This window comes from Pedobacter planticolens (assembly GCF_014172375.1).
GTDB classification, from domain to species: Bacteria; Bacteroidota; Bacteroidia; order Sphingobacteriales; family Sphingobacteriaceae; genus Pedobacter; species Pedobacter planticolens.
Genome location: NZ_WNXD01000001.1, coordinates 1441786 through 1557128 on the forward strand (window position 1 = coordinate 1441786; position 115343 = coordinate 1557128).

The 115343-nt window shown below is 33.8% G+C and carries 103 protein-coding genes, 1 tRNA gene and 1 other RNA gene (2 of these 105 only partly in view); 54 read left to right on the forward strand and 51 right to left on the reverse strand.

Annotated features, from left to right (window positions below):
- On the reverse strand, positions 1-93 hold the beginning of the coding sequence (locus GM921_RS05930; RefSeq protein WP_182921674.1) for a lysophospholipid acyltransferase family protein. The gene continues 630 nt to the left of window position 1, outside the view; the window shows 93 of its 723 coding nt (coding positions 1-93); the start codon lies at positions 91-93; its stop codon lies off the left edge, out of view.
- 62 nt (positions 94-155) lie between these two features.
- On the opposite strand from GM921_RS05930, the gene trpS reads away from it, so the two are divergent.
- The 4 genes from trpS to GM921_RS05950 all read left to right on the forward strand — a co-directional run bounded on the left by trpS (position 156) and on the right by GM921_RS05950 (position 3366).
- On the forward strand, positions 156-1154 hold the full coding sequence (trpS, locus tag GM921_RS05935) for a tryptophan--tRNA ligase (RefSeq protein ID WP_182921675.1): 999 nt from the start codon (positions 156-158) through the stop codon (positions 1152-1154).
- Between the two features lie 93 nt (positions 1155-1247).
- The gene (locus GM921_RS05940; protein ID WP_182921676.1) at positions 1248-1862 is read left to right on the forward strand and encodes a deoxynucleoside kinase; all 615 of its coding nucleotides are present in this window, start codon (positions 1248-1250) and stop codon (positions 1860-1862) included.
- Positions 1863-2069: 207 nt separating this feature from the next.
- Positions 2070-2798, forward strand: a complete 729-nt coding sequence (gene kdsB / locus GM921_RS05945) for a 3-deoxy-manno-octulosonate cytidylyltransferase (protein ID WP_182921677.1) — start codon at positions 2070-2072, stop codon at positions 2796-2798.
- A gap of 94 nt (positions 2799-2892) precedes the next feature.
- Complete coding sequence (locus GM921_RS05950) at positions 2893-3366, forward strand: hypothetical protein (protein ID WP_182921678.1); 474 nt, start codon at positions 2893-2895, stop codon at positions 3364-3366.
- On the opposite strand, the gene GM921_RS05955 is transcribed toward GM921_RS05950, so the two are convergent.
- The gene (locus GM921_RS05955) at positions 3363-6245 is read right to left on the reverse strand and encodes a triple tyrosine motif-containing protein (RefSeq protein ID WP_182921679.1); all 2883 of its coding nucleotides are present in this window, start codon (positions 6243-6245) and stop codon (positions 3363-3365) included. The genes GM921_RS05950 and GM921_RS05955 overlap by 4 nt on opposite strands.
- Before the next feature lie 276 nt (positions 6246-6521).
- On the opposite strand from GM921_RS05955, the gene GM921_RS05960 reads away from it, so the two are divergent.
- The 9 genes from GM921_RS05960 to GM921_RS06000 all read left to right on the forward strand — a co-directional run bounded on the left by GM921_RS05960 (position 6522) and on the right by GM921_RS06000 (position 22956).
- Positions 6522-9626 (forward strand): SusC/RagA family TonB-linked outer membrane protein, encoded by a 3105-nt coding sequence (locus GM921_RS05960; protein ID WP_182921680.1) that lies wholly within the window; start codon positions 6522-6524, stop codon positions 9624-9626.
- A gap of 35 nt (positions 9627-9661) precedes the next feature.
- The gene (locus GM921_RS05965) at positions 9662-11149 is read left to right on the forward strand and encodes a RagB/SusD family nutrient uptake outer membrane protein (RefSeq protein ID WP_182921681.1); all 1488 of its coding nucleotides are present in this window, start codon (positions 9662-9664) and stop codon (positions 11147-11149) included.
- Between the two features lie 11 nt (positions 11150-11160).
- On the forward strand, positions 11161-12576 hold the full coding sequence (locus GM921_RS05970; protein ID WP_182921682.1) for a PKD domain-containing protein: 1416 nt from the start codon (positions 11161-11163) through the stop codon (positions 12574-12576).
- Positions 12577-12624: 48 nt separating this feature from the next.
- Complete coding sequence (locus GM921_RS05975) at positions 12625-13506, forward strand: glycoside hydrolase family 16 protein (protein WP_182921683.1); 882 nt, start codon at positions 12625-12627, stop codon at positions 13504-13506.
- Positions 13507-13707: 201 nt separating this feature from the next.
- Entirely contained in the window at positions 13708-15324 is a 1617-nt protein-coding gene (locus GM921_RS05980) for a CTP synthase (protein ID WP_182921684.1), read from the forward strand.
- Between the two features lie 20 nt (positions 15325-15344).
- The gene (gene yidC / locus GM921_RS05985) at positions 15345-17144 is read left to right on the forward strand and encodes a membrane protein insertase YidC (protein WP_182921685.1); all 1800 of its coding nucleotides are present in this window, start codon (positions 15345-15347) and stop codon (positions 17142-17144) included.
- 320 nt (positions 17145-17464) lie between these two features.
- Positions 17465-20347 carry a S9 family peptidase gene (locus tag GM921_RS05990; RefSeq protein WP_182921686.1) on the forward strand — a complete coding sequence of 961 codons (2883 nt, stop codon included), beginning with the start codon at positions 17465-17467 and terminating at the stop codon, positions 20345-20347.
- A 114-nt stretch (positions 20348-20461) separates the two neighbouring features.
- Complete coding sequence (locus GM921_RS05995) at positions 20462-21643, forward strand: M14 family zinc carboxypeptidase (RefSeq protein WP_235969786.1); 1182 nt, start codon at positions 20462-20464, stop codon at positions 21641-21643.
- Positions 21644-21678: 35 nt separating this feature from the next.
- The gene (locus GM921_RS06000) at positions 21679-22956 is read left to right on the forward strand and encodes a nucleoside recognition domain-containing protein (RefSeq protein ID WP_182921687.1); all 1278 of its coding nucleotides are present in this window, start codon (positions 21679-21681) and stop codon (positions 22954-22956) included.
- Between the two features lie 437 nt (positions 22957-23393).
- Here the strand turns inward: GM921_RS06000 and GM921_RS06005 are convergent, their stop codons facing one another.
- From GM921_RS06005 to GM921_RS06025, 5 genes are all read right to left on the reverse strand, one after another.
- Positions 23394-24818, reverse strand: a complete 1425-nt coding sequence (locus tag GM921_RS06005) for a SusD/RagB family nutrient-binding outer membrane lipoprotein (RefSeq protein WP_182921688.1) — start codon at positions 24816-24818, stop codon at positions 23394-23396.
- A gap of 10 nt (positions 24819-24828) precedes the next feature.
- Positions 24829-28026 (reverse strand): SusC/RagA family TonB-linked outer membrane protein, encoded by a 3198-nt coding sequence (locus GM921_RS06010; RefSeq protein ID WP_182921689.1) that lies wholly within the window; start codon positions 28024-28026, stop codon positions 24829-24831.
- A gap of 302 nt (positions 28027-28328) precedes the next feature.
- Positions 28329-29678, reverse strand: coding sequence for a dihydrolipoamide acetyltransferase family protein (locus GM921_RS06015; protein WP_182921690.1), 1350 nt, complete (start codon positions 29676-29678; stop codon positions 28329-28331).
- Between the two features lie 164 nt (positions 29679-29842).
- On the reverse strand, positions 29843-31087 hold the full coding sequence (locus GM921_RS06020; protein ID WP_182921691.1) for a competence/damage-inducible protein A: 1245 nt from the start codon (positions 31085-31087) through the stop codon (positions 29843-29845).
- An 80-nt stretch (positions 31088-31167) separates the two neighbouring features.
- A complete protein-coding gene (locus tag GM921_RS06025; RefSeq protein ID WP_235969787.1) occupies positions 31168-33738 on the reverse strand; it encodes a putative LPS assembly protein LptD in 2571 nt (856 codons plus the stop codon).
- A 203-nt stretch (positions 33739-33941) separates the two neighbouring features.
- Between GM921_RS06025 and GM921_RS06030 the strand changes: the two genes are divergently transcribed.
- The 3 genes from GM921_RS06030 to GM921_RS06040 are packed head-to-tail and all read left to right on the forward strand — an operon-like array spanning position 33942 to position 36607.
- The gene (locus GM921_RS06030) at positions 33942-34820 is read left to right on the forward strand and encodes an N-acetylmuramoyl-L-alanine amidase family protein (RefSeq protein WP_235969788.1); all 879 of its coding nucleotides are present in this window, start codon (positions 33942-33944) and stop codon (positions 34818-34820) included.
- Between the two features lie 41 nt (positions 34821-34861).
- On the forward strand, positions 34862-35638 hold the full coding sequence (locus GM921_RS06035; protein WP_182921694.1) for an N-acetylmuramoyl-L-alanine amidase family protein: 777 nt from the start codon (positions 34862-34864) through the stop codon (positions 35636-35638).
- Positions 35639-35653: 15 nt separating this feature from the next.
- Complete coding sequence (locus tag GM921_RS06040) at positions 35654-36607, forward strand: MlaD family protein (RefSeq protein WP_182921695.1); 954 nt, start codon at positions 35654-35656, stop codon at positions 36605-36607.
- Between the two features lie 151 nt (positions 36608-36758).
- On the opposite strand, the gene GM921_RS06045 is transcribed toward GM921_RS06040, so the two are convergent.
- The 5 genes from GM921_RS06045 to GM921_RS06065 all read right to left on the reverse strand — a co-directional run bounded on the left by GM921_RS06045 (position 36759) and on the right by GM921_RS06065 (position 40719).
- Entirely contained in the window at positions 36759-37670 is a 912-nt protein-coding gene (locus GM921_RS06045) for a ribonuclease Z (protein WP_182921696.1), read from the reverse strand.
- 7 nt (positions 37671-37677) lie between these two features.
- Positions 37678-38109 (reverse strand): STAS domain-containing protein, encoded by a 432-nt coding sequence (locus tag GM921_RS06050; RefSeq protein WP_317170967.1) that lies wholly within the window; start codon positions 38107-38109, stop codon positions 37678-37680.
- Between the two features lie 60 nt (positions 38110-38169).
- Positions 38170-39123 carry a phosphoribosylaminoimidazolesuccinocarboxamide synthase gene (locus GM921_RS06055; RefSeq protein ID WP_182921697.1) on the reverse strand — a complete coding sequence of 318 codons (954 nt, stop codon included), beginning with the start codon at positions 39121-39123 and terminating at the stop codon, positions 38170-38172.
- A gap of 66 nt (positions 39124-39189) precedes the next feature.
- On the reverse strand, positions 39190-39465 hold the full coding sequence (locus GM921_RS06060) for a hypothetical protein (RefSeq protein WP_182921698.1): 276 nt from the start codon (positions 39463-39465) through the stop codon (positions 39190-39192).
- A 294-nt stretch (positions 39466-39759) separates the two neighbouring features.
- The gene (locus GM921_RS06065; RefSeq protein WP_182921699.1) at positions 39760-40719 is read right to left on the reverse strand and encodes a PhoH family protein; all 960 of its coding nucleotides are present in this window, start codon (positions 40717-40719) and stop codon (positions 39760-39762) included.
- A gap of 102 nt (positions 40720-40821) precedes the next feature.
- On the opposite strand from GM921_RS06065, the gene GM921_RS06070 reads away from it, so the two are divergent.
- The 3 genes from GM921_RS06070 to GM921_RS06080 all read left to right on the forward strand — a co-directional run bounded on the left by GM921_RS06070 (position 40822) and on the right by GM921_RS06080 (position 42539).
- Positions 40822-41601, forward strand: coding sequence for an SAM hydrolase/SAM-dependent halogenase family protein (locus GM921_RS06070; protein ID WP_182921700.1), 780 nt, complete (start codon positions 40822-40824; stop codon positions 41599-41601).
- A gap of 108 nt (positions 41602-41709) precedes the next feature.
- Positions 41710-41994, forward strand: a complete 285-nt coding sequence (locus tag GM921_RS06075; RefSeq protein WP_182921701.1) for a putative quinol monooxygenase — start codon at positions 41710-41712, stop codon at positions 41992-41994.
- A gap of 11 nt (positions 41995-42005) precedes the next feature.
- Positions 42006-42539: a hypothetical protein gene (locus GM921_RS06080; RefSeq protein ID WP_182921702.1), complete on the forward strand. Its 534-nt coding sequence runs from the start codon at positions 42006-42008 to the stop codon at positions 42537-42539.
- A gap of 134 nt (positions 42540-42673) precedes the next feature.
- On the opposite strand, the gene GM921_RS06085 is transcribed toward GM921_RS06080, so the two are convergent.
- The 10 genes from GM921_RS06085 to GM921_RS06130 all read right to left on the reverse strand — a co-directional run bounded on the left by GM921_RS06085 (position 42674) and on the right by GM921_RS06130 (position 53634).
- The gene (locus GM921_RS06085; RefSeq protein WP_182921703.1) at positions 42674-43912 is read right to left on the reverse strand and encodes a DUF1015 domain-containing protein; all 1239 of its coding nucleotides are present in this window, start codon (positions 43910-43912) and stop codon (positions 42674-42676) included.
- A 433-nt stretch (positions 43913-44345) separates the two neighbouring features.
- Positions 44346-45296 (reverse strand): D-2-hydroxyacid dehydrogenase, encoded by a 951-nt coding sequence (locus GM921_RS06090; RefSeq protein ID WP_182921704.1) that lies wholly within the window; start codon positions 45294-45296, stop codon positions 44346-44348.
- 64 nt (positions 45297-45360) lie between these two features.
- Positions 45361-46437 carry a 3-phosphoserine/phosphohydroxythreonine transaminase gene (serC, locus tag GM921_RS06095; protein ID WP_182921705.1) on the reverse strand — a complete coding sequence of 359 codons (1077 nt, stop codon included), beginning with the start codon at positions 46435-46437 and terminating at the stop codon, positions 45361-45363.
- A gap of 125 nt (positions 46438-46562) precedes the next feature.
- On the reverse strand, positions 46563-49004 hold the full coding sequence (locus tag GM921_RS06100; protein WP_182921706.1) for a TonB-dependent receptor: 2442 nt from the start codon (positions 49002-49004) through the stop codon (positions 46563-46565).
- 8 nt (positions 49005-49012) lie between these two features.
- Entirely contained in the window at positions 49013-49684 is a 672-nt protein-coding gene (rpe, locus tag GM921_RS06105; protein ID WP_182921707.1) for a ribulose-phosphate 3-epimerase, read from the reverse strand.
- A 105-nt stretch (positions 49685-49789) separates the two neighbouring features.
- A complete protein-coding gene (locus tag GM921_RS06110) occupies positions 49790-49969 on the reverse strand; it encodes a hypothetical protein (RefSeq protein ID WP_182921708.1) in 180 nt (59 codons plus the stop codon).
- A gap of 198 nt (positions 49970-50167) precedes the next feature.
- On the reverse strand, positions 50168-52303 hold the full coding sequence (gene pnp / locus GM921_RS06115) for a polyribonucleotide nucleotidyltransferase (protein WP_182921709.1): 2136 nt from the start codon (positions 52301-52303) through the stop codon (positions 50168-50170).
- A 115-nt stretch (positions 52304-52418) separates the two neighbouring features.
- Positions 52419-52703, reverse strand: a complete 285-nt coding sequence (rpsO, locus tag GM921_RS06120; RefSeq protein ID WP_182921710.1) for a 30S ribosomal protein S15 — start codon at positions 52701-52703, stop codon at positions 52419-52421.
- 244 nt (positions 52704-52947) lie between these two features.
- Positions 52948-53424, reverse strand: a complete 477-nt coding sequence (locus GM921_RS06125; RefSeq protein ID WP_182921711.1) for a hypothetical protein — start codon at positions 53422-53424, stop codon at positions 52948-52950.
- Positions 53425-53430: 6 nt separating this feature from the next.
- Positions 53431-53634 carry a hypothetical protein gene (locus GM921_RS06130; RefSeq protein WP_182921712.1) on the reverse strand — a complete coding sequence of 68 codons (204 nt, stop codon included), beginning with the start codon at positions 53632-53634 and terminating at the stop codon, positions 53431-53433.
- A 221-nt stretch (positions 53635-53855) separates the two neighbouring features.
- Between GM921_RS06130 and GM921_RS06135 the strand changes: the two genes are divergently transcribed.
- Both GM921_RS06135 and GM921_RS06140 read left to right on the forward strand, forming a co-directional pair.
- Entirely contained in the window at positions 53856-54275 is a 420-nt protein-coding gene (locus GM921_RS06135; RefSeq protein WP_182921713.1) for an acyl-CoA thioesterase, read from the forward strand.
- 203 nt (positions 54276-54478) lie between these two features.
- Positions 54479-55903, forward strand: coding sequence for an MATE family efflux transporter (locus GM921_RS06140; protein WP_182921714.1), 1425 nt, complete (start codon positions 54479-54481; stop codon positions 55901-55903).
- Positions 55904-55983: 80 nt separating this feature from the next.
- Here GM921_RS06140 and GM921_RS06145 read toward each other — a convergent pair whose 3' ends face one another.
- Entirely contained in the window at positions 55984-56967 is a 984-nt protein-coding gene (locus tag GM921_RS06145; protein ID WP_182921715.1) for a D-alanine--D-alanine ligase, read from the reverse strand.
- A 122-nt stretch (positions 56968-57089) separates the two neighbouring features.
- Here GM921_RS06145 and GM921_RS06150 point away from each other — a divergent pair, with 122 nt between their 5' ends.
- From GM921_RS06150 to GM921_RS06210, 13 genes are all read left to right on the forward strand, one after another.
- Positions 57090-57863: a PASTA domain-containing protein gene (locus tag GM921_RS06150; protein WP_182921716.1), complete on the forward strand. Its 774-nt coding sequence runs from the start codon at positions 57090-57092 to the stop codon at positions 57861-57863.
- A 14-nt stretch (positions 57864-57877) separates the two neighbouring features.
- Positions 57878-58930: an endolytic transglycosylase MltG gene (gene mltG / locus GM921_RS06155; RefSeq protein ID WP_182921717.1), complete on the forward strand. Its 1053-nt coding sequence runs from the start codon at positions 57878-57880 to the stop codon at positions 58928-58930.
- Positions 58930-59340, forward strand: a complete 411-nt coding sequence (locus GM921_RS06160) for an acyl-CoA thioesterase (protein ID WP_182921718.1) — start codon at positions 58930-58932, stop codon at positions 59338-59340. Before mltG ends, GM921_RS06160 begins: the two co-directional genes overlap by 1 nt.
- Positions 59341-59343: 3 nt before the next feature.
- On the forward strand, positions 59344-60336 hold the full coding sequence (locus tag GM921_RS06165) for a YihY/virulence factor BrkB family protein (RefSeq protein ID WP_182921719.1): 993 nt from the start codon (positions 59344-59346) through the stop codon (positions 60334-60336).
- 94 nt (positions 60337-60430) lie between these two features.
- A tRNA-Ser gene (locus tag GM921_RS06170) sits at positions 60431-60517 on the forward strand.
- An 86-nt stretch (positions 60518-60603) separates the two neighbouring features.
- The gene (locus GM921_RS06175) at positions 60604-60909 is read left to right on the forward strand and encodes a hypothetical protein (RefSeq protein ID WP_182921720.1); all 306 of its coding nucleotides are present in this window, start codon (positions 60604-60606) and stop codon (positions 60907-60909) included.
- A 131-nt stretch (positions 60910-61040) separates the two neighbouring features.
- The gene (locus GM921_RS06180; protein WP_182921721.1) at positions 61041-61799 is read left to right on the forward strand and encodes an ROK family protein; all 759 of its coding nucleotides are present in this window, start codon (positions 61041-61043) and stop codon (positions 61797-61799) included.
- A complete protein-coding gene (locus tag GM921_RS06185; protein ID WP_182921722.1) occupies positions 61799-62407 on the forward strand; it encodes an HAD family hydrolase in 609 nt (202 codons plus the stop codon). The genes GM921_RS06180 and GM921_RS06185 overlap by 1 nt, the downstream gene beginning before the upstream one ends.
- Position 62408: 1 nt before the next feature.
- Complete coding sequence (gene gndA / locus GM921_RS06190) at positions 62409-63833, forward strand: NADP-dependent phosphogluconate dehydrogenase (RefSeq protein WP_182921723.1); 1425 nt, start codon at positions 62409-62411, stop codon at positions 63831-63833.
- An 11-nt stretch (positions 63834-63844) separates the two neighbouring features.
- On the forward strand, positions 63845-65359 hold the full coding sequence (zwf, locus tag GM921_RS06195) for a glucose-6-phosphate dehydrogenase (protein ID WP_182921724.1): 1515 nt from the start codon (positions 63845-63847) through the stop codon (positions 65357-65359).
- Between the two features lie 87 nt (positions 65360-65446).
- A complete protein-coding gene (gene pgl, locus GM921_RS06200; RefSeq protein ID WP_182921725.1) occupies positions 65447-66172 on the forward strand; it encodes a 6-phosphogluconolactonase in 726 nt (241 codons plus the stop codon).
- A 66-nt stretch (positions 66173-66238) separates the two neighbouring features.
- Positions 66239-67087 carry a bifunctional helix-turn-helix domain-containing protein/methylated-DNA--[protein]-cysteine S-methyltransferase gene (locus GM921_RS06205; RefSeq protein ID WP_182921726.1) on the forward strand — a complete coding sequence of 283 codons (849 nt, stop codon included), beginning with the start codon at positions 66239-66241 and terminating at the stop codon, positions 67085-67087.
- Positions 67088-67098: 11 nt separating this feature from the next.
- Complete coding sequence (locus tag GM921_RS06210; protein ID WP_182921727.1) at positions 67099-67713, forward strand: alpha-ketoglutarate-dependent dioxygenase AlkB family protein; 615 nt, start codon at positions 67099-67101, stop codon at positions 67711-67713.
- Here GM921_RS06210 and GM921_RS06215 read toward each other — a convergent pair.
- The 3 genes from GM921_RS06215 to GM921_RS06225 form a co-directional block, all read right to left on the reverse strand.
- Positions 67710-68594: a Ppx/GppA phosphatase family protein gene (locus tag GM921_RS06215; RefSeq protein ID WP_182921728.1), complete on the reverse strand. Its 885-nt coding sequence runs from the start codon at positions 68592-68594 to the stop codon at positions 67710-67712. The two genes, GM921_RS06210 and GM921_RS06215, sit on opposite strands and share 4 nt — an antisense overlap.
- A 5-nt stretch (positions 68595-68599) precedes the next feature.
- Positions 68600-70657 carry a polyphosphate kinase 1 gene (gene ppk1 / locus GM921_RS06220; RefSeq protein WP_182921729.1) on the reverse strand — a complete coding sequence of 686 codons (2058 nt, stop codon included), beginning with the start codon at positions 70655-70657 and terminating at the stop codon, positions 68600-68602.
- A 102-nt stretch (positions 70658-70759) separates the two neighbouring features.
- On the reverse strand, positions 70760-71311 hold the full coding sequence (locus GM921_RS06225) for a hypothetical protein (protein WP_182921730.1): 552 nt from the start codon (positions 71309-71311) through the stop codon (positions 70760-70762).
- Positions 71312-71386: 75 nt separating this feature from the next.
- On the opposite strand from GM921_RS06225, the gene GM921_RS06230 reads away from it, so the two are divergent.
- Both GM921_RS06230 and GM921_RS06235 read left to right on the forward strand, forming a co-directional pair.
- Positions 71387-71878, forward strand: a complete 492-nt coding sequence (locus GM921_RS06230; RefSeq protein ID WP_182921731.1) for a YajQ family cyclic di-GMP-binding protein — start codon at positions 71387-71389, stop codon at positions 71876-71878.
- A gap of 89 nt (positions 71879-71967) precedes the next feature.
- Positions 71968-72420 (forward strand): GNAT family N-acetyltransferase, encoded by a 453-nt coding sequence (locus GM921_RS06235; protein ID WP_182921732.1) that lies wholly within the window; start codon positions 71968-71970, stop codon positions 72418-72420.
- A 2-nt stretch (positions 72421-72422) separates the two neighbouring features.
- Here GM921_RS06235 and GM921_RS06240 read toward each other — a convergent pair whose 3' ends face one another.
- The 4 genes from GM921_RS06240 to GM921_RS06255 form a co-directional block, all read right to left on the reverse strand.
- Positions 72423-73382: a glycoside hydrolase family 43 protein gene (locus tag GM921_RS06240; RefSeq protein ID WP_182921733.1), complete on the reverse strand. Its 960-nt coding sequence runs from the start codon at positions 73380-73382 to the stop codon at positions 72423-72425.
- 102 nt (positions 73383-73484) lie between these two features.
- Entirely contained in the window at positions 73485-74426 is a 942-nt protein-coding gene (gene rlmF / locus GM921_RS06245; protein WP_182921734.1) for a 23S rRNA (adenine(1618)-N(6))-methyltransferase RlmF, read from the reverse strand.
- Positions 74426-75739 (reverse strand): nicotinamide mononucleotide adenylyltransferase, encoded by a 1314-nt coding sequence (locus GM921_RS06250; RefSeq protein ID WP_182921735.1) that lies wholly within the window; start codon positions 75737-75739, stop codon positions 74426-74428. The genes rlmF and GM921_RS06250 overlap by 1 nt, the downstream gene beginning before the upstream one ends.
- A 196-nt stretch (positions 75740-75935) precedes the next feature.
- Positions 75936-76370, reverse strand: a complete 435-nt coding sequence (locus tag GM921_RS06255) for an Hsp20/alpha crystallin family protein (protein WP_182921736.1) — start codon at positions 76368-76370, stop codon at positions 75936-75938.
- A 73-nt stretch (positions 76371-76443) separates the two neighbouring features.
- Between GM921_RS06255 and GM921_RS06260 the strand changes: the two genes are divergently transcribed.
- Positions 76444-76929, forward strand: a complete 486-nt coding sequence (locus tag GM921_RS06260) for an acyl-CoA thioesterase (protein ID WP_182921737.1) — start codon at positions 76444-76446, stop codon at positions 76927-76929.
- Positions 76930-77003: 74 nt separating this feature from the next.
- Here the strand turns inward: GM921_RS06260 and GM921_RS06265 are convergent, their stop codons facing one another.
- Positions 77004-78410, reverse strand: coding sequence for an FAD-binding oxidoreductase (locus tag GM921_RS06265; protein ID WP_182921738.1), 1407 nt, complete (start codon positions 78408-78410; stop codon positions 77004-77006).
- A gap of 1 nt (position 78411) precedes the next feature.
- Positions 78412-78774: a dihydroneopterin aldolase gene (locus GM921_RS06270; RefSeq protein ID WP_182921739.1), complete on the reverse strand. Its 363-nt coding sequence runs from the start codon at positions 78772-78774 to the stop codon at positions 78412-78414.
- 126 nt (positions 78775-78900) lie between these two features.
- Between GM921_RS06270 and GM921_RS06275 the strand changes: the two genes are divergently transcribed.
- The 4 genes from GM921_RS06275 (at position 78901) to GM921_RS06290 (ending at position 81287) form a co-directional block, all read left to right on the forward strand.
- Entirely contained in the window at positions 78901-80091 is a 1191-nt protein-coding gene (locus tag GM921_RS06275; RefSeq protein WP_182921740.1) for an acyl-CoA dehydrogenase family protein, read from the forward strand.
- A gap of 89 nt (positions 80092-80180) precedes the next feature.
- Positions 80181-80603: a GxxExxY protein gene (locus tag GM921_RS06280; protein ID WP_182921741.1), complete on the forward strand. Its 423-nt coding sequence runs from the start codon at positions 80181-80183 to the stop codon at positions 80601-80603.
- Between the two features lie 15 nt (positions 80604-80618).
- A complete protein-coding gene (locus GM921_RS06285; RefSeq protein WP_182921742.1) occupies positions 80619-81005 on the forward strand; it encodes an SRPBCC domain-containing protein in 387 nt (128 codons plus the stop codon).
- Between the two features lie 69 nt (positions 81006-81074).
- A complete protein-coding gene (locus tag GM921_RS06290; protein ID WP_182921743.1) occupies positions 81075-81287 on the forward strand; it encodes a hypothetical protein in 213 nt (70 codons plus the stop codon).
- 90 nt (positions 81288-81377) lie between these two features.
- Here the strand turns inward: GM921_RS06290 and lysA are convergent, their stop codons facing one another.
- On the reverse strand, positions 81378-82550 hold the full coding sequence (gene lysA, locus GM921_RS06295; RefSeq protein ID WP_182921744.1) for a diaminopimelate decarboxylase: 1173 nt from the start codon (positions 82548-82550) through the stop codon (positions 81378-81380).
- 192 nt (positions 82551-82742) lie between these two features.
- Entirely contained in the window at positions 82743-84056 is a 1314-nt protein-coding gene (locus tag GM921_RS06300) for an aspartate kinase (protein ID WP_182921745.1), read from the reverse strand.
- Between the two features lie 175 nt (positions 84057-84231).
- Between GM921_RS06300 and GM921_RS06305 the strand changes: the two genes are divergently transcribed.
- A complete protein-coding gene (locus tag GM921_RS06305) occupies positions 84232-85965 on the forward strand; it encodes a phospho-sugar mutase (protein WP_182921746.1) in 1734 nt (577 codons plus the stop codon).
- Positions 85966-86901: 936 nt separating this feature from the next.
- Here the strand turns inward: GM921_RS06305 and GM921_RS06310 are convergent.
- Entirely contained in the window at positions 86902-88899 is a 1998-nt protein-coding gene (locus GM921_RS06310) for a glycoside hydrolase family 2 protein (protein ID WP_182921747.1), read from the reverse strand.
- Between the two features lie 98 nt (positions 88900-88997).
- Here GM921_RS06310 and GM921_RS06315 point away from each other — a divergent pair, with 98 nt between their 5' ends.
- The 8 genes from GM921_RS06315 (at position 88998) to GM921_RS06350 (ending at position 95605) form a co-directional block, all read left to right on the forward strand.
- Positions 88998-89393 carry a hypothetical protein gene (locus GM921_RS06315; protein WP_182921748.1) on the forward strand — a complete coding sequence of 132 codons (396 nt, stop codon included), beginning with the start codon at positions 88998-89000 and terminating at the stop codon, positions 89391-89393.
- A 132-nt stretch (positions 89394-89525) separates the two neighbouring features.
- Complete coding sequence (locus GM921_RS06320; RefSeq protein WP_182921749.1) at positions 89526-90296, forward strand: MbnP family protein; 771 nt, start codon at positions 89526-89528, stop codon at positions 90294-90296.
- 2 nt (positions 90297-90298) lie between these two features.
- Positions 90299-91342 (forward strand): cytochrome-c peroxidase, encoded by a 1044-nt coding sequence (locus tag GM921_RS06325; RefSeq protein WP_182921750.1) that lies wholly within the window; start codon positions 90299-90301, stop codon positions 91340-91342.
- Entirely contained in the window at positions 91332-92312 is a 981-nt protein-coding gene (locus GM921_RS06330) for a hypothetical protein (RefSeq protein ID WP_182921751.1), read from the forward strand. Before GM921_RS06325 ends, GM921_RS06330 begins: the two co-directional genes overlap by 11 nt.
- Before the next feature lie 68 nt (positions 92313-92380).
- Positions 92381-93037, forward strand: a complete 657-nt coding sequence (locus tag GM921_RS06335; protein WP_182921752.1) for an SCO family protein — start codon at positions 92381-92383, stop codon at positions 93035-93037.
- On the forward strand, positions 93037-93459 hold the full coding sequence (locus tag GM921_RS06340; protein ID WP_182921753.1) for a c-type cytochrome: 423 nt from the start codon (positions 93037-93039) through the stop codon (positions 93457-93459). The genes GM921_RS06335 and GM921_RS06340 overlap by 1 nt, the downstream gene beginning before the upstream one ends.
- A gap of 103 nt (positions 93460-93562) precedes the next feature.
- An RNA gene (rnpB, locus tag GM921_RS06345) (RNase P RNA component class A) lies at positions 93563-93936 on the forward strand.
- Between the two features lie 268 nt (positions 93937-94204).
- A complete protein-coding gene (locus GM921_RS06350; protein ID WP_182921754.1) occupies positions 94205-95605 on the forward strand; it encodes a sigma-54-dependent transcriptional regulator in 1401 nt (466 codons plus the stop codon).
- A 79-nt stretch (positions 95606-95684) separates the two neighbouring features.
- Here GM921_RS06350 and GM921_RS06355 read toward each other — a convergent pair whose 3' ends face one another.
- Positions 95685-97553: a chloride channel protein gene (locus tag GM921_RS06355; protein ID WP_182921755.1), complete on the reverse strand. Its 1869-nt coding sequence runs from the start codon at positions 97551-97553 to the stop codon at positions 95685-95687.
- Positions 97554-97770: 217 nt separating this feature from the next.
- Between GM921_RS06355 and GM921_RS06360 the strand changes: the two genes are divergently transcribed.
- The gene (locus GM921_RS06360) at positions 97771-98493 is read left to right on the forward strand and encodes a Crp/Fnr family transcriptional regulator (RefSeq protein WP_182921756.1); all 723 of its coding nucleotides are present in this window, start codon (positions 97771-97773) and stop codon (positions 98491-98493) included.
- A 17-nt stretch (positions 98494-98510) separates the two neighbouring features.
- Here GM921_RS06360 and GM921_RS06365 read toward each other — a convergent pair whose 3' ends face one another.
- The 4 genes from GM921_RS06365 to gatB all read right to left on the reverse strand — a co-directional run bounded on the left by GM921_RS06365 (position 98511) and on the right by gatB (position 102706).
- Positions 98511-99233 carry an RluA family pseudouridine synthase gene (locus GM921_RS06365; protein ID WP_182921757.1) on the reverse strand — a complete coding sequence of 241 codons (723 nt, stop codon included), beginning with the start codon at positions 99231-99233 and terminating at the stop codon, positions 98511-98513.
- Between the two features lie 102 nt (positions 99234-99335).
- A complete protein-coding gene (locus GM921_RS06370) occupies positions 99336-100025 on the reverse strand; it encodes a response regulator transcription factor (protein ID WP_182921758.1) in 690 nt (229 codons plus the stop codon).
- A gap of 105 nt (positions 100026-100130) precedes the next feature.
- Positions 100131-101240 (reverse strand): redoxin domain-containing protein, encoded by a 1110-nt coding sequence (locus tag GM921_RS06375; RefSeq protein ID WP_182921759.1) that lies wholly within the window; start codon positions 101238-101240, stop codon positions 100131-100133.
- 2 nt (positions 101241-101242) lie between these two features.
- Positions 101243-102706, reverse strand: coding sequence for an Asp-tRNA(Asn)/Glu-tRNA(Gln) amidotransferase subunit GatB (gene gatB, locus GM921_RS06380; RefSeq protein ID WP_182921760.1), 1464 nt, complete (start codon positions 102704-102706; stop codon positions 101243-101245).
- Positions 102707-102850: 144 nt separating this feature from the next.
- Between gatB and GM921_RS06385 the strand changes: the two genes are divergently transcribed.
- The gene (locus GM921_RS06385; protein ID WP_182921761.1) at positions 102851-103189 is read left to right on the forward strand and encodes a hypothetical protein; all 339 of its coding nucleotides are present in this window, start codon (positions 102851-102853) and stop codon (positions 103187-103189) included.
- Between the two features lie 27 nt (positions 103190-103216).
- The gene (locus GM921_RS06390; protein WP_182921762.1) at positions 103217-103723 is read left to right on the forward strand and encodes a hypothetical protein; all 507 of its coding nucleotides are present in this window, start codon (positions 103217-103219) and stop codon (positions 103721-103723) included.
- Between the two features lie 51 nt (positions 103724-103774).
- On the opposite strand, the gene GM921_RS06395 is transcribed toward GM921_RS06390, so the two are convergent.
- Positions 103775-104341: a DUF3575 domain-containing protein gene (locus GM921_RS06395; RefSeq protein ID WP_182921763.1), complete on the reverse strand. Its 567-nt coding sequence runs from the start codon at positions 104339-104341 to the stop codon at positions 103775-103777.
- Positions 104342-104451: 110 nt separating this feature from the next.
- The gene (gene alaS, locus GM921_RS06400; protein ID WP_182921764.1) at positions 104452-107145 is read right to left on the reverse strand and encodes an alanine--tRNA ligase; all 2694 of its coding nucleotides are present in this window, start codon (positions 107143-107145) and stop codon (positions 104452-104454) included.
- 118 nt (positions 107146-107263) lie between these two features.
- On the opposite strand from alaS, the gene GM921_RS06405 reads away from it, so the two are divergent.
- Positions 107264-107599, forward strand: coding sequence for a MerR family transcriptional regulator (locus GM921_RS06405; RefSeq protein WP_182921765.1), 336 nt, complete (start codon positions 107264-107266; stop codon positions 107597-107599).
- A gap of 7 nt (positions 107600-107606) precedes the next feature.
- Here GM921_RS06405 and GM921_RS06410 read toward each other — a convergent pair whose 3' ends face one another.
- From GM921_RS06410 to GM921_RS06450, 9 genes are all read right to left on the reverse strand, one after another.
- On the reverse strand, positions 107607-108221 hold the full coding sequence (locus GM921_RS06410; protein WP_182921766.1) for a hypothetical protein: 615 nt from the start codon (positions 108219-108221) through the stop codon (positions 107607-107609).
- 375 nt (positions 108222-108596) lie between these two features.
- Positions 108597-108866 (reverse strand): hypothetical protein, encoded by a 270-nt coding sequence (locus GM921_RS06415; RefSeq protein WP_182921767.1) that lies wholly within the window; start codon positions 108864-108866, stop codon positions 108597-108599.
- 160 nt (positions 108867-109026) lie between these two features.
- Complete coding sequence (locus GM921_RS06420) at positions 109027-109935, reverse strand: SMP-30/gluconolactonase/LRE family protein (protein WP_182921768.1); 909 nt, start codon at positions 109933-109935, stop codon at positions 109027-109029.
- The gene (locus GM921_RS06425) at positions 109923-110645 is read right to left on the reverse strand and encodes a methyltransferase family protein (protein WP_182921769.1); all 723 of its coding nucleotides are present in this window, start codon (positions 110643-110645) and stop codon (positions 109923-109925) included. Before GM921_RS06425 ends, GM921_RS06420 begins: the two co-directional genes overlap by 13 nt.
- A 1-nt stretch (position 110646) precedes the next feature.
- Positions 110647-111387, reverse strand: coding sequence for a carboxy-S-adenosyl-L-methionine synthase CmoA (gene cmoA / locus GM921_RS06430; RefSeq protein WP_182921770.1), 741 nt, complete (start codon positions 111385-111387; stop codon positions 110647-110649).
- 379 nt (positions 111388-111766) lie between these two features.
- The gene (locus GM921_RS06435; protein ID WP_182921771.1) at positions 111767-111937 is read right to left on the reverse strand and encodes a hypothetical protein; all 171 of its coding nucleotides are present in this window, start codon (positions 111935-111937) and stop codon (positions 111767-111769) included.
- A gap of 458 nt (positions 111938-112395) precedes the next feature.
- Positions 112396-112704: a hypothetical protein gene (locus GM921_RS06440; protein ID WP_182921772.1), complete on the reverse strand. Its 309-nt coding sequence runs from the start codon at positions 112702-112704 to the stop codon at positions 112396-112398.
- 266 nt (positions 112705-112970) lie between these two features.
- Positions 112971-114881, reverse strand: coding sequence for a SusD/RagB family nutrient-binding outer membrane lipoprotein (locus GM921_RS06445; RefSeq protein WP_182921773.1), 1911 nt, complete (start codon positions 114879-114881; stop codon positions 112971-112973).
- Positions 114882-114899: 18 nt separating this feature from the next.
- Positions 114900-115343, reverse strand: the 3' portion of a protein-coding gene (locus GM921_RS06450; RefSeq protein ID WP_182921774.1) for a SusC/RagA family TonB-linked outer membrane protein. 2670 nt of this gene lie beyond the right edge of the window; the window shows 444 of its 3114 coding nt (coding positions 2671-3114); its start codon lies off the right edge, out of view; its stop codon occupies positions 114900-114902.

The window sequence follows — 115343 nt, forward strand, 5'->3', positions numbered from 1 at the left end:
TCCAAAATAAAAAAACGGCCAAAAAAGGAGAACAAAAAATAAGAAAATTAGTGCAGAATAAAAGAGGTGTATCTTTCTAAGTAGTTTAATCATCGAAATCAAAAATACAAATTATGGCAATCTATTTATAGGTTTTTTCTTAATTTCGGGGCATTATGAAAGAAACGGTTGTAAGCGGAATACGTTCTACAGGAAAATTACACATAGGAAATTATTACGGTGCAGTAAAAAACTTTGTACAAATGCAACATGAGTACAATTGTTACTTTTTTATTGCCGATTTACATTCATTAACTACACACCCTACTCCTGCAGATTTACATGGAAATGTGAAACATGTTTTGGTAGAATATTTGGCTTGTGGTATAGATCCAGAAGAAACAACGATTTATATCCAGTCTGATGTACCAGAAATTGCAGAATTATATTTGTATTTGAATATGAATGCATATATGGGCGAGTTAGAAAGAAGTACTTCTTTTAAAGATAAAGTTCGCGGCAACCCAGATAATGTAAACGCAGGTTTATTGACGTATCCAGTTTTAATGGCTGCAGATATTCTAATACATAAGGCTACAAAAGTTCCGGTAGGTAAAGATCAGGAGCAGCATTTAGAAATGGCTCGTACGTTTGGTAATCGATTTAATAGATTGTATAACCAAGATTATTTCCCTGAACCTTATGCATTTAGCTATTCTAAAAACTTGGTAAAAGTACCTGGTTTAGATGGAAAAGGTAAAATGGGGAAGTCAGAGGGCGAAGGAAATGCAGTTTATTTATCAGATAGTCCTGAAATTATCCGTAAAAAAGTTTCGAGAGCGGTTACAGATAGTGGTCCGACTGCAGAAAATCAAGAAAAACCAGAAGCTATTCAGAATTTATTCGATTTAATGAAAATTGTTTCTTCCGAAGATACTTTAACTCATTTTGAAGATCAATATAATAAAATGGCTATTCGCTACGGCGATTTTAAAAAACAACTAGCTGAAGACATGATTATTACGACTACACCGATGCGTGAGCGTATTAATGAAATTGCTGCGGACACATCTTACCTTCGTCAAGTGGCAAAACATGGTGCTTTAAAAGCAAGAGAAAGCGCACAAAAAACCATCAGAGAAGTTAGAGAATTAATTGGGTTTAAAAGTTTTTAATTGATAGATTTGAGATGTGAGATTTAGATTTGAGAATTATAAAAATCTGAAAACTCAAATCTCATAGCTAAAAATCTCATATCTAAATAAAATATGCACATAGCAATAGTTGGAAATATTGGCGCAGGAAAAACTACTTTAACTAGTTTACTTGCCAAAAGTTACGGATGGGAAGCCTTATACGAAGCGGTAGATAATAACCCTTATTTGGAAGATTTTTACAGCGACATGAAACGTTGGAGTTTTAATTTGCAAATCTATTTTTTAAATAGCCGTTTTCAACAAATTGTAGAGATAGATAGCCATAAACGTAATGTAATTCAAGATCGTACGATATATGAAGATGCTCACATTTTTGCAGAAAATTTGCATGAAATGGGGTTAATGACTTCTCGTGACCACGATAATTATAAAGCTATTTTTGGCAATGTTACTTCGTTTATTAAACCACCAGATTTGTTGGTGTATTTAAAAGCTTCAGTGCCAACTTTGGTAAATAATATTCAACGTCGTGGTAGAGAATATGAAGCTAGTATTCGTATTGATTATTTATCGAAATTAAACGAAAAATACGAAGCGTGGATTAAAGGGTATGATTTAGGTAAATTGTTGATTTTAGACAAGGATAAACTTGATTTCACTAATAACCCAGAAGACTTAGGAACTGTTATTCAATCTATTGAAGCAGAAATAAACGGCTTGTTTTAATTATTAATATGGGAGAAGATTTTCAACATGACAATCCTGAGAATTGGAAATGGGGAATGTTTTATTTTAATAAAAATGACTCCAGACTAGTTGTCAGAAAACTTCATCAAACACTTGGTTGGACATTCAATTTTGCTCATCCAATATCGTATGTAGTTTTAATTTTAATAATTTTAATTCCAGTGCTTTATACAATTTTCATTAAATATGTTTAAAACTCTCGGCATTATTCCTGCTCGTTTTGCCTCTACCCGATTTCCGGGAAAACCATTAGTTGATATTGGTGGCAAAACCATGATACAGCGAGTGTATGAGCAGGCTTTAAAAGCTGACTTAGATAAAGTAGTTGTTGCTACTGATGATGAACGCATTGCAGCAGAAGTAAAAAGATTTGGTGGCGATTTTGTGATGACCAATGCTAACCATCAAAGTGGAACAGACCGTTGTGCAGAAGTTGTGCAACAGCTTCCAGAATTTGATGTAGTTATTAATATTCAAGGTGATGAACCTTTTATAGACCCAACGCAAATTTATTTGGTAAGCTCTTGTTTTAATGATAAAACTGTTGAGCTAGCAACATTGATTAAAGAAATTCACGATGATAATGAGCTTTTCAATCCAAATATTCCAAAAGTTGTAGTTAACGCAAATCAACAAGCTATTTATTTTAGTCGCCACCCTATTCCTTTTATTCGCAGTGCGGAAAAAGAAAATTGGGCAACAACACATCAATTTTATAAACACATTGGTATTTACGGCTACAAAACTTCTACTCTTTTACAGATTACCAAATTAGCTCCATCCTCTTTAGAATTGGCTGAAAGTTTAGAGCAATTGCGTTGGTTAGAAAACGGTTATCAGATTAAAACTAAAATAACCAACATCGAAACTATTGCGATTGATACGCCTGAGGATTTACAAAAAATAAATTTTTAAGATATTTTTCTATCTTCGATAGTAAATCTACCTAACTATGAAAGGCTCTCATTTCTCTCTCTTGTTTCTTGTACTTGTATTTGCAGCATGTCAATTGAAAGACGAAAAAAAAGTAGCTGTTAATATAGAAAAAATAGCATTACAAGCATTTACAGATACTGTTCAACTAGACACTTTTAAAATCGTTTTAAAAGGAACTGAATCTAAAAATATGAGTTTGTTGTTTATAATTACAAGCCATAAAGGTGTACAGATTTATAAAAAAGAAATTAAGGCCGAAGAATTACTTAAAAGTTATTTAGCTAGCGCTGATTTAAAAAAAGAAGACGAAAAAATCAAATTTTTAAATGATGAAGTTAACTTCTTTTTTGAGCAGGAACATTTCTTAATTCCTGCTATAACCGAGCAAGAAAAACCTGATAACAATACACCCGATAAAGCTTTTTACGAAGAATTAAAAGCAAGTAAATTAAATGGATTTGATTATCGTTTAGGGAAAGACACCAAAGTTTACATTGCTTGGTCTGCAAAAGAGCAAAAAGTAAAAATTTATTATAAATGTTGTTAAGTATTTTTAGGCGAAGTATTTAAAAGAAAATCAAAGAGGTTTACTTCTGGTTTCAAATTCAATTTTTTCCTTAATCTATATCTACTTACCTCCACAGCTCTAGGAGTTATATTTAATAATTGAGCAATTTCTTTTGACGATAAATTAAGTTTTAAATAAGCACAAAGTTTTAAATCACTCGGACTAAGATTTGGATATTTTTCCTTTAAATTACTTAAGAAATTAGCGTGGACATGATCAAAATGTATAGAGAATTGCTCCCAATCGTTATCTAATTTTTTAGCCTCGTTTAATAACCTAATTACTTTTTTCAAATCATTAGCTGTGTCTTTACTTGTGGTTTGTTGCACCAATGGCAAAAGCTCGTCTCCTATTTTAGATAGTAATTTACCACGTTGAACTAAGTGCATTGTAGTGGTTGCTAATTCTTTATTCTTAAATTCTACATCTGCTTCTAGCTGTTTCTTTTGCAATTTAGTAATCTGCTGTTCATTTCTTTCTATCTCTAATTGATGTTTTTGCCTTAAATTATCTTGCTGTTTTTTGTGGTCTTTTTCTTGAACTTTAATCAATAAATACAACGTATAAACAAATAATAGAAAGTAAATGACATAGGCAACATTACTCCTATACCAAGCTGGAGCAATAGCAAATTCATAACTTATTGATTTAGATTCATTACCTAAATTATTCCTAGCTTTTACTAAAAAAACATATTTTCCATGAGCTAAATTAGTGTAGTCTTTTTCGCTTTTACTGCTCCAAGCGGACCAATCGTCATCGTATCCTTCTAGTTTATAACTAAATTCTATGTTTTCTTTTTGTTCAAACAAAGTTGATGCATATTCAAAATGAAGGGAATTGTACTCAAATGACAATTTGTGCTTGGCTTTTCTATCTCCTGTAAAATATCCCCCAAAAAATACGCTATCAGTTTTACCTACAATACGAATTTGTCCCAATAACACATTCGGTTTAAAGATATTGGCAGCATATTTTCTATAATCTATATGAATTAATCCTTTGTTTGCGCCTATGAATATGTTTCTATCATTATATGGGTAAATATTCTCAAAGCCTGCAACAATTTTAGACGTAAGCTCCGGAAATTCAACAATAGTAAAGTTGCTATTTCGATTTTTTTTAAAGTCAACTACGCCTACTTTTTTTGTGGTTACAAACCAGATATTTCCATCTGGGTCTTCAGTTAAATATTGAATAGATAGCTTTTTAAAAATTGGTCTGAAAAACTGACTTGGCTTAAATTTTTTATTGACCGAATCATATTCATAAATCCCATCAGCCGTTGCTGCAACTATTCGATTTTTTACCTTAAAAATGTAATTGTACAAGGTTAATGGCAAACCATCTTTTTTTGTAAGCAAAGTTGCTTTAATCATCTTTTGCTTATCAGGTGATAAATCTATCTTAAATATGCCTCGATAAGGATGTGAAGCCCAAATACAATTTAATTTTTCATCTATAGCCATAAACCTTAGTGGTTCATTTAATGCTGCTATTGTACCACTATTACTAAATTCATTATCCTTAAAACTGATGTATTGTAATCCTGTATAAGTTCCTGCGATAACATTATTATTTCCTTTTGCTATTGGCGAAAACAACCAGGTTCCCAATCCCTTATATAATTGTTTAACATTATTACCATCAATTACAGAAGTTCCATCTTCATTTGCCAATAAAAGCTGTTTATTTATTTCCGCCAATCCCCACGTTTGTCCTTTAGTGTTAACCACTTCAGAGAATTGAGATTGAGAATTGCTTAAATCTTCTTGTTTGGTATTTAAAGGCGCAGAAAAAACACCATTTGAAGTTCCTACATAAAGTTTATTATCAAAAATTCTACTTGCATAACTAGAAACTTGCCTTTTCCTATCGGGATAAATGTGTTTTATTGCGCTATTAAAGGCAATAAACGAAATTCCATCATCTAAACCCAGCCATAAATTTTGATGTTGATCTAATAATATATTTCTGATATTACTATTATATAATCCCTCGGTGTAAGAAAATTGCCTCACCAATGTTCCTTTGTGATTAATAATCAGTAATCCTGATGAGGTAGTTCCTAACGCATATAAATCTTTATTAATTTGGATTGCACCATTAATCCTATCATTATAGAAAATCTTGTCCTCAGCTGTTTTCTTATTAATTAACTCTTTACCTTTCAATAAAAAAAGACCATCATTTAATGTGGTAATTAATAACGTATCTCCGTTGTATGGTAAAACGGCGGTAACATTTCCACTTTTGATCCTTTTATCATCACATATAACATCCCATTTATTTTCTTTAAATACTTTTAGTCCAATATTTATTTCTTGAGCAAAAACTTCATTTCCTATTCTTCCCATATAAACCCAAGCAATTGGTGTTGGATAAACATCAACTTTATTACCATTAAAGCGAATTATTTTATTAACTGTCCTGAAATAAATTTCTTTACCATTAAACACAATGTCCCATACATCTGCAAACTGTCTTTCTTTAGTCGGAATAAGGTGCTTTAAAGAATGATAAGTTAAGATGCCGTATTCATTTGGTAAGAAATATCCAATCTCATCCTGGCCACCAATATAAATCTTACCGCTTGTATCTATTTTAACAGATCTAATAATTGTTTTATTGGGTGTGGGATAGATTTTCCAATACGCACCATTGTAGGTCAATAGACCTTCGTTATTTGCGAAATACAAAATTCCATTTCGATCTTGAGCAATTCCCCAGTTTTGAGTTCCGCCTTTATAGTCTAAACTAGTATAACTACTAACCTGAGGCAAGCCAATTGGATCTTGTGCTTTTAAATAAAATTGAGGCAAGATTGCCATCAAAAAGAGCAGAAAAAAATATCTCATCTCAGCAAGGCGTAACAGTAAATATTTGGTTATAATCAATTGCAGGTAATTATTATTCAAGATAGTAAATTTATCAATGTTGTAGTGCAATAATGCGTTTTTCGAATAATTTAGAAGAAAAAAGTTGTGCTTGTATGGGTATTGTAGTGGGTCAATTTTTCATTAATAGGTAACACTCGATATATATTTGTTACACGACATTTGCTAGAACTGGCGGGATTATTCCCAAAGACTGGCTAATAGAACTAACCAAAATATAAACTTAAATTATTTGTTATGAAAGGAAAATCTACGTTCATTCTTTTGATCTTTTCCCTATTTTTTTCGCTGAGCCTCCGAGCACAGGAAATTGATGTATCAGGAAAAGTAACTTCCAAAAGTGATGGATTACCTTTACCCGGGGTATCCGTAAAAATTCAGGGCACAAACACTGGTGTAGCAACAGATCAAAATGGTGTATTTAGAATCAAAGTTCCTAAATCAGGTTCGGTTCTTGAATTTTCTCAAATTGGTATGGCTACGCAAACGTTTGTAGTAAATAACACGCAACCAATTAATATTGTAATGACTGCTTCACAAAGTGAATTAGAAGAAGTTGTTGTTGTAGGTTATGGTACACAAAAGAAAAGTGTAGTAACAGGAGCAATTTCACAAGTAAAAGCTTCTGATTTAGAGAACATGCCCGTAACACGTATTGAACAATCTTTACAAGGTAGAACTGCTGGTTTAACTATTACTACAAGTTCTGGTCAACCAGGCGATGGAGCTACACTACGTATTAGAGGAACTACTTCAATTAACAATAGTGAAGCCTTATATATTGTAGATGGAGTGCAAGTTGGTGGTGGTATTGATTACCTTAATCAAGCCGACATCGAATCTATCGAAGTTTTAAAAGATGCGGCTTCAGCAGCTATTTACGGAGCTAGAGCAGCAAATGGTGTAATCATTGTTACCACAAAAAGAGGTAATAAAAATGGAAAAATGAGTGTTAATTACAATACTTATTTAGGTACACAAGCACCATCAAGAAAATTGGATTTATTAAACGCAACTCAATATGCCACTTTATATAATGAAGCTGAGTTTGCTGCAAATCCATCAGTTGGTACACCTCGTTTCCCTAACCCATCTCAATATGGCGTAGGAACTGATTGGCAATCTGCAGTATTTAATAACAGTGCTAAAATTCAAAATCACGAACTAAGCTTAAGTGGTGGAAATGAAAAATCTACTTATTATAGTTCTTTTGGTTATTTTGATCAAGATGGTATAGTTGCATCTGATAACTCTAAATACAAAAGATTTACTGCTCGTTTTAATTCAGAACATCAATTAGCTAAACACATTAAATTTGGACAAACCATTGGTTATACTCGTACAAACTCAGTTGGAGTTGCGACTAATACAGAATATGGTTCTCCATTAAATAGAGCAATTAATATAGATCCAATTACTCCAATTGTAGAAACAGACCCAGCAAAATACAATTTACCATTATACACTGGTAATCCTGTTGTTAGAAATGCTCAAGGTTTTCCTTATGGAATTTCTAGTTATGCACAATCAGAAATATTAAACCCATTAGCGGCTTTAGCAGTTGCTCAAGGCAGAGGTTGGTCTGATAAGATTGTAGGTAATGCGTTTGTTGAAGTAGAAGTTATTAAGGGTTTAAAATTAAGATCACAAGGTGGTGTTGATTTAGCTTTTTGGGGTAGCGATAGCTTCACTCCTATTTATTACTTAAATTCTATAAATCAAACTACAATTACTTCTTATAATAGAAACACTAATAGAGGTTTATTCTGGTCATTAGAAAATACGATTAGCTATAACAAAGCGATTGAGAGACATAATTTCACTGTTTTATTGGGTTATTCAGCACAAAAAAACAAAGGCGAAACTAATGGAGGTTCTAAAGATGGTATTCCTGTTAATAACATTAAGGATGCTTCCTTACAATTCCCTGTTTCTAGAGCTAATGATGTGTTTTATGGTGGCGAATACTTAAATACTTTGAACTCAATGTTTGCTCGTCTAACTTATAATTATGATGAGAAATATCTATTTACTGGTATTGTTCGTAGAGATGGTTCATCACGTTTTGGCCCAAATAACAAATACGGCTATTTCCCATCAGGTTCTGTGGGATGGATTGCAAGTAATGAAAATTTCTTCCCTAAAAACAAAGTTGTTACTTTCTTGAAATTTAGAGGATCTTATGGTATTACTGGTAATGATAACATTGGAGATTTTAGATATCTATCAACTGTTAGTGGTGGAAGAAACTATACTTTAGGGACTTCAGCTGGTTTAAATAATGGCGTAAGTCCTGATGCTTTGTCTAATCCAGATTTAAGATGGGAAGAAACTTCATCAACAGATATTGGTATGGATGCAACATTATTTGGCAACTTTACGATTACTGCAGATTGGTATCATAAAAAAACATCAGGTATGTTATTGCAAATTGCAGTTCCTGGTTATGTAGGTAACTCAGGTCCTATCGGGAATATTGCAGATTTGTCTAACAAAGGTTTCGAACTAGAATTAGGTTACAACAAAAAACTAGGCGATGTTTCTTTCAGAGTTGCAGCAAATGCTTCATTCTTAACTAATAATATTGATTTCTTAGGTGATGACAAAGATTTTTTAGGTGGACAAACAGTTACACCTCAAGGTTTAGAAGTTACTCGTACCAAAGTTGGTTATGCCATTGGTTCATTTTATGGTTATAGAAGCGATGGATTGTTCCAAACTCAAGCTGATATCACTAATTACAAAAATAGTGCAGGTGGATTAATTCAGCCTAATGCTAGGCCTGGTGATATCAAATTCCGTGATTTAAATGGCGATGGTTTAATTAGCGATAACGACAGAGAAATTATTGGTGATCCAACTCCAGATTTCACCTATGGTTTAACTTTTAACGTTGCTTACAAAGGTTTTGACATGGTTGTTTTAGGACAAGGCGTTGCGGGCAATCAAATTTTCAATGCGTTAAGAAGATTTGATTTACCAACTGCGAATTACACAACCGCTATTTTAAACAGATGGACTGGACCAGGTACGAGCAATACAACACCTAGACTTACATTAGCAGATGATAACAAAAACTACAGTCGTGTTTCTAGTTTATTTATTGAAGATGGTTCATATTTCAGAATTAAAACTTTGCAATTAGGTTACTCATTACCAACTAATTTGATTCGTAAAGCTGGATTAAACAAACTTAGATTTTATGTAATGGCTAATAACTTATTAACCTTAACCAAATACACAGGTTATGACCCAGAAATTGGTGGTGGCAGTTACGGTGTAGATCGTGGATTTTACCCACAAGCTAGAACGTTCTTCGCTGGTTTAAATGTTGGATTTTAATTATATAAAAGATGAACAAAAAATATATAAAATGTATGATCGCAATAGTTGCGGTAATGCAGATTTTCGTATCATGTAAAAAAGATTTTCTGGAGCTAACACCAAAGGGAACTGCTTTAGAAGACAATTTTTATAAAAATGAGACTGAAGTAATGCAGGGAATTATCTCTGTTTACGATGTAACTCAATGGGGAACAACTGGTGGTTATACCATGAAGATGCCATTATTAAGTGCAGCATCAGATGATTGTTGGGCTGGTGGAAGTAACGCTTCAGATCAACCAAATTGGGTAGCTTATGATAATTTCAAAATGGATCCAAGAATTGGCCCACAAAGTGGATTATGGAGTAAAAACTATACTGGGATTAATCGTGCAAACTTAATATTGAGTAAAATTGAAAAAGCAACTACATTAAGTGCTGCTTTTAAAACAAGAGTAACTGCTGAAGCTAAATTCTTAAGGGCATATTTCTATTTCGATTTAGTTCGATTTTTTGGAAGAGTTCCTTTAATCACTTCAGTTTTAGCAACTGACGAGTTGTACAAACAAGTTCAGTCAACTCCTGCTCAAGTTTATGCTCAAATAGAGAAAGATTTAAGGGAAGCTTATCCAGGTTTACCTCCAACAATTTCTGCTACAGAAAAAGGTAGGATTTCAATGGGTGCAGCAAAAGCGCAATTGGCTAAAGTATTATTGTATGAAAATGATAATGCAAAATTAGCTGAAACCATTACTTTATTTGAAGATGTTAACAAAGTCGGAAATGCATATGGTTATGCTTTATTGCCAAATTATGCAGACATTTTTAATCCTGCTAATAAATTCAATTCGGAATCAATTCTAGAAATCCCTCACTCAAATAATGCTGCTTGGTCAGATTGGGGTTGGATTAATGGTGGCGAAGGTAATGTTGGCACTCAGTTTATTGGTATGGATAGTTATAACGGCGATACCTATTCAAGCGGTTGGGGCTTCTGTCCAGTAACCTTAGATTTAGTTAATGCGTTAAAAACTGATCCACGTTTTTCTGCTACAATTATTGATGGTGCTGCACTAAAAGCTGCAGGTGCAACTTACAATGCTCGTTACCAAAACACAGATTATTTCATTAAAAAATATGCTCCATTAAAAGCTTTCCGCTCTGCGAGTGGTGTAGCCGAACAAAATTGGCCTATTGATGAAATTGAAATCAGATTAGCCGATACTTATTTAATGCAAGCTGAGGCCTTGGTTAAAGCAGGTTCAAACCCAGCAAGAGCTAAAGAATTATTAGATGCAGTTAGAGCTAGAGTTGGTCTAGCATCTGTTCCAGCTACGCTAGATAATATCTATAACGAACGTAGATTAGAATTAGCTACTGAAGGACATCGTTTCTTTGATTTAGTGCGTACGGGTAAGGCGGTTACTGTTTTAGGCCCAGTAGGTTTTAAAGCTAATCAAAGCGAATATTTACCAATTCCTCAAACAGAAATTGATGTTACTAAAGGTGGTATTAAACAAAATCCAGGTTATATTAATTAATCATTAGAAAAATGAAATCATTAAAAAACACGATAAAAACATCAATCTGGCTTAGTTTAGGTCTGATGTTAACCATATTGGGTTCTTGTAAGAAAGAAGATTCTATGAAAGAATTGGGTGCTGCTCCTACGGCAGCGCAAGTTCAATTCACTGCAACCCCAACCACTACAAATGCCAATATCATTAATTTTAAAAGCACTAGTCCAGGCTTTAAAGCCATTTGGGATTTTGGAAATGGAGCAACTGCCGAAGGTACAGATGCACAGGCTTCTTATCCTTTAGCTGGAACTTATACGGTTAAATTAACTATTGTAACTGATGGCGGGTATGCATCAAGTACTAAAACAGTTGTAGTTGTCAATACAAATCCAGCTATGCTTACAGACCCTGCTTTTACAACTCTTTCTGGAGGTTTATCTAATTTAACAGGTAAAACTTGGGTAATTGATCAAACACAACAAGGTCACTTAGGTGTTGGACCTATTGGTTCTCAATTCCCAGACTGGTATCAAGCTGGTCCAAATGAGAAAGCAACTAACGGGTTTTACGATGATGAGATGACATTTAATATGAATGCATTGAAATACACATATGTTAACAATGGAACTACATTTGCCAATGCATCCAATGCACCTGGTATTGGTGGGCCTACTGGTAGTGATGATCCAACAGTAAACTACACTCCTGCTACCAATTTAACTTGGTTAGTTACTACAGTAAATGGCATTAAGTACATCACGATTAGTAATAATGGTTTTATCGCTTATTATTTAGGTGTGTCTCAATATCAAATTCTTTCCTTAACTGATGATGAAATGTGGTTAAGATGTTTAGATAAATCCAATGCTGGTAATGCTTGGTATTTGAAATTGATAAGAAAAGGATATGTGAGACCAGTTGTACCTCCTGTTCAAAAGCCAATGCAAGCCGCTAACCTTACTGATGATTTCCAAAATACAGCAACCTTTAACTGGACTGCAGAAAATATGGATTATACGAGATCTTATGATAACCCATCAAAATTCCCTGTAAACACTTCGGCTAAAGTTGGCTATTATGAAAAAAGAACAGGAGCTGATGGTCAGTATGGAAACTTAAACGTTACCATGCCTTATCGTTTCGATTTAACCACAAAAAACAAAATCAAACTGAAAGTATTCTTCCCTGGAGGAAATGATTTTACCTTAGTGCATCCAACGGTTTCTATTAAATTGCAAAACTCATTATTGGGTGGCAATGCGTGGACAACTCAGCTAGAAGTGGTAAAAACAATTACTCCTGCCCAATACAATACTTGGGTAGAATTAGAATTCGATTACTCTAGTTGGGCTTCACAAACTTTATATGATAAGATTGTAGTACAATTAGGTGGCGAAGGTCATCCAAATCCAGGGATTTTCTATATTGATGATTTCGAATTTAAATAGAAACAAAAAAAGCCTGGTTGAAAGATCAGGCTTTATAAACTAACTACTATGATTTATAGAAAAATTAAAAATGCATACTTCTTAATTGCGCTCTCAGCTGGCTCTATATTTTCTTGTCAATCATGCTCTTCTGGTAAGGAAGTAGAGCAACCAATTATTATTCCTCCAACACCAGTTGTAGTTGTAGATAAAAATTGGACTTTTGAAGCCACACCATTTTGGGCAGATGAATTTGATTATACTGGTTTACCTGCAACTGCAAAATGGGATTATGATCTTGGTGGCTCTGGCTGGGGAAATAACGAGAAAGAATACTATACAAATGCGTTAGCAAATGCTAGCGTAGCTGATGGGAAACTAAGTATTACAGCAAAGAAAGAAAGCATGAATGGAATGGCTTATACTTCTGCTCGGTTAGTAACCAGAAATAAATTGGATGTATTGTACGGTAGAATTGAAGTTAGTGCAAAATTGCCAACCGGAAAAGGTACCTGGCCAGCAATTTGGATGTTACCTACCGATAGGGCCTATGGAGATTGGCCTAAATCTGGTGAAATAGATATCATGGAACATGTTGGTTACGATCAAAATAATGTGCATTTCAGCACACATACAGAGGCATATTATTTTAAAATCAATACCCAAAAAACAAGTACAAAAAATATTCCCGATGCAAGCACAGCATTCCATAAATACAGAGTTGATTGGACTCCGTATGCTGTTCGCGGTTATTATGATGGTGTGATGGTATTTGAATTTGCCAATGAAGGTACAGGTTACAAAGTTTGGCCTTTCGATAAAAGATTTCACTTATTATTAAATTTAGCCATTGGTGGCGATTGGGGCGGCGCTCAAGGGATTGACGACACTATCTTCCCTCAAAAAATGGAAGTTGATTATGTTCGCTATTATAAAATGATAGAAAAATAATTACAAAATGATCCTTATTCAAATGTCCAGCTTAGTCTGGACATTTTTTTTGACTTATATTTTGGTTACTCGCTCACTATCAACCAAATAATTTATTTAAACATTTAGGCGCTCAAATCATATTTTTGTGTAGCTTTGTATCCCGTACAAAAACAATTAAAAAGGCCTATAAAGCCTGCTTAATTTCACAAACTCACAAACATGACTAAGTATATTTTTGTTACGGGCGGTGTTACTTCCTCATTAGGTAAGGGCATCATCTCCGCTTCATTAGCCAAACTTTTACAAGCAAGAGGTTACCGAGTAACCATTCAAAAATTCGACCCTTATATCAACATTGATCCGGGCACATTAAATCCTTATGAACATGGCGAATGCTATGTTACTGAAGATGGAGCCGAAACAGATTTGGACTTAGGCCACTACGAGCGCTTTTTAAATACCCCCACTTCTCAAGCAAATAATATTACAACTGGTCGTATTTATCAAAATGTAATTAATAAAGAAAGACAAGGCGATTATTTAGGAAAAACTGTTCAAGTTGTACCTCACATTACCGACGAAATTAAGCGTAACATGCGTATTTTAGGTGATACTGGCAATTACGATATTGTAATTACAGAATTAGGCGGTACCGTAGGTGATATCGAATCGCTACCGTTTATAGAAGCTGTTCGTCAGTTTAAATGGGAAGAAGGAAGTACAAATGCTATCGTTATTCACTTAACTTTAGTTCCCTATTTAGCAGCCGCAGGCGAATTAAAAACAAAACCAACTCAACACTCTGTTAAAGCATTATTAGAATATGGCATCCAGCCAGATATTTTGGTATGTCGCACAGAACATCATATTAGTGCAGATATTCGCAAAAAAATTGCACTTTTCTGTAATGTAAACGTAAATGCAGTAATCGAATCGATAGATGCATCATCTATTTATAGTGTGCCATTATTAATGATGAAAGAGCAGTTGGATAAAACTGTTCTTGCAAAATTAAAACTTCCATCTAAAAACGAACCTGATATGGAAAGCTGGAAAGATTTCTTAGGTCGTTTAAAAAACCCTACTGCCGAAGTTAAGATTGGATTAGTTGGTAAATACGTAGAATTACCAGATGCTTATAAATCTATTACAGAAGCATTTATTCATGCAGGTGCAAAAAATGAATGTAAAGTTCGTGTAGAATATATTCCATCAGAAAGTATTTATCCTGATAATGTAAAAGAAAAATTAGGCCATTTACAAGGTGTTTTAGTAGCGCCAGGATTTGGTAGTCGTGGTATTGAAGGAAAAATTGAGGCGATTAAATTCGTAAGAGAAAGCGAAATTCCTTTCTTTGGTATCTGTTTAGGGATGCAATGTGCAGTAATTGAGTATGGTCGTAACGTTTTGGGCTTGAAAAATGCAAATACTACAGAAATTGATGAAAATTCTGAACATCCAGTAATTAACATGATGGAAGAACAGAAAAACATCACTTTAAAAGGTGGAACAATGCGTTTAGGTGCTTACCCATGCGATGTTAAAAAAGGAACAAAAGCATACGCAGCTTACGGAAAACAACATATTACGGAAAGACACAGACATCGCTACGAGTTTAATAATAAATATTTACAGCAATATGAAGATGCAGGAATGATAGCTTCTGGTTTTAATCCTGATAGTAATTTAGTAGAGATTGTTGAGCTAAAAAACCATCCTTTTTTCGTTGGTGGACAATTTCATCCAGAATTAAAGTCAACAGTTGCAAATCCTCACCCACTTTTTGTTAAATTTGTCGCCGCTGCGATGGAGCATGCCAAAAAGAAAACAATATAATACAAGTTTAAAACAACATAATGGATAGAAATACATTTACAGGTCTGTTCCTGATCATGGTTATTTTAGGAGCAGCTGTTTTTTTTATGAAGCCTAGTGAGGCTGATATCAAAAAAGAAAGACAAAAAATAACAGCAGACTCATTAGCAAAAGCAGGAGTAAAATCAGCACCAGTTGTAGCCCAACCAACAACCCCAGCAAAACCAGATTCTGCAACTTTATCAGGCCCTTTCGGTGGTAATATTTCTGGTACAGCCCAAACTTCAGTTTTAGAAAACGATAATTTAAAATTGACTTTCACTAATTTAGGTGGTAAAATATTATCAGTAGAAGTTAAAAAAGAACATACTTATAGTGGTAAACCTCTAATTTTATTTAACGGACCAGATAATAAATTTGGTTTGAACCTTAATATTGATGGTAAAATTATAAATACGAACAATTTGTATTTTACGGCTACGCAAACAACTAGCAACATTAGTATGCGTGCTAATTATAGTGCAGATAAATACATTGAGTTTGTATACGGTTTAAAACCAAATGGCAATAATGTTGATTTCAACATTAACCTAAACGGTTTAAACCAAGTTGTACAAGGAAATACGATTTCTTTAAATTGGGAAGCAACTCTATTAGAGCAAGAGAAATCTGCTAAAAAAGAGCAAGAACATGCTGCTCCTTTCTATAAATACACTGATAAAAATCCTGATCATTTAGGTGTAGGTAAAGATGTTAAAGAAGAACTTAAAGAAGGAAAAATCGAATGGTTCTCATTTAAGCAACAGTTTTTCTCGGCAGTATTAATTCCTCAAATTCCTTTTGAAAAAGGTGACTTAGAAGTTAGAATAAGTACAGAACCTGGAAAAATTAAATGGTATGGCGCTAATATGCAATTACCATTTAAACAATTAGCTGCAGAGAGTTATGCAATGAAATTTTACTTCGGTAATAACAAATTTGACAACTTAAAAGCACAAGGACAAAGCATTGAAAAACAAGTTGATATGGGCTATTGGCCTTTAAAATATATCAACCGTTTTGTAGTGTTACCAGTATTTCAGTTTTTAGAGAGCTTTGGTTGGGGTTATGGATTGATCATTTTGGTATTAACTATTTTGCTAAAATTAGCCATGTCTCCATTAACATATAAATCATACATCTCAATGGCTAAAATGAGAATCTTGAAGCCAGAAATGGATGAGATTAAAGCTAAAGTTGGTGAAGATAATGCTACACTTTTACAACAAGAATATTTAAAACTCTATAAAAAAGTAGGCGTAAATCCATTAGGAGGATGTTTACCGATGTTATTGCAGTTACCTTTTGTAATGGCGTTCTTCTTCTTCTTCCCTAATTTATTTGAGTTAAGAGGTCAGACCTTCTTATGGATGCACGATTTATCAACCTATGATGACTTTATAAAATTTGGTTTTACTGTTCCATTTATTGGCGATCACTTAAGTTTAATGTGTGTGTTGATGACAATCTCAACCTTAATTTACACGTACTTTAACAACCAAATTTCTGGCGCTACTGGTCAGATGAAATACATTGGTTACATTATGCCAATCATTTTCTTAGGTGTGTTAAATAGCTATCCCTCAGGTTTAAATTATTATTATTTCTTAGCAAACATGCTAACCTTCTTACAACAATACTTAATTAGAAGAATGGTTAACGACGATAAAATTCATGCTATTTTGCAAGAAAATAAAGCTAAACCACAGGGTGAAAAGAAAAAATCTAAATTCCAATCACGTTTAGATGATTATATGCGTACACAAGCACAAGCAAAAACGCAAGAGAAAAAAGGAAAATAAGTTAGCAGTTTTCAGTTAGAAATTTTCAGTTTTGGATGCAGAACTATAAACTGAAATAGCCGCAGATGCACAGATTTAATCTGAACATCTGCGGTTTTTTTATGCACTTTCTCGTCATTCTCGTGAAAACTAGAATCGTAATGCGTAAAAAAGCCTCCTATTTGTATTAGGATTCCCAATCAAGTTGGGAATGACGAGCCCAGAGCAAAAAGAAAAACATTCTACTTTTGTAAAATTTGACATACACATAGTAGAATTATGCATAAAATTTGCAATTTTTAAAGTCAGATAAGACTAACTCTCCTAATTATTTTTAAGTCATGCAAAAAAAATTAACCTTACTCTTTTTATTATTTGCTAGTGTAGTTTATGCACAAAAGAAACCATTAGACCATTCTGTTTATGATAAATGGGAAGCTGTAGGTGTAAAACAGTTTTCGAACAATGGATTATGGGCTGCATATGTTATTAATCAGCAAGAAGGAGATGCAAATTTATATTTCCAAAATAGTGTAACTGCACAAAAAATACAGGTTTCTAGAGGAACTCCACCTCAATTAGGTTTCGAAGTACGATCAAATTCTACTTTATTTAGTGCTGATTCTAAATTCGCAGCCTTTGCTATTAAACCTTGGTATAAAGACACCCGATTGGCTAAAATCAAAAAGAAAAAGGCAGATGAGATGACGAAAGATACTTTAGGAATAGCCAATTTAACAACCTTAGCCATTACGAAAATACCTAGAGTAAAGTCTTTCAAATTTCCTGAAAACGGTGCTGCATTGTTGGCTTATAATTTAGAAAAAGCTCCTGATACCAGCAAAAAAGCAAAATCTGCAGATCAAGCAACTAAGCAAAAAAACGATGGCGAAGAAGATTATTTTGCTGACGATGAACCTGCTGGTGCTGCTGCAAAAGAAGGAACAGATTTAATTGTAAAAAACTTAACAACAGGTATTGAAAGAGCGTACAAATTTGTGGGCGACTATGCCTTTAGCAAAGATGGCAAACAATTAGTTTTCGCCTGCACTGGATCTAAAAAAGATAAAACAGCGCCACAAGGTGTTTTCTTATTAAACACAGAAACTGGAGTATTAAAAACCTTAGTAAAAGGTAAAGGAAACTTTAAGAATTTCACATTTGATGATGAAAGTGAGCACTTAGCATTTTTAGGAGAAACTAGTCCTGAGAAAACAGAAATTAAAGATTTTAATGTTTATTATAATTCATTAACACTTGATACAGCTCAAATTTTAGTGGATAATGATATGCCGGGGATGCCTACTAAATTTGCAGTTAGTGGAGATGGAAAAGTTACTTTTAGTAAAGATGGCAATCGATTATTTTTCGGTATTGCTCCAATTAAAAAGGCAAAAGATACAACCTTGGTAGATTTCGAAAATGCCAAACTAGATATTTGGGGGTATAAAGATGATTATTTACAGCCAATGCAATTAAAAAATGCAGACCGAGAAGCTAAAAGAAGCTACTTAACTGCAATAGATATTTATGGCACCGATCCTAAAATTGTGCCTTTAACTGATGCAAAGCTCCCAGATGCTAATTTGGTAAACGAAGGTAATGCTGCTTTTGTATTGGCATCAACCGATTACGGAAATCGCATTCCAGCACAATGGACTGGCGGTTCGGTACGTGATTATTATTTAGTTGATACCAAAACTGGTGTGCGAAAAAAAATTCTAGAAAGCTTAGATGGAAATGCTTCGGCATCGCCTGATGGCAATTATATTTTATATTACGATAAGAAAGTGAAGCTTTGGAAAACATACCAAGTTACTACTGGAAAAACAAGTATCATCACCGCTAACATGACAGCGAAATTCTACGATGAAGAAAATGATGTGCCCGATGATCCAAATAGCTATGGTGTTGCAGGCTGGTTAGAAGAAGACAAAGCGGTTTTATTGTACGATCGTTATGATATTTGGCAAATTTCTCCTGATGGAACTTCGGCTAAGAACTTAACAAATGGTTTTGGTAGAACGAACAATATCACTTTTCGTGTAGAAAGAATAAACCCTGATTTTAGATTTTTCACTAAAAAAGAGGTACTATGGTTAGATGCATTTAACAACACCACAAAAGAAAATGGTTTTTACCGTAAAGCATTAAATGATAACAAAGTGCCAGAATTAGTGATTATGGCACCATTTAAATATTCTAATTTGGTAAAAGCTAAAGATGCAGATGTTATCCTTTTTGATAAAGGAAATTATACTATTTCTCCAGATGTTTACCTATCTAAAGATAATTTGAAAACCGCGTTGAAACTAAGTAGTACAAACCCTCAGCAAGCTAATTACAATTGGGGTACTGCCGAGTTAGTAAAATGGACTACACCAAAAGGATATAAATCTGATGGTATTTTGTATAAACCAGAAAACTTCGATCCGAATAAAAAGTACCCGATGATTGTGTATTTCTATGAGAAACTTTCTGAAGGATTGTATGCTTATAATGCCCCTGCTCCTACACCATCTCGTTTAAATATTCCATTTTTTGTAAGTAACGGTTATTTAGTTTTCGCACCAGATATTAGTTATGAAACAGGTCATCCGGGTAAATCTGCTGAAGAATTTATCAATTCGGGTGTAGAAAGTTTAAAGAAAAATGCATGGGTAGATGGAACTAAAATTGGTATTCAAGGTCAGAGTTGGGGCGGTTACCAAGTTGCACATTTAATTACAGCAACAAATATGTATGCAGCAGCATGGGCTGGTGCACCGGTAGTAAACATGACATCGGCTTACGGTGGTATTCGTTGGGAAAGTGGTATGAATAGACAGTTTCAATATGAAAAAACGCAAAGTAGAATTGGTGCTACACTGTGGGAAAAACCTGAATTATATATAGAAAATTCTCCTTTGTTTAATTTACCAAAAGTAAAAACGCCTGTTGTTATCATGAGTAATGATGCAGATGGAGCTGTGCCTTGGTACCAAGGTATTGAGATGTTTACAGGTTTGAAACGTTTGGGTAAACCAGTTTGGTTGTTAAATTACAATAATGAAGCACATAATTTAGTGCTACGTCAGAATAGAAAAGATATTCAAATTAGAGAGCAACAGTTTTTTGATTACTATTTAAAAGGCGCTAAAGCTCCAATATGGATGACTGGGGGTATACCTGCAATAGACAAAGGTAGAACTTGGGGTTTTGAGCTAACAGATGATAAACCATAATCAGTTTACAGCTGGCAATTAACATTTAGTCAATCGTCATTGCGATCTCGATTTTTCATCGGGAGAAGCAATCTTTCATACTAGATAGATTGCTTCGTCGTTTTAGCCCTCGCAATGACTTATTTTAAAAAAAGAATTGAAATGACCATCAAATCTATCCTCAACAATTACGAGATATTTAAAGAGAAGCGGTTGAAAGACCGCTTTTTTAAGCATGATACTATAGTTGATTTACTAAACCAATTACCTGGCGATTTTGAGGTAAATGAACTTGGCAAATCTGTAAAAAGCAAAAGCATCAATTTGGTTAAGTTTGGAAACGGTGCTACTAAAGTAATGCTGTGGAGCCAAATGCATGGCGATGAAGCTACGGGTACAATGGCTTTGTTTGATCTCTTTACTTTTTTACAAAGCGATCATCAATTAGCAAAGCTGATAACTGAAAACTGTCAATTGTTCTTCATCCCGATGGTTAACCCAGACGGTGCGGAGGTATTTACTAGACGAAACGCACAACAAATAGATATTAATCGTGATTTTTTAAAGGAAACTTCACCAGAGGCAAAGCTATTGAAACAATGCAGAGCTGATATTAAACCTGATTTCGGCTTTAATTTGCACGACCAACAAACGTTATGGAGCGTAACAGGAACCTTAAAACCTGCTACCCTATCCTTTTTAGCACCAGCAACTGACGAAGAATTAAGCGTTAATAAAACTCGAGAAAATGCCATGTTGGTCATTGCAGATATGTTTAGCGAGTTAGATCAACTCCTACCAAAACATATAGGTTTATTTGATGATGAGTTTGAACCTCGTGCCTTTGGAGATAACTTTCAAAAGGCTGGCACTTCTACCGTTTTAATAGAGGCTGGCGGATATGCAAGCGATTATGAGAAACAAGAAATTAGAAAACATTATTTCACTGCTATTCTATCGGGATTGTTGGCTATTGCTACAAAAAGCTATGAAAAGCAAGATTTAAAAAACTACTTCGCTATTCCTAAAAACAACAAGCAAATTTTTCATATGCTAATTCATGGGGTTTTATTGGGTGGAATTGCAGTAAGTGTAGGTATTAATTACGATGAATACCCAAATGCTGATGGCAATAGTACTTTTAAAAAGTATAGCATTCAGGATATTGGAGATTTAAGTTTTTGCGATGCGTATCATAATTATTCTTCACCTTCCCTTTCCTTAAACGGCAACATCATTTTATATCAAAATGCTAATTTTGAGCTACTAGATGGAGATAAAACTATTTTATCTTTCGAAAATGGGATATTACTTTAAAAAAATACTACATTCAACATCAAAATTAAAAGCAAATGGCATTAAGTAGAATTTGGTCAGGTTTTATCATTGTAGCTATAGTAGTAGCCTGTATTAAATGTTTCTTTTTCGGGCAAACAGATATTTTCAGTTGGATGGTTATTGGCAAGGCCGATGATCCGACTAATTTAACTAAGGTTGATGGTGTAATACAGACTTGTTTAAATGCTGTAAATATTTGTATTGGCTTAGTTGGTGTAATGGCTTTATTTATGGGCTTTATGAGCATTGCAGAAGAAGCAGGTGGTATTCGTTTATTATCAAGAGTAATTGGCCCATTCTTTTCTAAAATATTTCCGGATATACCTAAAGGACACCCTGCTACTGGACACATGGTAATGAATTTTTCTGCTAATTTGTTAGGCTTAGATAATGCTGCAACGCCATTTGGTATTAAAGCGATGGAAAGTTTACAAGAACTTAATCCTAATAAGGATACTGCCTCTAATGCGCAAATTATGTTTTTGTGTTTACATGCTTCTGGTTTAACCTTAATTCCGGTTAGTATTATTGCAATTAGGGCTTCATTAAAATCTGTAAACCCTACTGAAATATTTATCCCTTGTATGATAGCTACATTTGTAGCTACTATTGCAGCGATGCTAATTGTTTCCTTTAAACAAAAGATTAACATATTTCAACCTGTTATTTTGGGTTGGGTTTTGGGTATTTCTGCTTTGATTGCAGTGATGGTACTTTATTTGGTTAATTTAAGTACTGCTGGGTTACAATCTTTTTCTGGATTGTTAAGTAATGGCTTACTGCTATTCATTTTTCTATCTATTGTTTTGGGTGGCTTGTATAAAAAGATTGACATCTTTGATGCTTTTGTAGAGGGTGCTAAAGGTGGTTTTGATACTGCTATTCGTATTATTCCATATTTGGTGGGGATGTTAATTGCTATTAGTTTATTACGCACTAGCGGAACTTTTGATTTAGTGATTAATGGTTTTAAAAGTGTTTTTTCTGCCATGGGGGCTGATACTCGCTTTATTGATGGTATACCTACTGCACTAATTAAGCCTTTAAGTGGCAGTGGTGCTCGTGGAATGATGATTAGTACTATGGAAACTCATGGTGTAGATTCGTTTGCTGGTAAATTGTCGGCTATTTTACAGGGTTCTTCTGATACTACGTTTTATGTAATTGCTGTTTACTTTGGCGCTGTTAATGTGAAGAATAGTCGTTATTCTGTTTGGGCAATGTTATTGGCCGATTTTGTTGGTATTTGTACTGCTATAGGTTTGTGCTACTTGTTTTTTGGGCATAATTAGGTTATTTTACTAGTTGCAGTTGCCATTCCAAGCGAAGTAGTAGTTAGGTAAAGAGTTGTTTTTAAGCTCGCCGCCGTTATAGCTGGCTCTGTAAGACGGTGTCTTTGCGAGGCACGAAGCAATCTCCTTTTTGCAGAGATGTTAGAGATTCTTCGCTTCGCTCTGAATGACAAAATGAATGACGAACGTGTGTTTATATTGTGCAAAGTTTTTGTTTTTAAACCTGATTGTAATGGAAAGCCAGCAGCGAAGCGAGGACTTGTAGTGTAAAGCAAGGCTGACGTTGAGAAGAACTACTACATTTGCTTTTCAAACAAAAAAGTCCAGCTCTATATTAGAACAGGACTTTTTATTTATTTCGGTTGGTGAGATTCAAACTGATGGTATGTAATATCCTTCGACAAGCTCAGGATGACATGATGCTAATTAAGTAGTGGCTAGGGTTTGTCCCACCATACTCTAGCGTTTAAGCCATCTGTACCGCCATAGGGAAATGCGGCAACGGCTGCATTGTAGTTGGCTAAATTATTAGAGCGCTCTTGAGTTGGATAACCATCTCTTCTGGGCATTAAGCCTCCATTAATTCCGACAGGCAAGGTTAGGTTCGGGAAGCCTGTTCTTCTCCACTCGGACCAACCTTCGTAACCGTGTAAGAATAAATGTACCCATCGTTGGTGACCAATCTGGCTCAATGCATTTATAGGGTCATAAGCTACGGTTGGTTGTGCCAAAAATGCTGCTGCAGTTGCAGTAGAACCTGTCCACTGTCTGATAGATTCTGTTACTGCACTGTTGTAATAAATTAATGCTTGAGCATCGCTACCTGGTATCCAGTTTAGTTTAGCTGCTTCGGCTAGTGCAAATAATTGCTGCGCATAAGTTACCAACTGTACTGGTGAGTTTTGCAAACGTAAAGTGCTTCCTAGTAATGATGATGCATTAATATCGGCAGTTGTTGGTGATGCTTTACCAAATTCTAAACCGTTGTATGCGCCTGTAGAATTTGGGTTGCCATAAATTGGTAAACGTGGATCGTTTAGGGGTTTCATGTAGTTTACCAGGGTGTTGCTTAGTGCGTACCAGTTTCTGCCTAAACGGGTAAATGAGTTGTACCAATAGTTTTCATTGGCTTGTTCTGCTAAATGGGGATAAGCTAAATTATCGGTATTGGCTGTCATTAAACCATTAGCCATTGCTTTAGCAAATTCTGCTTGTCCTTTGGCGGCATCTATTTTAGAAAGACGTAAAGCCATTAGTAAATGGATTGTGTTGCCTAGTTTTTTCCACTTTGCAATATCACCGTTGTAAACGATATCATTTTTAACATTACCGTTTGTTAATGTGATTTCGCTATTTGCTTGATCTAATAATGCAAATAGGCTATTGTAGATGGCTTGTTGTGTATCGTATTTTGGTGTGTAATTGGCATCTCCTTTTAGTGCTTCGGTGTAGGGTAAGTCGCCCCATCTATCGGTTACATACCACATAAAGTATGCTTTTAAAATTTTAGCGACTGCTTTTTGGTTTTGTAATGGTCCGTCGCTTAGATTTTTGGCAACCAAAATTGCCTCATCTAAGTTTTTCATCGGGCCGCTGTACCATGTATAAAAATTAAAGTTGGTTGGTACAAATCTGCTATTATCTGTAAAAGCTGTTAACGATAGGTATTGAGCATAATGTACACCATTTGGTGATGAGCTGATATCTGGCAAAAAGAACTCGGCATTGGCTATCAATTGCATGCTTGATAATGTTGCCGGGTTGTTTGGATCGGTACTTAATCTGGAATCGAACTTTTTACATCCGTTAGCGAATAAGCAAATCGCTGTTGCTGTAATGAGTATTTTATTGAATAATTTCATAATGAGCTAATTAAAAAGTAACGTTTAAATTAAAACCAAAAGAACGAACTGTTTGAAGTTCACCTTTTTCTATCCAGCTAATTGAAGCACTACCTGCTGATAATTCTGAAGGATCTAATCCTTTTGGTGCTTTTTGCCAAATCATTGTTGGATTACGAGCAATTGCTGCAATTCTAACTGATTTAAAAGGAAGCTTTTTCAATATAGTTTTATCAAATGTATAACCTAGGCTTACTTCTCTTAGTTTAATGTAAGAGGCACTAAACAACCATTCTTCGTAAATTTGTGTTCCGATTTTGTTTCTGAAAAAAGCACGGGCATCTACATAGTTAGACACTGGAAGTCCTGTTGTTTGAGAAACACCTGTTACTAAAACACCTCCTCCATTTGCAAGTGGTTCGCGAACATTTACACCATTTGCGTTTAACATTGCTGTTTCTTCTGCTTGACCAGATTTTACTGCTAGCATTTTACTCCAGCTAAAGAACTGTCCGCCTTTTTGGAAGTCTATCATTGCGCCTAAATCGAATTTACCGATTTTAAAGTTGTTGATAAAACCACCTGTAAATTGTGGCACTACAGAACCGAAATCTTTATTTAATTGTTGAACTGGTAAGTTATCTGTACCTATTACTAGATCGCCGTTGGCGGTTGTTAGATAACCTGGACCAACTAAAGAACCAAACTCTTTACCAACTGTTGCATTTAAAAACACAGTTTGACTTGAATAAACATTATTATCTAATTGATACACGTTTATACCTGGATATAATTCGTTAATTCTGCTTTTATTTCTGGCAAAGTTGATGGTAGAATTCCATGTAAAGAAATCTGATACTATTGGTTTACCAGTTAATGTTAATTCAATACCTTGATTTTGGATATCGCCTGCATTTACTACTGTGCCTGTAAAACCACTTGCTCCAGATACTGTTAAGTCTATAATTTGATCTTTGTTACGTTGTTTGTAATAAGTAAAATCTAAGCCTACGCGATTGTTTAAAAACCTTAAATCTATACCTGCTTCAAATGAATTTGCAAATGATGGTTTAATGTTCGGGTTTTTAAGTTTATCGGGTACCGAGCCTGTTGTTACTGTACTGGTTGTATTTTTATATACAGTACCGGTGGTATAATTTATTTGCGTTTCATAAGGTGATAAATCTGAACCTGCTATTGCGTAAGAGGCTCTTAATTTACCGAATGAAAGCGCTTTACTTTTAATTAGGTTACTAAAAACAAAACTACCAGATACTGATGGATACCAATATGAGTTGTTATTATCTGGCAATGCTGATGATATATCATTACGAACGGAAGCATCTATAAAGTAGGTGTCTTTGTAGCCAATAGAACCCATTGCATACACGCTTCTTACTTGTTTTTCTCTTAAATAGTTAAATGATAAAGGTCTATCTACTGATGCCTCAATGCTATAAAAACCAGGTGAAGATAAGCCACCACTGGTTGCTGAAGTTACGTAATCGTATTTTTGAGTTAGTAAATTTGCACCTGCATTTAGGTTAAAATCAAACTCGTTCCATTTTTTAGTGTATTGCGCTAAAAATTCGTAGTTGTTATCTGCACTTTGGTATTTACCTGTACTGTAGCTTTCATCTAAACGGCCACCTATTGCGTTTCTTCTATTTATGTTTTGTGTATATCTATCTGATCTGATAAAACCGCTTAATTTTAATTCTGGTAATACTTGATAAGATAGGTTAACATCGCCAAATAAACGATCACGATCATCTAAATTTAAGTTTTCGTAGGCATCAAAATATGGATTATTCCAATCGGAAGGTCTATTAGTTACAATTGTACCTAATGTAGCACCGGAAGTACTTGGGTTAACATTCCAATTTAATATTGTACCATCTGGATATTTATAATTTTTTAATCTGTTGATATCTATATTACGTTGAAACCATTGGTTTGCTCCTGTAAAAGAACCTTGATACCCTTGCACTGGTCTTTGTGCTTTGTTATTTGCATAGTTAACATTTGCGCCAACAACTAATTTTTCTGTAATATTAAATGAAGCGTTTAAGTTAAGATTATTCCTTTTTAACCATGAGTTTGGATAAGTACCATTGATGTAAGCATTGGTATAGCCTAATCTAAATGTAGAATTTTCTGAAGATCCGGTAACACTTACGCCATTGTTTGCATTAAATCCTGTTTCAAAGAAATCTTTAATATTATTTGGTTGTGGAACGAATGGTGTTAATTTACCAAATTCTGGATCTTGAGGGTAAAAACTATAATACATTCTTACTGGAGTTCCATCCATTTTTGGGCCCCAACTTTCATCGTTACCATTCACATATTTTTCACCAGTAGAAAATGTTTGAAATGTCTGGTTATTTCCAACGCCATAAATATCTTGCAAAGGCATAAAGTTAGCAACACGCTCCATAGAAAATGCTGAATTTAAACTCACTTCTACCTTTTTTGCACCTTTGGTTCCTTTTTTGGTTGTAATTAAAATAACGCCGTACTGACCTCTTAAACCATAAAGTGCAGATGCCGCAGGGCCTTTTAATACACTAATGTTAGCTACATCTTCTGGGTTTACATCTTGTCCGATGTTTCCATAATCGACACCATTACTATTTGAACTACTAAAGTTTGAATTAGAAATTGGTGTACCATCTACAACAATTAATGGCTGGCCACCGCCTGTTACAGAGTTTACCCCTCTAATTTTAATTTTTTGTGTTCCACCTAAGCTTGCACCAGATGAACCTGTTACTTGTGCTCCAGCTATTTTACCTGCTAAAGCGCCTAAAACATTTGTTTCTTTGGTTAGGGTTAAATTATCTCCTCCAACTTGTTGTGTTGAATAACCAATAGATTTTTCACTCCGTTTAATGCCTAGTGCGGTTATTACTATGCCTTCTAACGTTTGTGTACTGGTGGTTAAAGCAACGTTAATTTGGGTTCTGTTTCCAATAGTAACTTCTTGGGTTTCGAAACCTAAATACGTAAATATTAAAGTTGTACCATTTGCCGGTACATTAATGGTATATGTACCATTAGATTGTGTGGTTGCACTCGCAGTTGTGCCTTTTACAAGTACACTTGCGCCTGGGATTCCGTTACCATCTGCTGCATCGGTTACCTTGCCACTTATTGTTTTTTGGGCATAAGTAACCATGGCAAACAGCAAGAATCCGAATAGAATTAGGATAGATTTTCTGTTCATAGTTTTCTAGATTAAGTTTATCTTAATTGAAAATTAACAAATTTTAACAAAAAAACCTCAAGAAAGGGGTGTATTAATAATAAATCTAAACAGTTTTATAGCTTACTATTACTATGGCTAGTTGGGGGGAGAGAGAAATGTTTTTGAATGCAGTGTTTAAAGGTTTAGCTTCGCTGAGCACCACGTGGTTCTCTGCTACAGTAGAAATGACGGGAAATGTTGATACAAAAAAGGCCTGTGAAACACAGGCCTTTCAATACTTATTTTTAAGCTTCGTCCAAATGAGCTAATGAACCAATGAACTAACTAATCTCTCTGTTGATATCCCAATTCTCTAAATAATCTGCTACACGACGAACAAAAGAACCACCTAATGCACCATCAACTACTCTATGATCGTAAGAAAGGGAAAGGAACATCATATGACGGATTGCAATTACATCGCCAAATTCGGTTTCTAAAACTGCTGGTTTCTTTTTAATTGCACCGACTGCTAAAATTGCTACTTGCGGCTGATTGATAATTGGCGTACCCATTACGTTTCCAAAAGACCCCACGTTTGTTAGGGTAAATGTTCCGCCTTGGGTTTCATCGGGCTTTAATTTAGAGTTACGAGCACGAGAGGCTAAATCGTTAACTGCTTTGGTTAAGCCTACTAAATTTAATTGGTCTGCATTTTTAATGACAGGTACAATTAAGTTTCCGCTTGGTAAAGCTGCTGCCATACCGATATTTATATCTTTCTTTTTGATGATTTGCGTTCCGTTTACGGTTACATTAATCATTGGGAAATCTTTTATCGCTCTGCTTACTGCTTCTATAAATATTGGTGTGAAGGTGATCTTTTCGTTTTCGCGTTGCTCGAATGCTTTTTTCACTTTATCTCGCCACATCACCATGTTGGTTACGTCGGCCTCTACAAATGAAGTTACGTGTGGCGAAGTGTGTTTACTCATTACCATGTGCTCGGCAATAAGTTTACGCATTCTATCCATTTCTATAATTTCATCGCCACCGCTTACTGAAGTTACAGGTTTTGCAGTTGGAACTACAGGTTTGCTGACTTCGACAGGAGTTGATGCTTGTGTAACAACAGGTGTTGTTTGAATTGGAGCACCACCATTTTTGCTTTGGATATAGTTTAATAGATCGTCTTTAGTTAAACGTCCTTCGGCTCCGCTACCTTTTATTTGATCAAGTTCTGCAACTGTAATATTCTCTTGTGCAGCTATATTTTTTACCAGAGGTGAATAAAAACGATCTGAGTTTTTAAAATCTTGAGGATTATTTTCTTCTGTTTTAGTAGCAGGTAATTGAGTAATACCTGGAATGTTTTCTACAACTGGAGTTGCTACTGGAGCTGGAACTACTTCTTGTTTAGTTTCTACAACAGGTGTGCTTTCTGCTGCGCCTTCAATTTCTATAATTGCAATTACTGCGCCTACTTGTACTACGTCATCGGCTGCAAAAAGTTGTTTAACCAATTTACCAGCCACAGGCGATGGCACTTCAGAATCTACCTTATCAGTTGCAATTTCTAATATGGTATCATCCAGTTGAATTAAATCTCCTGGTTGTTTAGTCCACTTAATGATGGTTGCTTCTGCAACACTCTCTCCCATTTTTGGTAACAATAATTCGTATTGAGCCATATTGTTTTATGCGTTTATAATTGGTAACTGAGGGCAAAAGTACGCCTTTTCCTGTAATTAATATAAGTTTTGGTAGAAATTAAACCACATAGAAACATAGGCTACATAGTTGTTTTGCCGCAGATGTGCAGATTTTGTTTTAACTTTTAGAAATCTGTGGTTGGCTAACTATCTTGTTTTAATAGATTTAGCAACATGGTTAAAGCTGCTGTGGCAGAACGCTCTATATTTTGTATCCTTTTGTTACTAAAGGTGAACAGCTTTGCTACTACTTCATCTTTCGATGCGATGGCGATCCATACAGTACCAACAGGTTTACCTGGCATACCGCCATCTGGACCAGCAATACCACTAACTGCAATTGAGTAATCGGTTTTAAAATGAGTTATTGCACCTTGTGCCATTTCTTTTACGGTTTGTCCACTTACAGCGCCAAATTCTGTTAAGGTTTGATGTTTTACGCCTAGAATAGATTCTTTTAAATCGTAAGAGTAAGCAACGGCTCCGCCAGCAAAAACAGCTGATGAACCTGCATGTTGTGTAATTAAATGTGCAATGTAGCCTCCTGTACAACTTTCGGCAGTAGAAAGTGTGAGGTTTTTAGCTTTCATTTTATCTAAAATTGCTTTTTCTAATGCTACATCTTCATCAATTACTACGTATGAATTTATCCGTTGTATAATTTGTTGTGCATATACATCAACATCTGCTTTTAGACTTGTTTCATTGTTACCAGTAGCGCTTAATCGTAGTCGTACTTGCCCAAGTTTAGGTAAATATGCTAGTTTAATATGACTTGGTAAGCTATCTTCTATATCTTCTATTTGCTGGGCAAGAAATGATTCTCCTAAGCCTGATGTTAGAATTGTTTTGTGTACAATGAAAGGTAAAGTGAATGCTTTTTTAAGGCGAGGTAAAATTTCTTCTTCCATTAAATACATCATTTCGAAAGGTACGCCTGGCATTGAAACGATAATTTTTCCATTTACCTCGAACCACATGCAGGGTGCGGTACCATTTTTATTTTGAATAACGGTACAGCCATCGGGTACATCGGCTTGTTTGATGTTTACATCAATCATTGGCCTATTAAGGCGAGCAAAAATTTCGGTTACATGTTGTAGTGTAGCCTGATCTCGCCTCAATGGCATATTAAAGTATTTAGATAAGGTTAGTTTAGTAATATCGTCTTTTGTAGGACCTAATCCGCCAGTAATTAAGATAATATCTACTCTTTTTTGAGCTTCGTTTAAGGCTTGTATAATGTGTTCTGCATTATCAGAAACTGATGTAATTTGCTTTACACTAATGCCAATAGTATTTAATTCTTTACCCATCCATGCAGAATTGGTATCTACTATTTGACCAATTAGTATTTCGTCACCTATGGTAATGATTTCCGCCAGCATAAATTTAATTTACAATTTTAGAAGTACGATTTATGATTGTATGAACAATCAATTTTATAAAATTACTATATAATTAAAACCTAATATTTTGTGTAATAGCCTTTACGTTTACTTAGTTTAAGGTCTTGAAGGATAGATGCTTTTACTTTAATATCTATCGAATAGCTTTGGTAACTACCAAAAGGAACCCAGTTAGCGCTTAAATCCCAGCAATGCAAATCTCGGTAAATTGCAAATGAGGTGTATGCAACAGTTTTAGCTTTAAAATCATAACCAGAGTTAAATTGAACTTTCCATTTTGGAGTTAGGTTGAAATCTCCATTAAAATTCACCGTATTACTTATACTTCTTGTTGAAGCTAAACCTAAGGAATTGTTATAATTGAAACTGTATGAAAAGGCAAGATTCCATGGAATGTTAAAATCTACAAAGGCATTTGGATCTCTACTGATAGCTTGTAGTTGCTCAATTTGCTCTTGCGTTCTTCCTTGTTGTTCTGTTTGATTTTTAAGCGCATCCATGTTTTTATTGCGACCTTTTAGCGCATCTGGATTTAAACTGTAATCGAAAGAGAAATTAAAACTGGTTAATCGTGGTAATTTACCATCTTTCCATACATATCTATCCACTTCTTGGTATTGATATGTTGTGGTTTGCGTTGTGCCAGAACCTGAAGTTATTGCAACATTATCTACTGCATACGGACTAAAAACCCCGCTAAAGTTAAAACCTAGTTTATCTGTAAATTGAGATCTTCCTCCAAAACTTATTGGTGCTAGTTTTTTAGTTAGGGCAACAAAATTATAAGAGCTAGAAAAATTTAAACCTTGTATAATTGGTATTTTCTTTTCACCTGTTCCTGTGGTGTCTTTTGAATTTGCAACTTTTAACTCTACATTATTATCTACTGAAAAACCTATGCTTGCTTGTTTACCAGCGGATGGACCACCATATTGTGCGCCTTCAAATATGGAATACTTTTCGGGTAAGCCCTGATAATCTCTCACAAAGTTATCACCATCTAATGGTATGCTTTTACCTGGCCTTAAATCATTGGTGTAATATACTTTGTTTTTATAGTAGCCATAATTGCTGGTAGAGAAATCTGGTTTATAAGAAAAACTAATGTTAGGTGTCATTACGTGTCGTATTGCTTTAATACCACCTAAGTTTTTAAATTTCTTTCCGCCATATATTTTTGTAGACATGCCTAGACTTAATGAATATTCGCCAGCACGTTTAAAACCATTCACAGTATCAATAGCCACACTATCTGATGAGTTTGGTCTTTTAAAATATCTGTTTTGAACAGTTTGTAAATACCAACGTTCATTATAGTTTACACTGCTATTAAAGTTAAAATATTTTAAAACCGTAAAAGGCAAACTGATAGGAATAGAGTGCTGCATTCCATTTCTAAATCTTTTTAATCCATCTTTATCAAATAATAAATCTTCTTTTGTGCTTACCGTATTACTTGCCTGCATGCTATAACCTACTGTAATTTTCTGAAACCATTTTTGCTCACCCACTCTATTTTTAGAATCGAAAGGGCTAATGGTAGACATGTTTAAACTCACTTGTGGCAAGGTTAATGAAATTGTTTTAGCTCGAGTTTCTTGACTATGAGAAAGTGAAGTGGTTAAATTAAAGAGTCCATCTCCAAAAACTTTTCCGTATGCAATACTGGAACTCATGGTATTACTAGCAATCTGATTAATATCATACGTTCCATTTGCCGCAGAAACGCTAAAATAATTTCCTGTACCTGCGTTTACTGAAGCGCTAAATGTTGTACCAGGTTTGGCGTTTGCATTTTGGCTATGCGTCCAACCGATGTGAAAGTTTTTTTGTGGATCGTATTCTGGTGTTCCTTCTAATCCTTGCCTATCGCTTGCATAAGCTAAATTAAAATTACCGCCAAATTTATAGCGTTTAATATAGTTTGTAGCTAAATTTAGGTGATATGAGCCGTTTGTATAAATATCGCCAGTTAATCTTGCATCCCAATAATCGTTTAAAGTCAGATAATATCCTCCATTAGTTAGTGAAAAACCTTTTGTTGCATCTTCACCTGGTGTTGGTAATATAATACCTGATGATTTTTTATTGGGCTTAGGGAAAAAGCCAAAAGGGATAGCAATTGGCAATGGAACTCGCTCAAATTCTAAATAAACTGGTCCAGTAATAATCTGATTTTCTGTTGCAATCCCTTTGGTGATGTGTATACCATAATGCGGTTCGGGCAAATTACAAGTGCTATACGTTGTACCAGCTACATTAAATTCATTATCGGGTTGCATTTTAGTTTTGCCACCAGAAAAATAACCGCCTTCTTGTTCAGTAAATACGCCATTTACCGTACCCTTGTGTGATTTTGTATTATATGTTAATGAATCTGCAATGGAAGAACCGTCTTTACCCATTTTAAAAATCGGCCTGCCAACGTATTTACCTTTATCGGTTTTAACGCCTCTTGCAAAAATGGTATTGGTTTTAGAATTAAATCTGATGTAATCTGCATCTAGTTCAAAATCTTGATACGTTACGCGTGCTCCACCATATAAATACATGATGCCATTTTTTCTGTCTACATGTGTAGAATCTTTAGCAAAGTATTCAACTTTTTCATCTAGCTCACTTTTTTTCATTTTGACCTTAGATGTATCTCTTTTAGTAGAATCTGTTTGTTTTGTTACCTGTTGAAAGGAAAAATTAGACGAAGCTAGCGCCTTGTTACCAACAGATGTTAATAAAAGAGCGGCAATAATAAAAATGATATCGCGTAAAAGTTTCAAATTCGTGTGTGAATGTTATTTTTGCAATAATGTTTATCCCAAAACGTTCAAAATTAATGAAAAATATACCATTGGTTAGACCAAATGCAATTTTGATACTATTTATTTCTGCCTTATTTATTTTAGGTATTGATAATCAATTACTTGCACAAGAATACAAAATAAAAACAATTGTTATCGATGCTGGTCACGGCGGAAAAGACGGTAGTACAAGAGGATTATATTCTACAGAAAAGGATGTTGCTTTAAAAACAGCTTTGCGATTAGGTAAGCTAATTCAAGACAATTTAAAGGATGTAAAAGTAATTTTTACTCGACAGGATGATACTTTTATTCCACTTTATGAACGAATTGCCATTGCTAATAATGCAAAAGCAGATTTATTTATTTCTATTCATTGTAATGATATGCCAGTGTATGGTACTCGTTATATTAGTGGCTATACCAGAAATAAAAAAGGCAAAAAAGTTCCAGTGTATAAAACTCGATATGCTAAAAGTACATCCACCAAAGGTGTAGAAACCTTTGTATCTGGGAGTGGACGTGTAAATGAGCAAGATGACGCAATTAAACGTGAAAATTCATCTATCTTTTTAGAGGATAACTATAAGGAAAACTATGATGGTTTTAATCCAGATGATCCGGAAAGTGCCATCATTTTATCCTTAATGAAAAACACCTTTAGAACTCAAAGTTTAAAACTGGCTAAATTTGTGCAAGATGAATACATACAAGTTGGCAGAATAAATAGAGGCGTACAGGAAAAAAGTTTGGCGGTATTGGCTCGTGCTGGTATGCCAGCTATTTTAACAGAAATTGGTTTTATTAGTAACCCTGGCGAAGAAGATTACATGAACTCGGAAGCTGGCCAAATAGAAATTACCAATTGTCTGTTAAAAGCCATAGAAGCCTACAAAACGAGTGTAGAAATATAGTTGACGATATTTATTATAAATTTGTATCAAAATTAGTTTAAATGAGATTAAAAAGTGCCCTGCTAACCTTTGCAATTATATTTCTTTCCTTTTATTCAAGTAACGTTCTAGCGCAGGGTTATAAAATCAGAACTATAGTAATTGATGCAGGTCATGGTGGAGTTAAACCAGGTGCAGCTGGCAAATATTCATTAGAAAAAAATGTTGCGCTTAAGGTTGCATTAAAACTGGGAAAAAAATTAGAAGAAGAATTACCAAATATTAAAATTATTCAAATTCGTAAAACGGATGTTGATGTAGATTGGTATCGCAGAGCGGAAATAGCTAACGATGCAAAAGCCGATTTATTTATTTCTATCCACTGCAACTCGATGGGTGGCAGTGATAGAACTACAAGAGGTACCGAAACATTTGTGGGTGCTTATCGCCGTATAAATGAAATGGACGCTGGTTTAAAGGAAAATGAAGATATTTTAAAGGATAAAGATTACAAAAAGAAAGGGACATACGATCCTACAAATCCTGAAGAATTAATTATGTTATCTTTGTACAAATCTCTTTACCGAACTAAAAGTTTAGCTTTAGCAAAGATGATTCAAAAAAACTACACCAATGTTAATAAAAGAGTTAATAGAGGGGTTAAAGAACAAGGATTATTGATATTGCAACGTGCAGCTATGCCATCTGTACTAACGGAAATTGGTTTTATTTCTAATCCGGCAGAAGAAGATTATATTAACTCAGCAGCTGGCCAAGAAGAAATAGTTACTGCTATTGTTAATGCAATAAAACAATACAAAAAAGAAATTGAGATTTAATAAACACCAAACTACGTGAAGATAAAAAACGAAACCAAAGTAGGCGTATTAGCAGCATTTGCCATTGCCTTATTAATAATTGGCTATAACTTTTTAAAAGGAAACTCTATATTTTCTAGTGAAACTGTTCTATATGCCAGATATTCTCATGTTGAAGGTTTAGGCGTTTCAAAACCTGTATTAATTAATGGTTTTCAAATTGGTAGAGTTGATAAATTAACTTTACAACCCAACGGAACCATTATTGCAACGTTGAAAGTGAAGGATGAATATGAAATTCCGAAAAATACAATTGCTAGATTAGAAAGCACCGATCTTTTAGGTGGAAAAGCCATTGTAATGATTTTAGGAAACGATAAAAATTTCGCTAAAGATGGTGATACATTAAATGCCAATGTAGTAAAAGGCTTAATGGAAACTGTACAACCCGTACAGAAAAAAGCAGAGCTGATTATTGCTAAAATGGATTCGATTTTAACAAGTGTAAACTCTATTCTTAATCCGAATTTCCAGAAAAATGTAGATAAAAGTTTTACCAGTATTGCTTCTACATTAGGTTCTTTGGAGGCAACTTCTAAAAAGGTTGATGCATTGGTAGGTTCAGAAAGTTCAAAACTCTCTGCAATTTTATCAAATGTTGAAGCAATTACTGCCAACTTTAAAAACAATGGCGCTAAAATAGATGCTGTTTTAACAAACTTAAATACGGTTACAGATAAAGTTGCAGCATTAAACTTTAAACAAACCATTGATAATGCAAATAAAGCAGTAGCTGATTTACAAGGTATAGTTACTGATGTTAAAAACGGAAAAGGTTCGTTAGGTCAGTTGATAAACGATAAACAGATGTACGATAATCTGACTAACGCTGCTAAAAATCTAGATAATTTAATGATAGATTTAAAAGCTAATCCTAAGCGTTATGTACATTTCTCTGTATTTGGAGGTGGTAATAAGACAGATAAGTAAGTAGTAAAACGATATTTAATAGCCGCAGATGAGCAGATTTTAGCTGTACATCTGCGTTTTTTTTTATGCAATAAAGAGATATTGTCATGCAGAGTGAAACGAAGCATCTCAACGCATTAAAAGATTCTTCACTGCGTTCTGAATGACATAGTTATATCTGATAAGTAGTTCCTTCAATAGCCAGTTCTGTATTCTCAAAAACAGTTTTTGCTTCTTCTAAAAGCTCAACAAGTGTTTTATAACGAGAAGAAAAGTGGCCGATCAATAGTTTCTTTGCGTTTACTATTTTGGCAACTTCAGCGGCTTGTAAAGCGGTAGTATGATGCGTTTCTTTAGCTCTCTCTAGCATTTCATGTAAAAAAGTAGCTTCGTGATATAACGTATCACAGTTTTTTATACTGTCGAAATAAAGTTCATCCATTAAGGTATCCGAACAATAGGCATACGATCTTGGGTGAGCAGAATCTGTAGTGTAATCTATATTTTTTAAAACATTTCCATTAGGTAAAGTTAAATCCACTCCTCTTTTTAATAATGGATATAAATCTAATGGAACATCATCATTTTCTAGTTTTTCTACAATCAATTTACGTAAGCGTTTTTTCTCCGTAAATTTAAAACCAGTACAAGGAATGCGATGATTTAATACAATTGTTTCTACAGTTACATCGCCATTTTGAAAAATAATTGCTGGCTGCGTTGCATCAATTTCAAAATACACCAACTCATATCTTAAATTAGTATCAGAGTGTTTAAATTGAAGCTCTAGTATTTCTTGTATCGCTTTTGGCGCAAAGATATATAACGGTTTTATTCGACCATTTAAATGCATGCTAGATAGCAAACCAATTAAGCCAAAATAATGATCGCCATGCAAATGGCTAATAAAAACATAGTTAATTTTAGATGCTTTTAACCCAAATTTTATCAATTGTTGTTGTGTGCCTTCGCCACAATCAATGAGGTAAAATTTTTCGTTGCAATTTAATAATTGGGCAGTAGGATTTCTGTTGTAGACCGGGGTTGCAGAACTGCTACCCAAAATGGTTACTTCAAATTTCATTAAAAGATTATCCTTTATCTACGCTACCACGCAATTCTTTCTCTATTTCTTCCATAAAGATTAAATCGGTAGCCTCATCTAACTTATTTACAAAAGTAACCGATTGATGAAGATTAGACATTTTAATGATATTGGCAATTGAATTATTCACTCCAGTTACGATAAAAACACCACCAGCGCTTTTGCAAAGCCTATCTCCTACTAATAAACAGCTTAAATCTTGTGAATCATTACATTCTTTTACAGCCGATAAATCGAGTACAATATTACGGTAGCCTTCGGTATTTAATAGGATAAATTCAGATTTTAATGCTGGCGTATTATCATTGGTGAACTTTGGTTCATCCAATTTTAAAACAACATATTTTTCGTGTTTATCTGTAGAGAATTTCATCTGTTTATATTTATTGTTTTTTAATGGTCTGATGGAGCTTTCCATGATTAAAATCATGGGCGGTTCATGGTATTGTATATTTATTTAAAACGAAAGTAGCGATTATTATTTTGATAATAAATCGTTAATCGCATTTATGACATTTTCTTCTATTCTATTTACAATGCTTGATGAAGGATTTTTAACAAATTTTTCACCAACAATTTGTTCATATAATTCTATATAACGATCTGATATTGAATTTACAATCTCTGGTGTCATTACAGGAATTACTTGACCATCTTTACCTTGAAAATTATTTTCAATTAGCCATTTACGCACAAATTCTTTAGATAATTGTTTTTGCGCTTCGCCAGTTTTTTGTCGATCTGCATAACCATCAGCATAAAAATAACGAGATGAATCTGGTGTATGGATTTCGTCTATTAAGTAAATCGTATCTCCTACTTTACCAAACTCATATTTTGTATCTACTAAAATCAAACCACGCTCAGCAGCCATTTCTGTTCCACGTTTGTACAATGCTTGTGTATATTCTTCAAGTTGAGTATAATCAACTAATGAAACTATTCCTTTGGCTAAAATATCTTGTTTTGAAATATCTTCATCATGACCAACAGCTGCTTTTGTTGTCGGAGTAATAATTGGTTGAGGTAATTTATCGTTTTCAATTAATCCCTCAGGTAAAGAAACACCACAAACCTCTCTTTTTCCTGCACTATACTCACGCCAAGCATGACCAGCTAAATAACCTCTAATTACCATTTCTACTTTAAAAGGCTCACAAATTCTTCCAATCGTAACCATTTCATCTGGAATAGATAAAACCCAGTTAGGAACGATATCCTGTGTTGCAGCTAAAAATTTGGCAGCTATTTGATTTAAAACTTGTCCTTTAAAAGGAATAGCTTCTGGTAAAACTACATCAAATGCAGAAATTCTGTCGGTAACTACCATTGCCATCAATTGATCGTCAATGGTATACACATCACGTACTTTACCTTTATAAAAATTGGTTTGTTGTGGGAAATTAAAGTGGGTTTCTTTGATTGCTTTCATGAGGGTATAAAAATACGATTTTAAAATAAAAACCCTGTAGGTTTAAGACTACAGGGTTAAAAATTATTATAATTTATTTAAAATCTGTTCAAAATCAATGGATGAAACTACAGCTATTGGTTTGTTTTTTAGCAATACCTCAATAATATCTCCTTGTTTATTTAACTGTAATCTTCCTTTAAAGATTTTTGTTTCATCTTCTGTTAAAAAATGCTTCAAATTCTTTATAGTTTCTTTTCGACATGCCAATTCAGCATCATCCTCTGAAATGATCAACCTAACCTTTTTACCTAAAGGTTCAAAAGACAAGGTTAACGTATTGTTTAAGAGAACTTGGTGCATTTGTATTCAAATTAGCAGAAATTAGGGGTAGTGAGATAAATAAAAAGAGCTATAATGATACAAATTGAAAATAATGTGCCGTATAAAAGTCCCCAGCCTAAATCTTTTATTGCTTGATGTTTTACATACCTTAAAAAAAATCCAGTGATAACAAAACCAGTAAAAATTAGAGTGATAGTAGTGGGGTTGGCAAGTAGCTCAAATACTTTTAATAATAAAAAATGAATAACTAAGGTCAATATAAAGCATATTGTTCTCCTATATTTCTTTTCTATGAGTAATATTTTCTGTTCCCTACTGAATATCCCCATATGCTTTCAATATCGCTTTTACCAATTTATGTCGCACTACATCATCTCCGTTTAGGTAAATAATATCTATGCCTTTGATTTCTTCTAAAATCCGAAGTGCATTGTGCAAACCAGATTGAGCTTTTTTAGGTAAATCTATTTGAGTGATATCACCAGTTACAATAAATTTTGCTGTTGGACCCATCCGTGTCAAAAACATTTTTAATTGTAAATCGGTAGAGTTTTGCGCCTCATCTAAAATTACAAAACAGTTGTCTAACGTACGACCACGCATAAAGGCTAATGGCGCAATTTCAATTGTTCTATTTTCTAAATATAATTTCAGTTTTTCTGGCGGAATCATATCATCCAACGCATCATAAAGCGGACGTAAATATGGATCTACCTTTTCTTTTAAATCACCAGGTAAAAAACCAAGACTCTCTCCTGCTTCAACAGCTGGTCGCGTTAAAATAATCCGCTTAATTTCTTTGTTTTTTAGTGCTCTAACTGCCAAAGCTACTGCGGTATAGGTTTTACCAGTTCCGGCAGGGCCGATGGCAAATAACACATCGTTTTTCCCAATACTATCAACCATTTTACGTTGGTTGGCAGTACGAGCTTTAATCATTAAACCATGATTACCGAAAACAATTACTTCGCCTGTATTAATTGCTGCTGCCGGAGCATCATCTGTTTTTTCAGTAGTTCTTTTAGAACCTAAAATAGATTCTACATCGTTATGAGAAAGCGTTCTGTACTTTTCGAGATGGGCAACTAATTGTCCGAACTTTTGCTCAAAGGCCTTTAACTCAGCCTCATCTCCCAACGCTTTAACGTCATTTCCTCTTGCTACAATTTTTAATTTTGGGAAAGCAGTTTTGATTAACTCATAATGCTCATTGTTGGCGCCCCAAAATTGTACTTGGTCTGTTGTTTCTAATGTTAGCTTTAGTTCGTTCAAAATATTGTATTTTTAATTAGAAGTGTATATTTTGATTAAAAAATTGAATATTTGTAGGCGATTTGCCTATACACAAGAATAAGAATAAATATTGAATTTTTAATGGCGATTATTACATTAACAACAGATTTAGGTTCCAAGGATTTTTATCAGGCTGCTTTAAAAGGCAGTATCCTGAGTATTCTACCTACTGCCAATATTGTAGACATTACCCATGAAGTTCCATCTTTTAATATTTCTTATGCCGCTTTCGTGCTTAAAAACGCTTACCCTTACTTTCCCAAAAATACTGTACACTTAATTGGCATCGATTCTGTGTTTAGCGAGAACACTAAATATATAGCACTTCGTTATAAAGATCATTATTTTGTTGGCGCCGATAACGGGATTTTTTCTTTGTTATTAGATGAAGCTCCAGATGAATTAGTGGAGCTAAATATTATGCAAGATTTAAAATATTTACATTTTCCATTGGTAGATATTTTTGTAAAAGCAGCTATTCATTTAGCCAAAGGCGGGAAATTAAAGGACATTGGTTTACCTACAGGAGAAATTGAGCAAAGAATGCTTTTACATCCTGTAATAGAGCGAGATATAATTAGAGGAAGTGTAATTTATATTGATACTTTTTGCAATGTAATTACCAATATCACCAAAGACCTTTTTACCAAAATACAACGCAATCGCGATTTTACTTTATATTTTAGAAAGAGTGAAACCATTACTCAATTAAGTTGGCATTATAACGAAGTTCCCGAAGGAGAAAAGTTGTGTTTATTCGGAATTAGCAATCATTTGGAGATCGCAATTAACAAGGGAAAAGCTAGCGGATTATTGGGTTTACACCTCAGCGATATTGTACGAGTGGAATTTCATCCATAAAAGCCATTGTCATGCAGAGCGTTGCGAAGCATCTCAATTTCAATATTTTAAAAAGATCCTTCACTGCGTTCTGAATGACAAGTTTCATAAAATAATATTACCAAAAATATGTTAGTTCGAGTTGTAAAAATGCACTTCACTCCTAGTTTTGTGTCAGAGTTTAAAACTCTATTTAATCAAGTAAAACCGCTAATTTCAAGTTTTGAAGGATGTAATAGTGTTCAATTATTACAACATGAAACTCAGCCAGAAATATTTTTCACGATTAGTAATTGGCAATCTGCTGAACATTTAGAAAGTTATCGAAAATCTGAATTATTTACTGAAACTTGGGCAAAAGTTAAACCTAATTTTGCCAACAAAGCTGAGGCATGGAGTTTGCTTGAACAATAAAAAAGTAAATCATGATTAAGAAAATAGCATTCCTTATTTTGTTTGTAAACTCAATTACAATAAATCTATTTGCACAAGATACTTCAGCTTATGAAATTCAACGATTAAAAATTAATAACTTATTAGCTGAAAGAAGTGCGAAATTTGGACAATACGATGAAAGTTTAAACACTAAAACAGGCATATTCGGTTTTCAAACTAAAAGAGACATTAGAAATTCAAATGAAATTTTAAGGCAAATTGCACTAAACGACAATGATATTTTTAAAGAATTAAAGATTTTATTGGATTACAAAGATTTGCAAGTGGAGGAAGTAAAAACGACTGTTAATACCAATTCTGAAAGTATACAAAATTATAGAAGAAGTATTAAAAATTTACAGGATCAAAACGAAAATTTAACTAATAGTACTAATAAAGCAGAAAATTCGAGAGATTTAGCTTATTTATTTACCGCACTATTTTTAATCGGCTGTGCTGTATTGGCTTACTTTTTAAATTTAAAAAACAAACAGCTTAAGAATTATGAAAAGGCAAATGTTTAAATTATTGGTGAAGTTAAACAAGTTAATTTTGCCAAGTTTTTATCAAAAAGACCCGATGAAATTAACCACTTTTCAAAAAGTAATTTTAGGTTTTAGATATTGGGCTTTGACAAATTCCTTAAAATAATTCTGGATTATTTATTAAAATAGTGCGTTAATAAACCCACCAAAAACTTAGGTTCAACCCAAGTAGATTTTGGTGGCATCGTTTTATTCGCATTCGCAACATCAATTAATTGATCTATAGCGATCGGCGCTAAAATAAAAACAACTTCATTTATTCCATTATCAACTTGCCTTTCTAGCACATTTATTGGAGTTTTCTCGCCCTCAAATGTAATTCTAGCATCTGTTCTGGGATCTTTAACATTCAAAATTGGGGCTAAAACTAAATTCTGTAAAATACTCACATCCAAAACGTTAACAGGATCTTCAGTATAAGTATGTGGGTTTGCAACTAAACTGTACCAGCCAGATTTTAAATACATAGCAAAATGATGCAAAGTTGTTGGTTTAACAAATTGATCTATCTTTTCTACATCAAAATCAGCAGAAACTTTCTTCAAAAAATCTTCTTCCGTTAAACCAGCTAAATCTCTTACCAAACGATGATACGCTAACACTTTTACTTCTTGTGTATCCATATAAACTGTAGTAAAATAGTTAAATGCAGCATTTTCGTCGTTTTTAAACAACATTCTTTTGTGCAAACCCATTTTGGCCATTGATGCAGCTCTATGATGCCCGTCAGCAATATATACCTCTGGCATTTCGGCAAAGGCATTTATTAGTTTTTCTAAATCTTGTTGGTCATCAATTTTCCAAATCCGATGTTGCGTTCCATCAACATAAGTAAAATCTACTTCCGTTTTTAATGCTGTATATTTTTCCAGCAGTTGCTGAATTATTTTATTTGGATGATAGGTAATTAATACAGGATTAGCATCTAAGCCTGTTTGTTGTAAATATTCAGCGAGTAATCTTTCTCTTGCTTCTACAGTTAATTCGTGTTTTTTAATGTTTCCCTGCAAATAATCATTGATATGCGTCAAAGTCCAAATCCCAGTTTGTATTAAACCATCGTGTATAACCTGATAAATATAAATGCAGGGTTTTTCTTCAGCTACTAAAATTTCCTTTTCTATAAATCCTTCTAAGTTTTCAGAAACCGTTTTATAAATCAATTCTTGACGAGAACCACGTAAATAAGGATTATCAAGTTCTGGATTAATTAAATGCAAAAAACTAGCAGGATTTTCTGAGGCTATTAACCTAGCTTGTCCAATACCATAATTTTCAAGCGGTCGTGTAACCACAGTATTGAGTAAGGCAAGTGCAGGTTTTAAGGCACAAAACGGCTTTATTCTCGGCATAAAGATTTATAAATGGCTAGGCGAAGATAGTCGGGATTTCTCTCCTTTTCAAAATAAATTATAAGTTAACATGAATTCGAGATAAGAAATAACTTATAAATAGCAAACACAATGATTGTGATTTAAAAATCATTCATTTCTGAGATATATTTAGAGTTCTGTCGCTTCGCGGACAAACTTTTTTCCTGTAGATGAAAAAAGTATGCAAAAAAATCCACGACTGCGCCCAGCGCTATTAAAGTTTCTGCTTTGGCTAATTGGTGCTTTCCGCACTGGACAAGGTCGACTTTAGGTTTACAAAGAGATTGTACTTAGGCTTGAGATAGTTAAAAATAGCGAAATGCTTAAAACCCGAACTCATGTTAAGTTAATTTCTAAATAAAAAAACCTCCAGTTTTAGCTGAAGGTTTTAAAAATCTATATAAAAATTAGCTTATTTCTTAAAATGATCAATAATCAAATTTGCTAATTCTGTCCCTATACGTTCTTGAGCCTCATTAGTAGAAGCACCAATATGCGGTGTTAACGATATTTTAGGATGCGTTAAAATAGCTTCAAGCGGTGTTGGTTCGTTATCAAAAACATCTAAACCAGCAAAAGCCACTTTTCCAGAATTTAAAGCTTCAATTAATGCAGGTTCGTCAATAGTTCCTCCACGAGAGCAATTCACAATACCTACTCCAGGTTTCATCGCTGCAAATTCTTCAGCACCTAAAATTGGTTTATTTGCAAATGGTGTATGTAAAGAAATGAAATCACTTTGTGAAATTACCTCTGCTAAACTTACAGTTTGTACAGGAATATCTACTTTAATACCGCCTTGAAAATCTAATGAAATAGAACCGTTAAATGGATAAAGATCATATGCTAACACGTTCATTCCTAAACGCAATGCTATCGTAGCTGTTTCTCTTCCAATTCTACCAAAACCAATTACACCTAAAGTTTTACCTTTTAATTCAATTCCTTTAGCGTACGCTTTTTTTAAGTCGTTAAATTTAGTATTTCCCTCCAAAGGCATTTTACGATTAGAATCATGTAAAAAGCGAATTCCGGTGAATAAATGCGAGAAAACCAATTCTCCAACTGATAATGATGAAGCCGCAGGTGTATTTACTACATTTACACCTTTACTTCTTGCATAATCAACATCAATATTATCCATACCTACACCGCCTCTACCAATTAAGGAGATATTTGGACAAGCATCGATTAATGCTGCTCTAACTTTAGTAGCACTACGAACAGTTATTCCATCGTAATTTAATAAAGCTTCAGCTAACTGATCTTGAGGAATTGTTTGTGTATCAACCTGAAAACCAGCCTCCTCTAATAATTGTTTCCCAATTGGGTCTATGCCATCATTGGCGAGTATCTTAATCATATTGTATGATTTCTCTGATTAAATTGATTACACAGATTAAATGCAACCAATTATATGTTAAAATTTAATTATTTTTTTTATTGTAGTCTTCTTCAAAAGTTTGCATTAAATCTATTAATGCATGTACACTTGTAATTGGCAAAGCGTTATACATTGATGCTCTAAAACCACCAACGCTTCTATGTCCTTTTAATCCTTCAAAACCGTTATCGTCTGCAAATTTTGCAAATGATTTTTCTAGTTCAGGATTTTCCATTACAAAACATACATTCATTCTCGAGCGATCTTCAACTGCACATGTTCCTTTAAATAATGGATTTCTATCAATTTCTGTATATAATGCTTGAGCTTTTGCTTTGTTTTCTTGCTCAATTTCTGCTACACCGCCTTTAGATTTTAACCAATTTAAGTTCAGCATAGCTACATAAATTGAAAATACTGGTGGAGTATTGTACATCGAACCACCTTCAATATGCACTTTATAATCTAACATTGAAGGAATTCCTCTTCCTGTTTTTCCTAAAATTTCGTCTTTAACAATTACAATAGTTAATCCGGCAGGGCCGATGTTTTTCTGAGCTCCAGCATAAATTAAATCGTACTTAGAAACATCAATTACGCGGCTCATAATATCCGATGACATATCGCATACTACAGGAACTTTAGTTACAGGCAAAGTGAACATTTCTGTTCCGTAAATGGTGTTATTTGAGGTGCAGTGAAAATATGCGCTATCTTCTGGAATAGCGTAATCTTTAGGAATAAAGGTGTAATTAGATTCTTTTGAAGAAGCTACAATATTAGCTTTTCCAAAAAACTTAACCTCTTTAATCGCTTTATTTGCCCATACTCCAGTTTCTAAATAAGCTGCAGTTTTTCCTTCTGGCAACAAATTCATTGGCACCATCGCAAACTGTAAACTTGCTCCACCTTGTAAAAATAAAACGGAGTATCCTGATGGTACATTTAAAAGTTCCTTTACCAATTTTGTTGCTTCTTCCACCACGCCTTCAAACTCGGGAGTGCGATGCGAAATTTCTAAAATTGATAAACCGTCTTTGAAATCTAAAACTGCTCTAGAAGCTTGTTTAAATACTTCTTGAGGTAAAATACAGGGTCCTGCACCAAAATTATGTCTCATTTTTTATTGTTATAAATTTGTTTTCAATGGAAATAAAGCTATCATGATTTAGTCATTAAGTTTGGGGTTAAATCATAATGGTTATCTAAATTTTTATGAGCGTAAATCTAGTAAATCAGTCGCAATTATTGATGGTTTTTAAACTTTAAAATCAATTTAAAATTGAATTGTCTACCTGTTAAGTAGTTTGGAACAGCATACTGTACATTGTCTACGTCTTTTAACCACAAATAAGATACTGTATTGTTGATATTTAGCAAATTAAAAACCTCAAAATAAGCGGTAAACGAACTAAAATATTTATCTAATAATTTTGGTTTTCGCAGTGCGACATCATCTAAAAAATCTTTAGAAAAGCCAATATCAACTCGTTTATAGGCAGGTATTCGGAAATCATCTGTATAATGATCACTTTGTGGTGAGCCAACTGGTAATCGAGATCCATACAACATATTTAAATGCACTTTGTAAGTTGGGCTTTTTAACAATCTATCCTGAAAGAAAACCGAAAAATTAATGCGTTGATCTGTTGGCCGTTTTAAATAACCAGGATAAATTGTAGTAGATGAACCAGATTTATCTTTCTTTACATATGAATCGCCAATAATATCTTGATCTGCTTTCATAAAAGAAAGTCTAAAATAAGAAACTAAATCTTTAACAAACTCACCGCCAATACTAAAATCAGCACCATAAGTATGTCCTTTAGCAATTTCTGAAGAGAGATATTTAACCCTAACATTATCAATAATATAAGGAATTAGTCGATCTGAATATTTAAAATAGGCTTCTGAGCTAAATTTCAATCGCGTTCCTAAACCGTCAAAAGCATAATCAAAACCTGCAGAGGTATTATATGAACGTTGTGCCTTTTGATTTACATTTAAAACTCCATCATATGCTCTTACACTACGATAAGTTGGTGCTTGCTGATAAATTCCGGCAGTAAAACGAATAATTTGATTATTGCTCGGCGGACGATAAGCTAACAATAAACGTGGACTAATTAAGAATTGATTAGATAAACTATTGTAGCTTCCTCTAACTCCTACTTGTAAATCTGTATTTTCCGTTAAACTGTAACTATCTTGTACAAAGGCAGTAAAGTTATTAATATCAACTTTGTTGGTTATTTTAATAGATTGATCTAAGTAAAACTTTTTTGCATCGTAAGGTAAAATATAACCTGCCGAATCGGTCAAATGATATTCATTTAATTCATCTCTAAACTTATTTAATTCCAGCCTTAATCCCCAAGAAAAAACATGGTTATCAAAATTTTGATCTGTTTTAATTTCTGAACTTAATGTTTGCGAATTTAAGCTGTTACGAGCGTAATTTAAGTAAGTTCCAATGCCTCTATTTATGCGTACAGAACTAAAACCAGCCGAAGTAAATCCTGTTTCCAGCTCATCAAAAATGTATTTTCCCTCAATATCAAACCGCTCTCTTTCTTTCGTATTAAAATAGCTATTAATCCATTTTATAACCAAATTTGGTTGCGGATTAAATATTGCAGTAACTGCTCCTCCTACTGTACGATAACTATCAATTTCTTGTCCGTTGTAAGCGATATTTAATCTCAATTGAGTATCGAGCGTACCAAATTGTGTTTCTCTATCTTCGGGTATTAATTTAAACTGTCCAATATTATAATTACCAAGTGCGCTTAGGCTAAATTTATCCGAAAAATTGTATTGATATAGTAATTGTGCATCTCCAAAATTTGGACTGTAACTTCCTTTATTATCTTGTTTATTTAAAACACTGCTATTGTTTTTATAGCGTAAACCCATTAGTAAGAAGCTTTTATCTGCCACATATTTAGAACTTAAAGATGTTCCTAAAAAGCCTGTGGTCAACACCAATTGGTTACTATCAGGCTTATCGTATTTCACGTCCAAAACAGAAGATAATTTATCGCCATAACGAGCTTCGAATCCCCCAGCCGAAAACTTGGCTCTGGAAACTAAATCGCCATTAATAAAACTCAAACCCTCTTGTTGTCCGTTTCTAATTAGTATTGGCCTACTAATTTCTACATCATTAATATAAACTAGGTTTTCATCAAAATTACCTCCTCTAACACTGTATTGCGAACTCAATTCATTATTGGTAGATACACCGGGAAGGGTTTTTAAAATAGATTCAAAATTACCAGAAACTGAAGGTAATGAGGACAAATCTGAAATATTGATAGTACTCGTATTACTTAGCTGATTTTGTTTATTGGTTACAGTTACCTGTTCTAATTCATTTATATTAGGAATTAAGGTTAAATCTTTAACAATTCGACCTGCAACTTTCTCATTTATTTTAATTAATACTGGTTTATAACCAAGTAAATTATATTTAATTGTGAATGAAGTTGTTTTAGAATAAATGGTATAGCTCCCATCTGGAGCTGTTAAGGTAGATTCTTGCTGACCTAGAACTGCAACAGTAACTTGTTGTAAGGGATCAAGATTTAAATCTTTAACTACTCCTGTAACTCTTACCAAAGGTTGAGCATTTACCAAAGTAAAGCCCAATAGTAAAGCTAGAATTAACAGGTAAGCCTTTAGCATTTAACACGTTATATTTTCTGTGAGCTTACATCTACATTTTTCAAATCAGCAATCATTTGAGTAGGATTTGGTGCTGCGAAAATAGCATTACCTGCTACAAAAGCATTTGCACCAGCTTTAATTAAACTTTCGATATTTGAAATACCAATCCCGCCATCAACTTCAATAATCAAATTTGGATTGATTTCATTAGCCATTTTTCTGAGTTCAGCTATTTTATTTAGTGATTGAGGAATGAATTGCTGCCCACCAAAACCAGGATTTACAGACATGATTAACACCATATCTAAGTCTACCAAAATATCTTTCAATAAACTGACTGGCGTACTCGGATTTAAGGCTACGCTAGCCTTACAACCCAATTCTTTTATGGTTTGTATAGTTCTATGAAGATGTACACAAGCTTCGTAATGAACTGTAATAATATCCGCACCTGCATGCACAAAACGTTCGATAAACCTTTGCGGTTTTACCACCATTAAGTGAACATCTAAAGGTTTTGTAGCATACTTTTTAACTGCTTCCAATACAGGAAAACCAAAAGAAATATTTGGAACAAAAGCACCGTCCATTACATCAACGTGAAACCAATCTGCTTCGCTAGTATTAATCATTTCAATATCACGTTGCAGATTAGCAAAATCAGCAGAAAGAATAGAAGGAGCTATAATGTGTTTCATTTTATTTTATTATTTTATGCTTTCGTCATTGCGAGGCACGAAGCAATCTCCTTTATTATTTGCGTTTTAAGATTGCTTCGTGCCTCGCAATGACGTGTTTGTTATTTAATCCATTTTCTTATGGACAACTTTAGCAGATTTCAGCATGATGTTCATTTTCATCATCCTTGCCATGGTATGAAAGCGTTCAGTATAAGAACTTGATAAAGCTTTATGCAATAAATCTTCTTCAGCTTTTTTATAATCAGCTAATGGTTCTTCAACTATATGTTTTTTGTTTTTCATATCAATACATGCAAGTTACAAAAGAAGTCTGAAAGTTTTTAGTCGGGAAGACGGAAAAGACAGAAAGTCCGAAAGTAAGGGAATAACCAAGCGTATAGCACTTCAGACTTCCCGATTTATGGACAAAAAAAACCCTTCCAGCGAACTGAAAGGGTTTTATCTTTTCGGACTTTCTGACTTCCCGACTCCTGACTTATTTTATGCTTGTGAAGCTGCAGGTTTTTCAGGTCTTGGCAACAAAACTTTACGAGAAAGTTTCATTTTACCTTGTTTATCTACATCTAACAATTTAACTTCTATTTTATCGCCTTCTTTTAAAACGCCATCCATAGTTTCTAAACGTTCCCATGAAATTTCAGAGATGTGTAATAAACCGTCTTTACCTGGCATAATTTCTACGAATGCACCAAATGGCATGATAGATTTTACTTTACCTTGGTAAGTAGCACCAATTTCTGGTTTAGCAGCAATAGCATTAATACGTGCAACAGCAGCATCAATTGCAGCTTTGTTATCAGCAAAAATTTCAACGATACCTTTGTTACCAACTTCCTCAATAGAGATCGAAGCGCCAGTTTCACGTTGCATTTCTTGAATGATTTTACCGCCTGGGCCTATTACTGCACCAATAAATTCTTTATCAATACTTAATGAAACGATACGTGGAGCATGTGGTTTTAAATCTTCGTTAGGTGCAGCAATGGTTTTAGCCATTTCACCTAAAATATGTAAACGACCTTCTTTAGCTTGTAATAAAGCCTTAGTTAATACATCGTAAGATAAACCATTGATTTTCAAATCCATTTGACAAGCAACGATACCATTTTTAGTACCTGTTACTTTAAAGTCCATATCTCCTAAGTGATCTTCATCACCTAAAATATCTGAAAGGATTGCATATTTACCAGTTTTCTCATCAGTAATTAAACCCATTGCAATACCAGAAACTGGAGATTTGATTTTAATACCAGCATCCATTAATGCTAAAGTACCAGCACAAACAGTTGCCATTGATGATGAACCATTAGATTCTAAAATATCAGAAACGATACGAATTGTGTATGGATTTTCTGCTCCTTCAGGTAATACTTTTTTCAACGAACGTTGAGCTAAAGCACCGTGACCAATTTCTCTACGTCCAGCACCTCTATTAGGTCTAACCTCTCCAGTTGAGAAACCAGGGAAATTATAGTGTAATAAGAATTTGTTGTAACCATTAAAGAAAGCACCATCAATCATTTGCTCATCATCTTTGCTACCTAAAGTAACTGATGTTAACGATTGAGTTTCGCCACGCGTAAATACTGCCGAACCGTGTGCTGCAGGTAAATAACCTACTTCACTCCAAATTTTACGAATTTCAGTTGTTTTACGACCATCTAAACGAATTCCTTCATCTAACAACAAATTTCTAATTGCATCGTACTGCACATCATGGTAATAATGTTTAGCCATTGCTTTCGTTAAATCTGCAGTATCTTCTGGCATTGCCTCAAAAAACTTGTTAATAATTGCAGTGAAAGCAACTTTACGCTCATCTTTATTAGAACCAGATTTTGCAACTGCGTAAACTTTATCGTAAGTATCAGCAAAAACTTTAGCTCTTAAATCAGCATCATGATCTTCGTGGTTATATTCACGTTTTACAGTTTTGCCAGTAGCTTCAGTTAATTCAACTTGAATAGCACATTGAACTTTAATTGCTGCGTGTGCAAATTTCAATGCTTCAACCATTTCATCTTCTTGAATTTCATCACACTCACCTTCAACCATGCCTATATCGTTAGCCGAACCAGCAACCATAAATTCTAAAGTTGCACGCTCTAATTCGCTAGCTAATGGATTGATTACCAATTTGCCATCAATTTTAGCTACACGCACTTCAGATATTGGACCGTTAAAAGGAATATCAGAAACTGATAAAGCTGCAGATGCTGCTAAACCAGCTAAACAATCTGGCATAATATCTTTATCAGCCGAGATTAATGAAATCATTACTTGTGTATCAGAGTGATAATCTGAAGGGAACATAGGGCGTAAAGCTCTATCAACCAAACGAGAAATTAACACTTCATAGTCAGATAATCTTGCCTCACGACGTAAAAATCCTCCTGGAATACGGCCAGTAGCCGCATATTTTTCTTGATAATCTACCGATAACGGTAAAAAATCTGTACCTGGTTTGGCACCTACAGTAGATACAACTGTTGCTAACAACATTGTATTACCCATTTTAACTACAACAGAACCATCAGCTTGTTTAGCCAATTTACCTGTCTCAATTTCTACAATTCTACCATCGCCTAAATCAAACGATTTTTTTATTACATTCATTTACAAATTGTTGTGGTCTATTTTTCCTCTTTTTAATAGACCTTGTTTATATATTTATTATTGAGTATTAAATTAAAAAAGCCATCTACCTTTTGGCTGATGGCTTTTATAAGCATTACACCGATTTGATGATATCTCTTAGCTGTAAAGCTTTGATGATAGCACGATAACGAGCAATATCTTTTTTAAATAAGTACGCCAAAATACCGCGACGTTTACCTACTAATTTTTGAAGTGATAACTGAGTAGAGAAATCTTTACGATTTTTCTTTAAGTGTTCTGTTAAGTGCGCAATACGGTATGTAAACAACGCTACTTGACCTTCAGCAGAACCAGTGTTGGTTGCTACTTCGCCGTGTGTTTTAAAAATTTCGGCTTTGTTTTCTTTACTTAAATACATTCTTGAATGATACTAAAGTTTATAAATTAATTAATTGAGCGCAAAGATAAGTATTTTTATGGATTAACAAAAGTAAAATTAAAAGCTTAAATATTTGAAAATCAGGTTCAGTAGTACTTGGGTTAAAGCAGTCCCGCCCTCGCTTCAATCTTTTTGTGATTGTCGGTATGAGCTTATCGAAGTCCTTAACCAAAAAGTATTTCCACTATGTCGGGTTTAGTTAACAAAAGTTTATGAAAAGAACTTAGTTCTTCTTGTTAATGCGCTCTAACTCTTGCACATCTAATTGGTCTTTTATTCTATTAGTAGCTTTTTTATTCTCTATTAAATGATTGTAATGCAAAAAATATACATTAAAATCATTTATTTTATCTACAGTAGCCATTGCTAAATATTCATCGTAATTTTCTTTTTCAAGCCCCGGAATATCAGTCATTAAATCTGCATACATGCCGTCATCCATCATTACCTCACAATAACCTGCAATAATTGGCACATCAATCAACATATCATATCTACCGTAGCCCATTTCATCAATGGCTTCAATTAAATTTCTACGGTTTTCGACTGTGTCTTTCAAATAAATATCCAAATCGCCTGTGGTACGATTATAACCATAACGATTAACTGCAAAACCGCCAACAATTAAATAATTTACATGATGCTTTTCAAACGTTTGTAAAAGCAATAACATTTCTGGACTTTCCTTATCAAAAGACATAAAAATTTAAATATTTGGCTTACTGATAATAAGACCCAAACCTTGTGGTTTTTTTAAGGGATTACCCCCGTTCATTTGAAAAGAAATACGATTAAGATTTATTAAGGCAAGGAATTTTTGCTCAGAAGAGCGACTTTGATAGGCATATTCTCGCTCTGCAGCTATACTTGCTCTAGGAATATTTGTATCATATAGTTTTAAAGTGCCCATTGTTCAAAAATACAAAAATTAGTTAACAATAAAAATTGGGTAGTTAGCTAATTATTGTAAGTTCTAAACAGTCTTTCACCGTCCGTATAGGCTCGGTATACCGTCGGTTGGCCGTCGAAATAGGCTTTTCGTTGGTCAACCGACACAGGATTGACGGAGAAGCGACGGTGAAAATGCATTATTTTTACATACTAAATAATAAAATGATTTAATTTGCATCGATGGAAAAAAATCAATTCAGCATATTCGAAAGTGAGTTAAATGTACGTCCTGATGACATAGACATGTTTAATCATGTACATAACAGCAAATATTTAGATTATGTATTGGCTGCTCGTTATGAGCAAATGGATAAATTTTATGGTATGAGTTGGGAGAAATTCTCAGAACAAGGTTATGGATGGGTTGTAGCTAAAGTAATCATCAATTTTAAACGTCCTTTAAAAATGGGCGACAAAATGCTGATACGAACTGGGATTTTAGAAATGAATGAGAAAGGCAGTAATGTTCAGTTCGAAATCATCAATAAAACAACCGGAAAAGTAGCCTCAGACGGTATTTTCGAATACGTAATGATAGATTTACAAACTCAACGTTCTTGTAAAGTAACTGAAGAAATGATTAAAGCGTATAGTATTTAAGTGATAGCATATTAATCGGCCGATAAGAATAAATTAAAATTTGCTGTTTCATTTATTTTTATATTTTTGTTTTATCAAAATCAAACGAACCATGATAGTTTCGAGGGAAAAATTTGGCTGTTAAAAGCTAAATCCACATTCTTTTATCAAATAATTGATGCTTAGTATCAAGCATTTCATGGTTATCTCTTTAATTTTATTTTATGTCACAATCTTTAAAGACTAATACTAGTTTTTCTAATTTTTTTTCTGTTTTATGGCAAGCAATTATTGGCAAAGAAACAGATTATACAACGATCAGCATTCGCAAAGCAATTTTTCTTTTAGCCATCCCAATGATGCTAGAAATGATGATGGAATCTGTTTTTGCTTTAGTAGATCTTTACTTTGTAGGTCATTTACCAAATAGCAGTAATGCGATACAAACTGTTGGTTTAACAGAATCTGTTTTAACCATTATTTATTCACTAGCCATTGGTATGAGCATGGCCGCTACTGCTGTAGTTGCTCGCAGAATTGGAGAAAAAAATCCAGAAGCAGCGGCAAAAGCAGGTATGCAAACCATCGTAATTTCTGTTTTCATCAATGTAATCATCAGCATTGCTGGATTAATTTACGCAAAGGAACTTTTATTGCTAATGGGCGCAACAGAAACTACTGCTGTACAAGGAACCACTTTTGTTCAAATAATGATGGGTAGCAGTATGATTATCATGCTTTTATTCTTAATTAATGGAATTTTTAGAGGAGCTGGTAATGCATCTATTGCGATGCAGAGTTTAATCATCGCTAATGTGGCTAACTGTATTTTATGCCCTTTATTTATTAGAGGTTTTGGACCAATTCCTGCATTTGGATTAACGGGTGCCGCAATGGCAACTGCATTAGGCCGTGGTATTGGAGTCGGCTATCAAATATTTCATTTGGCCAGAGGAAATAGTTCGTTAAAAATTAAATTATCTTATTTCAAACCACATTGGGAACAAATTAAAGCAATTGTTAAAATAGCTGCTCCTGCAATTTTACAATTTGTTATTGCTTCGTGTAGTTGGATATTTTTAGCAGAATTAGTAGCTACAACTGGCGGAGATCATGGGTCTGCAGGTTACCAAACTGCATTACGTTTAATGATGTTCTTTATGCTTCCTGCTTGGGGATTAAGTAATGCTGCCGCAACTTTAGTCGGACAAAATATGGGCGCTGGGCACATGGATAGAGCACAACAATCTGTATTTGTAACCATGAAATACTCTGTGATATTTATGGCGTGTGTTACTGTGTTATTCTTAACCTGCGGTAAATATTTTGCAGCATTTTTCACTACGGATGAACAAGTTAAAGTTGTTGCTGTAGAAGCCTTGAGGATTTTAAGTTATGGTTTTATACTGTATGGTATTGGAATGGTATTAGTAAGTGCTTTTAATGGTGCTGGTGATACTTGGACACCAACAAAAATTAATGTTATTGCATTTTGGTTGTTCCAAATTCCATTTGCTTTCTTTCTGGCTAAATATTTAAATATGGGACCAACAGGAGTTTTTATTGCTATTCCAGTAGCAGAAGTCGGAATTACTATTGCAGCATTTATTTTGTTTAAACGAGGTAAGTGGAAAAAGACGATGGTTTAAAAAATTAAGACCGAAAGTCGGTAAAGTCCGAAAGTCAATAACTTTACTGACTTTCGGTCTTCCAGACTTTTCTGACTTTATCAAATAGTTTCCTCTATAACCTGTGTATAAAATTCTTTTAGCTCCATTCCCATAGCTGCAACTTGTTGTGGAATAAAACTTGTTGCCGTTTGTCCAGGAATGGTATTGATTTCTATAAAGAAAAAATTACTGGTTTCATTTTGCAAGAAATAATCAATCCGTACTACACCATTGCAATTTAACTTTTGATAAACAGCTGTTACTACTTCTTCAACTCTGTTTTTTTCTTCATCCGTCATACGACCAGGTGTAATTTCTTCGGTTGCTCCAGGTGTATATTTTGCTTCAAAATCAAAAAACTCATTTGCAGGAATTACTTCGGTAGCTGGCAGAACAATAATTTCACCTTTGGTTTTAAAAACACCAACAGAAAATTCTCTTCCTTCTACAAATTCTTCAATTAAAATCTGATCATCCTCATTAAATGCTTTATCTAATGCAGCTTGCAAATCATCCGCATGTTTAACTTTACTCATTCCAATACTACTTCCTCCACTATTCGGTTTAACAAAGTATGGAAGTTTTAGATTGTTTTTAATGTCATCAATATTGAAATCGATATTTTTAAATACTTGGATTGATTTAGCAACATTTAAATCTTTAATTCCATCAACTACTGCTTTTGTATACCCTTTATTCATGGTAATTGCAGATGTTAAAGCGCTACAAGTTGTATACGGAATGCCAATCATATCAAAATAACCTTGCAGTTTTCCATCTTCGCCAGGTGAACCATGAATTGCAATAAAAACACCATCAAATTTTATTTTTCTTCCGTTTAAGGTTAACGAAAAATCATTTTTATCAATATCAATTTTCACAGAATCTGCTGGCTCATAAAACCATCCATTTTCTGTCAGCATTATTTTATATACATCGTATTTAGTCGCATCTATATTTTGAGCAATCGTTGCAGCGCTTTTTACAGACACCACCCACTCGCCTGTTGTACCACCTGTTAATAATGCAATTGTTTTCTTCATCGGATTAACTTAAATTTTATATCCAAAAATATAAATTAGTTCATGCAGATTTGATTTTAATTGAGATAAAATATTTTTTTAAACTAAATTTGGACTATTATACATCTATCACTGAGAAATAAATGAGCAACTTTATTGCATATCTTAAAACAAAATCTTTCAGAAATAATCTAATTGCAGCAATATGTACGGTTGTGGTGATATTATCAATAGCTTTTTTTAGTTTACGGTTTTATACTAAACATGGTGAGGGTTTAAACGTACCTGAAGTAAAAGGGCTTACACTTGCGCAGGCGGTTAGCAAATTAGAAGATTTAGGCCTTCGTTACGAAATAGATTCGGTTTATATTATGGATAAACCACCGGGAATTGTGACCGATCAAGATCCAGATGCAAATACTTTTGTAAAGGGAAATAGAACAATTTATTTGACGATTAATACTTCGCAAGCGCCAAACGTGAAGTTTCCAGATATCGAATCTAAATCTTTAAGAGAAGCGCAAGCTATTTTAGAAAGTTATCGATTAAAATTGGGCGACACTACTTACAAACCAGATGTGGCTAAAGACGTAGTTTTAGAAGCTTATTTTGGTGGACAATTAATTAAAAGCGGAGAAGTTTTACCAACAGGATCAAGAATTAATTTAACGCTTGGTGATGGTCGCGGAAATGAAGATGTAGAACTACCAAATTTAGTTGGACTTACAAAAGATGAAGCAAGATTCTCTTTAAAAGGTTCAATGCTAACTTTAGGCACTATCACATACGAAGGTGCAATTACAGACTCGGCAAATGCAGTAGTAATTTTGCAATATCCTTTAGTAGCAGATACTTTAACAAAAGTTAAAATTGGCACTCCAATCAACATCACTTTATCTAACAAACCAAAAAATTAGTAGTAAATCATAAAATGAATAACGAGAAAAAACCTTTGAAAAATAGTACTAAAATTATATTAGTTGTTGCAGTAGTAATCGTAGCAATTGCTGGATTTTTTGGATTTAAATTCTATTCACTCTATTTCGCCCCTAATGTTCGCTCTGCCAAAAGCTATATTTATGTAAAAACTGGTTCAGATTATAATGGATTTTTGCACAATTTATTAGAAAGTGGAGTTATAAAAAACGAAGGCTCTTTTCAGGAAGCTGCTGAGAAAATGAACTTAGCAAACAACATAAAACCAGGTCGTTACGCAGTAAAAGAAGGAATGAATAACCGTACGTTGATTAATAAGTTAAAATCTGGTAATCAGGATGCCGTAAAACTGAAATTCCAAAACATCAGGAAAAAAGAAAATTTTGCTGCCTATTTAGCTAAAAATATGGAAGCAGATTCGTTGGCTTTCATTAAAGTATTAGATTCTGCGGCTTTAGTAGAAAAATATGGTTTTAATACAGAAAATGTTTACACCATGTTCATTCCTAATACCTATGAATTATATTGGAATATTAGTCCGACAGAGTTTTTTGAGAAAATGGTAAAACAGTACAATAAGTTTTGGAATGATGAGCGTAAAAGTAAAGCAGCAAAACTTAACCTAACTCCTATTCAAGTTTCTATTTTAGCATCTATTGTAGATGGTGAGGCGCTTTATGATAAAGAAATGCCAACGATAGCGGGTTTATATTTAAATCGCTTAAATAGAGGTATTTTATTACAAGCAGATCCAACTGTAATTTATGCCAATGATGATTTTACAGTGAAACGCGTTACCAATGCCTTACTCGCAGTAAATTCGAAATACAACACCTATAAATATGCAGGTTTACCCCCAGGGCCTATCGCTATGCCTAGCATTAAAGCAATTGATGCCGTATTAAATAGAGAAGTAAATAACTACATCTATATGTGTGCAAAAGAAGATTTTTCTGGTTACCATAATTTTGCAGAAACTGTGGCACAGCATGAAATTAATGCCAAAAAATACAGAGAAGCCTTAAACAAACGTAATATTTATAAATAATGTTTGTATACGAGAGTAAAGTTAGGGTTCGTTATGTAGAAACCGATCAAATGGGTATTGTACATCATAGCAATTATGCACAATATTACGAACTAGCACGAACAGAGTGTTTTGAGGCTTGTTCTGGCATGACTTATGAATCTATGGAAACTGAAGGAGTGATGCTTCCAATTTTAGAACTTCAATCTAGATATTTAAAACCGGCGTACTACAATCAGGTTTTAACTATAAAATCTATTGTAAAGGAATTACCTACGGTTAGATTGAATGTAGAATATGAAATATACAATGAAGCAAATGAGCTCATAAATACTGGCAAAACCACTTTAGTTTTTGTAAATAAGCAAACCCGAAGACCTTGCCAACCACCTGAAAGTTTCATGAAAAACGTACGTCAATATTTTAGCTAACAAATGAATTGGATACACAATCAATTATTAAAACTCAAAATCTATTCACTCTTTATAGAATGGACAAAAGTTTGTGTATTACCAGGTTTTAGCCCCTTACCACTTTATACAGTTGCAACTTTTTTCTTTAAGGAAATAGGAAAAGAAGCACTAGTTAACAAAGCATCATCATTATCTTACAATTTCATGTTGGCTATTTTTCCTGCCATCATTTTCTTGTTCACCCTAATTCCGTACATACCAAAAAGCGTCGGCTTTCAAGATACCTTGATGTCTTTATTGGCTCTGGTATTGCCAAATAATGCCTATTTAGCATTTGAAACAACTATTAATGAAATTGTGAATATCCAAAATGGTAGTTTACTTTCTGTTGGTTTTGTGTTATCACTATTTTTCGCGACAAATGGCGTTCATAAATTGATGGTTGCTTTTAATAAATCATCACTTATTGTAGAAACCAGAACTTGGCTAAAACAAAGAATAGTTGCTATAATTTTAACAGTAATTATCGCCTTATCTGTAATTGTTTGTATTGTTGCGATGGCAATGGGCGAGCTTTTATTAAACTATTTGCAAAAAGAACTACACTATAAAGGTGGCATTACGCTTTTTGCTATTCAGTTTACGCAGTGGACATTGTTAGGCGTTTTGTACTTCATTACAGTTTCTATTTTGTACAGATATGGTCCAGCTCATGCTAAAAAATGGAAATTCTTTAGTGCTGGTTCTTGGTTTGCAACTATACTTGCTTTTTTAACCATTTGGGGGTTTTCGTTCTACATCAATCATTTTGGTTCTTACAATAAAATTTATGGTTCTATTGGTACTTTAATTGTAATTATGATTTGGTTGTACCTAAATTCATTGATTTTATTAGTGGGTTTTGAACTCAATGCCAGTGTAGATTTATCAAAAAGAAGTGTCAAAATCATTCGTCCGAACTTTAACATCTTCAAAAAATCACTTCCAGTAGAGGAAAAATTAGAGAAATCTTAATTTTTTATAGCTCTGTTATAAGCGTTTAGCCACTTTCTTCAAAAAAAAGCTATTCATAGTTTGCAGATTTAAAGAGGATTTGTACTTTTGCGGCGGAGAGTTGGCAGAGTGGTCGATTGCGGCAGTCTTGAAAACTGTTGACTTGTCAAAGGGTCCGCGGGTTCGAATCCCCCACTCTCCGCACAATTAAATGCTATTAGTCGCAAGGCTGATAGCATTTTTTGTTTTCATACAAATTATTTGCCCGCACATATTATCTTTACACTAATGATTTATGCAAATAAAAAAGTTGTTTCAAAAAGTAATTTAGCACAACAAACCGCTCAAATTATTTCCAATATTAAAGAATGGGAAAGTAAAAACTTGATACGACTAGAAGCAGATACTGTTTTTTTATATCCTCAATTATGGAAAGACAAAATTTCTGCACTTAACTGGATTAATTGTTTGCATCATTACTACTGTATCAAAAAGCAAATGAAAGCATCAGGCAGTTTATATTTTAAAAACATAGAAACTGATGAATTAATTGGTTCTATGCTAAATAAAAAGCCTAAAGTTCTACTATTTTAATCAACATTATTATAGTTTTGTTAATAATTAGCCGCCAAGTTATTACATAAATATTACTGCTAAACTAGTTAATGATTGTACTTTTGTTACATTAATGATACGCAACTAATTTTATCAAATTTATACAGCATATGCCATTACAAACTAAGGTTCCACAGGGTGATATTTTATCTATAGACATAGGCGGTACAAATATTAAAGCGTGTTTATTAAACCCAAAGGGGAAATTATTAACTGATTTCAAAAAAACACCAACTCCTAAAAAATCAACTCCAGAAGCTGTTTTAAAAGCAATTAAAGAACTGACTACCGATTTTAAATCTTTCGAGAAAATTTCTATAGGATTTCCAGGTTATGTTAAATGCGGAATTGTACAAACTGCACCTAATTTGGCCGAAAATAAGTGGGCAAATGTAGATCTTGCTCAGCAAGTAAGTAATCTATTTGGTAAACCTGTACGCTTAATAAATGATGCAGACCAACAAGGTTTGGGCATTGTGAGCGGTAAAGGTTTCGAAATTGTATTTACGCTAGGCACAGGCTTTGGTACTTCACTTTTATTTGATGGAGAATTACTTCCTCACTTAGAATTATCTCATCTACCAGTTAATAAAACAGATGACTATGATGATTTTATTGGCGATAGAGGTTTCCATAAAGTTGGTAAAAAACAATGGAACAAGCGATTACAATATCTAATAGAGATTTATAAAACTGTTTTCAATTATGATAAATTGTATATCGGAGGAGGAAATTCTAATGAAATTAATTTCACTTTAGATAAAAACATCAAACTAGTTTCTAATAAAGATGGTATTAAAGGCGGAGCTAAATTATGGCTTGCCAAAGAAAAATATCACGTTCACACTACTTATCCGCAGAGAAAATAATGGCAACTATTAAGTTACTTTTCTTAGATATTGGCGGTGTATTGTTAAGTGATGGATGGAATCATACCGCTAGAATGCAAGCTGTTGAGAAATTTGGATTAGAACCTATTCAATTTCAAAAAGATCATGCTGTAGCTTTTCCTTTATTCGAAAATGGGAAACTAAGTTTAGATCAATATTTAGATTCTGTTATTTTTAATATCGACTGCCCTTTTTCTAAAGAAGAATTTAAGCAGTTTATGTTTTCAAAATCTGAACAATTACCTCATTTCTTACCTTGGTTAATTGAGTGGAAAAAGAAAAACAACATTAAAATTTTCTCCATAAATAACGAAGGAAAAGAATTTAACGATTATCGTATTAAGAAATTTGGATTACATGAGTGTTTCGATGCGTTCATTTCTTCATGTGAAGTAGGTTTTTCTAAACCCGATCCATCTATTTTTAAATTGGCATTAGGCATTGCACAAGAAGAACCTCAAAACTGCTTATATTTTGATGATAGAGCTATTCACGTAGCAATAGCTAAACAAATGGGTTTTAATGCACATGTACACAAGAGTTTTGAACAGAGTAAACTAATTTTAGAAAGTATAAATAAATCATAAAATGAATAACGATAAAAAAGCACAATTTGCCTTCGGAATGGTTGGTTTAGGAACTATGGGTCGTAATTTGCTATTAAATATGGCCGATAATGGATTTGCTGTTACTGGCTATGACAAGAGCGAAAAAATGCTTCAATTTTTTGAAGAAGAAGGCAAAGCTCACAACCTAAAAGGGTTTTCTGATATTGAAGATTTCGTACAAAGTTTACAAACTCCACGCACAATTATACTTTTAGTACCAGCTGGTCCTATTGTTGACAGCGTAATCTCAGAACTTCAACCATTATTAACCAAAGGTGATATTATTATTGATAGTGGAAATTCGCATTTTACAGATACTAGCAGAAGATATTTAGAATTAAAGGATAAAGGAATTCACTTCTTCGGTATGGGAATTTCTGGTGGTGAAGAAGGTGCAAGATTTGGACCAAGTATGATGCCTGGAGGAGATAAACAGGCCTATGCTCATGTTAAGGAAATGTTAGAAGCTGTTTCTGCAAAAGTTAATGGCGATCCATGTGTAACTTATATTGGCGCTGGTGCTTCTGGTCACTTTGTTAAAATGACGCATAACGGTATTGAATACGCAATTATGCAATTACTAGCCGAGGCTTATGAAATACTTAAAAATGGCTTAGGTTATGATAATAACCAAATTCAACAGGTTTTTGAAAAATGGAACAATGGTAGATTGAAATCATTTTTAATGGAAATTACAAAAGATGTTTTCTTAGTAAAAGACGATAAAACTGGCGGATTCTTGGTAGATGTGATTAAAGATGAAGCAAAATCTAAAGGCACTGGAAAATGGACTTCTCAAGTAGCAATGGATATAGAAATGCCTATTCCAATTATTGATACTGCTGTTTCGACCAGAAACCTTTCTAAACTTAAAAAATTAAGAGTAGAGCTAGATGAAGCATTTGGCGATGCCGAAAAGATGAAGGTAAGCGCAAATTTTATTGATGATTTAGAAGAAGCGTTTTATTTTGCAATGGCAAATGCTTATGCACAAGGAATGCACCTGTTATGGAAAGCATCCATTGATTATGAGTATGGTTTAAATATGGCCGAAATTGCTAAAATTTGGCGTGGTGGCTGTATCATCAGAGCAGAATTTTTAGAAGATATTTACCAAGCTTATCAAAAGAAACCTGATTTAGAACATTTATTTGCTGACTCAGGCATCCAACAAAAAATTAAACAAAGCTTAAAAGGAACAAGAAACGTAGTTTCATCAGCAATTAATGCTGGCTTGGCCATTCCTTGTTTTGCTGCTGCCCTAACCTATTTCGATACGTTGAAAACTGGCAGAATGCCATCTAATTTAACACAAGCTCAAAGAGATTTCTTTGGTGCACATACTTTTGAAAGAATTGATTGCGAAGGAATTTTCCACGCAAATTGGAATCAAAAGAATTCATAATCCCTATTAAAATGAAGAAAAAAAGCAAGCTTAACCCAACCATATTTGTAATTTTTGGTGGCACAGGAGATTTAAACAAAAGAAAATTAGCTCCTGCTTTATATAACTTGTTTACAGAAGGTTATATGCCAGAAAAATTTTCAATTATTGGAACTGGTAGAACAAAATTTACAGATGAAAAATATCAACAAGTTATTTTAGAAAATGTAAATGAATTCTCTAGAAATGGAAAAGTAAAAGATGACTCTTGGAAAGAATTTGGAACTAACGTTCATTATAGCTCTACTGATGTTACCGTTCCAGAAACGTTTGAAGGTTTAAAAACTGATATTGAGAAATATCAAAAAGAGTTTGGTCCGGAAACTCAAGTAATATTCTATCTGGCGGTAGCTCCTAATTTCTTCCCGTTAATTGCAGAGTGTTTATGCAAATACAAATTAACTGAAAATGAGGATAATAGCCGTATTGTAATCGAAAAACCATTTGGTCATGATTTAGAAACTGCAAAAGAGTTAAACTTGTTGTTGAGTAAGATTTTTACAGAAAAACAAATTTACCGTATAGATCATTATTTAGGTAAAGAAACTGTTCAAAACATGATGGCTTTCCGTTTTGCAAATTCATTATTTGAGCCTTTATGGAATAGAAATTATATTGAACATATTCAAATTTCAGTTACTGAACAACTTGGTGTTGGCGAACGTGGTGGATATTACGAAGGTGCAGGTGCGTTAAGAGATATGATTCAGAATCACTTATTGCAATTATTGTGTTTAGTAGGCATGGAAGCGCCTATTAGTTTCGATGCAAACGAAATTAGAGATAGGAAAGTAGAAGTTTTAAGAGCGATGCGTCCTTTTAAACCAGAAGAAATTAGTACTAACGCAGTTCGTGGGCAATATAGTAAAGGATGGGTTGAAGGAAAAGAAGTTCCAGGTTATAGACATGAAAATGGCGTAGACCCTCATTCAAATACAGAAAGTTTTGCGGCAGTTAAATTTTTTATCGATAACTGGCGTTGGCAAGGTATTCCTTTTTACCTACGCACAGGAAAAAGGTTAAATCAAACCTCATCAATTATTACTATTCAGTTTAAAGATGTTCCTCATCATATTTTTTCTTCAAGAGCAACTGAAACTTGGCAACAAAATCGCCTAATTATCAGCATTCAACCAGAAATGAGTATTCGTTTGCAGGTTCAGGCAAAAAGACCGGGTGTAAAAATGGTTTTAAATCCTGTAGACATGGTATTTGACTATAAAGGAACTTACGATACTGATACTCCTGAAGCTTATGAAACGTTACTTTTAGATGCGATGAATGGCGATCAGACTTTATTTATGCGTGGCGATCAAGTTGAAGCAGCTTGGGAATTGGTAATGCCGATTATTAATACTTGGGAAAGTAAGAAATCGTTAAATTTCCCTAATTATCCTGCAGATAGTTGGGGACCAGAAGAAGCTGAAGCGCTAATTGCAAGAGATGGTTTCCATTGGTTTACATTGCCATTAAAGGATAAAGAATAAATAAACATCACGTCATTGCGAGGCACGAAGCAATCTATCATACAATAAAGATTGCGTCGTACCTCGCAATGACGATAAGACTAGAAAATGAACTTACACATCTTTAAATCTATACCAGAACTTAACGAAAACTTAATTAAATACGTAATCGAAATTGCTAATCAATCTATAGCAACAAAAGGTCGTTTTGATTTTGTTTTAACTGGCGGAAATTCTCCCAAAGAATTGTATAAAGAAATATCAACTACGTTTAAGGATAAAATAGATTGGACTAAAGTTTATTTCTTTTTTGGAGATGAAAGATATGTTTTGCCAGACCATAAAGATTACAATGGATTAATGGCCAAGGAAACTTTGTTTAATAACCTACAAACTCCTGAAGATCATATTTTCTATTTCGATACCACTTTACCTCCTGCAGATTCTGCTAAAGCGTACAAAGCAGCTTTAGACAAGCATTTTAATGGTGAAGAAATTGTATTTGACCTCATCCTTTTAGGTATGGGAGACGATGCGCATACCGCTTCTATTTTCCCTGAGACTGAGTTAGTAAAAAGTATTCATCAGACAGTTGAATCTGTTTGGGTAGAAAAATTAGATACTTATCGCATTAGTTTAACTGCTCCATTAATTAACAAGGCTAAAAATATTGCCTTCATCACCTTTGGTGAGAACAAAGCAAATGCTTTAAAACATGTGATTGGCGATGAGCAAAAAGACTATTTTGTTTATCCAGCACAGCTGATTAAACCTTTAGATGGTAATTTAGATTGGTTTGTAGATGATAAAGCAACAGGCTTTCTTGACTTATAAAAGAGCAACTTTCGGGTTTCATTAGGTTGTATAGTCAACTACCTTTGATGTATCAAAAGAATTAAAATGAGTACACAAGAGCAGTTAAATTATTATCGCATTGCAGAAGCAATTAGCTATTTGCAAGAAAATTTTAAAACACAGCCCGATTTAGACGAAGTAGCGAAAAAAGTAAATCTAAGCCCTTTTCATTTTCAACGGCTATTTACTGAATGGGCTGGAGTTAGCCCTAAAAAGTTTCTGCAATATTTGAGTTTATCTTACGCAAAAAACATCTTAAGAGATCAGCAGCTGACTTTATTTGATGTTGCTTTTGAAACTGGTTTATCTGGCACAGGTCGCTTACACGATTTATTTGTAAATATTGAAGGAATGACACCTGGAGAATTTAAAAACGGTGGAGCAGATTTAGCGATTAATTACGAGTACTTCCCCACTCCTTTTGGCAATTTATTAGTCGCTTCAACATCTAAAGGAATTTGTTATATGACATTTGCCGATGATGAAAATAATGCTTTTGACGAGCTTAAACAACAATTTTCTCAAGCTAAATTCAACAGACACAAAGATAACATACAAGAAGCTGCTTTGCCTATTTTTAATCAAAATTGGAATGAAGCAGCCGAAGTAAAATTGCACTTAAAAGGAACAGCATTTCAATTAAAAGTTTGGGAAACGCTTTTAAAAATCCCGAAAGGAAATTTTACGACTTACGGAACCATTGCAAAAGCGATTGGTAATCCAAATGCATCCAGAGCAGTTGGTTCTGCTATTGGAGATAATCCGATTGCTTTTTTAATTCCTTGCCATCGAGTTATCCAGTCTTCGGGAAATTTTGGACAATACCATTGGGGGCAAGTGCGGAAAAGTATGTTATTGGGTTGGGAAGCTGCTCAAATTGCAAATGCTATTTAACTAAAAGGAAAATGGATTTATTTAGCACGGATTTAGATCAAACTATAAACCTTTTACCACAAGATGGAACTGTAAATTATTATGGTAAGATTATGTCAAATTCACTGGCAAATCAATATTGTGATAATTTGCTGGAAACCATAGAATGGAAACAGGATGAAGCCATAATTTTCGGAAAACACATTTTAACCAAAAGAAAAGTAGCGTGGTACGGTGATAATAATTTTGAATACACCTACTCAAATATCACTAAACAAGCCTTAATTTGGACCAAAGAATTAGTAGCATTAAAAACATTAGTTGAAGAAAAATCTGGTGAAAAATACAATTCTTGTCTCCTTAATTTATACCACAATGGTGATGAAGGAATGGCGTGGCATAGTGATGGTGAAAAAGATTTGAAGAAAAATGGGGCGATCGCTTCCTTAAGTTTCGGTGCTGAACGGAAATTTTCGTTTAAACATAAATCAACCAAAGAAAGGATTTCTCTAGTTTTAGAAAATGGTAGTTTATTGGTGATGAAAGATGCAACGCAAACAAACTGGCTACACCGTTTACCACCAACAAAATCAACTAATAAGGCAAGGATAAACTTAACTTTTAGAATGATGGAAACTAAAGACTAAATCTCTAAATTTTCCTCAATCAATAAATTAATAATACCATCAACCATACCCACTTTAGGCACATAAATTTGCTTAATTCCAGTCCATTTCATTAAGGTAAGATAAATTTCACAAGCTGGAATAATTACATCTGCCCTATCCTGATTGAGCTTCATTAACGTAATACGCTCTTTTAAAGAATATGAATTAAGTTCGTTGTATAATGTTTTTAGTTTCAAGAAAGTAAGTGGCATATCTTCTTTTTCTCCAGACATGCGGAACAATTTATTGATGTTTCCACCAGTACCAATACCTGCCAAATTTTTCAATTCTTTGGTATGTTCTTTAACCCAAACTTTCATTTCCTCCCAGGTTTCATCCTTATCTTGATTATCTAAAATACGAATAGTACCAATATTAAATGATTTAGAAGCTATTGGCTGTTTATTTACAAAAACTGAAAGTTCAGTACTACCACCACCCACATCAATATACAAGTAGCTCTTTTTCGAATCTAAATCTTGTTCAATATGATTTGAATAAATAATGTTAGCCTCACGCTGACCTTCAATAATTTCTAAATCTATATCGGTTAAAGCCTTTATTTTTTTTATAATATCTCTACCATTTTCTGCTTCACGCATAGCAGATGTTGCGCATGCCAAGTATTTCGAAACATGATAAACATCCATCAAATTTTTAAAAGCACTCATGGTTTTCACCAAATCTTCGGTCTTTTTTGGTGATATTTTATGATCTAAAAAAGCATCATCGCCTAAGCGCAAGGGCACACGAACCAATGTGTTTTTTTTAAAACCATAACCGTTATCGTTCAAAGTAATATCAGCAATTAGCAATCTAACGGCATTAGAGCCTATATCTATAGCAGCGTATCTTATCATGAGCGTTATTGATGTTTATTTTTAAGGTAGTTATATGTTTGTACTTGAGCTCTAATTTTTGTTGTTAAACGATTTTTGTGGTATTTATTATTATTTAGTCGATTGATATCTCTTGCTTTAACGTTGTCCTGCAACTGAAACTCGATAATATCTCTAATTTCCTGCTTCACTCCTTCATCCAAAACCGGAAACCCCACTTCTACTCTATGTTCAAAATTACGGCTCATTAAATCGGCTGATGAGAGAAACATTTCTTCTTTGCCATTGTTCCCAAAAATGAAAACTCGGGCATGTTCTAAAAATTTATCGATAATACTAATAATGGTAATGTTTTCGCTAAAACCGACAATACCTGGCACCAAACAACAAATTCCGCGTACAATTAGCTTAATTTGAACGCCTGCATTGCTGGCATCGTACAGCTTTTGTACAATTCCTTCATCAGCCAAGCTATTCACTTTTAAAATCATGTAGGCAGGTTTTCCAGCTTTAGCAAATTTGATTTCTCTATTAATTAAACCATAAATTTTGTTTCTAGAATCTAATGGCGAAACAATTAAATGTTTAAAATCTTTAGCTATTGTACGTTTATTTAACGCGTTAAATAGTTTAAGTAAATCTGATGTAATCTCTTTTTTTGAAGTGAAAATGCTATGATCACAATAAATTCGAGCGGTTTTTTCATTAAAATTACCAGTTGCCAGATTTGCATAATAAACGGCTCTTCCTCTTTCCATCCGTTTTACGAGACAAATTTTAGAGTGTACTTTGTAATCTGTTAAGCCATAATTAACATTCACCCCTTCTTCCATTAATCTATTTGTCCAAAAAATATTGGCTTTTTCGTCAAACCTTGCTTTTAATTCGACAACACAATTCACTTTTTTACCGTTTTTGGCCGCATTAATCAGTGCATTAATTACTTTAGAATTTTCTGCAAGGCGATAAAGTGTAATGTTAATTTCGGTTACTTTTGGATCTATCGCTGCTTCGCGAAGAAATAAAATAATGTAATCGTATGACTGATAAGGTAAGTTAATGAGGTAATCTCTATTGGCAAGTTTGTTAAAAATACTTTCCGTTCTATGTAAACCATCAACCTTAAGGGGTTCATTTATTGCATATTCTAAATCTTTTGAACCAACATTTGGAAAAGCAATAAAATCACCAAAACGATGATAACGATTACCAGGAATTAATCCCTCAGCTTCAATTTTCAATTTAGTAACCAGAACGCTCAACATTTCAAAAGGCATTTGCGTATCGTATAATAATCGCATTGGTTTACCTTTTTTACGCTTATCGAGGCTAGTTTTTAATTCTTCAATAAATTTATCACTAATATTTTTATCAATATCGAGTTCGGCATCTCTTGTTAATTGAATAGAAAATGCTTCAATTTCATTGTAACTAAACACATAAAAAATATCATCTAAGCAGTATTTAATAATATCTTCAGCCAAAATGATAAACTTCAGTCCATTGGTTTCTGGTAAAACTAAAAATCGAGGTAAATTATCGGGCAATTCTATTAAAGCAAATTTTTCGCTTTTTTTTGCTCCTTTTTTAGTTAATCGAACAAAAAAGTATAAATAACGATCTTTTAACTCTGGAAAAGGATCGTCCAAATCAATCATAATTGGAACCAAATTCGATAAAATTTTATCCCTAAAATGGTTTCTTACAAACTCTCCCCTAGATACATTGAGTTGAGTATCGTTTAAAATAAATATCCGATTTTGAGCTAGTTCGTTAATTAAAGTTGCTTGAAAAATATTCTCGAATTTGCGTTCATGTTTTACAACAATATTCTTGATTTCGTTGAGTACTTTTTTCGGATTAAAGCCCAACAAAGCTTTTGCTTTATCATTTAGATTAACTAAACGACTTAATGTAGCTACTCTAACTCGATAAAATTCTTCGAGATTTGATGAGAAAATAGAAAGAAATTTAATACGCTCAATTAACGGAACAGTTTCATCTGCAGCCTCTTGCAAAACTCGTTCATTAAAATATAGCCAACTTATTTCTCTATTTAAAAATGGTAGCTTCTTTTTAGCCATGTATAAAAATCAAAAAAATCTCCCGAGTAATCGAGAGATTTCCAAATCTGCAACTTTTAGTGTTAAGTTAGTGTTAATTATTAGCTAATTTGACACCTAAATTTACTTTGTACTCGATGTATTTTTTTTAGTTGGAATAGCCTTAGTCGCCACCTTTTTTACTGGATTATTAGCTACAGCTTTTACAACAGCTTTTTTAGTATCACTCACCTTTGTTGCAACCTTTTTAACTGGTGCTTTTATAGCTGCCGCTGCCTTTTTTTCTGTTGCAATTGTAGCCACTTTAACACTTGTTGCAACAGGTTTAGCTTTAGCAACTGCTTTTTTAACCACTTTAGTAACTGATTTATCTACTTTTTTTACCAGTTTAGACGCATCTTTTTTAGCCAATTTTACTTTTTTGACAACTGGTTTTTTAGCTTTTGTAGCGTCTTCAATTTTCTGTCCAACTGATTGTTTCACTTCTTTAAACTTCTTAGACAGTTTTTTAGCGGCTATTTTACTTGCTTTAGCAATATCTTCGGCAATTATTTCTGCATTATGACCCAAACCTTTTACCGCTTCTAAAAACCTTTCGGTTAAAGTTTGTTCAAGCTGTTTTTTAACAGCTTTCTTTGTTATTTTTTTCTGAGGTGTAGTTTTATTGGTTTTCATATATTTTTTCGCGTTTTTTGTAGGGTTAAGTTTATTTATTAAATCTATTATTTTTTATCAACTAAAGCTAAAATTATGCCCACTTTCGATATCGTAAGCAAAGTAGATGCGCAAACATTAGACAATGCGATTAACAATGCTAAAAAAGAGATTTTAAACCGTTATGATTTTAATGGTTCGAACAGTACAGTAGAATTGGATAAAAAAACGAATATCATAACTATTGTAACCGAAGATGATATGCGTTTGAAAGCTATCACCGATTCGATTATCTCTCGTATGATGAAACAAGGTTTAGATGCAAATAGTTTGGATTTTGGGAAAGATATTGCTGCATCTGGCAATATGATTAGAAAAGAACTAAAAATTAAAGAAGGAATTGATAAAGAAGCTGCGAAGAAAATTGTTGCTAAAATTAAAGATAGCAAGCTAAAAGTTCAAGCTTCGATGATGGATGACCAAGTTCGTGTACAAAGCAAAAACATTGATGATTTACAAAAAGTAATTTCATTATGTAGAGGTGAAGATTTCGGTCAGCCGTTGCAGTTTATTAATATGAGGAACTAAATTAGTTCAATAGTGATGGTTCATTAGCTCATTGGTTTGGATGTATAAACTATTTGACAAATGAGCTAATGAACCAATAAACATTAATAATGGAAATTAAAGAAAACGGTTTCATATTTTCTGATGACAGCAATTTAGTCGATGTAACTGGAGTTCATCATTATTTAAGCACACAATCTTATTGGGCAAAAGGCATTCCCATAGAACTAGTTCAAAAATCTATTGCTAACTCTTTATGTTTTGGAGTTTATAAAGATAGTAAGCAAGCTGGTTTTGCTCGTTGGGTAACAGATAAAGCTACTTTTGCTTATTTATGCGACGTGTATATTGAAGAAGAATTTAGAGGATTAGGCTTATCTAAAAAGCTAATGTCGTTGATGATGTTTCATCCAGATTTACAAGGTTTAAGAACTTACTGTTTGGCCACATTAGATGCACATGGATTGTATTCTCAGTTCGGGTTTAAACAAGTTTCTTCTCCAGAAAAATTAATGGAAATTCGCATACAAGACATTTATTTAAACGGAAATAATAAGATATAAAACTACAGTTTATTTTTCTTCACTCCCTCTTTTGTAATCTTAACAGGATTAATCAATCCATCTTTATCAAAAGACATTTCATCTATGCAGGTTACACGATGATTACCATCTTTTTCGCCTATTGGCCTACGATGGTAAACTATATACCATAAATCTTTTGCATCGTGTATTACAGAGTGATGACCAGCTCCAGTTGCAACCTCAGGGTCTTGTTTTAAAATTTTTCCAATGCGTTTAAATGGACCTAACGGAGAATCAGCCATGGCATAAGCAACAGAATAATCTGGCCCAGTCCAACCACCTTCACTCCACATAAAATAATATTTTCCATTTCTGATGAACATAAAAGAACCTTCTACATAACCTTCTGGAGTAATTTCTTTAAATGTAGTACCATCAGAATAAGGAATAAATCCAGTAAAATCGTTATTCAATTTAGCAATATTGCAATGTGACCAACCTCCATAAATTAAATAATATTGATTGTCCTTATCTTTAAATACAAATTGATCAATCGGTTGTGCTTTATTATAAAATTTATCGACTAATGGTTTTCCCAAATGATCTTTGTAAGGTCCTTCTGGCTTATCAGCTACTGCTACGCCAATCCCTCCAATTTCGTTATCATTTTGAATATCATTTGCTCCAAAAAACAAATAATACTTTCCATCTTTTTTGGTAATTGATGGTGCCCACATCGCTTTATTTGCCCATTTAATGGCGGATGTATCTATAATTTTTTCGTGCTTTGTCCAAGTAATTAAATCTTTTGACGAAAAAGCATCCATAAAAACCTGTTCTTTATATTTAGCCGAATATGTTGGATAAATCCAATACGTTTTATCGAAAATCTGAGCTTCCGGATCTGCATACCAACCTGGAAATATAGGATTACCCGATATTTGTGCCTGAGAAAATAAGGGTAGCGCAAAAAGAAAAATAATAAGGCGATTGAATTTCATATTGCAAGATAAAAAAACCGTTTGTCATTCAGAGCGCAGCGAAGAATCTATTAACAACCATTCAATGAGATCTTTCATTTCATTCTGGATGACAATGGTTAATTACCAGCCCTTAGCCCACTCTTTTTGTTGGTCTTCATCTAAGAAAGTCCATGCTACAATTCTAGTAATTTTATTACCTGTAGACATTTCACTCGTTCTAATTTCTGAAACATCAGCTCTTTTTAACATCGCATAAATCGATGCTAAATTTTCACTTTTAGAAACTAAACTTGTAAACCAAAAACATTGATTTTTATAGATTTTACTTTCCTCAATCATCTTCCCAACAAAAGCAACTTCACCACCTTTTGTCCATAATTCACTATTTTGCCCACCGAAATTAAGAACAGGTTTAGCGTAATCCTTATTGCCTAAATTTCTATTTTTCCGTTGTGAGCCCGCATTTGCTTCTTCCGCCGATGCATGAAAAGGAGGATTACAAATAGTTAAGTCGAATCGTTCTTCTTTATGAATGATGTTTTTAAAGATCTCACTTTTAGAAGCTTGTAATCTAATTTCTATTGATTTTTTTAAGGGTGGATTAATATCAATGATATTTTTTGCAGAGCGAATGGCAATTTCATCAATTTCAGAACCTACAAAATTCCATCCATATTCTTGATGTCCAATGATTGGATAAACACAATTAGCGCCCACACCAACATCTAAAACCTTAATCTTTTTACCAGTTGGGATATTTTGATTGTTGCACGACGCCAATAAATTTGATGCATAGTGAATATAATCGGCTCTGCCTGGTATTGGCGGACAAAGATATCCTTCTGGGATATCCCAAAATTCTATTTGATAAAAATGTTTTAGTAATGCTTTATTTAAGGTTTTAACCGCTTTTGGGTTGGCAAAATCTATTGATTCATCTCCATATTTATTTACAGCAACAAACTCTGCAAGTTCTGCACATGAATGAATTAACGCTTTAAAATCATACCTCGAACGATGTTTATTTCTAGGATGTAACGAGCTTTTTTCTTGCTTTTCCATTAAGCAGTTTTAACGTCTTCTTCGCTATAATCCTTAATATCAGTTATATATCCATTGATCAGCAAAAATTCAAATAAGGGTTTTGCATCATCAGTTACGGGCATATTTTCTGTAGAAATAACTGTATTTGTCTTTTTATCCATAAAAGGATAAGCAAATAGTTTTACGTTTTGCGTAAACATATCACTCACATAAGATAGCAATTGACTTGAATAGTTTTCTCCGAAATTTTTAGAGTTGAATACGAATTTAAGGTTATTGATGTTGGTTGAAATTCCAACGCTTTTTGGTTTGCAACGACCTAAATATTTGGCTAACCTATTGTGTCTGGTAAAATTAGAAACAATAACCAAATTACCTGTTTTACACATGGCTTCTGCTCTTTTAGCTACAGTTTCTAAGTCAATATCATCTGGCGTTTCTTGTTCATTCGTTAACACATTGGTTAGCAAAACCTCAATCATTACACTCAAATTTCCAGATTCTACGTTATTTGTGCGTGTAAATTGTTCAGTCGCTTTATTAAATAAATTAAAGTTTGGATTTGATTTCTGACCATATTTGGTGCGCAAAATCATAATATCCTTTTTATACAATAAATCTTTTGCTTGACGAGGATGACCATCTGCATCGAAAATAGCGGCTGCAGAAAAATCTTTCATAATTAAATAAAGATTTAAAAGTGTGTTGTTTACTTCTCCAAAAGCTGGTCCTTTTACCGAAATTAAATCAATTTCTACCGATCCAACAGTTAAATTATCAGCTAATGATTCTATCATCACTTTAGGTTCATCATGATGATAAAAAGCTGCATAAACCAAGTTTACGCCAATAATACCCAATACACGTTGCTGCATATTTACATCGGTATCTAATAAACGAACGTGGAAAAATATTTCATTTGCTAATCCTCCTGGTTCATTTTGAAAACGAATGCCTACCCAACCATGTGGTTCATTTGTGCGTTTAAAATTTAATGTAGTAACGGTATCCGCAAATGCGAAAAAAGTACGATTATCATATTTCTCGCCTAACAAACGTTCGTTTAGCAAACCAAATTCATGGTCGAGCATTCTCAAAAGTCTATTCTGACTCACATACCTACCAGATGCTTCTGCGCCATAAATAGCATCGCTAAAAGTCATATCATAAGCCGACATGGTTTTAGCAACAGTGCCAGAAGCTGCGCCTGCCGTAAAAAAGTTACGAGCCACTTCTTGCCCCGCACCTATTTCTGCAAATGTTCCATAAATCTGTTCGTTTAGGTTTATTTTTAAGGCTTTACGCTTGGTATCAAGGATTTCTCTTTCCATGCTGCAAAAATAACAAAAATCATTAGTTCAGTAGTATTAATGGTTCAATAGTTCATTTGTATCATTGGTTCAATAGTTCAATTGGCTAAGCGCCTAACCCAATGAACGAATGAGCCAATGAACTAGTGAACAAAAAAAGGAGCCTCATCCGCAGATGTGCTCCTTCTAACCTTAAACTCAAAATCAAACTATTGTATTATGAAACTACAATTTCTTTGTGTGCCTCTTTAGCTTCGTCTTTTTTACCAATGGTGATGTATAAAATCCCATTCGTATATTCTGCACTAATTTTATCAGCGTCAATTCCTTCTGGCAATACAAATGATCTTGCAAATGAAGTATATTCAAATTCTTTGCGAGTATAATCTTTCTCTGTATCCGTGTTTTCTACTTTTTTCTCTACCCAAACAGAAAGATTATCCTTTTTAAGATCAATTTTAAAATCTTCCTTATTTAAGCCAGGTGCTGCTACCTCAATTTTGTATTCATTAGCACCTTCATAAATGTTTACATTAGGCACTTTATTTACGCCGTGATTTTTATTTAGTGCATCACTAAACAAAGAATCGAAAACATTGTTAAAATAAGGTGCTGTGTTTCTCGTTTTGTTATTAAATTTTACTAAAGTCATTTTAAATCCTCCGTTATTTTATTTTTTAAATTATAATTGTTCATCTTCAAACCTCATTCCAACCGAAAAATTTATGTTTTTTAAGACATTTTGGCGTAAAAAAGAAAAACAAACAGACAAAAAGTCAGTTACACTTGGTCATATAGACAGTTTTAAGTATAAAACCGCTATCGAAATGCGTTTTGCAGATTTAGATATGATGGGACACGTAAATAATGCTGTTTACTTTACTTACATGGAAATTGCTAGAACGAAATACTGGAATCACGCTATAAATTGGGATTGGCATGCAACTGGAGTGGTAATTGGACAAGCATCAATAGATTATATCGCTCCTCTTTTTTTAGGCGATAAAATAACCATGTATGTGCGCACTTCGCGAATTGGAACTACGAGTTTTGATCTTGAATATTTGATCGTAAAAGCAGTTAATGGAAAAGAAATAATCTGTAGCAAAGGAAAAACTGTTTGTGTAGCTTTTGATTACATCTCGAAAAAACCAGCCGCAATTCCTGATAAAGAAAGAAATAAAATGATGGAGTTTGAGCAACTCGTTTAAAAGATGTCATCCTGAGCCTGTCGAAGGAAGTCTTTTAGAGTTTAGTCTTCGACAGGCTCAGACTGACATGATCTTTACAGGTTTGGGGTTATCTTACCAGGATTTAAAATACCATTTGGATCAAAAACCTTTTTAATGTTGCGCATTAAATTCAAATGAATTTCGCTGTATTTTATGGGCATATAATCTCTTTGAACTAAACCAATACCATGTTCGCCCGATATTGTTCCGCCTAAAACAGTGGTTAATTCGAAAATCTCCACAATTCCATCTTTTAATTTATTATTCCAATCGTCATCGCTCATGCTACCTTTAATAATATTGATGTGTAAATTTCCATCGCCCGCATGACCATAACAAACACTTTCGAAACCATATTTAGCCCCAATTTCTTTAATTCCGTTTATTAATTTTGGCAATGCAGCTCTCGGAACTACCGTATCTTCTTCTTTATAAACGGAGTTTGATTTTACAGATTCGGCCATAGTTCTCCGCATTCGCCATAAATCTTCTTTTTGTTGTGCAGTATCAGCAAAAAGCACTTCGGTACAACCAAATTCTTCAAGTACCATATTTACCTTTTCACAATCTTTAAATATGGTATCCAAATCATCACCATCAAATTCAATCATCAAAAAGGCATTAACATCGTCTTTTAAATCAAACTTGATATCATCGAATTTAATCACCCACTCCACTCCTTTTCTTTCCATAAATTCTAAAGCTGATGGAGTAATTCCAGCTCTAAAAATAGCTGAAACTGCCGCACAAGCTTGTTCATTCGTAGCGAAAGAACCTAACATCAAAACAGTTTGACTAACTGCAGGAATCAACTTTGTTACAATTTTAGTAACAACAGCCAAAGTCCCTTCAGAACCAATCATCAACTGTGTTAAATTATAACCAGAGGCATATTTCAAGGTATTTGCTCCTGTCCAAATTACATCTCCGTTCGCTAAAACAATTTCTAAATTGAGAATATATTCTCGAATTGTACCGTATTTAACCACTCTCGGCCCACCAGAACCATGCGCCACGTTACCACCAATAAAACACGAACCTTTGCTACTTGGATCTACTGGGTAAAGTAATCCTTTTTCAGCTACTGCGTTCATAAATTCCTCAGTAATTACACCAGGTTCTACAGTAGCTTGCAAGTTTTCAGTATCAATATCAATAATGGCTTTAAACTTCTCCATGGATAGTAAAACACCACCAAAAATTGGCAATGCAGCACCGCTTAAACCAGTTCCTCCGCCACGTGGTGTAACTGGAACATGGTATTGATTACATATTTTTAGCAAAGCTGAAACACTCGCTGTATCATTTGGCTTAACCACAACTTCTGGAAAATACTTTAAATCTTCCGTTTCATCATGAGCATAATTTGCTAACGATTCATCATCAATAAAAACATTTGCTGCACCAATAGCATTTTCAATTTCTGCTAAAATAGCGCTGTTTATTTTAGTGTATTCCATTTTATTTTGAAGAGGTATAAGTCAATTGCACAAAAGAATGGCCAATTTCACCTGGCATTGGCGGATGTAATTTTTTAATTCCAACAACAGCAGTTGCAATAAACGGATAAATTTTTATCAACTCATCTATTATATTTTTAACAACTGTTTCCAGCAATTTCTGAGTGTTTTGCATAGCTGATATGAGAATTGAGTTGATCACTTCGTAATTAACCGTATGTTTCAAATCTTCAGTATCACCAGATGGTATAAAAGTTACCTCAACATCTATAGAAAAATGACTTCCAGTGAGCTGTTCTTCAGGATAAAATCCGTGAAATGCATAAAATTTAACTTCTTTTAAGGCGACGGTTTGTACAAACATTAGGTTTAACTAATTTAAAGCAATAATATGTAGCAAAATTAATTTTTTTAACGGTTTTAACTAGTCATTATAGTAAATTATTACCTTTGGTTGTACCGAAAAGCATAAACCAAATAGTTATAAAACATGAATAAATCAGCCAAGAAAGATCTTTACGAAGCACCAGATTATTATCAATTAGACGAACTTTTATCAGAAGAACACCTTTTAATTCGCTCAACTGTAAGAGATTGGGTTAAAAAAGAAGTAAGCCCTATAATTGAAGATTATGCACAAAGAGCTGAGTTTCCTAAACATTTAATTAAAGGCTTGGGAGAAATTGGTGCTTTTGGACCTACAATTCCTGTTGAATATGGTGGTGCAGGTTTAGATTATACTGCATACGGTATTATTATGCAAGAAATTGAGCGTGGCGATTCTGGAATTCGCTCAACGGCATCAGTTCAAGGTTCTTTAGTAATGTACCCTATTTATGCGTATGGAACTGAAGAACAACGTAAAAAGTATTTACCAAAATTGGCCACAGGCGAATTAATGGGCTGTTTTGGTTTAACAGAACCAGATCATGGTTCAAATCCCGGCGGGATGGTAACCAACATAAAAGATAAAGGAGATCATTACCTTTTAAATGGCGCTAAAATGTGGATTTCGAATGCTCCTTTTGCAGATATTGCAGTAGTTTGGGCAAAAGATGAAGAAGGGAAAATTCGCGGAATGGTGGTAGAGCGTGGAATGGAAGGTTTTAGCACTCCAGAAACGCATGGCAAATGGAGTTTAAGAGCATCCGCCACTGGCGAATTAGTTTTTGATAATGTAAAAGTTCCAAAGGAAAATATTTTTCCAGATATTAAAGGGTTAAAGGGACCATTGGGTTGTTTGAACCAAGCTCGTTATGGCATTGCGTGGGGTGCTTTAGGTGCTGCAATGGATTGCTATGATACTGCTTTACGTTATTCTAAAGAACGTATTCAGTTTGGAAAACCAATTGGCGGATTTCAATTACAACAAAAGAAATTAGCCGAAATGATTACTGAAATTACCAAAGGTCAGTTGTTAGTATGGCGTTTAGGAGTTTTAAAGAGTGAAAATAGAGCAAACTCCGAGCAAATCTCAATGGCAAAACGAAACAGTGTTGAAATTGCTTTAGATATTGCTCGTAACGCTCGTCAAATGTTAGGTGGAATGGGCATAACTGGAGAATACTCGATTATGCGCCACATGATGAATTTAGAATCTGTAGTAACTTATGAAGGAACTCATGATGTACATTTATTAATAACTGGAATGGATGTGACTGGCCTCAACGCATTTAAGTAGGGATCAGGATTAGATTGATTTTTAGGATCTTGAAGATCAAAATTCAAGCTAGAAGTATAAAATTATCATTCAAAATTCAGGTCTTTTAAATGGAAATCGAAGATATTACTTACAAAGTAAATGGTTGTGCAATGAGAGTTCATAACAAATTGGGCAATGGTTTTCAGGAAGTAATCTATCAAAGATGTTTAGCTATAGAACTTGAAAAAGCAGGATTGGTTTTTGCCAGAGAAGTTGAACAAACAATTTATTATGATGACATCGAAGTCGGCAAAAGACGAGCTGATTTCATCATAGAAAACCAAGTTGTTGTTGAACTCAAAGCTGTAATTAACTTAGAAAATGTTCATTTAGCTCAAGCCAAAAATTATGTTGTTGCTTACAAGTTTCCTATTGGATTATTAATTAATTTTGGCGCAACAAGTCTCCAATTTAAAAAAGTTTACAACTCAAATAACAAATACCTTAATACTCCCATAGTATTACTTAAAACTGATCATGAAAATCCTTAAATCACAATTATCCTGATGAAGACATTTAAAAAATACCTCCCACTACCTGCCCCACCAGAAGAAGTTTATTTAGCGTTAACCAAAGCTCAAAGCATTCAATTATGGACTGGAGCAGAAGTAGAATTTACAGAAGAAGCTGGAACAGAATTTTCTTTTTGGGATGGAGATATTGTAGGAAAAAACATTGAGTTTGAGCCTAATAAAAAAATTGTACAACAATGGTATTTTGGAGAGGATAGTGAACCATCAATAGTAACCATTAAACTACACGAAGATAAAAAAGGTACTTCTTTAGAATTTGTTCAAACTAACATTCCTGATGAAGATTATAAAGATTTTACAGAAGGAATTGAAGAATATTTTTTAGGGGGCTTAGCTGATTTTTTTGAGATTGAATATTAATATTAAAGGTTAGACAAACTTTAACGCCTTATTAACTGTTCCTTATTCAAATCACTTAAATTGAATATCATGAGCAAAACAGTTGGCATAATCTTAATTATACTTGGAATTGTATTATTAATTTGGACAGGCTTTACGTACACTCAAAAAGAGAAAGTAATCGATGCTGGGCCTATTCAAGTTTCTGCGGATAAAGAAAAATCTGTAAACTGGCCACCATACGTTGGCGGAATAGTTCTATTAGCTGGAGTAATTGTTTTTGTAGGCTCGAGGAAAAAATAGATAAGATATTTTGTCATTCCGAGCTTGCGAGAAATCTCTTAGTAAATAATCTTAGAGATTCTCACTTCGTTCTGAATGACAAAATTATAATTAACCTACATCCTCACTAGAAACAGTCTGAACATTTTCTCTTAAATTGTAATGAGAGGCCATAACTTCGCCATATGCGCCAGCACTTCTAATCGCAATCAAATCATTTCTAAAAGTTTCAGCCAATGGAACTTCCTTACCAAAGCAATCTGTGCTTTCGCAAATTGGCCCAACCACATCATACTTTGTAATTTCAGATTTTTGATTTACGATTTTAGATTTACTAATATTTTCTATTTGATGATAAGCTTGATACAATGCTGGGCGCATCAATTCTGTCATACCAGCATCTAATATGATGAAATTCTTTTTCTTACCATTTTTCACATAAAGCACTCTGCTAATTAGCGAAGCACTTTGTCCAACTAACGCTCTACCAAGCTCAAAATGAACTTCTTGATACGATTTTACATCTAGAAAATCAGCAAAAATTTTAAAGTAAGATTCAAAATCAGGAATTTGTTGATTTGGATTATGATAATCGATACCTAAACCACCACCAACATTTAACACCGTTACTTTAAATCCATGATCCTCAAACCAAGTAGCAAATTCATTTACACGAACACAAAGGTTTTTATAAACATCTAAATTAGTAATTTGAGAACCGATGTGAAAGTGAATACCGATAAATTGTAAGTTGGGTGAAATATTTAAAACATCAGCACACGCTGGCATATCCCAAGAGTTTACACCAAATTTATTTTCATCTAAACCAGTGGTGATATTTGCATGTGTATGTGCATCAACATTTGGGTTAATTCGGATAGCAATTTTTGCAATTTTCCCTTTCTTTTCCGCCAATTCATTAATTACAGAAAGTTCTTGTACCGACTCAACGTTAAAGCAAAAAATATCATTATCCAAAGCGTCGTTAATTTCCTTATCAGATTTACCAACGCCAGCAAAAACAACTTTTTCTTTAGCAAAACCTAGTTCTAAAGCTTTTTTAACCTCATTTCCACTCACGCAGTCTGCACCAAAACCAACTTTTTCAATCTTCTTTAATACAATCGGATTAAAATTAGCTTTCATCGCATAATGCACATGAAATTTATACGCACTCGCAGCTTTATTACATGCATTTAAAGTGCTTTGGAGCAAATTCAAATCGTAATAGTAAAATGGAGTTTCTAATTTAGAGAAATGTGCTATATCTTTATCGGAAAACATAATCTTGAAATTTCTATTTATACTCTTCTTGGTCTTTTTGGCAATACTTTATGCCGGTAATTATATCGATTACAAAAATGGAAATATTAGTCGAAAGGAGTTTGAACGAAGAATCCGACTTTCTATATTACTTTTGTTGGTTATCATTTTTCTCTATTTCTATCTCAGAAAAAGAGTGTAAATGAGCATTGTTTACTCAAAAATACGGTCGTGCAAACTTCTTAATGCTTCAACTTTGTTTGGCGTACCAATTAAAAGTGAAATATTGTAAGCACTGCCTCCATAAGAAATCATTCGTACTGGAATGTGTTTAATTGAATCTAACACTTTAGCCGCATAACCATGTTTTTCTGCTCCAAAATCACCTACAACACACACAATAGTTTGATCTTTATCAATTTCTACCGAACCAAAAGAGTTTAATTCTTTAATAATTTCTTCTAAATTATCTGTAAAATCAATAGTTAACGATACCGCAACTTCTGAAGTGGTAATCATATCAATTGGTGTTTTATATCTTTCGAAAATTTCGAAAATTCGCCTTAAAAAACCATATGCCAACAACATTCTGCTCGATTGTATTTTAATAGCTGTAATGCCGTCTTTTGCCGCAATAGATTTGATTTTACCTTTTTCGCTCTCGGTACTAATTACCGTTCCTAAAGCTTTAGGTTCCATTGTATTTAATAACCTAACGGGAATTTTGTATTTCTGAGCTGGAAAAACAGATTGAGGATGCAAAATTTTAGCACCGAAATAAGCTAACTCTGCTGCTTCATCAAATGATAAATGAGAAATAGGTTTTGTACCTTTTACAATTCTCGGATCATTATTGTGCATGCCGTCAATATCTGTCCAAATTTGAACTTCTTCAGCCATAATAGCTGCACCTAATAATGAAGCCGTATAATCACTTCCGCCTCTGCGTAAATTATCTACTTCTCCAAAACTATTTCTGCAGATAAATCCTTGAGTAATAAATACGTTATTACCTTTATGTTGAACTAATAATGGAGTTAAATGTTCGGTTGTAAATGGAATATCTGGCTCGTTATCTTCATCAATTTTCATAAAATCTAATGCTGGTAAAAGCACCGAAGGCACGCCAATAGATTTTAAATAAATGTGATATAATGTGGTCGATAATAATTCGCCCTGCGCCAAAACAACCTTCTCTTCTATGCTGGTAAACATATCATTAGCCAACGAAGTCAAGAAATTGAAATGATAATCAACTACTTCTTGTCCTTGTTCTCTAAAATCACCAGCTGGCAAAAGTTCGATTACAAACTCATTGTATTTTTGATGTAAAGCATTAATTAATTTGGCTGCATCCTGCTTTTCTTCCTTCAATAACTTGGCAGAAATTTCTACTAAACTGTTTGTAGTACCAGACACGGCTGATAATACTACGATTTGTTCCTCTGCTGGATTAATGATATCCAACAATTTTTTCATGCGCTCTGGGCTACCTACAGACGTACCGCCAAATTTTAATATCTTCATTTTTTATTTTAGAATGCGTATTTTTCTTATTATTGTAACGCGGCGTGAAATTAACGAAAAGACCACTAATTTCCGCTTAAATGGCAAAATAAAATTCTGATTACGTGTTTTAAAAGCGATTTTAAGAATTTTAATTCTGTCTTAGAGAATAAAAAAAACATCAACCAAATTTAGTATGCAACTAGAAGAATCAACCTTAGCAACCATAAATCAATGGCTTACTGGTAATTACGACCAAGAAACCAAAGCAGGAATTCAGTCTTTATTAGATAAAGAAGCTTATACAGAATTAACCGATTCATTTTATAGAAGTTTAGAGTTTGGTACTGGCGGGTTGCGTGGCATTATGGGCGCAGGTTCTAATCGCATTAATAAATACACCATCGGCACAGCTACACAAGGTTTAGCTAACTACCTGAACAAGAAATATCCAGGAGAAAAAATAAGCGTAGCCATTGCGCATGATAGCAGAAATAATTCGGATTATTTTGCGAAAATTACTGCTGATGTATTCTCTGCAAATGGTATTCATGTTTACTTTTTTTCTGCGTTAAGACCAACACCAGAGCTTTCTTTTGCAATACGTCATTTGGGTTGTAAAAGTGGCGTAATGTTAACGGCATCGCATAATCCAAAAGAATATAACGGTTACAAAGCTTACGGAAATGATGGCGGACAGTTTACTGCTCCAGATGATAAAATGGTGATGGATGAAGTTGCTGCTATTAAAAACATTGATGAAGTAAAATTTGACCGCATTGATAGTAATGTAGAATTAATTGGCGAAGAAATTGACAAGCTTTATTTAGATAAAATCACAGAGCTTTCAGTTTCACCAGATGCCATTGCTCGTGAACATGATTTAAAAATCGTTTACTCTCCTATTCACGGTACTGGAATTACTTTAGTACCAAAAGCATTAACTCAATTTGGTTTCACAAATGTAACTGTTGTTGAAGAGCAAAGTAAACCTGATGGGAATTTCCCGACGGTTGTTTACCCAAATCCTGAAGAAAAAGAGGCATTAACGTTAGCACTAAAAAAAGCAGAAGAACTAGATGCTGATTTAGTTTTAGCAACTGATCCAGATGCTGACCGTGTAGGTATTGCTGTAAAAAATAACGATGGTGAGTTTGTTTTATTAAATGGAAATCAGACTGGAAGTTTGTTAATTAATTATATTTTAACCGCTTGGGAAGAAAAAGGAAAATTAACAGGCAACGAATATGTAGTTTCTACTATTGTTACAACTAGTTTAATTAAAGCCATTTGCGATGCGAAAAATGTAGAATATTTTAACACCTTAACAGGATTCAAGTGGATTGGTCAGGTAATGACTGGCTTAGAAGGTAAAAAAACTTTTATTGCTGGCGGTGAAGAAAGCTATGGTTATTTAATTGGTGATTTAGTTAGAGATAAAGATGCGGTAGTTTCTTGTGCTTTTATTGCAGAAATGACCGCTTTTTATAAAGATAAAGGCAGTAGTTTATACCAAGCGATGATTGAGATGTATGTAACGTATGGTATGTACAAAGAGGATTTAGTGTCGATTACTAAAAAAGGTAAAACTGGCGCTGAAGAAATCAAAGCGATGATGGAGAAATTCAGAAATAATCCACCTGCAAAATTGGGCGGTTCTGATGTGGTTACCTTAAAAGATTACGAATTAAATAAAGAAACTGATATTAAAGCGGGAACTAGCAAAGAGTTAGGTTTTCCAAAATCTGATGTTTTACAATTTTTTACCGCTGATGGAAGTATTATTTCTGCCAGACCAAGTGGTACAGAACCTAAAATCAAGTTCTATTGCAGTGTAAATACTCCTTTAGCAAGCGTTGCTGATTTTGATGAAACTGAAACGAAATTGGCAGAGAAAATTAAAACGATAATGGAAGATTTGCAAGGGTAAACCTCACCCCAACCCTCTCCTGAAGGACAGGAAATGCAAAGTTGGAAATAGAAAGTGTGTTATTGCTGGGATAAAGCAATTTCCTCATTAAATTTAGAAAAGGTTGATGTATTATGCATCAACCTTTTTAATTTTAAAACCTCATAGTCTAGACATGGGCCAAGCAAAAAAGTTGTGGACTATTTTTTTTGTGCCTAAAGCCCTCATACAGTTTTCACAAATTACCTAGGAAACACTTTAAGACACAAATTTAATATTTGCCTTTAATTCAGGCATATTTAATACTAGGATAATATCACGTTCATAACAGCTTAATTATTGCTTCGGATTTTATTTGCATCTGCTAGGGACTTGCTAGGGGGTTCACTCGGATATATCCCTATAAACTCCCTATCAAGTCCCTACTAAGTCCCTGTAAACCCCCTATCAAAGGTTGATTTTATAAGAAGTAATCTCTCCCCAGCTTTTAGTCTTGACCACTAGGCAATGTGGAGGTTATTCCAAAAGTGACCACATCTTTTTTTTTGCAAAGTGACCACATCTCTTTCGCTCCAAAGTGTGCACTGCGTTTTGCCCGAAAGTATGCAGTCGGCTGAATTTAAGGCATTTTAAGACTCTGATGATGTCTTCTGGTCTCATCGTTCGCTACACATACTGAAAATAATTCCTGGCTTCTGTAACGCCTAAAAAAGACAGTCCTTTTCTTGTGTCAGATCACCTATATATATTACTGTAACCTGAAGTCGATTTTGGTGTGATTCTGGGATTAGGCTGCTCAGTGCTGCTCCAGAAGGAAAGGTGTTAAAAAGAAAAAGCCCTGATCGGGCTGGACAGTTTGGAACGAAACAGGGTGGATACTTTTACTGAAATACATAAGATAAGCAAGGCTAATGAAATTTCATTAGCCTTGCTTATCTTATTAATAAAATGGCTTTTTTATTTACCAATTACATCCCAAAGCGATTTTAACTTAACTACAAAAACCTTACCTTTCAACTCCTTCAAATCAAATGTAATAACCTTCTCCTTCCCCACTTCCAAATCAAAGTAGTTATCGCTTAATTTACCTTTGTAACCTGTAATATCTACAAAAACATATTTAGCAAAGCTTGCTGATTTTAAAATGATTTGGTTGCCTTTAATCTGATATGTAATTTTCGGATTAGTTAATTTTAAGTCCTTAGGTTTTACCACATCTCGTTCTGCTTTTACATCATCTCGATAAGCTTCTTTTACAGCGTACCAAGCTGCTTTTGGTGCTCTATCGTAATAATCGGTAATACTCCAACTCACCACTGGCCAACAATCGTTTAATTGCCAAAGCAAAGTTCCCATATTGTAAGGCGCTTTACTCCGATGAATTAAAATCATGTTTTTAAAACCATAATATTGTACACATTGTGTGAGATAGGTATAATCTTCGACAGAAAGTTTATTAATCTTAGCCGAATCAATGATGTAATTTTTGAGGTAAACATTCAGTTTATCAAAACCATTTCCTGCTTTTTGATGATGACGAAGTATTTCAGAAAACAAATACCTATCCTGCGGTTGCGTAAACTTTAACACACTCGAATAATTTGGCATTGCTTGCATTCCATACTCACTCACAAACCTGCCAGTTTTATTTTCAAATGTTTCAAAATCTTCATTACCCCACCAAACTCCCCAATAATGACTATCGCCTTCTGTAAAGCTATTTTTAACTCCCCATCCATATTTTGGAGAAGAACTTATGTAAGGTCGACTACCATCAACCTCTTTTAACCATTTCGGAATACTATCTCTAAATAATCGGGTATAATCATTCCAAAGCTTTGCAGAATCTTTAGGTGGAATACGGAATTGATTTTGCCAACCCCAACGATTAAAAGCTTCATCAATTTCATTATTTCCACACCACAATACAATGCTTTTATGATGACGTAATCGTTTAACCTGATATTTTACTTCTTCCCTCACATTATCAAAAAAGGCTTTATCTCCAGGCACCATCGCCCCTGCGAACATAAAATCTTGCCAAACGTGAATACCTAATGAATCGCATAAATCATAAAAATCATCTGATTCATAAATCCCTCCACCCCAAACTCTAAGCATATTCATGTTTGCATCCTTTGCCATTAGTAGCATTTTGCGATAATCATTTTTAGTCATTCGAGTTACAAAAGCATCTGATGGAATGTAGTTTGCGCCTTTCATATAAATAGGTTTTCCATCAATTTTAAAATAGAATGATGTTCCTTTTTCATCTGGTTGTTGAACCAATTCTACATTTATGGGAGCAACAAATGGTTTTTCAATAGGTTTTTGATCATAGCCTTCCAATCTTACTTCTTTCCAAATTCCACAACCTGTTAATTTCGGCCCCCAATCCCAACCAAAATGAAATTGTGCTTTACGTGCATAAGTTCTAGGGTTATCTGGAATTACAAATGGCACATCAGCTTTTGCTAAAGAATCAACTGTGTTTTGCGCAGAACGAAAACGGATAAGTAATTTATTATCTTTTAGTTTAAGTACTTTTTTCACATCAATTTTCCATTGCCGAAACATATTATTTGCTTGTAAAATCAGTTTACCGTTTAAATACACATCTGCATAGGTATCTAAGCCATCAAATATCAATTCTATATGTTGTTTACTAAAAACATCTGGTAAAACAGAAAAAGCACTTTTATAATCCCAGTTTTCTTTTTCTATCCATTGCAATTTCTTCTCGTTGTCACGATAAAATGGATCGGGAATTAATTTATTAGCCATCAAATCCACATGTACTTCTCCTGGTACTTTTGCTGGATACCATTTAGCCTCATCTTGTTCTTGAAAACTCCAATTTGTAGTCAGTTTTTGCGATAAGAGTTGTGAATTAGCCTTAAAAGCAAAGCTTATAAACAAGAAAAAAAATAAGGTTTTATGGTTGATTTTTAACATCAGGATCTATTAAACTATTTTAGTGATGAACTGGAAGCTAAAATACATAATCTTGTTCCTTATAAAAATTATAATTAATCGCTTGTAAATTGAAATCAATGTTTACTTTTGCGCCAATGATTGTCCGCAGAAGAATTATTGCACTATTTTTATTGTTTGGCATATTAATCAATTGCTTTAATTATTGGGTGTTGTCTTCATCCTATTCTTTTAATAGAGCTTATATTTCTTCTGTACTTTGTACCAATAAAGACAAACCCGAACTTCATTGTGAGGGTAAATGTTTTATGGATATTAAGCTGAAAGAATTGGAGCAAAAAAATAAACACGAACAAGACAATTTAAAAAGGATTGTTGAAACGGTTGCTCCAATTACAGATGATTTGTTGGCGCCAGTTTATGAAACATCTTTGGTATTAGCGACTCCAAATTATCTACAAAAAAGTCCAATTAATACCGCTATCTCCATCTTCCATCCACCTAAACAGGTTTAGGTTTTTTCACATTGACCTCAATTAGTTAAAGGTCACTCTGCTATTTCAGCAAAACAATTTTACTTATTAAAAATAGTCATGCACCAGCATCAGCTTTGCTATGGCTATTTCCCATCTTATAAATTCAAAATAATGAATATCAAAAATATATCAATCTTACTTTTCACACTACTAACACTTGGCTTTACATCTTGTAAAAAAGATGAAGTCATCAACTCAAAAGAAAAAGGCAGCTTTACTATCGAATTCGAAAATGAAGTAAATGGTACGCCATTAGTTCTAAACACCCAAAATTACATCAATGCCAATGGCGATAGTTTTAATATTTCAGTTTTTAAATATTATGTGAGCAATATCAAATTAACTAAAACCGATGGCACCATTTATAGCTTGCCAGAAAGTTATATTTTAGTAGATGCTTCAAAACCAAGTTCGTTTTTAAATATCTTCAAGGATATCCCATCAGGAGATTACACTAAAATTTCCTTCATCATTGGTGTAGACAAAGAGCGAAACTTAGCTGGTGCACAAACGGGTGCATTAGATCCAGCTTTAGGCATGTTTTGGACATGGAATAGTGGTTACATCTTCGTTAAATTGGAGGGAACATCGCCACAATCTACAGCAACTAACAAAGCCTTAACCTTTCATATCGGCGGTATTGTTGATCCAAATAATACGATTAGAACATTCAGCACTGATTTTAGTACCGGAAATCCGTTAAGAATTAGAGCTGATAAAAGTCCTCAAATACATTTTACAGCAAACGCTGGAAGTTTATTTACAGGCAAACAGAACATCAGCTTTGCTAACTTAAACTTTACTATGGGTGGTGCAAATTCTGTATTAATAGCAGATAATTATGCAGTTAATTTATTTGAATTTGAGCACATACATAATTAATAATGAGGCATTTAAAAATATACCTTATACTTATTACAAGTATTGGTTTGTTGTATGCCTGCAGTAAAACAGAAGTTATTAAACCACAAACTGAAGAAATTCGGTTTGTGGTTCCTACAAACTTTCCAGATGCAGTATACAAATTTGAAGGTAATACCTTAACAAATACTGGTTTCTCCTTAGGTAAAAAGCTCTTTTACGATGTTAGATTATCTGCTGATAAAACAATTTCTTGCGGTAGTTGTCATCAACAATTTGCCGGCTTTGCAAATTTAGATCATAAAGTAAGTCATGGTGTAAACAATTGCCTTGGTAAACGAAATGCACCAGTATTATTCAATTTGGCTTGGCAAAAAGAGTTTTTTTGGGATGGCGGTGCAAAAAACCTAGAAATTGTACCTATAAATGCAATCACAGACGTTTGCGAAATGGGAACTGATTTAAATACAATTGTCAGTTTTTTAAATACCACTAGTCCTTACCCTCAGCTTTTTAAAGATGCATTTGGTACCGAAATAGTAAATTCTCAAAATCTGTTAAAAGCTTTAGCTCAGTTTACGGCTACCATGGTTTCCGCAAATAGCAAATACGATAAAGTAATGCGAAATCCTCAGCAAAATAGTTTTACAGCAGATGAGCAACAAGGCTATCAGTTATTTAAGGAAAAGTGTGCCAGTTGCCATTCAGAGCCCTTATTTACCAATTTAAACTATACCAGTAATGGCTTAGATTTAAACAGCATTGATGAAGGAAGAAAAGTGATTACAGGTTTATCAAGCGACAAAGGAAAATTCCGCATACCGACATTAAGAAATATCGAATTATCATCGCCTTACATGCACGATGGTCGTTTTAATAGCTTAGAAAAAGTGTTAGAACATTACAATTCGGGTGTACAACACAGTGAAAATTTAGATCCTTCTTTAATTAAAAGTTCACAACTCGGCATTCCATTATCCTCAATTCAAAAACAACAATTAATTAGTTTTTTAAAAACATTAACAGACGATGAATTTATCAAAAATAAAATTTTCAATGAAAATTAAAATTATACTATTTGCCTTAATCACTCTATCATTTAGTGCTTCTGCTTGTGATATTTGCGGTTGTTTTATGGGTTTAACTCCTTATGATAATCAAAGTAGTTTTGGTTTATTATACCGTTATCGTTCATTTAGCGGCTATCATGGGCAAAGCCATTATAGTTTCCCAAAGGGAAGTAATTTCTTTTTTCCTAAGGATGATAAAACCGCACCATTAACAGAACATAATGGCAACCCGAACGATTATGAATTATACCGAACTATGGAAATTAGAGGTCGGTACTTTGTACACAAGCGCATTGAACTGAACGCTATTATTCCTTACAATTCAAATAGCGAGCGATACAATGGAAACACTTCTTCTATTTCTGGAGTTGGAGATATTAACTTGTATGCGGGTTATCATTTGATTAGAAAATTAGATCAAGCTACATTTAACCAACGTTTAATTGTTGGTGCAGGTATAAAATTACCTAGCGGGAAAAACGATCTAAAAACTACATCAGGTATTCGATATTCTGCTTTAATGCAACCAGGCACAGGTAGTACGGATGGTTTTGTGTATGCCAATTACTTAATAGGTTATAAAAAATTCGGAATAAGTATAAATAGTTCTTACAAAATTAACGGAGAAAATGCTGAGCAAGAAGGTATTGCTAATAGTAGTACTACTTTTGCAAACCTCTTTTACACGCAAAAAATCAGTAAAGATTGGCAGGTAACACCTTCTATTCAGTTTTTTTATGAAAAATCTGGTGGTGAAACCTATAAAGGTGTAAAAACTGGCGAACATGAAATGAATAATTTGATGGCTGGTATTGGAGCAGATTTATATTACAAAAACATAGCATTAAATATCGGAATGCAGAAAAATGCATGGGAAGCCAAAACAGATCATCCGCTAAGTGCCACCAAAATATACTTGGGCGTAACTTACAATATCAATCAATTGTATTATTTATTAAAATCTTAACAAATACATCGGCATACGTTAAACATTATTTTGTGTTTAACGTATGTTTGTAATCAAATTCAATCATCATGATAAAATTTAAAAACATCAGTAGCATTATCGCATTATTATTTTTAGTTATCAGTTTTACTGCTTGTACTAATGAAAAAATACTACCAATTTATGGTCAGCGTGAAGCTAAAATAACGAAAGGAAAAGATGGAATTGATAGAATAGATACAGTTTATCAAACTATTCCAGCATTCAAATTTTTAAATCAAGATAGCACGTATATTACTCAAGATATGTTTAAAGGGAAAATCTACGTAGCCGATTTCTTTTTCACTTCTTGCACTACCATTTGTCCAACTATGCACAGAAATTTAAAAACTGTGTTTGAACAATATAAAGGTAATCCTGATATTCTATTTTTATCGCATACCATTGATTTTAAATACGATAAACCATCGGTATTAAAGAAATACGCACAGAAGTTAGGTGTAGATGTACCGCAATGGCAATTTGTATATGGTAGCAAGGATGAAGTTTATACTTTGGCAGAAAAAAGCTATTTAACTGTTGTTAAAGAAGATAGCACGGCTACTGATGGTTATATACACCAAGGCTGGTTGGTTTTAATTGATAAAGAAAAAAGAATGCGTGGTGCTTATGATGGTACTAAAACAGAAGAAGTGGATAAATTAAAAAAAGATATCGCTATTTTATTGGCTGAAGAAAAGAAATAATGCGCAAAATCATATTACTTGTAGTTTTTTCGATCACGGTTTGTTCTATTATTTACTCTTGCCAAAATGCGAGTGAAATTGAGCAAGCAAAATACATGACTGGAGGCAAAGATCTGTACATAGCCAATTGTCAGAATTGCCATGGAGCAAATGGTGAAGGTTTGGGAGAACTAGCTCCTCCTTTAACTGATAGTGCTTTTTTGAAAGAAAATAAAGCTAAATTAGCTTGTATAATTAAAAATGGCTCGAATAAAGGTGTCGTGATTAATGGAAAAAACTATCAAGGAAAAATGCCTTCGTTTTCAAAATTGCATGATATAGATTTGGCTCAAGTAATTGTATATGTCACTAATTCATTTGGAAATAAACAAGGAATGTATACATATGAACAAGTTGCAAAAGATTTGGAAGTTTGTAAATAGTCGGAAGTCATCAGTCCTAAGTCTATAGTCTATAGTCTATTTACATACTTAGATTCAAGACTGTTGACTTTAGACTTCCGACTAATTCATTACCTTTGTAAAAAATACAAGCTGTTCTATCGCTGTTCTGCGTAAGCGGAAGAGAGGAAAGTCCGGGCAACATAGAGCATCTCGCTTCCTAACGGGAAGGCGTTTAGGATTGAATACCTGAATGACGGAAAGTGCCACAGAAAATATACCGCCCCAATTTATTGGAGTAAGGGTGAAAACGTGAGGTAAGAGCTCACGAACTCGTTAAGTGATTAACGTTTTGGTAAACCCCGGGAGTTGAAAGACCAAATAGGCTAACGTATGTAGGGCTGCTCGTTCGATGTTAGTGGGTAGGTCGTTAGAGATAAACGGCGACGTTTATAGTGGATTAATGATAGAAGCCCAATTTATTGGGAACAGAACCCGGCTTATAGGCTTGTATTTTTTCTTTTTTTATTGCTTGATGAATTCTTTCATAACTGCACAAAATTCTGTTAATTAAACCTGATTGGATGAAAAGCCACAATTTTTCATTGTGCTTGAAAGGAAAGCAGGGCTGAAAAAACCTAAGGACTACTGCATTTGCTTTTCTAATTAGTTATATCAGCAAACTTTTAATCAATTTTCTGGTTTATAGCTTAACTAATTGTATAAAAAACTATACATTACACAAAAAACAATATATTAGCATTCTATTTAAAAAACCGAATACCCTATGGCAAAATTGCTGATTATAGATGATGAGAGAGCGATAAGAAGTACTTTACGTGAGATTTTAGAATATGAAAGTTATGAAGTTGATGACATTGATAATGGCGTTGATGGACTGGAACTGATTAAGAAAAACAACTACGATTTGGTATTGTGTGATATCAAAATGAATAAAATGGATGGTATGGAAGTGCTCGAAAATGCACTTGCGTTAAAACCAGATCTTCCTTTTATTATGATATCTGGCCATGGAACAGTAGAAACTGCTATTGAGGCGAGTAAAAAAGGCGCATTTGATTTCGTTTCTAAACCACCTGATTTAAATAGATTATTAATTACGGTTCGTAATGCTTTAGATCGTGGAAATTTAGTTACCGAAACCAAAGTTTTAAAACGTAGAGTTAGCAAAACGCGTCATATTTTAGGTGAATCGGATAGTATTAATAAAATTAAGGAAACTATTGAGCGTGTTGCTCCTACCGAAGCTCGTGTATTAATTACTGGCGCAAATGGTAGCGGTAAAGAATTAGTAGCGAGATGGATACACGAAAAATCCAATAGAGCTGATAGTCCTTTAATTGAAGTTAACTGTGCCGCTATACCATCAGAATTAATTGAAAGTGAACTTTTTGGTCATGAAAAAGGTTCGTTTACCTCTGCTGTTAAACAACGGATTGGAAAATTTGAATTAGCTAATGGGGGAACTTTATTTTTAGATGAAATTGGCGACATGAGTCTTTCTGCTCAGGCAAAAGTACTTCGTGCTTTACAAGAACATAAAATTACAAGAGTTGGTGGCGAAAAAGAGCAAGAAGTAAACGTACGTGTAATTGCCGCGACTAATAAAGACTTGATGAAAGAGATTGAGGATGGGAATTTTAGGATGGATCTTTACCACCGTTTAAATGTTATTAATATTCATGTTCCGCATTTAACGGAGCGTACTGATGATATACCTGTGATTGCGCAAAACTTTTTAGAAGAAATTTGTGGTGATTATGGCATGCCAGTTAAAAAAATTAGTGACGGTGCAATGAATGCTTTAAAGGCTTTACCATGGACTGGAAATGTGCGTGAGTTACATAACATGATTGAACGTTTAATTATTTTAAGTGATAAAACTATCACCGAAAATGATGTTGTTGCTTTTGCAAACCCAACTGGTGGAACAAATATTGGTGCTGCTAATGGAAATGGCGGAGCTGCAGCAAATGGTGGAGTTGCGTTGAGCTATGAAAAATTCTCAAATTTCCAGGATTATAAAGATTACGCAGAGAAAGAATTTATCAAGTTTAAATTAGAGAAAAACAACTGGAATGTTTCTAAAACTGCCGACGATATCGAAATTCAACGTAGCCACTTGTACAGTAAAATAGAGAAATTTGGCTTAAAAAGAGCTGAATAAGAAGTCTTTAGTCAAAAGTTCTCAAGTCTTGAGTCTATTACACTAAAAATAGACTCAAGACTAATTTAGGCCTAAAAAACTACTTTCTCTTCGCAATTAATTGTCTACCACGTACTAAAACTTTTTTGCGTTGTCGTGTAAGTGATAAATTAGCTGTTATCTTTTTATCTTCTAATAAATGTTGGTTATATGCGGCTAATATATCTTTTTGAGAGATTAGCCCTATAATTTCGTTTTTACTTACAGAAACAACAGGTGCATACTCTTGCTTGTTTAAAAACAAAATTTCTAATGCTCGTTTAAGTGTATCCACATTGTTGATGTAGGATAAATTTCGTTTTACACTAGTTGAAATAGTTTCTTGAGGACTGAGGTTTTTTGTAATTAGATTTTGAACACTTAAAATACCATCAAATGATCCTTCTGCATCTTTAACCAAAAAATGATTTTGTTTGATATGCTTGTTTTTTAAAATATCCAGAACACTTTGAATGGTATCTTCACTGTTTAGTACAAATTCATCTTTTTTAATAATTTGCTCTGCATTCATTTTACTTAGAACATCTGGCTCATAAGAATCAGGAGTTATAATTCCTCTTCTTGCAATTTTCTCTGTCATAATTGTATTTTCCATAAAGAAAAAAGAGACCAAATAAGAACCAGTACAAGCTCCAAGTAAGGGCAATAATGCATTAGATTGCATCGTGGCTTCTAGTGCAAAAGTGATACTGGTTAAGTATGCTCGTGATGCCCCTGCAAACATTGCCGACATGCCAATTAATGATGCCATGGGAATATTGATGCCCGAATTAGGGAATGCTAACAAAATTAAACTCCCTAAAATTGCACCAGCTGCGCCTCCTATGGTTAGTAATGGAGCTAATGTACCTCCAGAAGTTCCGCTACCCAATGCTATAGACCACGATAAAAATTTGAAAAAACATAAACTCACCATTAGGATTAGTGTAGTTTTTCCAGAAAGCATAGCTGTAATATTATCGTAACCAACGCCAAGTGTATGAGGCGAAAAATAACCAATTACACCTACTGCAATACCTCCTACAGCAGGCCACCATACCCAATGGATAGGTATTTTTTCAAAAGTATCCTCAATAAAATATACAATTTTGGTTAAACCAATGGAGATAAAACCAATGATAATACCTACTGAACTATAAATACCTAAAGCTAAATTAGAAGGCATTATTAAGTTTGGCATTGGAAATACTGGGCCAGATTCAAATAACAAATGATGACCAGCAGCACCCGTAATACAAGCCAAAGCTACTGGCAATATCGCTTTTGGTGAAAATTCAAAAAGTAAAAGTTCGATAGCTAAAAATATTGCGGCAATTGGTGTTCCAAACACTGCAGACATACCTGCAGTTGCACCAGCAGCTAATATTATTTTTCGCTCATTAGAATTTATTTTAAATAATTGACCTAATGTAGAACCTAAAGCTCCTCCTGTTGCAATTATTGGCCCTTCTGCACCAAATGGCCCTCCTGTTCCTATCGCAATAGCTGATGAAAGTGGTTTTAGAATAGTAATTGATGGTTTAATCTTACTTTGGTTAACTAATATTTGTTCCATCGCTTCGGGAATACCATGCCCTCTAATAGCTTTGGAACCATAAAGCGCCATAAAACCAACTATTACACCTCCTATTATAGGCACAACAATTACCCACAAACCTAAATTGTTATCCGCTGGACTATGAAATTCGCCATTAAACAGACCAAAGAAAGATATATTAGTAACTAGGTTGATTAAGTAAATTAAAAACTTAGCAATTAAGCTAATAAATACAGCAACTAAAATAGATAGTGCAGAAATTTTTAATAGACTTTTCTTTGCTATAAATGAACGCTTAGATTCAAATACTTTATTTTCTAAATTACCTAAGCTAGTGGAGATTGGAATACCAACATTGTTTTTCTGTTTCATAAACTGCGGTAGTTATACATCAATTTTATAGATGCATTTAAATATTTTGCAAAAGTAGAAAACGAAAAGCGATATTCCAATACATTAATATTGTAAAAACAATATTAATTAAATTATTAATTATAAAAATATTCAATAATATATTGTTTATTCAATATAACATAAACAATATGCATAATGATTATTAATGATTATAATTGCATTTTAATATACCCAAATGAAATTAAGCACTACAAAATGCGATCAAGGCACTTGCTTTTTATGTCAGTCTGTTTTAAAAAGTTGGCTACCATTAATTGAGTTAAACAAGAAGAACTTTGAAATTAAAAAAGGTCAACAAATTTTTAAAGAAGGAGATCCGGTAAAAGGTATCTATTTTGTTTTTGAAGGCAAAGTAAAAGTTCATAAGTATTGGGATGAAGAAAAAGAATTTATCGTTCGGTTTGCCAACAAAGGTGATATTCTAGGACATTTAGGGCTAGGCACTGAAAGTTTTTATCCAGTTAGCGCAACTGCTTTAGAAAAAGTTGTGGTTTGTTATTTAGATATGGAATTTTTCGAATCTACCTTGGAAGTAAATACGAAATTTACCTATAATTTAATGCGCTTTTTTGTTAGCGAATTGCAAAATAACGACAGAAGAATGAGGGATTTAGCACACATGAGCGTGAAAGCTCGTATTGCTCAATCTTTTCTCTCTTTAAAAAAGCAATTTGGTGTAGACGAAAATAATTTCATTGATTTAGAAATTACCAGACAAGATTTATCAGCTTTTTCTGGTGTTTCTTATGAAACTTTTTTCAAAGTAATGGTTGAATTAAATGAGCAAAACGGTGTAATTGCAGTTGATAAACAATACAAAATTGTTGATGAAAATCTTTTACTCAAGATTGTTCAAGATGATCAGCAAAAGCAAGCTGCTAAAAGAAAATTGAAATAGCAAACTTGTTTTTCTTGCTAAGCATCAAATTTATCCAACAATTTTAAAAGCGTTGTAAAATCTTTCGGATATGGTGCTTCAATATGAATATCCTGCTCATCCATGCCTTTGAATGTAATTTCTTTAGCATGAAGCGCAAAACGTTTCATAATCGGTTGTTCTTCTTCGTCTTTCGCAATGCGATATCCTTTTTTAAGAGCTGATAAATAGACTGGCTTTCCTTTGTACATGTGATCGCCACAAATAGCAGCTCGTTGTGTAGCAAGGTGAATACGAATTTGGTGCATTCTTCCAGTAACTGGCTTACATTCTACCAAAGTATAGTGTTTGTAATATTTTATAGAATTAAAATACGTTTCTGCTCGTTTGCCTTCGGCCCTATCAATAGTTACGTTTTTATTTCCGTCGTTCAATATAGGTAAATCAACAAATAAATTATCAAATTGATATTGCCCATCTACCACAGCGTGATAAATCTTCTTCACCTTTCTTCTTTCAAATTGCATAGACAAATGGCGATACGCTTCAGGGTTTTTAGCAATTACAATAGCGCCTGAGGTTTCTTTATCCAGTCGGTGACAAACTTGCGCATCGGCTGAATATTGTTTAGCTAAACGCAAGATATTTACTTCACCAGCTGCACTGCGTTCATCTAAAGAAGCAACAAAAGGAGGTTTATTCACAACGATATAATCATCGTTTTCGAAAATAATAAGGTCTTTAAAAATTGGGTATTTCACTCTGTGTTATTAAGTATGCGTACAAAAGTACGAAAAAAGCAACAAGGTCTTAGTGAAACACCAAGACCTTGTCAATATTTAGCTATATGAAATGTGATTTTATTAAGAAAGCTCGAACTTATAACCTACTCCTTTTACAGTAGCAACGTAGTTTTCGCCTAATTTTTCGCGGAGTTTCCGAATATGTACATCAATAGTACGATTGGTAACTACAACTGAATCTTCCCAAATATTTTTAAGAATAGATTCTCTGGTATAAACCTTACCTGGTTTTGAAGCTAAAAGGTATAATAATTCAAATTCTTTTTTAGCTAAAACTACCTTTTCTCCATTCTGGAAGACTAAATACGCTTCTCTATCAATTACTAAATCTCCAATTTCAACTTTGTTATCAGAAACTTCTTCACCACTCGAATTTCTGCGAAGAATAGCATTAATTCTACTTACTAAAGCTCTTGGTTTAATTGGTTTTGCGATATAATCATCTGCACCTACGTTAAAACCAGCAATTTCAGAATACTCTTCGCTCCTAGCAGTTAAAAAAACCATGAAAGTATTTTTAAACTCCGGAATAGCCCTCATTAAACGGCAAGCTTCAATTCCATCCATTTTAGGCATCATAATGTCTAAAATAATTAAATCTGGATGAACTTTCTTTGCAACCGCAATTCCATCTTGGCCATTACTTGCTAAAAACACTTGATAACCTTCCTTTTTCAAGTTGTACTCAATCAGCTCTAAAATATCCGGTTCGTCATCAACAATTAATATTTTTTGTTTCGCTGTACTCATCGCTTGTTTTATTTGTTACGAAAGTAAGTATACTATTGCACTATTGAGTTAAAATGAAGTTAACAAATTGTTAAACCACTTACTAATTTTAACATGAAATTAGGTTTAAGGTAAGGTTTTGTTTAAAAAAGCATCCAATTCTTCACCTCTTAAGTTTCTAGCAATGATTTTCCCAGTAGGATCTAAAAGAAACGAAGCAGGAATAGCGTCTACTTGATACAACCTAACAGATGCGCCTGCAAAATCATTTAATTCACTAGCATGAGTCCATGTTAAACCATCTTGCTTAATTGCCTGCGCCCAAGCCGCTTTATCTTTATCTAAGGAAATACCTAAAATTGTGAAATTTCTATCTTTAAATTTATTGTAAGCCTTAACCACATTAGGATTTTCATTTCTGCATGGTCCGCACCACGAAGCCCAAAAATCAATTAACACATATTTACCTTTAAAATCGATTAAATTAATTGTTTTTCCATCAATAGAGTTGATACTAAATTCTGGCGCTTGTTGTCCAACTTGTACAGCTTTTAATTTAGTAACCTTTTCTACAAAGCTTTTAACTGCTGAGTTTTTCTTTAAATTCTCATCAACTTTTTCTGCATAATTTACCATCGCAGCTTCATTTCCTGTCGGATTAACCAAACTAATTGCATAAAAACTTACTAGTGATTTAGTATTATCGTTTGCAAATTTGATTACAGCTCCGTTTAAATCCTGAATAGCTTTCATGTATTGAGGCGTAATTTGCTGAATTAATGCTTCTCTACTATCAGGATTTGCAGCCACTTTTTGCTCAAAATCGTTTTTTATTGTTTCTATTTTTGCAGAATAAGAATTTTTCAAAGTATTAAACTCTTCTAGTTTAATTGCATCCTCAGCACCTTTCACTTTGTATTCGTGATTTTTATTTGCTAAATCGGCATTAAAAATAACTTCATCGCCATTTTTAGCAATAATCATGTATTCATTTGCACCAATATTAACTCGATAAAAATCAGCTTCTGGAGATACTCTCGAAAACTTAAATTCTCCTTTTTCAGATAACATTGTCGAATCTAAAACAACCATGTTACTGCTCGCCATTCCATACAGATAAACTTTTTTCTCTGTTCCAGGATTTTCGATTTTACCAACAATTGTAAACTTTGTACTGTCTTTACATCCTGTTGCCAAAACAACAACCAAACATAAAATATAGCTTAATCTTCTCATATCTATTTCAATTTTTCTATTATTAAATCACTTATTTTCTTCGCATCTGCTTTACCTTTTGCCAGCTTCATTACTTCGCCAACAAACAAACCTAAAACGCCTTTTTTGCCAGATTTGTATGCTTCTACTTGAGGATTATATTTTGTTAAAACTTCATCAATAAATTCACTAATAGCATCATTGTCTTCAACTATTAATAAATTTAATTCAGCTGCTACACTTTCTGCAGTCTTATTTTGGTTGATAACCAACGCAGGCAAAAGTTGTTGCAATGCATTTTGCTGACTTATTTTTTTATCATCAACTAAATTAATTACATCCGCTAGTTGATTAGGCTTAACTTTATAAGCTCCAATACCAATTCCTTCTTCATTTAACAAAGCCCGTATTGAACCTAACAACCAGTTTACCAAGCTTTTTTGATTATTAACTTTGGTTTTTGCTGCATTAAAATAGGTAAACAAATCTGTGTCTTCTGCCAGCATATTTGCTTCTACTTTGTTAATACCAAATTCTGCAACTAACTGTTTAGCAATTTCTTTTGGTAAAGCAGGCATAGCCGATTTGATTTCGTTTAACCATTCATCAGAAATAGAAATGGGTTGTAAATCTGGATCTGGAAAATAACGGTAGTCATTTGCTTCTTCTTTGGTGCGCATTGGCGATGTTGTGCCTTTATTTGCATCAAAATTCAACGTACTTTGAATAATTTTCCCGCCGTTTCCAATCACTTCAATTTGCCGATTAAACTCAAACTCCATAGCTCTACGTACGTTACGAATAGAGTTTAGGTTTTTAACTTCGCAACGTGTTCCAAATTCAGTCGAACCATTTTCACGTATCGAAATATTTGCATCACAGCGCAAAGAACCCTCTTCCATATTGCCATCACTCACATTTAAATGACGTACCAATTGTCTAATTTCGGTAAGCAAAGCTGATGCTTCTTCCGCACTGCGAATATCTGGCTCGGTTACAATTTCAATTAAAGGAACGCCGGCTCTGTTTAAATCTACGTAAGAATATTTAGCATCCTGATCGTGCAAACTTTTACCAGCATCTTCCTCCAAGTGAATTCTGTTGATACCTATTCGTTTTTCTTCGCCATTGGCCAACACCACATTTAAATAACCATTTTTACAAATTGGGCTATTGTCTTGTGTAATTTGATATCCCTTTGGTAAATCAGCGTAGAAATAATTTTTACGGTCAAAAAAATTATGCTGATTGATTTCGCAGTTTAAGGCCAAGCCAATTCTAATCGCTTTAGCTACTACTTCTTTATTTAATTTGGGCAAAGCGCCTGGCAAAGCCAAGGAAACGGCCGAAATATGTTCGTTGGGTTTTGCACCAAAAGCGGCACTGTCTGAAGAAAATATTTTTGATTGTGTATTTAACTGTACATGTATTTCTAAACCAGAAACCAATTCGAATGCTACACTTTCAGTTGCAATTTTTGTACTCATTAATGGGCAATATCTACTAAAATGGTCATTTAATGTACCCCAAAGATATGGAAATATGTATCAATTCTATTGAAATAAGGGTAACATTCTACTTGTGGCACAAAATTGGATTTAACACAGGAGTACACACAAAAATTTAAAACTATGAAAAAGTTCATCATTCTAGCTGTGTTAGGAATTGCAGCAGCTACTTATCAACCCGCAAAAGCTCAAGTGAGCGTTAGTTTAAACATTGGAACACCTACTTATTATGGCTATGATTCTTATTATGAACCTGCACCTGTTGTTTATGTAGAAAGACATCATCGTAACTATTATCCGCAAAGAAATGTAGTGGTTTACAGATCTCAACCTTCAATACGTCGTTCTTATTATACTAATTACAGACGAGAAAACAGCTATTATTCTGTCAAAGGAGGTAATTACAAAAACTATAATAAATCCTATAAACATGGTAAAGGTCATGGAAAAGGAAAACATTAATTTCATCAAATCTAAATTTAACATAAAATGAAAAAGTTAATCTTAATAGCCTTACTCGGTTTCGTATCGCTATTTCACAATAATGCAAATGCACAAGTTAGTTTAAACGTTAATATTGGCTCGCAGCCATTATGGGGGCCAACAGGTTATGATCATGTAGATTACTATTATTTACCAGATGTAGAAAGCTATTACTCTGTACCAAAACATCAATTTGTTTATTTAAATAATGGAAATTGGATTTTTAGCAACTCATTACCAGCTAGATATGGTAATTATAATTTATACAATGGTTACAAAGTAGTTGTTAATGGTGACAGACCATATTTAAATTATAAAAATGATAAAGTTAAATATGTTAAATACAAAAACTGGGGTGGAAAACAAAAAGCAATTAAATATAGTAACGAAGAAAAATACTATGTTGTGAAAGGTCACCCGCATGGAATGCCTCCTGGACAAGCAAAAAAAATGTACAATGGCAAAGGAAACAATGGTAATGGTAAAGGCAATAACGGTAAAGGAAAACATTAACTATATACCTTAAATAAAAAAGCCTCGATTAATTAATCGAGGCTTTTTTATTTAAAATCTTTTTCCAATGGTAATACCACCTCGAGGATAAGCTTCAATAGGACTATCACCAAATAATCTACCAACACCTAAATATATTTCACCAACAAAACCTTTTTTGGTTAAAAATTTGCCACCAGCCGCTGCACCTAAACCAAAATTTGTGTAGGTTTTAGCAATTGGAGAAGTATATTGATAAGTCCCTGCTGGATATGACGAATAAGCTAAATAACTATAATCATAATAATTATCCTTATAAGAGATTACAGCTGCATTTCCCTCAATAAAAAAACCACTTGCTTTTTTATTACCAAAATAAACTCTAAAATTAGGGATGATACCAAATGAATATTCTGAATCTTTTTCTAAACCAACCAATATGGCAACTCCAACGCTCATATCATCTTTGAGAATTCTCTCGTAATTTATTTCAGGAAACCCAGCTATGGTATAAAACAGGTTTAACTTCAATTCATTATTGCCATTTATTCCGCCATTAGTTGATGTAGAATCGGTTTTTTGAGCATACACAAAAAGAGTTGAGGCTAATAATAAGCCTGAGAGCATTAATTTTTTCATTAAATAGTTTGTTTTGTTTTCCGCTGACTAAAATATAAAATATTTTTTAATTACTAATATTTTAGTTGCACCTGAAGCGATTAAAACTCTTTGCCCTACTCATACTTATATTAAGCGATAAAATCCTTTGCTTTGATCAATACCTGTGTTAAACCATATGCATTTTTTCCTCCTGCTGTTGCATAAAATGGCTGGCCGCCGCCTCCACCTTGAATTTCTTTACCTAATTCGCGAACAATTTTTGCAGCATTTAGCTTTTCTGAAACAATATTCTCAGAAATCATTACTGTAATTCCTGGTTTATCATCAATTAAAGTAGTAAACACTAAATACAAATCTGACACTAAGGCTTTAACTTCAAAAGCTAGGTTTTTTACGGCTTCTGCACTTGGCAAATCAACTTGTGTGGCAATAAAGTTAATGCCATTTATATTTTCTGCTTGGGCGGCAATATCTTGTTTCATATCACCAGCTTTAGCTGAAATACTTTTCTCAACTTCCTTTTTCAATTTGGCATTTTCATCCAATAAAGCTTGTACCGCAAGGCTGATATTCTGATTTCCTTTTAGTAACCCTTTTAATTGATTTAATTCTTTGCTTTGGTTAACGATGAATTGCTCTGCTTTTGCTGCCGTAATAGCTTCTATACGACGAACACCTGCCGCAACAGCACTTTCTGAAACAATTTTGAAATAACCAATTTGTCCAGTTGCTTTTACGTGTGTACCACCGCACAATTCTTTAGAAAAATGATCGTCAAAAGTAATTACACGAACAAAATCGCCATATTTTTCACCAAATAAAGCAGTTACACCAGAGGTGATGGCCTCATCATAAGGTACATTTCGTTGTTCTTTTAGATGAATATTCTCTCTAATTTTTTGATTAACGATATGTTCGATTTTCGCTAAATCTTCTTCACTAATTTTAGCAAAGTGCGAAAAATCGAAACGTAAATTATCTGAATTGACTAAACTTCCTTTTTGATTAACATGAGAACCCAAAACTTTCTTTAAAGCGGCATGCAATAAGTGAGTTGCCGAGTGATTATCTTCTGTTAAAACTCTTTTATCTTCATCAATTACTGCCCAAAATTTACCATCCAAATCTGTTGGCAACGTATCTGTGTAATGAACAATTACACCATTTTCTTTTTTGGTATCCGTTATTTCTACCCAAAACTGACGGCTGTGATCTTCTAAACGACCAATATCTCCAACTTGTCCGCCACTTTCTGCGTAAAAAGGAGTTTGGCGTAAAACGATTTGATATTGCTCTTTCCCTTTTGCACTTACTTTACGGTATTTTAAAATCTCAGTTTCTATTTCCGTTAAATCATAACCTACAAATTCGGTATCGTTATCTTGATTAACAATTACCCAATCTCCTGTATCAATTGCGGTAGCAGCACGAGAGCGATTTTTTTGTTCAGCCAATGCGGAATTAAAACCTTCCATATCGACTGTAAGCATATTCTCATGGGCAACAAGTTGAGTTAAATCTATTGGAAACCCATAGGTATCAAATAATTCGAATGCAAAATCTCCTGGTAGTTTATACCATCCCTTATTTACATAACCAGGCTCCAATGGACCTTTTCTTCCACTCAATAAGTAGCTCTTACCTTCAACAAATTCATTAATCCTTAACAATCCCTTCCCTAAAGTTCTTAAGAATGAAACCTCTTCTTCTAAAACTACTTTCTGAACGAAATCTTTTTGCAAATACAACTCATCAAAAACACCTTTAAATTGTTCTGCTAACACTGGCACTAATTGATTTAAAAATGGTTCTTTTAAGTTTAAAAAAGTATATGCATAACGCACTGCTCTACGTAAAATCCTACGAATTACATAACCTGCTTTATTATTAGAAGGTAACTGACCATCGGCAATTACAAAAGAAATTGCTCTGATATGATCAGCCATTACACGCATCGCAACCGCTTCGTTCCATCCTTTTTCTCCAGGTTCAGCACTGCTACTATATTTAATACCAGATTTTTCTGAAATAAATTGAATTAACGGCTGGAAAACATCGGTATCATAATTTGAGGTTTTTTGTTGTAGAACACGCACTAAACGCTCAAAACCCATTCCCGTATCTACATGTTGTGCAGGTAATGGTTTTAAAGAACCATCCTTAACGCGGTTAAATTGCATAAATACATTGTTCCAAATCTCAATTACTTGAGGATGGTCTGCATTTACCAAATCTTTTCCGCTAGATGCGTTTCTCTCTGCTAACGGGCGACAATCTACATGGATTTCTGAGCAAGGTCCACAAGGTCCTGTATCACCCATTTCCCAAAAATTGTCCTTTTTATTTCCTAGAATAATACGGTCTTCATCAACAAATTGTTTCCACAATTCAAAAGCTTCTGTATCTCTTGGCAAACCTTCCTTTTCATCTCCCTCAAAAATAGAAACGTATAATTGGTCTTTCGGAATTTTATACACTTCAGTTAATAATTCCCAACTCCAAGCGATGGCTTCTTTTTTAAAATAATCGCCGAAGCTCCAATTACCCAGCATCTCGAACATGGTGTGGTGGTAGGTATCAATACCCACTTCTTCTAAATCGTTATGCTTGCCCGAAACACGTAGACAACGTTGTGTATCAGCTACACGAGGATATTTTACGACAGCTTCGCCCAAAAACAAATCTTTAAATTGGTTCATTCCCGCATTGGTAAACATTAAAGTTGGGTCGTTTTTAACCACAATTGGCGCCGATGGTACAATGTGATGCTGTTTACTTTTGAAAAAATCTAAATAGGTTTGTCTTATTTCTTTTGCTGTCATTCTGTGTAGAAAATTTGGAAGAACAAAATTAAAATTTTATTGCGGTATTCTACTAAAATCCCTTTACATTTGAATACTTTAAGTAAAAGCTGCAAACAATTCATAATCAGATTAAAACATGCCGTACAAAGACAGAGAAATTAATAAAATGTATTATACTATGGGCGAGGTTACCGAAATGTTTGGCGTAAATGCCTCACAAATTAGGTTTTATGAAAAGGAATTTGATGTGTTGCAACCTAAGAAAAACAAAAAAGGAAATAGACTTTTTACTCCTGAGGATATCGAAAATTTAAAGATTATTTTTCACTTGGTGGATGATAAAGGTTTTACTTTAAAAGGCGCCAAAGATCATTTGAAGAATAACAATAGTGAGGTTAAAGAAAACCAAAAAGTTATTGCTTCGCTAGAAAAATTGAAAGATTTCTTATTGAGGTTGAACGAAGAAATATAAATCTAGTTTAATCTCTTGCACTTAGCGCAGTCATTTTAGTAGTAGTAGTAGTAACTACGTTATTAGTATAAAACGGATTGTTTTTAAACACCAAATTCATATTCAATTTTAAATCATCGTTGTTGCTAAGAGAAGCTAATGCAAAAGTTGATTCTTGATGATAATCACTTAATTTTATTGATTTAGAGCCATTTAAGGTAATACTTTGATCGTTATTCATTACAAAACTAAATTCGATATCCGTTCTGTTACTCACTCCGCCAATATTTAAAACTCCTACAGCGTGAATCATTTTCATTGTTGGTAAAATCATTACATGAGTCAATTTGAAGCTTATTGCTTTATTGGTTATTGACTTATTCTCAGTAGTAAACGACGGCAAAGCGAGTTCAAATGAATTAATTTCATCCAAAATACCATCTTTAACTATAAAATTACCTTCGGCACTTAGTGAGCTTGATATATTCTGATTTGAATCGATAGAAATTTTAATCTGCGAATCCCCTTCTACTTTATAAGGAGTTTGTGCTTTAGCGCTCTGTACAAATAAGATACTTGTTAAAATAAGGGAAAATAACGTAATGCTTTTAAAATTTGATACGGCATCGTAGTAGTTCTTCATCTCTTTACTATTAAGGAATAAGTTTCAATTGTGTTTGTGTAGCTAAAGGAGAAATAAAATTTAATCTTTTTTTCGTGCCACAAATCTAATCTAACATAAATATTTTATTATTTAACAAAAAATATTTTTTCAATTCCTGCTGCCCCATTAATTATCTTACTAAATAAGAGTATTTAAGCTTCATTATTAATACATTAGGCAATGATATAATGTGGAAAAGTATTTTAAAATATTTTTCGTAACAAAATTGATAATGTATTAATTGAGGTGATAATTACCCATTATGGGGAAATTATGATATATTAATGTAGAAATATATCTACATATAAATTTAATACTAACCTAAAATAGTTTTAATATTTTCAAGAAATCTTACTAATGACTTGTTATTAGAGTTTCTTTAACATTTTCTAAACTAGCATTTAGAAACTTACATTCGATGAATTTACCAATGTCTGCTATAAATTCATTAGACATTTCTCTTCCGCCAATTTGCTCCCAACCATTGGTTACTTTTTTAATGGTTCCAACTAATTGATCGCCGATGCAAACGCAAAACACATCGTTTACATCTAATTGTAATAAGGTATAGAGATATGGGAGTTGGTTATCAAACAATTCGCACAAATAATCAATTTTCACCATGATGCACTGTAAATTAATTTTCCATTGAATAAACCCTACAGCAATAACCGAAATCTGACTTAATTGTTTGTAAAAAAATAGTTGTAAAACTATTCTTATGCAAAAGCTAAATCAGTTAATGAATTTAAGAATTTTTGAGGATAAATGCAATAGAAATAATCTACTCCACTCCCTTTACTTGCATTGGCAAGGTATAAATAGAATTACCTGCGGTGATAAACAAGATGTTTTTCTTTTTTCCTGCAAAGCAGATGTTAGATGTGCGTGTGATTGAAACATTGATATATGCAATTTGCTTACCTGCTTTATTGAAGACAGTAACACCGTTTCCGGTTAAGTATATATTTCCTTGCTCATCTAAAGTCATTCCGTCTGAACCTTGATTGATAAGTAATACTCTATTTTTTAAAGAGCCATCTGGTTGAATATCGTATTGATAAGTTTTACTGCCTTTTGCATCGGCTACATATAATGTTTTTCCATCGGCTGTGCCTACAATACCATTTGGTCTTTGTAAACTATCATCGACTACTGTGACTTGTTTATCCCTTTTGGGCAGGTAATAAACTTTCTCTCCTACTATTTCGGGAGCTTTTCTTGCCCAGTAGTTTCTTTGATAATAAGGATCGGTAAAGTAAATACCTCCTTTTTTATCTATCCATAAATCATTTGGACCATTTAAGTTGCTTTCTTTGGGATTTTGATAAATGAGTGTTGGGTTTGCATTTTTATCGAATGATAGAATTTGGAAGTTTTCATCTGCACAGGCAAGCAAGTTTCCTTTTTTATCGAAATAAGTGCCATTTGCTCTTGAGGCTTTATCTGTAAACAAAGTTAGTTTATTATCTACGCTGTATTTCCAAATTGTATTGTTTGGTTGGTCGGTAAAGAATACGTTGCCTTTTTTATCGACTGATGCACCTTCTGTAAATTTGAATTGGGAAGAAATTAGTTTTAGACTATCTTGATTAAAGAGTGTTTTATTTCCGCTTTGCGCTTTTACTGCTAATGAGGATAAAAAACAAACTATAAATATCTTGATAGCTAAGCTAAATTTTATCCTTTCCATGTACCGCTTTTCTTTAAATAACGGATGGTAAGGTAATAAATAGCTAAAACAATAGCCGTAGCAATTCCTATTTTATTTCTTAATTCTTCATCACCCTGTGTTAATTGTGGGTAATAGAAAAGTAGGATAACTATGATCCCTGCTAGCCAAACGGTTTGTGTATTGTACTCTTTAATAAGCCAACGTTTACCGTTAAATGCCATGTTGTTTATGGTTTTTGTGAGTCCACTGAAGTTAATCCACCATCTGTTTACACGAGTGCAATAGGCATCGAATTGTTCGCCGAACTTATTTCTCAGGAAGTTTTCTTCTGCTAATACAATGGCTTGGTATATAAAGAGAAATAAGGGGATGAATATGACCATGAATAGTAGTGAGTTGATTAAAATACCTACTCCTACTAGCATTAACACATTACCTACATATAATGGATTGCGGCAATGGTTAAAAAATCCTTCGATTACGAGATGATCTGCGTATACATTTTTATCTTTTCCGCCACGTACGATATAGGCTAAGGCTATGGCTACGCCGCGAATTAATTGTCCGACGATGGTGATGAATAGGCCTATAATTAATGGATATAGATAATAATTTTTGCCTAATGTGCTTTCTTTAAATATTTGTGGGGATGGAATAAACAGGGCTAGGTACAGGAAGATAAATAAGAAGTTTCTGTACTTGAAAAAGAAGTTACCTATTGCGATCATTTTAGTTTTTTACTGCGATAAAGCCTGTGAAATTATACCATTTAAAGAATGTTTCGGTGTGTGGGAAGCCTGCTTCTTTGAGCATTTTAAAGTTTTCGCTTAATTTATAGGGGATTAATACGTTTTCTAGGGCTTCTCGCTTTTGTGAGATCTCCATTTCGCTGTAGTTATTGCGACGTTTATAATCGTAATAGTATTTAATGAAGTTTCTGTTGAAGAGGCTATCTTCTGCTAGGATTTTTTCGGAGATGATTAATACGCCTCCTGGTACTAAACCATCGTATATTTTTTTTAATAGTTTTTCTCGGAATATTGGGCGGACAAATTGTAGTGTTAGGCAAAGGATAACTACGGATGCATTTTCGATTTTAATATCTTCGTGTAAATCTGCTTGCACTAATTCGTATTTTCTTTTAAAGTCGGCTTGTTTTAGTTTAACATCGCATTTCTTTAGCATTTCTACTGAATCATCTACGCCTATAAACTTAATGTTTTCTGCTACATAAGGGTTTAAACCTATCATGGTTGTACCTGTTGAACAGCCTAAATCTACTACATTGGTATTGGGCAAGGCATGTTCTATTGCCAATTCTATTATCATGCGCTGTATTTCGTTGTAGAAAGGGACTGAGCGCTCTACCATATCATCGAATGCGTTGGCTACTGTGGCGCCGAACTTAAAATCGGATGGTTTTTTTATTTCTTCTTTGAAGACGTTGTCTAGGTTATCTTTTTTATTCATTCTTTTTCCGGGTGGTTCTGGTTTCTTATCTGTGCTAAATAACGATGTTTTAATGGTAAAATATATTTCAATTGGTTTGATTAAATTGATTTAACTTTTATTTAACATATAAAAGGGTGTTTTGTTCGTTTTGGACTTTGTTAGGGTTAAAAGGATTAATGATTGTCGCATTGACAAAGAGAAATACATGATGAAAATTAGCAAGGAATAGGTTTTTACTTGCAGATTTAAGGGATTTATCCGCACAAACACCAATAATAACAAGAATTACAGTATAAGTTTTTAATGAAAGCAACTTTATACAGCTTAATATTACAATAAATTGCAAATTTTAGTAGTGTTTATACTAAACTATACAATTAATTATGGATTTTATTGATTATTTAATGGTAGTTTGTGTGATTTCAGTTCTTGCAGTTGACATATTGAAAGTTGCAGTTGGTATATTGTAAGTTGCAGTTGACATATTGTAAGTTGCAGTTGGCATATTGTAAGTTGCAGTTGATATTATAAACAAAGTAGCAGGTATTACACTACTAATGGTTGTCATTCCAAGCAGAGCGGTCGTCAGTTCAAAAGGAGCATGAAAGAGATTGTACCATAGGCATTCCTTTGGAGCCAAAGTAGGTGAAGAACCTTCTTTGCAAAGGCGAGGTGTTTTAGTTTATTGCGCTGTTTTGGGTTTATTAAACCTGATTGTAGTGGAAATACTTTTTGTTTTTACAGGTTTTTGTGTTGAAGCATAACAGAAAGGTTTCTCTGCTACGGTCGAAATGACGGAAAACGTTGATACAAAAAGATTGTAACGGAAAGCAGGGCTGACTTTAATAGATGTTACTGGTTGAGCTTTTCAACTAATTTTTATTTCGACCATATGGGTGCATAGAGAATATATTGTATGGCGCAAGGCAATTAGTTTGCTTTTTTACTGCTTTATAATCCCTCCAGATAGCTATCTGGATTTATGGGAATGACGAACTGGATTGTAAAATGATGGGATTGCAGATTTTAATTTTGCTTGAAGATATTAATGGCGGCTGTTTTCCAGGGGATGTAGTTTAGTAGGGCGCAGGTTTTTGCTACTTCCGTTTCTATGAAGCTTGGTACATCGTTTACAATTCGCCAACGGATGGTGTATTTTGGGTTATAGCTGATGTATATTACTACGTCTTCTGATAAGGGTTTTTGTGTTGCAAATTGTTTTAAATGAATGTTTTGCAATTCTGAGGCTAGGCGAATTAATCGCTCTTTCATTACTTTGGCTAAAGAGGCGCTTGGGTTAAATTCATCAAATATGGCAAGGACAGTTACATTCATACGGCAGGTACTAAATACTATTATTTTTAGCAAATGTACTTAAATAAATTTGTTTTTAGGCAAGAAAATGTCAGAATTAGATCAGAATAATATGATTTATACAAATTTCTATATTCTTAAAAGAGTTGTAATCTTTATGAGATTGATACGATTTAAACTAATTGATTAGCTAAAAAAGGATGATAGTTGAGTAGTAACTAATTTGATTTATTAGGGCATAAAAAAGCCGTGGATCTAACCAGGATCCACGGCTACCAATTATAAACTTATGGTTTTTTTGCCCACCATAAAGGGGTTAGTACTGCATCTGCTCCTGCTAAAGCAGTTACTGCTTGATTATACCCTTTAATATTACTGTTTTTAAGTGATGAAGGGTATTTTACTCTTTGAGAGAAAAATTTTACACTGCTTGTTAAATAGGTAGCGCTATTTAAATCTGGTAAGCCTGGCATTGGGTTTTCAAATACTGGGTTTTCATAGAATGGTAAGCCTAATCTTCTATGATCGTTCCAGGTTTCGATAGGTAGCCAAGGTGTTTGTGCAATAAATTTCTGCGTTAATATTTTGGTCATGTGATCGTTTCTTATTGCTCCTGATTTATATAAATCATTTTTTGGATAAGCAATATTAACTGTACCTGTTGCGCCAGTAATTCCGTCTTCGTAATTCATGGTTCTTGTAGCACCTGGTTCTGTTGTATGGCTCCAACTTACAGAGGTACCTACTCTATTATAATCTGTTGAGGTTAAATAAGAGCCAACGGTTACATTCATGTATTCGAAGCTTTTTGCGATACCAGTTTCATAAGCTGTTTGCGCTGCTACTGGGCTTGCCCAACCACGCTCTGCTCCTTCTGCTAAAAGGAAATAGGTTTCCCATGGACCAAAGAATACACGTTTATTGGTTCCGGCTCTAAATTTTAAATTTAAAATTGGTTTACAACCTGGTGTGTTTATTACTTGATTCATTGCTCCTTTTGCTCCCCAATCTCCATCGGTTTTAGCATTCCAAGTATATTTTGCATCGATTGTTTTAACTACTGCACCGCTTGCATTTTTTAAATCTTTTGTGCTTGCTATAAAATCAGATCCTAGGTTTGGATATAATGAATTTGTGATATCTCCAGGCACTGTAAATATTTTATACATACGCGGATCTATTGTGTAAGGAAGTCCATTAAACCAGTAACCTGCGGAAGGATCGTTGGTTTTAGATGAAAATTGTTCTGTAAATCTTTGTCCCATCCAGTCTGCTGGTTTAACATAGGCTGAAAAAGCAGGTAATTGATCGGCAGTTTTAACGCCTCCTAAACCTACAGATAGATTATTAAGTGTTGCAGAGATTGGTAAACTCATCCATGAGAAATCTTTTCTATATACACTACTTAATGCATCGTAACTGTTTGCAGTTTCTGCTACTTGAAAAGTTTGATCTGCAGCGCTAATGAAATCGTTTGTTGCAGCTGCTGCTTCAAATTCTGCTTTTGCTTTTGCAGGATCGATTTCTGATAAACGCATGGCTAAACGCATACGCATTGAGTTAGCGTATTTGCGCCATTTTGCATAGTTATAGCCAAAAGCTGGGTCTTGCTTGGCTAGATTGGTTGGGTTAACAACGCTTACATCTAATTTAGCGCTTGCATCTTTTAATTCATCAAGCAAGAAATAATATACGGTTTTTACGTCTTTAAACTCAGGGTTAACACCTTGAAAACCATCTACAGGAATTGGTCCGAATGTATCAGACAATTCGCTCATTAAATAGGCACGCCAAATACGAGCTACTTGTATTAAGTTTTTAGTATATACTTTGGATGTACCTGCTGCAATTTGTTGGTTACCTACATCTATTGCACTATTTGCAGCGTTTAACCAACTAGATGCTTGTCTGTAATATTCGCTTGTCCAACCATCATCATACCCTCCTTCAGAAAATGTTTCTCCATCTTCATCTTGCATGGTGTGGCCACCGGGTACCCAGTATAAAATAAACATACGTTCGGCCAGGCCTGGCTCTTGTTGTGCTCCTATTATAGAATTATCTATAAAGTATTCTACTTGTACTTGATCTGCGCTTGCAGCAAGTGGGTTTTTATTAATTTCATCAAATTTTTTGCAGGATGATAGTACGACACAGGTAGCTATTAGCAAATATGATTTTTTAAATATCTTTTTCATCGTTTCTAGTATTAAAATTTAAAAACCTACGGTTAAGTTAAAAAGGAAAGTACGAGTTGTTGGTGCACTACCGTTTTCAAAACCTGTTGCATTGGTACCAGTTGCATAAATAGATTCGGGATCTAAACCATTCATATGGCTTTTAATTAACCAAACGTTATTGCATGATGCGCCAATTTTTACTCTTTGGATTGGAGTGCTTGCAAAGAATTTACGAGGTAAATCATAACTTAACTGCACATTTCTTAGTCTTATATTAGAGGCATCATAAAGGTTTGCTTCTGTAATACCTAAGTTGTTTGCACCTGCAACTGCACCCCAATAGTTTTGTGGACTTACTTTAACTGTATTTTTTTCGTAGGTGTTTGTACTTGTATTTAATACTACTCCATCTACTAAAATATCATCACGTAAACCATTTGTAACTGTATTTGATGCGGTTCCGAATTGTTGCATATCTGC

What these genes read in the sequence shown, in the direction of transcription:
- trpS (WP_182921675.1), top strand. Translation starts at nt 156, where the DNA reads ATGAAAGAAACGGTTGTAAGCGGAATACGTTCTACAGGAAAATTACAC.
- GM921_RS05940 (WP_182921676.1), top strand. Translation starts at nt 1,248, where the DNA reads ATGCACATAGCAATAGTTGGAAATATTGGCGCAGGAAAAACTACTTTA.
- kdsB (WP_182921677.1), top strand. Translation starts at nt 2,070, where the DNA reads ATGTTTAAAACTCTCGGCATTATTCCTGCTCGTTTTGCCTCTACCCGA.
- GM921_RS05955 (WP_182921679.1), bottom strand. Translation starts at nt 6,245, where the DNA reads ATGAGATATTTTTTTCTGCTCTTTTTGATGGCAATCTTGCCTCAATTT.
- GM921_RS05960 (WP_182921680.1), top strand. Translation starts at nt 6,522, where the DNA reads ATGAAAGGAAAATCTACGTTCATTCTTTTGATCTTTTCCCTATTTTTT.
- GM921_RS05965 (WP_182921681.1), top strand. Translation starts at nt 9,662, where the DNA reads ATGATCGCAATAGTTGCGGTAATGCAGATTTTCGTATCATGTAAAAAA.
- GM921_RS05970 (WP_182921682.1), top strand. Translation starts at nt 11,161, where the DNA reads ATGAAATCATTAAAAAACACGATAAAAACATCAATCTGGCTTAGTTTA.
- GM921_RS05975 (WP_182921683.1), top strand. Translation starts at nt 12,625, where the DNA reads ATGATTTATAGAAAAATTAAAAATGCATACTTCTTAATTGCGCTCTCA.
- GM921_RS05980 (WP_182921684.1), top strand. Translation starts at nt 13,708, where the DNA reads ATGACTAAGTATATTTTTGTTACGGGCGGTGTTACTTCCTCATTAGGT.
- yidC (WP_182921685.1), top strand. Translation starts at nt 15,345, where the DNA reads ATGGATAGAAATACATTTACAGGTCTGTTCCTGATCATGGTTATTTTA.
- GM921_RS05990 (WP_182921686.1), top strand. Translation starts at nt 17,465, where the DNA reads ATGCAAAAAAAATTAACCTTACTCTTTTTATTATTTGCTAGTGTAGTT.
- GM921_RS05995 (WP_235969786.1), top strand. Translation starts at nt 20,462, where the DNA reads ATGACTTATTTTAAAAAAAGAATTGAAATGACCATCAAATCTATCCTC.
- GM921_RS06000 (WP_182921687.1), top strand. Translation starts at nt 21,679, where the DNA reads ATGGCATTAAGTAGAATTTGGTCAGGTTTTATCATTGTAGCTATAGTA.
- GM921_RS06005 (WP_182921688.1), bottom strand. Translation starts at nt 24,818, where the DNA reads ATGAAATTATTCAATAAAATACTCATTACAGCAACAGCGATTTGCTTA.
- GM921_RS06010 (WP_182921689.1), bottom strand. Translation starts at nt 28,026, where the DNA reads ATGAACAGAAAATCTATCCTAATTCTATTCGGATTCTTGCTGTTTGCC.
- GM921_RS06015 (WP_182921690.1), bottom strand. Translation starts at nt 29,678, where the DNA reads ATGGCTCAATACGAATTATTGTTACCAAAAATGGGAGAGAGTGTTGCA.
- GM921_RS06020 (WP_182921691.1), bottom strand. Translation starts at nt 31,087, where the DNA reads ATGCTGGCGGAAATCATTACCATAGGTGACGAAATACTAATTGGTCAA.
- GM921_RS06025 (WP_235969787.1), bottom strand. Translation starts at nt 33,738, where the DNA reads ATGAAAAAAAGTGAGCTAGATGAAAAAGTTGAATACTTTGCTAAAGAT.
- GM921_RS06030 (WP_235969788.1), top strand. Translation starts at nt 33,942, where the DNA reads ATGAAAAATATACCATTGGTTAGACCAAATGCAATTTTGATACTATTT.
- GM921_RS06035 (WP_182921694.1), top strand. Translation starts at nt 34,862, where the DNA reads ATGAGATTAAAAAGTGCCCTGCTAACCTTTGCAATTATATTTCTTTCC.
- GM921_RS06045 (WP_182921696.1), bottom strand. Translation starts at nt 37,670, where the DNA reads ATGAAATTTGAAGTAACCATTTTGGGTAGCAGTTCTGCAACCCCGGTC.
- GM921_RS06050 (WP_317170967.1), bottom strand. Translation starts at nt 38,109, where the DNA reads ATGGAAAGCTCCATCAGACCATTAAAAAACAATAAATATAAACAGATG.
- GM921_RS06055 (WP_182921697.1), bottom strand. Translation starts at nt 39,123, where the DNA reads ATGAAAGCAATCAAAGAAACCCACTTTAATTTCCCACAACAAACCAAT.
- GM921_RS06060 (WP_182921698.1), bottom strand. Translation starts at nt 39,465, where the DNA reads ATGCACCAAGTTCTCTTAAACAATACGTTAACCTTGTCTTTTGAACCT.
- GM921_RS06070 (WP_182921700.1), top strand. Translation starts at nt 40,822, where the DNA reads ATGGCGATTATTACATTAACAACAGATTTAGGTTCCAAGGATTTTTAT.
- GM921_RS06075 (WP_182921701.1), top strand. Translation starts at nt 41,710, where the DNA reads ATGTTAGTTCGAGTTGTAAAAATGCACTTCACTCCTAGTTTTGTGTCA.
- GM921_RS06080 (WP_182921702.1), top strand. Translation starts at nt 42,006, where the DNA reads ATGATTAAGAAAATAGCATTCCTTATTTTGTTTGTAAACTCAATTACA.
- GM921_RS06085 (WP_182921703.1), bottom strand. Translation starts at nt 43,912, where the DNA reads ATGCCGAGAATAAAGCCGTTTTGTGCCTTAAAACCTGCACTTGCCTTA.
- GM921_RS06090 (WP_182921704.1), bottom strand. Translation starts at nt 45,296, where the DNA reads ATGATTAAGATACTCGCCAATGATGGCATAGACCCAATTGGGAAACAA.
- serC (WP_182921705.1), bottom strand. Translation starts at nt 46,437, where the DNA reads ATGAGACATAATTTTGGTGCAGGACCCTGTATTTTACCTCAAGAAGTA.
- GM921_RS06100 (WP_182921706.1), bottom strand. Translation starts at nt 49,004, where the DNA reads ATGCTAAAGGCTTACCTGTTAATTCTAGCTTTACTATTGGGCTTTACT.
- rpe (WP_182921707.1), bottom strand. Translation starts at nt 49,684, where the DNA reads ATGAAACACATTATAGCTCCTTCTATTCTTTCTGCTGATTTTGCTAAT.
- GM921_RS06110 (WP_182921708.1), bottom strand. Translation starts at nt 49,969, where the DNA reads ATGAAAAACAAAAAACATATAGTTGAAGAACCATTAGCTGATTATAAA.
- pnp (WP_182921709.1), bottom strand. Translation starts at nt 52,303, where the DNA reads ATGAATGTAATAAAAAAATCGTTTGATTTAGGCGATGGTAGAATTGTA.
- rpsO (WP_182921710.1), bottom strand. Translation starts at nt 52,703, where the DNA reads ATGTATTTAAGTAAAGAAAACAAAGCCGAAATTTTTAAAACACACGGC.
- GM921_RS06125 (WP_182921711.1), bottom strand. Translation starts at nt 53,424, where the DNA reads ATGTCTTTTGATAAGGAAAGTCCAGAAATGTTATTGCTTTTACAAACG.
- GM921_RS06130 (WP_182921712.1), bottom strand. Translation starts at nt 53,634, where the DNA reads ATGGGCACTTTAAAACTATATGATACAAATATTCCTAGAGCAAGTATA.
- GM921_RS06135 (WP_182921713.1), top strand. Translation starts at nt 53,856, where the DNA reads ATGGAAAAAAATCAATTCAGCATATTCGAAAGTGAGTTAAATGTACGT.
- GM921_RS06140 (WP_182921714.1), top strand. Translation starts at nt 54,479, where the DNA reads ATGTCACAATCTTTAAAGACTAATACTAGTTTTTCTAATTTTTTTTCT.
- GM921_RS06145 (WP_182921715.1), bottom strand. Translation starts at nt 56,967, where the DNA reads ATGAAGAAAACAATTGCATTATTAACAGGTGGTACAACAGGCGAGTGG.
- GM921_RS06150 (WP_182921716.1), top strand. Translation starts at nt 57,090, where the DNA reads ATGAGCAACTTTATTGCATATCTTAAAACAAAATCTTTCAGAAATAAT.
- mltG (WP_182921717.1), top strand. Translation starts at nt 57,878, where the DNA reads ATGAATAACGAGAAAAAACCTTTGAAAAATAGTACTAAAATTATATTA.
- GM921_RS06160 (WP_182921718.1), top strand. Translation starts at nt 58,930, where the DNA reads ATGTTTGTATACGAGAGTAAAGTTAGGGTTCGTTATGTAGAAACCGAT.
- GM921_RS06165 (WP_182921719.1), top strand. Translation starts at nt 59,344, where the DNA reads ATGAATTGGATACACAATCAATTATTAAAACTCAAAATCTATTCACTC.
- GM921_RS06175 (WP_182921720.1), top strand. Translation starts at nt 60,604, where the DNA reads ATGATTTATGCAAATAAAAAAGTTGTTTCAAAAAGTAATTTAGCACAA.
- GM921_RS06180 (WP_182921721.1), top strand. Translation starts at nt 61,041, where the DNA reads ATGCCATTACAAACTAAGGTTCCACAGGGTGATATTTTATCTATAGAC.
- GM921_RS06185 (WP_182921722.1), top strand. Translation starts at nt 61,799, where the DNA reads ATGGCAACTATTAAGTTACTTTTCTTAGATATTGGCGGTGTATTGTTA.
- gndA (WP_182921723.1), top strand. Translation starts at nt 62,409, where the DNA reads ATGAATAACGATAAAAAAGCACAATTTGCCTTCGGAATGGTTGGTTTA.
- zwf (WP_182921724.1), top strand. Translation starts at nt 63,845, where the DNA reads ATGAAGAAAAAAAGCAAGCTTAACCCAACCATATTTGTAATTTTTGGT.
- pgl (WP_182921725.1), top strand. Translation starts at nt 65,447, where the DNA reads ATGAACTTACACATCTTTAAATCTATACCAGAACTTAACGAAAACTTA.
- GM921_RS06205 (WP_182921726.1), top strand. Translation starts at nt 66,239, where the DNA reads ATGAGTACACAAGAGCAGTTAAATTATTATCGCATTGCAGAAGCAATT.
- GM921_RS06210 (WP_182921727.1), top strand. Translation starts at nt 67,099, where the DNA reads ATGGATTTATTTAGCACGGATTTAGATCAAACTATAAACCTTTTACCA.
- GM921_RS06215 (WP_182921728.1), bottom strand. Translation starts at nt 68,594, where the DNA reads ATGATAAGATACGCTGCTATAGATATAGGCTCTAATGCCGTTAGATTG.
- ppk1 (WP_182921729.1), bottom strand. Translation starts at nt 70,657, where the DNA reads ATGGCTAAAAAGAAGCTACCATTTTTAAATAGAGAAATAAGTTGGCTA.
- GM921_RS06225 (WP_182921730.1), bottom strand. Translation starts at nt 71,311, where the DNA reads ATGAAAACCAATAAAACTACACCTCAGAAAAAAATAACAAAGAAAGCT.
- GM921_RS06230 (WP_182921731.1), top strand. Translation starts at nt 71,387, where the DNA reads ATGCCCACTTTCGATATCGTAAGCAAAGTAGATGCGCAAACATTAGAC.
- GM921_RS06235 (WP_182921732.1), top strand. Translation starts at nt 71,968, where the DNA reads ATGGAAATTAAAGAAAACGGTTTCATATTTTCTGATGACAGCAATTTA.
- GM921_RS06240 (WP_182921733.1), bottom strand. Translation starts at nt 73,382, where the DNA reads ATGAAATTCAATCGCCTTATTATTTTTCTTTTTGCGCTACCCTTATTT.
- rlmF (WP_182921734.1), bottom strand. Translation starts at nt 74,426, where the DNA reads ATGGAAAAGCAAGAAAAAAGCTCGTTACATCCTAGAAATAAACATCGT.
- GM921_RS06250 (WP_182921735.1), bottom strand. Translation starts at nt 75,739, where the DNA reads ATGGAAAGAGAAATCCTTGATACCAAGCGTAAAGCCTTAAAAATAAAC.
- GM921_RS06255 (WP_182921736.1), bottom strand. Translation starts at nt 76,370, where the DNA reads ATGACTTTAGTAAAATTTAATAACAAAACGAGAAACACAGCACCTTAT.
- GM921_RS06260 (WP_182921737.1), top strand. Translation starts at nt 76,444, where the DNA reads ATGTTTTTTAAGACATTTTGGCGTAAAAAAGAAAAACAAACAGACAAA.
- GM921_RS06265 (WP_182921738.1), bottom strand. Translation starts at nt 78,410, where the DNA reads ATGGAATACACTAAAATAAACAGCGCTATTTTAGCAGAAATTGAAAAT.
- GM921_RS06270 (WP_182921739.1), bottom strand. Translation starts at nt 78,774, where the DNA reads ATGTTTGTACAAACCGTCGCCTTAAAAGAAGTTAAATTTTATGCATTT.
- GM921_RS06275 (WP_182921740.1), top strand. Translation starts at nt 78,901, where the DNA reads ATGAATAAATCAGCCAAGAAAGATCTTTACGAAGCACCAGATTATTAT.
- GM921_RS06280 (WP_182921741.1), top strand. Translation starts at nt 80,181, where the DNA reads ATGGAAATCGAAGATATTACTTACAAAGTAAATGGTTGTGCAATGAGA.
- GM921_RS06285 (WP_182921742.1), top strand. Translation starts at nt 80,619, where the DNA reads ATGAAGACATTTAAAAAATACCTCCCACTACCTGCCCCACCAGAAGAA.
- GM921_RS06290 (WP_182921743.1), top strand. Translation starts at nt 81,075, where the DNA reads ATGAGCAAAACAGTTGGCATAATCTTAATTATACTTGGAATTGTATTA.
- lysA (WP_182921744.1), bottom strand. Translation starts at nt 82,550, where the DNA reads ATGTTTTCCGATAAAGATATAGCACATTTCTCTAAATTAGAAACTCCA.
- GM921_RS06300 (WP_182921745.1), bottom strand. Translation starts at nt 84,056, where the DNA reads ATGAAGATATTAAAATTTGGCGGTACGTCTGTAGGTAGCCCAGAGCGC.
- GM921_RS06305 (WP_182921746.1), top strand. Translation starts at nt 84,232, where the DNA reads ATGCAACTAGAAGAATCAACCTTAGCAACCATAAATCAATGGCTTACT.
- GM921_RS06310 (WP_182921747.1), bottom strand. Translation starts at nt 88,899, where the DNA reads ATGTTAAAAATCAACCATAAAACCTTATTTTTTTTCTTGTTTATAAGC.
- GM921_RS06315 (WP_182921748.1), top strand. Translation starts at nt 88,998, where the DNA reads ATGTTTACTTTTGCGCCAATGATTGTCCGCAGAAGAATTATTGCACTA.
- GM921_RS06320 (WP_182921749.1), top strand. Translation starts at nt 89,526, where the DNA reads ATGAATATCAAAAATATATCAATCTTACTTTTCACACTACTAACACTT.
- GM921_RS06325 (WP_182921750.1), top strand. Translation starts at nt 90,299, where the DNA reads ATGAGGCATTTAAAAATATACCTTATACTTATTACAAGTATTGGTTTG.
- GM921_RS06330 (WP_182921751.1), top strand. Translation starts at nt 91,332, where the DNA reads ATGAAAATTAAAATTATACTATTTGCCTTAATCACTCTATCATTTAGT.
- GM921_RS06335 (WP_182921752.1), top strand. Translation starts at nt 92,381, where the DNA reads ATGATAAAATTTAAAAACATCAGTAGCATTATCGCATTATTATTTTTA.
- GM921_RS06340 (WP_182921753.1), top strand. Translation starts at nt 93,037, where the DNA reads ATGCGCAAAATCATATTACTTGTAGTTTTTTCGATCACGGTTTGTTCT.
- GM921_RS06350 (WP_182921754.1), top strand. Translation starts at nt 94,205, where the DNA reads ATGGCAAAATTGCTGATTATAGATGATGAGAGAGCGATAAGAAGTACT.
- GM921_RS06355 (WP_182921755.1), bottom strand. Translation starts at nt 97,553, where the DNA reads ATGAAACAGAAAAACAATGTTGGTATTCCAATCTCCACTAGCTTAGGT.
- GM921_RS06360 (WP_182921756.1), top strand. Translation starts at nt 97,771, where the DNA reads ATGAAATTAAGCACTACAAAATGCGATCAAGGCACTTGCTTTTTATGT.
- GM921_RS06370 (WP_182921758.1), bottom strand. Translation starts at nt 100,025, where the DNA reads ATGAGTACAGCGAAACAAAAAATATTAATTGTTGATGACGAACCGGAT.
- GM921_RS06375 (WP_182921759.1), bottom strand. Translation starts at nt 101,240, where the DNA reads ATGAGAAGATTAAGCTATATTTTATGTTTGGTTGTTGTTTTGGCAACA.
- gatB (WP_182921760.1), bottom strand. Translation starts at nt 102,706, where the DNA reads ATGAGTACAAAAATTGCAACTGAAAGTGTAGCATTCGAATTGGTTTCT.
- GM921_RS06385 (WP_182921761.1), top strand. Translation starts at nt 102,851, where the DNA reads ATGAAAAAGTTCATCATTCTAGCTGTGTTAGGAATTGCAGCAGCTACT.
- GM921_RS06390 (WP_182921762.1), top strand. Translation starts at nt 103,217, where the DNA reads ATGAAAAAGTTAATCTTAATAGCCTTACTCGGTTTCGTATCGCTATTT.
- GM921_RS06395 (WP_182921763.1), bottom strand. Translation starts at nt 104,341, where the DNA reads ATGAAAAAATTAATGCTCTCAGGCTTATTATTAGCCTCAACTCTTTTT.
- alaS (WP_182921764.1), bottom strand. Translation starts at nt 107,145, where the DNA reads ATGACAGCAAAAGAAATAAGACAAACCTATTTAGATTTTTTCAAAAGT.
- GM921_RS06405 (WP_182921765.1), top strand. Translation starts at nt 107,264, where the DNA reads ATGCCGTACAAAGACAGAGAAATTAATAAAATGTATTATACTATGGGC.
- GM921_RS06410 (WP_182921766.1), bottom strand. Translation starts at nt 108,221, where the DNA reads ATGAAGAACTACTACGATGCCGTATCAAATTTTAAAAGCATTACGTTA.
- GM921_RS06415 (WP_182921767.1), bottom strand. Translation starts at nt 108,866, where the DNA reads ATGGTGAAAATTGATTATTTGTGCGAATTGTTTGATAACCAACTCCCA.
- GM921_RS06420 (WP_182921768.1), bottom strand. Translation starts at nt 109,935, where the DNA reads ATGGAAAGGATAAAATTTAGCTTAGCTATCAAGATATTTATAGTTTGT.
- GM921_RS06425 (WP_182921769.1), bottom strand. Translation starts at nt 110,645, where the DNA reads ATGATCGCAATAGGTAACTTCTTTTTCAAGTACAGAAACTTCTTATTT.
- cmoA (WP_182921770.1), bottom strand. Translation starts at nt 111,387, where the DNA reads ATGAATAAAAAAGATAACCTAGACAACGTCTTCAAAGAAGAAATAAAA.
- GM921_RS06435 (WP_182921771.1), bottom strand. Translation starts at nt 111,937, where the DNA reads ATGACAACCATTAGTAGTGTAATACCTGCTACTTTGTTTATAATATCA.
- GM921_RS06440 (WP_182921772.1), bottom strand. Translation starts at nt 112,704, where the DNA reads ATGAATGTAACTGTCCTTGCCATATTTGATGAATTTAACCCAAGCGCC.
- GM921_RS06445 (WP_182921773.1), bottom strand. Translation starts at nt 114,881, where the DNA reads ATGAAAAAGATATTTAAAAAATCATATTTGCTAATAGCTACCTGTGTC.